Below are 115,343 nucleotides of genomic sequence, written 5' to 3'. Positions count from 1 at the left end.
GGAGACGCCGCGCGCCCGAACGCGGTTCGCGCTGCGGGTAAAACTTGATGCCGTCGCCGCGAAGGCCGGTGGCACAATCCATTTCAAATCCATTTCAGCGGGAGTGGATGCTCCCGGGGAGACAGCCATCATGGCCATCGACGCAGCCGGCGCGGGCGCCGTACACAAGGCGATCATCGCCCCGCGCGACGGGCTTTCCTACGTGAGAGGCACGCGCGACGTGCCGCTCTCCGACGCGACGATCGGCGATTTCCTGCGCGCCACGGCGGCGCGGTTTCCCGAACGTCCCGCCGTGGTGTTCCGCGAGCAGGGCATTCGCTGGAGCTGGGCCGAGTTCGTGGCCGAGGTCGATATTCTGGCGGCTGGTTTCGCCGAGATCGGCATCGTGGCGGGCGACCGCGTGGGCATCTGGTCGCCCAATCGCGTCGAGTGGCTGCTCACGCAATTCGCGACCGCGCGCATGGGCGCGGTGCTCGTCAACATCAATCCCGCGTATCGCCTCGCCGAACTCGAATACGCGCTGAACAAGGTCGGTTGCAAGGCGATCGTTGCGGCCGAAAGCTTCAAGACGTCGAAGTATCTGGAGATGTTGCAGACGCTCGCGCCCGAACTCGAGCGCGCGGCACCGGGTCAGCTGCGCGCAGCACGTTTGCCGGATCTGCGCGCTGTCGTGCGCATGTGCGACACGGCCACGCCCGGCATGTTGTGCTTCAGCGAGATCGTGGAGCTGGGCCGCGAGCGTATCGCGCGAGACGGCACCGCGTGGCTCGACGCCATTGCCGCGACGCTCGCGCCCGACGACGCCATCAACATCCAGTTCACGAGCGGTACGACCGGCAATCCCAAGGGCGCCACGCTCACGCATCGCAACGTGCTCAACAACGGTCGCTTCATCGCGCAGGCCATGCGTCTGACCGAAGCCGACTCGCTTTGCATTCCCGTGCCGCTGTACCACTGCTTCGGCATGGTGCTCGCGGTGCTCGCCTGTGTTTCGGTGGGCGCGGCGATGGTGTTCCCCGGCGAGGCGTTCGACCCGCGCGCGACGCTCGAGGCGGTCGCGGCGGAAGGGTGCACGGCGCTCCATGGCGTACCGACGATGTTCATCGCCGAACTCGATCACCCGGACTTCGCGCGCTTCGACCTCTCGAAGTTGCGCACGGGCATCATGGCGGGCTCGCCGTGCCCGATCGAAACCATGAAGCGCGTGGTCGCGAAAATGCATCTCGCGGAAATCACCATCGCGTACGGCATGACGGAAACGAGCCCCGTGTCGTTTCAAAGTTCGACCACCGATCCGCTCGACAAGCGCACTACGACGGTCGGCCGCATTCAACCGCATCTCGAAGTGAAGATCGTCGATGCGCTCGGCAACGTCGTGCCCGTGGGCGAAACGGGCGAACTGTGCACGAGAGGCTATTCGGTGATGCTGGGGTATTGGGGCGACGAGGCAAAAACGGCGGAGTCGATCGTCGACGGCTGGATGCACACGGGCGATCTCGCCACGCTCGACGCCGAGGGCTACTGCAACATCGTGGGCCGCCTGAAGGACATGCTGATCCGCGGCGGCGAGAATATTTATCCGCGCGAGATCGAGGAGTTCCTGTTCCGCCATCCGCAGGTGCAGTCGGTGCAGGTGTTCGGCGTGCCCGACGCGAAATACGGCGAGGAAGTATGCGCGTGGATCGTGCTGCGCCCCGGTGAAAGCGCGAGCGCCGAAGACATTCAGGCGTTCTGCCACGGGCAAATCGCGCACTACAAGATTCCGAAGTACATTCGCTTCGTCGACGAATTGCCGATGACGGTCACGGGCAAAGTGCAGAAGTTCGTGATGCGCGCGCGCATGATCGACGAGTTGAAACTGGGCGAACAGAAGACCGCGTGATGTAGGCCAGGCGCAGATTTAAGCCGCCAATAATGCGAGCACACGCTGCATAAAAACGCACGCCGATAAGCGAAAAATCGCCGCGACCAACGAAAACCGCGCGGCGATTTTCTTGTTCGAATGAATACCTGGGATTCCGAAAGAATAGCGAAAAAACGAAAATCGCCGGACGCGATGCCCAGCGAATAACAAAAGGTAGGGACGAAAAAAAAGCGGGCCTGGAGCCCGCTAAAAACCACACGCTACGGGGTTAGCGCGAGGAGACCAAAGGAGGAGCCGGGTAGGAAACGTACTGTACGCCCGGTCACGGCTCCAACAAGGATGCCCCTCAAGAGGGCTCCGACGAACCTGGAGGTCACGCCGACCGGCTGGAGTATTCGTGTCCGCTCACACTTGCACCCAGCCACATCCGTGTTGAAACCGTTGAAGGCATTGTGGGCGAATTAATGGGGCTTCGCGGTAACAAAGTGTTTCAGGTTGTAACGCCCGTGGGACAAGGCTCCGCGGGATTTATTGCCAGCCCGTTCGTTTCGCGAAAGTCATTTTTACGGCGATATTCTTTTGTGCTTTCGCGGCATGCCGGATTCACGATGTTCGCAAATTCGAATCGCATGATTAGAGCCCCGTTATATGGGGCGTTGCGAACATTTCATCGCACGAATTCACGACGGCAAATACGCCGCGTGGAGACATGCAAAATGCGTGGCGCCACAAGGTGTGCGTGCCATGCAAGCTTTGCGCGACTCGCGTTGCAAACTTCCGTTGCAACTCCTCGTAGCATTTGCGGGGTCGCAACGCGATCTCGTCAAGCCATGCGCATGGTGTGAGCGCGTTTTACTTCAGCCACTTGTCGGAGATTGCCTGATATTCCCCGCTTGCGCGCGCCAGATGCAACCACTGATTCACGTACTGCTGGAACACCACGTCGCCGCGCGGCACCATCCACGCTTTTTCGCCGTACTGGAACGGCTGGTCCGGATGCACGGAGCACAGTCCCGGATTCAGCTTTTGCTGTAGCAAGGTCTCCGAAGCATCGGTCACCATCACGTCGGCCTTGCCCGCGAGAATCTGCTTGAACACCGTCACGTTGTCGGGGTACACGGTGAGATTCGCGTGCGGGAAGAACTGCTTCGCGAAGCGCTCGTTGGTGCCGCCCGGATTCACGATCACACGCGTCGCAGGCTGGTCGATCTGCGCGACGGTCTGGTACTTCTGCACGTCGGCGCAACGCACGATCGGCGTCTTGCCGTCGACCTGATACGCCTCCGTGAAGAACGCGCGCTTTTGCCGGTCGAGCGTGGTCGACACGCCGCCCACGGCCACGTCGCACTTCGCGAGGAAGTCGTTCATGAGATTCGACCACGAGGTCTTCACGAACTCCGCCTTCACGCCGAGCGACTTCGCGAGCGACTCCGTCATGTCGATGTCGATGCCTTCGAACGTGCCGTCCGGTTTGTAGTAGGAATACGGCTTGTAGTCGCCCGTGGTGCACGCGCGCAGCGTGCCGCGCGAGAGCACTTCGTCGAGGTGCGAGGGCGCCTGCTGGGCGAGCGCGCCGGCGCTCAGCAGCGCGGCGGTCAGGGCGAGAGCGGTTTTCTTCATCGGGTCGTCTCCAGGATGCGCAGGTCGATGCGGGCGCGAACGCGCGATCGACGTCGTTTTGATTCGTGTAATGGTTCGGAAAGGCGCTTGATGATAGCCCGCGCCCGCGCGGCGGTTAAGCACGGACTTACCTGAGGGCCCGGTGCACGGCGATCGCGGCGGTCATGCCCGCGACGCGATTCGCGCGTCGGGCCGCGCAAGAGGTGCGCAAGAGGTGCGCAAGAGGTGCCGCGCCGTTTCGCCGCATTTATCGGGGCCATCCTCGCGGGCCGCGCTTCGCCAGTCGCTCCGGTAAAATGCCCGCTTGCTTTCCGATTCCGACGCGCTCGGCGCGCTTCCGCACGTGGCCCAAACTCTCCTGAACGACACCTTCCTGCGCGCGCTCCTGCGCCAGCCGACCGACTACACGCCGATCTGGCTGATGCGCCAGGCCGGCCGCTATCTGCCGGAGTACAACGCCACGCGCAGCCGCGCGGGGAGCTTTCTCGGTCTCGCGAAGAATCCCGACTACGCGACCGAGGTGACGCTCCAGCCGCTCGAACGCTATCCGCTCGACGCCGCGATCCTGTTCTCCGACATCCTGACGATTCCCGACGCCATGGGGCTCGGCCTGTCGTTTCAGGCGGGCGAGGGCCCGAAGTTCGCGCATCCGGTGCGGACCGAAGCCGATGTGGCGCGCCTCGCGGTGCCCGACATCGACGCAACGCTCGGCTACGTGACCGACGCCGTGCGCGCGATTCGCCGCGCACTGACCGACGGCGAAGGGCGTCAGCGCGTGCCGCTGATCGGCTTCTCGGGCAGCCCGTGGACGCTCGCCTGCTACATGGTCGAAGGCGGCGGCTCGGACGACTTCCGCACCGTCAAGTCGATGCTGTACGCGCGCCCCGACCTCATGGAGCGCATTCTCGAAGTCAACGCGCAGGCCGTGGCGGCGTATCTGAACGCACAGATCGAAGCGGGCGCCCAGGCCGTGATGATCTTCGACACGTGGGGCGGCGCGCTCGCCGACGGCATTTATCAGCGCTTCTCGCTCGCGTACATCGCGCGCGTGGTGGCGGCGCTCAAACGTGAGCACGACGGCGCGCGCGTGCCGGTCATCACCTTCACGAAGGGCGGCGGCCTGTGGCTCGACGAAATCGCCAACACGGGCGTGGACGCGGTCGGGCTCGACTGGACCGTCAATCTCGGCCGCGCGCGCGAACGCGTGGGCGACCGCGTGGCGCTGCAGGGCAATCTCGACCCGAATGTGCTGTTCGCCTCGCCCGCGGCGATTCGCGAGCAGGCCCGCTCGGTACTGAACAGCTACGGCGCGCATCCCGGCCACGTGTTCAATCTGGGGCACGGCATCTCGCAGTTCACGCCGCCCGAAAGCGTCGCGGAACTGGTCGACGAGGTGCATCGTCATAGCCGCGCTTTGCGTGCCGGATCGGTCTGACGCGCTGTGGCATTTTGCTGCGGCGCAGCGCGCTGGGCTCTGGGTCTCAGGGTAAGACCGGGCTAAAGAGGCCGCCCAGCCGGCTTCGCGAGTCTGTCAAGACTTGACTTATGCACACTTCTCTCGTTGCGGCGCGCAAGATCGAAAGATCGTCGCAAAGGCTGATGGAGCGCTGTGCAGAATCAATCAGACCCTTGACAGATAAGGCTTTCGGCGCTCCACGGCGTTCTGTGCGGTATCCCACATAATGGCCCCGCGCAAGCTTCCCAAAGCGCGCGGGCCGGAGTTCTCAACAAAGTTATCCACAGGCGCAGATTCGGGGGCGCGATTGTTCTGCGGAATCCAAAACTTAGCGCCGAATCTCAAGTTCTACTTTAAGTTGGGGCGTCGGTGCGCCTGCGCACGGAAAAACGCGGAGATTGGGGCATGAACGCGGGTTTCGTACGCGTTGCGCTGGATCATCCGTCGTCGGCGCTTTACGACTACCGGATGGCGCACGATGCCGGTCCCGCCGAGCCCGGCATGCTGGTGCGCGTGCCGTTCGGGCGGCGCGATGTTGTCGGTTTGATCTGCGAAGTGAGCGCTCACAGTGACGTACCCGCGGCCAAGCTCCGCGACGTGCTGGCGCTGTGCACCGCGTGCCCGCCGCTCTCGCCGCAATGGCTCGCACTGACCGCTTTTGCCGCCGATTACTACCAGCGCGGTCTGGGCGAAGTCGCGCTGCCCGCCTTGCCGCAGGCGCTGCGCGATCCGTCGCGCTGGGCGCGGCTGCTCGCGCCCGAGGAGCGTTACCGGCTCTCGGAGGCCGGCCGCGCCGCGCTGCCCGAGGCCCTGCCCGCGCGCGCCCAGGCGCTGCGCCGTCTCGCGCAGGAACTGGCGGAGCGCGGCGAGCTGGATCCCGCGCAGGCGCGCGCGCTGCATCCCAAGGCGATCGCCACGCTCGACGCGTGGCGCGAGGCGGGCTGGGTCGTGCACGACGTCGTCGAAATGGGCACGGCCGCCAACCGCGCGACGCAAGCCGAAGCCACCCCACCGGCCGTGACCGTGCCGCGCCTGAGCGACGAGCAGGCCGCCGCCGTCGAGGCGATCGGCGCCGCGCGCGGCTTCGCGCCGTTCCTGCTGCACGGCGTGACGGGCAGCGGCAAGACCGAGGTGTATCTGCGCGCGCTCGCGGCGCTGCTGGCGCGCGAACCCGAGGCCCAGGCGCTGGTTCTCGTCCCCGAAATCAATCTCACGCCGCAGTTCGAGGCGGCGTTTCGCACGCGCTTCGCGGCCACGCTCGCCAACGACGCCATCGTCACGTTGCACAGCGGTCTCGCCGAAGGCGAACGCGCGCGCCACTGGCTCGCCGCGCACACGGGCCGCGCGCGCATCGTGCTCGGTACGCGCCTCGCCGTGCTGGCCTCGCTGCCGAAGCTGGCGATGATCGTGGTGGACGAGGAACACGACCCCGCCTACAAGCAGCAGGAAGGCTTGCGTTATTCGGCGCGCGATCTGGCCGTGTGGCGCGCCAAGCAGCTCGATATTGCCGTCGTGCTCGGGTCGGCCACGCCTTCGCTCGAAAGCTGGTGGCAGGCCGATCAGGGCCGCTACACGCGCCTTACGCTCGCGCGCCGCGCCGTGGCCGACGCGGTGTTGCCGAGCGTGCGTCTGATCGATCTGGAAGAGGAGCGGCGGCGCGGCCGTGCTTCGTTCGAAGGGCTGTCCGGCCCGCTGGTCGCCGCGATGAAGGCACGCCTCGAACGCGGCGAGCAAAGCCTGATCTTCCTGAACCGCCGCGGCTACGCGCCCACGCTCGCGTGCGACGCGTGCGGCTGGGTCGCGGGCTGCCCGCGCTGCAGCGCCTACGTCGTGCTGCACAAGCCCGAGCGCGCGCTGCGCTGTCATCACTGCGGCTGGGAAGCGCGCATTCCGCATTCGTGCCCCGAATGCGGCAATGTCGACATCGCGCCGATGGGCCGCGGCACGCAGCGGATCGAGGAGGCGCTCGCGAGCGCGGTGCCGGGCGCGCGCGTGTTGCGGATCGACGCGGACAGCACGCGCCGCAAGGGCAGCGCGCAGGCGCTCTTTTCCGACGTGCACGCGGGCGACGTGGACATTCTGGTGGGCACGCAGATGATCGCGAAGGGGCACGATTTCCAGCGCGTCTCGCTGGTGGGCGTGCTCAACGCCGACAACGCGCTGTTCTCGCACGACTTCCGGGCGAGCGAGCGCCTGTTCGCGCAGTTGATGCAGGTGAGCGGCCGCGCGGGGCGGGCAGGTTTGCCCGGCGAAGTGATCGTGCAGACGCGTTATCCGCGCCATGCGCTCTATCACGCGCTGGCCCGGCAGGATTACGTGGGATTCGCCAATACGACGCTGGCCGAGCGCCGCGACGCGCATCTGCCGCCGTTCGTCTATCAGGCGCTGCTGCGCGCCGAGGGGCGCACGCTGGAGGCCGCGCTCGCGTTTCTCGCGCAAGGCGCCGAGGCGCTCGCCACCTTGCCCGCCGCCGGGCGCGTGACGGTCTACGACGCGGTGCCGCTGACCATCGTCAAGGTGATGAACGCGCATCGCGCGCAATTACTGGTGGAAAGTCAGTCGCGCGCCGCGCTGCAGGCGACGCTGCGCGCATGGCTGCCCCTGTTGCGCGCCAATCGCGCGGGCAGCGGCGTGCTGCGCTGGAATCTCGAAGTCGATCCGCTCGACATCTAGCGGCTCGGGCGGCGCGCCGAAACGGCGCCACCGCAGGAAGCCGCGCACGGGCGGCGGTGCAACGCCGCCGCCCGTGCGCGAGCTGGTGGTAGCTGCCCGCTTATTGCTGCTCGGCGTGATGCACCGTTTCACCGGTTTTCACGCGCGCGGGGCTTAGGCGACGCGTCGTCGGCGCGGTCGCGCCGCGCATGAACATGACGATACACAACGCGCACAGCGCCCAGATTCCCGCAATTACCATCAGCTTTTCCATTTGGTCCTCGCCCTACGATCTTTTTTTTGGATCGAACAACCCCCGTCTTGCCTGTATAACGGCAACGCGCGGGAATGGATTAGGGTTGTCCGCAAAACTTTGTGGCCAGGGAAAACACTGAGCGCAACCGGCGCCGCCCGGCGCGCGGGCATTGGCTGGAAACCCAGGCTGCGCGCGGGTTACAACGGGGTGCAACCAATCGCATTGACTGGTTGCACCTTTTTAATTGGAGGGTTACGATTCGCCAACTTTTCAGTCACCGCCGGTGAGGTTCGCCGGCATACGAAGGAAACATGGCTAGCACCACACTTGGCGTCAAAGTCGACGATCTCCTCCGCTCCCGGCTCAAGGACGCCGCCACGCGCCTCGAACGCACGCCGCACTGGCTCATCAAGCAGGCGATCTTCGCCTACCTCGAAAAGATCGAGCACGGCCAGCTGCCGCCCGAACTGAACGGCCATGTCGGCGCGACCGATCTTGCCGACGGTGCTACCCACGACGACGAAGATGCGGCCTCGCATCCGTTTCTCGAATTCGCCCAGAACGTGCAACCGCAGTCGGTGCTGCGCGCGGCCATCACCGCCGCGTACCGCCGCCCGGAACCGGAGTGCGTGCCGTTCCTGATCGGCGAGGCGCGTCTGCCCGCCAATCTCACCGGCGACGTCACCAAACTGGCCACGAAGCTGGTCGAAACGCTGCGCGCGAAGCGCACCGGCGGCGGCGTGGAAGGCCTGATCCACGAGTTCTCGCTCTCCAGCCAGGAAGGCGTCGCGCTGATGTGCCTCGCCGAAGCGCTGCTGCGTATTCCCGACCGCGCCACGCGCGACGCGCTGATTCGCGACAAGATCAGCAAGGGCGACTGGAAGTCGCACGTCGGTCACGCGCCGTCGCTGTTCGTCAACGCCGCCACGTGGGGCTTGATGATCACGGGCAAGCTCGTCACCACGAACAGCGAGACCGGTTTGTCGTCGGCGCTTACGCGCATGATCGGCAAGGGCGGCGAGCCGCTGATCCGCAAGGGCGTGGACATGGCCATGCGCCTGATGGGCGAGCAGTTCGTCACGGGCGAGAACATTTCCGAAGCGCTCGCCAACAGCCGCAAGTTCGAAGCGCGCGGTTTCCGCTACTCGTACGACATGCTCGGCGAAGCCGCGACCACCGAAGCCGACGCGCAGCGTTACTACGCGTCGTACGAGCAGGCGATTCACGCTATCGGCAAGGCGGCGGGCGGGCGCGGCATCTACGAAGGTCCGGGCATCTCGATCAAGCTCTCCGCGCTGCACGCCCGCTATTCGCGCGCGCAGCAGGAACGCACGATGAACGAGTTGCTGCCGCGCGTGCGGGCGCTCGCGATTCTCGCGCGCCGCTACGACATCGGCCTCAATATCGACGCCGAGGAAGCCGACCGTCTCGAACTCTCGCTCGACCTGCTCGAAGCGCTTTGCTTCGACCCGGAACTCGCGGGCTGGAACGGCATCGGTTTCGTGGTGCAGGCGTATCAGAAGCGTTGCCCGTTCGTGATCGATTACATCGTCGATCTCGCGCGCCGCAGCCGTCACCGCATCATGGTGCGCCTCGTGAAGGGCGCGTACTGGGACACCGAAATCAAGCGCGCGCAGGTGGACGGCCTCGAAGGCTATCCGGTGTACACGCGCAAGATCTATACGGACGTCTCGTACCTCGCGTGCGCGAAGAAGCTGCTCGGCGCGCCCGACGCGGTGTATCCGCAGTTCGCCACGCACAACGCGTACACGCTCTCGGCGATCTATCACCTCGCGGGTCAGAACTACTATCCCGGCCAGTACGAATTCCAGTGCCTGCACGGCATGGGCGAGCCGCTCTACGAAGAAGTCACGGGCCCGCTCTCGCAGGGCAAGCTGAACCGTCCGTGCCGCGTGTACGCGCCGGTCGGCACGCACGAAACGCTGCTCGCGTACCTCGTGCGCCGCCTGCTCGAAAACGGCGCGAACACCTCGTTCGTGAACCGTATCGCCGATGAAACCGTGCCCGTTGCCGAACTCGTGACGAACCCCGTGGACGACGCCGCGAAGGTCGTGCCGCCGGGCGCGCCGCACACGAAGATCCCGCTGCCGCGCGAGCTGTTCGGCGGCGAGCGTCTCAACTCGATGGGCCTCGACCTGTCGAACGAGCACCGTCTCGCGTCGCTCTCTTCGGCGCTGCTGGCGAGCGCGCATCATCCGTGGCGCGCCGCGCCGATGCTCGCCGACATCGACCTCGCTGAAGGTGTTGCGCGCGACGTGCGCAATCCCGCCGATCATCGCGATCTCGTGGGCACCGTGGTGGAAGCGACGAGCGAACACGTGAGCGCCGCGCTTTCGCACGCCGTGGCCGCCGCGCCCATCTGGCAGGCCACGCCCGTGGAAGCGCGCGCCGACTGCCTCGCGCGCGCCGCCGACCTGCTCGAAGCGCAGATGCACACGCTGATGGGGCTGATCGTGCGCGAAGCGGGCAAGTCGCTGCCGAACGCGGTGTCGGAAATTCGCGAAGCCATCGACTTCCTGCGCTATTACTCCACGCAGATCCGCGACGAGTTCTCGAACGACACGCATCGTCCGCTCGGTCCGGTCGTGTGTATCAGCCCGTGGAACTTCCCGCTCGCGATCTTCATGGGCCAGGTGGCCGCCGCGCTCGCCGCCGGCAACACCGTGCTCGCGAAGCCGGCCGAACAAACGCCGCTGATCGCCGCGCAAGCCGTGCGTATCCTGCGCGAAGCGGGTGTGCCGTCGGGCGCCGTGCAGTTGCTGCCGGGCACGGGCGAAACCGTGGGCGCCGCGCTGGTCGCCGACCACCGCACGCGCGCCGTGATGTTCACGGGTTCGACCGAAGTCGCGCGCCTCATCAACAAGACGCTGTCCGAGCGGCTCGACGCCGAAGGCCGGCCGATTCCGCTGATCGCCGAAACGGGCGGCCAGAACGCGATGATCGTCGATTCGTCGGCGCTCGCGGAACAGGTCGTCGCCGACGTGCTGCAAAGCGCGTTCGACTCGGCGGGCCAGCGTTGCTCGGCGCTGCGCGTGCTGTGTCTGCAGGACGACGTGGCCGATCGCACGCTCGAAATGCTCACGGGCGCGATGCAGGAACTCGCGGTGGGCAACCCCGACCGTCTCTCGACCGACGTGGGTCCGGTGATCGACGTGGACGCGAAGCGCGGCATCGACTCGCACGTGGGCGGCATGCGCGAGAAGGGCCGCAAGGTCACGCAGATGGTGGCGCCGGACACGTGCGCGCAAGGCACGTTCGTGCCGCCCACGCTGATCGAACTCGACAGCATCGACGAACTCAAGCGCGAAGTGTTCGGCCCCGTGCTGCACGTGGTGCGCTATCGCCGCAGCCAGCTCGACAAATTGCTCGAACAGATTCGCGCAACGGGTTACGGCCTCACGCTCGGCATTCACACGCGTATCGACGAAACCATCGCGCACGTGGTGGGCCGCGCGCACGTGGGCAACATCTACGTGAACCGCAACGTGATTGGCGCCGTGGTGGGCGTGCAGCCGTTCGGCGGCGAAGGGCTTTCGGGCACGGGTCCGAAGGCGGGCGGCGCGCTGTATCTGTCGCGTCTGCTGGCCAAGCGCCCGGCCGGTTTGCCGAAGTCGCTCGCCAACGCGCTGATCGTCGATCAACCGCAAGCCGATGCCGACAAGGCCGCGGCGCCGTCCACCCACGCCGCGCTGACCGCGCTGCGCGACTGGTTGATCGCCGAACGCGAACCCGCGCTCGCGGCGCGCTGCGACGGCTATCTCGAACACGTGCTCGCGGGCGCCACGGCCGTGCTGCCGGGCCCGACGGGCGAGCGCAACACCTACACGCTGTCGGCGCGCGGCACGGTGCTGTGCGTGCCCTCCACGCCAACCGGCGCGCGCGCGCAACTCGCGGCGGCCATCGCCACGGGCAATCGCGCGCTGTTCCAGGGCGCGGCGGGCGAGGCGCTGGTAAGCGCGCTGCCCGCGTCGCTCAAGGCCTACGCAACGGTGAAGAAGAACGCGGAGTCGCCGTATGACGCCGTGCTGTTCGAAGGCGACAGCGACGAGCTGCTCGCGCTCGTGAAGGAAGTGGCGAAGCGGGGCGGCCCGATCGTCTCGGTGCAAGGCGTGGCGGCGCATGCGCTCGCCAACGGCGACGAAGATTACGCGCTCGAACGTCTCCTCGCGGAACGGTCGGTGAGCGTGAATACGGCAGCAGCAGGCGGCAACGCAAACTTGATGACGATCGGTTAAACGCAAGCGATACTACCGGTCGTCTCAAGACAAGGAAGCGGCAAGGCACTCGCGCCAAAGCCGCTCATTCGATACCTGGTACCAAGGAGAAGCAATGCAACACACCATGAAGCAGCTGGCAGGCGCAACGCTTGTTGCGGCCGTGTCGCTGGCGGGGACTGCGCACGCGCAACAGGCTGACGACGTCAAGATTGGTTTCGCCGGCCCGATGACGGGCGCCCAGGCGCACTACGGCAAGGACTTCCAGAACGGCATCACGCTCGCCGTGGAAGAAATGAACGCGACAAAGCCGGTGATCGGCGGCAAGCCGGTGCACTTCGTGCTGGATTCGGCCGACGACCAGGCCGACCCGCGCACGGGCACGACCGTCGCGCAGAAGCTCGTCGACGACGGCATCAAGGGCATGCTCGGCCACTTCAACTCGGGCACGACGATCCCGGCTTCGCGCATCTACGCGAACGCGGGCATTCCCGAAATCGCCATGGCCACGGCGCCCGAATACACGCAGCAAGGCTTCAAGACCACGTTCCGCATGATGACCTCGGACACGCAGCAAGGTTCGGTCGCGGGCACGTTCGCGGTGAAGAACCTCGGTCTGAAGAAGATCGTCGTGATCGACGACCGCACGGCTTACGGCCAGGGTCTCGCCGACGAATTCACGAAGGCCGCGAAGGCAGCGGGCGGCAACATCATCGACCGTGAATACACCAACGACAAGGCCGTCGACTTCAAGTCGGTCCTGACGAAGGCGAAGGCGATGAACCCGGATCTGGTGTACTTCGGCGGCGCCGACTCGCAAGCCGCGCCGATGGTCAAGCAGATGAAGTCGCTCGGCATCAAGGCCCCGCTGATGGGCGGCGAAATGGTCCACACGCCCACGTTCCTGCAGATCGCGGGCGACGCGGCGAACGGCACGGTGGCGTCGCTCGCCGGCCTGCCGCTCGACCAGATGCCTGGCGGCAAGGACTACGTCGAGAAGTACAAGAAGCGCTTCAACGAAGACGTGCAAACGTACTCGCCGTACGCCTACGACGGCGCGATGGCCATGTTCGCGGCCATGAAGAAGGCCAACTCGACGGACCCGGCGAAGTACCTGCCGTTCCTCGCGAAGACCGACATGCAGGCCGTCACCACGTCGCATCTCGCGTACGACGCGAAGGGCGACCTGAAGAACGGCGGCATCACGCTGTACAAGGTCGTCGACGGCAAGTGGACGACGCTGCAAAGCGTGGGCGGCAAGTAAGCACGCGCTCGAATCAGTTCGAGGCGGTTGAAAAAAAGCCCCGCGGGTTCCGGCCCGCGGGGCTTTTTCGTTATGCTTCGCTTTTCCAATACGCGCGATTTCAGCGATCACACCGCATGGAACTCCCCGCACAACGAGCCGCCGAGCGGCACGCCACGAAGCGGCAACCCGGCGCCTGGGTCGAAGACGTGGTGAGCCGTCTGGTGCGCGACAACGCGCGGCGCAGCGGGCCGGGCGCGGCGTGGCGCGTATTGGTGGCGTTCGGCGTGAAGCAGGCGTGGGTGTGCCTGTTCGGCGGCCTGATGGTGGCGCTGCTGATCGCGAGCCATCTTGGGTATCCGCGTGACGCCGCGCTGCCGCGCTATGACGCGCTCACGATCGCCGCTGTCGTCATCCAGATCGCGCTGGTCGCCTTGCGGCTCGAAACGTGGGACGAAGTTGCCGTGATCCTCATGTTCCATGTCGCGGGCACCGGCATGGAGCTGTTCAAGACGGCGGTCGGTTCGTGGATCTATCCGGAATTCGCGTATCTGCGCATTGGCGGCGTGCCGCTCTTCACGGGCTTCATGTACGCCTCGGTCGGCAGCTACATCACGCGGGCGTGCCGCGGTTTCGATCTGCGTTTCGCGCATCATCCGCCGCTCGCGGTCACGGCCGCGCTGTCCGTTGCCATTTACGCAAACTTCTTCACGCATCACTACATTGTCGATTTGCGCTATCCGATCATGGCGCTGATCGCGCTCGCGTTCCGGCGCTGCACGGTGTATTTCACGATCGGCGCGGCGCAACACCGCATGCCGATGCTGCTCGCGTTCTTCCTGATCGCCACCTTCATCTGGTTCGCGGAAAACCTCGGCACCTATAGCCAGGCGTGGCTCTATCCGAACCAGATGCAGGGCTGGAGCCTCGTGTCGTTCGGCAAGCTCGGCTCGTGGTTCATGCTGACCATCATGAGTTACGTGATGGTCACGCTCGTCAACCGGCCGCGCGCGCCGCGACATTAATCAGCACTCCACGATATTCACCGCGAGGCCGCCGCGCGAGGTTTCCTTGTACTTCGTCTTCATGTCGGCGCCGGTTTCGCGCATGGTCTTGATGACGGAGTCGAGCGAGACGTAATGCGCGCCGTCGCCGCGCAGCGCCATGCGCGCGGCGTTCACGGCCTTCACGGAAGCCATGGCGTTGCGCTCGATGCACGGAATCTGCACCATGCCGCCCACGGGGTCGCAGGTGAGGCCGAGGTTGTGTTCCATGCCGATTTCGGCGGCGTTCTCGACTTGCAGCGGCGTGCCGCCGAGCACGGCCGCGAGCGCGCCCGCCGCCATCGAGCAGGCCACGCCCACTTCGCCCTGGCAACCGACTTCGGCGCCGGAAATCGACGCATTGAGCTTGTAGAGAATGCCGATGGCGGCGGCCGTGAGCAGGAAGTCGATCACGCCTTGTTCGTTCGCGCCCGGCGTGAAGCGCACGTAGTAGTGCAGCACGGCGGGGATGATGCCGGCGGCGCCGTTGGTGGGCGCGGTGACGACGCGGCCGCCCGCGGCGTTTTCTTCGTTCACGGCGATCGCGTAGAGGTTGATCCAGTCGATCATCGAGAGCGGGTCCTGCAACGCGCGCTCGGGATGCGCCGTGAGCGCGCGATACAGTTGCGGCGCGCGGCGCTTGACCTGGAACGGGCCGGGCAGCGTGCCTTCGGCGTCCGGGTTGCCGATCCCGCAGCCGCGCGAGACGCACGACTGCATCACGTCCCAGATGCGCAACAGGCCCGTGCGGATCTCGACATCGCCATGCCAGACGCGTTCGTTCTCGAGCATGAGCTGCGCGACGCTCTTGCCGGTGGCGGCGCACAGCGCGAGCAGTTCCGCGCCGGTGCGAAACGGATGCGGCAGTTGCTGCGCGGCTTCGAGCACCTTGGTATTGGGCGCGCCCGCCGTGACGACGAAACCGCCGCCCACGGAGAGATAGGTGCTTTCGCGCAGCGTCGCGCCGCTCGCGTCGAGCGCGCGCAGCTTCATGCCGTTCGGGTGCTCGGGCAGCGCCTGGCGATAGAACGCGATGTGCTCTTTCTGCGTGAACGGAATCACGTGCCGGCCGAGCAGCGCGAGCGTGCGCGTGGTGCGCACGGCGTCGAGCCGCGCGGCGATGGTCTCGGGGTCGACGGTGTCGGGCGCGTCGCCCATCAGGCCGAGCATGACGCCGCGGTCGGTGCCGTGGCCTTTGCCGGTCGCGCCGAGTGAGCCGTACAGCTCCACTTTCACGCTGGCGGTGGCGGCGAGCAGCGCGTCGCGCTCGAGTCCCTCGGCGAACATCAGCGCCGCGCGCATCGGCCCGACCGTGTGTGAGCTGGACGGCCCGATGCCGATTTTGAAGAGATCGAAAACGCTCACTGCCATGGTGCTGCTCCTGCTTGTCTACGTTGTATGAAGCGATGCCGCCTTGTGCGCGGCATCGAATAAATCATGCCGCCGCGGCAACCTTCAGACACGCACTGGGTATCAGCGCGCCGGCAACGGCAGACAGACCGCGAGCCACGCGGGTGGCGTGGGCGCGAGTTTCAGCGCGACCGGCGCATACCGGCCGTCGAGTCGCGCTGCGAGGTGATACAGCTCGGCGGCGTTCTTCGGGTCCCACGCGCCGGTGTAGCCGGGCAGACCCGCTTCGCGCCGTTTGGCGTCGAACGGCACGCTCGAATGCACGAATTCCTCGTGCGTTTTGTCGCCGAGCGCGTACGGCTTGAGCCAGTCGAGCGCCGCCGCGAGCGAGGCGCCGTTGGCCGCGCGCTCCGGCAGCCAGTTGCGGTTGTGGCGGCGCGCGGCGAGCGCGGCCGTCACGAGCGGCTGCAAGTCGTAGGTCACGTAATGCAGCGCATCGCGCTCGCCGAAGTCGAGCGTGGCGCCGTCGGGCGCGATGTTGTCGCCAATATGCTCGATAAACAGCCGCTGCGCCGTGGCGATCATCTTGCGGTTGTCGAGCGTGAACGCGATCATCGCGATCAGCTTGACGCGGTGGCTCTGCCAGTTGTTCGCGAAGGTGCCCTTGAGCGGGCGCTTCTGCGCGTCGATCTGCGCGATATAGCCGTTCGCGAACGCGTTGAGAAACTGCATGGTGGCGTTGCGCGTTTTCACGGGCAGCGCGCTCGCCGTCATGTCGTAGGCGAGGATCAGCCCCTCGAACCGGGTTTCGTCGATGGGATTGAAGCTCGGTTTGTAAGTGGTGACCCACGCGAGCAGAAACCGGTCGACGAGCCGCAGATAACGTTCGTCGCTGGTCGCGCGCCACGCGAGCGCGGCGTTGCGCATGAGGTCGAGTTCCTTCGCCGCCTCCACGCTCTGGTCGTAGATGCCTTCGTGCGGCAAGGTGCCTTCCGTGTGCAGCGCGGGCAGCGCATGCGGCACGTCGTTCACGTGCGATTGCACCTCGGCGACCAGCGCCTTCACGCCGGGGTCGGAATTGGTGCGCTCGCTCGTTTGCAGGGCGGGCGCCGCGCAAAAGTTCATCGCCGCGCTGGCCGTGCCCGCCCACGCCACGCAGGCGAGCGCGAGCGCCGCGCCCCTGGCGAACCGGGCGGTGCCGGCCGCCGGCCGAGCCGCATCCGGCCGAACCGGCTTCCGCAGTGAATTCATCCGCACCTTCCGCGCCATGCGCGACTCCCTGATTCAAGGCTGACAGGTGTGTGATGTTAACGGTTTGCGGCGGCAAATGTGCATCGGATGGTAACCGCCGCATCGTCCAGATCATTCCGGTGACGAGGCGGCGGCGCATGGCACGCGTTCGGCGCGGGTTGTCTCGGCGTGTGCCGCTTATTCGCCCGCGTCCTGGGCGGCGTACTCGCTCAACGGCACGCACGAGCAGAACAGGTTGCGGTCGCCGTACGCATTGTCGGCGCGGCCAACCGGCGGCCAGTACTTGCGCGCGACCAGCGAAGCGAGCGGATACGCGGCCTGCTCGCGCGAGTACGCGTGCTGCCAGTCGTTCGCGATCACCACGGCGGCCGTGTGCGGCGCGTGGCGCAGCGGGTTGTCTTCCTTGTCGGCGCGGCCTTCCTCCACGGCGCGGATTTCCTCGCGAATGGCGACCATGGCGTCGACGAACCGGTCGAGTTCTTCCTTCGACTCCGATTCGGTCGGCTCGACCATCAGCGTGCCCGGCACCGGGAAGCTCATGGTGGGCGCGTGGAAGCCGTAGTCCATCAGGCGCTTGGCGACGTCGTCGACGGTGATGCCGCTCGCGTCCTTGATCGGGCGCAGGTCGAGAATGCACTCGTGCGCGACGAGGCCGCCGGGGCCGCTGTAGAGCACCGGGAAGTGCGGCGCGAGGCGCTTGGCCACGTAGTTCGCGTTGAGGATCGCGTTTTCGGTGGCGGCCGTGAGGTTCGCCGCGCCCATCATCGCGATATACATCCACGAGATCGGCAGGATCGAGGCCGAGCCGTACGGCGCGCCGCTCACGGCGCCGATGCCGTGACCCTGGTCGGTCGAACGCTTGTAGCCCGACGAAAGCTGGTTCGGCAGGAATTGCGCGAGGTGCGCGCCCACCGCCACCGGACCGACGCCGGGTCCGCCGCCGCCGTGCGGAATGCAGAACGTCTTGTGCAGGTTCAGGTGCGAGACGTCGCCGCCGAACTGGCCCGGCGCCGCCAGACCGACCATGGCGTTCATGTTCGCGCCATCCACATACACCTGGCCGCCGTGCGCGTGCACGATCTCGCAGACTTCGCGCACGTTCTGCTCGAACACGCCGTGCGTGGACGGGTAGGTGATCATGATCGCCGCGAGCTTCGCCGCGTGCTGTTCGGCCTTGGCCTTGAGGTCGGCGAGATCGATGTTGCCCTGGTCGTCGCAGGCCACGACCACGACCTGCATGCCCGCCATCTGCGCCGAAGCCGGGTTGGTGCCGTGCGCCGAAGCCGGGATCAGGCAGACGTTGCGGTGCGCTTCGTTGCGCGAGGCGTGATACGCCTGGATGATGAGCAGACCCGCGTACTCGCCTTGCGAACCGGCATTCGGCTGCAGCGAAACGGCGGCGTAACCGGTTGCGGCCACGAGCATCTGTTCGAGCTGGTCGATCATCTCGCGATAGCCGACGGTTTGCTCGGCGGGCGCGAACGGGTGAATGCGGCCGAACTCGGGCCACGTGACCGGCAGCATTTCCGAGGTTGCGTTGAGCTTCATCGTGCACGAGCCCAGCGGGATCATCGAGCGGTCGAGCGCGAGGTCCTTGTCGGAAAGACTGCGCAGGTAGCGCAGCATTTCCGTTTCCGAATGATGGCGATTGAACACCGGGTGCGTGAGGTACGCGCTCTCGCGCGCGAGCGCGGCGGGGAACGTGGCCTCTTTACCGGCGGCGAGCGCCGCGTCGAGCGCGTCGAGCGCGGGCGCTTCGCTTGCGAACGCGGCTTGCGCGAACACGGCGAGCAGATCGGCGAGATCGGCGCGCGTGGTGGTTTCGTCGACGGTGACGCCCACTTGCGTGTCGCTCACGTGGCGCAGGTTCATGCCGCGGGCGAGCGCGGCGTCGTGCAGCGCCTGGGTGCGCGCGCCGGTGTCGAACGTGAGCGTGTCGAAGAACGTGGCGTTGGCGAGCGTGTAGCCGAGCTGCTGCGCGCCTGCGGCGAGGATCGCGGCCACGCGGTTCACGCGCAGCGCGATGCGCTTCAGGCCTTGCGGGCCGTGATACACGGCGTACATGCTTGCCATGATCGCGAGCAGCGCCTGCGCCGTGCAGACGTTCGAGGTGGCCTTTTCGCGGCGAATATGCTGCTCGCGCGTTTGCAGCGCGAGGCGCAGCGCGGGGTTGCCTTGCGCGTCGACGGTCACGCCCACGAGGCGCCCCGGCATCTGGCGCTTGAATTCGTCCTTCACCGCGAGAAACGCGGCGTGCGGGCCGCCGAAGCCCATCGGCACGCCGAAGCGCTGCGAGTTGCCCACGGCAACGTCGGCGCCCCATTCGCCGGGCGGCGTGAGCACGGTGAGCGCGAGCAGGTCGGCGGCCGCGATCACGGCGCCGCCCGCGGCGTGCACGGCGGTGGCGAGTTCGCGGTAGTCGCGCACGTCGCCGTTCACGCCCGGATATTGCAGCAGCACGCCGAACGCGCCGGCCGTCGCCGCTTCAGCGGCGGGGCCGACCTTCACCTCGATACCGATCGGCAATGCGCGCGTCTTCACGACTTCGAGCGTTTGCGGCAGCACGTCGTCGGCGACGAAGAACACGTTCGACTTCGACTTGCCCACGCGCTGCACGAGCGTCATGGCTTCGGCGGCGGCCGTGGCTTCGTCGAGCAGCGAGGCGTTCGAGATGGCGAGGCCGGTCAGGTCGACGATCATCTGCTGATAGTTGAGCAGCGCTTCGAGACGGCCTTGCGAGATTTCCGGCTGATACGGCGTGTAAGCCGTGTACCAGGCCGGATTTTCGAGCACGTTGCGCAGGATGACGGCCGGCGTGTGCGTGTCGAAATAGCCCTGCCCGATGTACGAGCGGAACACCTGGTTCTTGTCCGCGAGCGCGCGCAGGGCCGCGAGCGCTTCGGCTTCCGAGCGCGGCTGCGCGAACGGCCCGAGCGGCAGCGTTTCCTTGCGGCGGATCTGCGCGGGAATGACCGCGTCGATCAGCGCGTCGCGCGTGGCGAAGCCGAGCGCGTCGAGCATCGCCTGCTGGTCGGCCGCGTCGGGGCCGATGTGACGGGCGGCGAAAGCGTCGTGCGCTTCGAGCGTGGCGAGCGAGAGCGGGGCGTTCATCAGAGGATCCGGGTGTTCGAGCTTCATGGTGTTTCCTGCGGGCGCGGGCGGCGCGCGGTGAGGGAATTGCGCGAGCCGCCGCGCCGTTGCGGTTTGCGTGCCTGGACGCGGGTTAGGCGCCGATGGACTTGCCGTAGGCTTCGGCGTCGATCAGCGCGTCAAGCCTGGCGTCGGCGGCAGGCTTGATCTTGAAGAGCCACGACTCGTACGGCGCGCCGTTGACCTGGTCGGGCGTGTCGACGAGCGACGTGTTGGCTTCGACGATCTCGCCCGCCACCGGCGCGTAGATGTCCGAGGCGGCCTTGACCGACTCGATCACGGCGATGGCGTCGCCCGGGGCGACCGTGCGGCCCGCTTCGGGCAGCTCGAGGAACACGATGTCGCCGAGCGCTTCCTGCGCGTGGTCCGTGATGCCGACGGTCAGCGTGCCGTCGGCTTCGGTGCGAATCCACTCGTGCGATTCGGTGTATTTCAGGTCGGCCGGGATGCTCATGGTTGCTCCAGTGCGTGGTGCGGTGTTATCGATTCAAAAGGGGAGGCGTGCGCGGCGGCGTCCTTGGCGGATCAGGCGGCAAGCACCTTGCCGTTGCGCACGAACGGCAGTTTTACCACGCTTGCGGGAAGGGCTTTGTCACGGATCTGCACCTGCACGAGGTCGCCCGGCTGCACGCCCTGCGGCACGCGCGCGAAGGCGATGGATTCCTGCATCGACGGGGAAAACGTGCCGCTCGTGATCTCGCCTTCGCCGTGCGGCGTGAGCACTTTCTGGTGCGCGCGCAGCACGCCGCCCGCCTTGCCGTTTTCCTTCTGCAGGATCAGGCCGACGAAGGTCGAGCGCGCGCCGTTCTGTTCGAGCGCGGCGCGGCCGACGAAGTCGCGCGGCTCCTTCAGGTCGACGGTCCACGCGAGGCCCGCGTCGAGCGGCGAGACGCCTTCGTCCATGTCCTGGCCGTAGAGATTCATGCCCGCTTCGAGGCGCAGCGTGTCGCGCGCGCCCAGACCGCAGGGCTTGACGCCCTGGCCTTGCAGCGCGCTCCAGAATTCGGCCACGGCCGCGGAGGGCAGCACGACTTCGAAGCCGTCCTCGCCCGTGTAGCCGGTGCGCGCGATCATCAGCTCGCCGAACGGCGTGGCTTCGACCTTCGCGGCGTTGAAGGGCTTGAGCGTTTCCGTGGCGCTGCGCGACGAGGGCGCGACCTGCCAGACTTTCTCGCGCGCGTTCGGGCCCTGCACGGCGACGATCGACAGATCGCGGCGCGGCGTGATGGCGAGGCCGAAGCCGCCTTCGGCGTTGAGCTTCTCGAACCACGCGAGGTCTTTCCCGGCGGTGCCCGCGTTGACGACGGTGCGGAATTGATCGTCGGCGAAGAAGTAGACGATCAGGTCGTCGATCACGCCGCCTTCGGGGTTGAGCATGCACGAGTAGAGCGCCTTGCCCGGCGTCGTGAGTTTGGCGACGTTGTTGGCGAGCGCGTGCGCGAAGAACGCGCGTGCTTTCGCGCCAGCGAAATCGACGACGCACATGTGCGAGACGTCGAACATGCCGGCGTCGGTGCGCACGGCGCGATGTTCGTCGATCTGCGAGCCGTAGTTGACGGGCATGTCCCAGCCGCCGAAGTCGACCATGCGGGCGTTGAGCGCGCGATGCGTGTCGTTGAGCGGGGTGCGTTTGAGTTCGGTCATGGGGCCTCGGGCAGTCGCGAGAAAGCAAAAAGGGCCATGCAGGACACGCCGCAGGCACGATGCCCGTGGTCGGTCTTGCATGGCCCCTCTGTCCTCGGTACCTGAGAGATTGCGCCGATGCCGCTGTTGCTGCGTGGCGCGCGCCCCTTCGGTGGGCAGCCTGAACGCCGATACGATGCTCGATCGACGAACTACTGCCGCTCTCCAGAGTGCGGTTTTGCGTGCTGCTCCTTTCGAAGCGCTCGCAAAGGTCCGGCGCGCACGGTCCTTTTGCCTGAGAGTTTGTGGGTTGCCCCTTCGGCGGCGCCGCCTGGTGGTGAAAACCTGCTGCCTGGCGGCGCGCTCTCCCGGCGCGCGCAGCGATTGTGCGGGACGCGCGCGGGGCGTGTCAATGCGTAAAAAATTGCGAAAACGGCGCGAGCGAGGCACGCGGGACGCGTGCGACGCAGCGTGGGAGGGGGGTGGCGGGCGAGTGAACGGCGCACTCGCGGGCGCGAAATTCGCAAAGAGGGGCGGATGATTGCCGCGGCATCCGCCCTGGCACTCGTGGGCGCGACCGGCGGGATGTCGCGCCGGTCCAACTCCGGATCAGCCGTGCTTCAACTGGCGAATCAGCTGCCGATGGCGCGCGAAGCCTGATCGAGTTCCTGGCTCAGCACGTGGTGTTCGTCGGCGGTGAGGGCGCCGCCATGCTGCGCGGCCATGTCGTGCGCTTCGCCGCGAATGGTGTCGAGGCGATGGTGCAGCGCGCCGCCCTGCGGCGGCGGGTAGTAGCCCTGGGACACGTGCACGTCGATGCGATGACCGAGGTTGTCGATCCGGCCATCGACCTGATGCAGGCGTTCGACGCCCATTTGATGCGGGCTCGGGCCGGCTTGCTGCGCGGGCGGCGTGACCACGCACGCGGCGAGGCTCGCGGCGAGCGCGGCGGCCGCGGCGAACGGAAGAATACGGTGGTAGCGGATCATGGCAACTCTCCTGGTCGTTTTTGCTCTCGTTTGTCTTGCAAGAAGGCAAACGTGCGGCCGGCGCCGCGCGATGACGGCGCGGCGCCCGGCAGGTGTAACGGTTTGTATGGACCTTTCAGCGGCGTTGGCGAAATGCAAGCGCGGCGGGGCGAGTCCGTATCGGCAGGATTTCTCCGATGCCAGGCCAGACGCCCGGGTTGAAGCGTCAGGCGCGGCGCGCGAACGGCAGCGTGCGGCCTTCGGCGGCGCTTTGCATGGCCAGCTCGACGATCGTCATCACGTCGATGGCGTCCTGCGGGCTCACCGGGAACGGCGTGCCGCCGTGGATCGCGGCGGCGAGCGCCCGGTACAGGTCGGCGTAATTGCCGGCGGCGTTCGGCAGGTCGCGCGCGGCTTCCTGGCCGTCGTCGGCGAGCACGTGCAGGCGGCCCGGCTCGTTGCCCGCGCCGTAACCGTCTTGACCCGGCCGCAACCCGGCTTTCAGCTGGTCTTCCTGCGTGTCCAGACCGTTCTTCAGGTAGCTGCCGCGCGTGCCGTGAATCACGAAGCGCGGTGCGAACGCGGCGAGCGCGCTCGCGTGCAGCACGGCGTCGTGACCCGCATAACGCAGCACGAGGTGCGAGTAGTCGGGCGCGCTGGCGTTGTCGCGGCGCGTGTGGACGAACGCCGTGACCGACTCGGGCGCGCCGAACAGCGCGAGCGTCTGGTCGATCAGGTGCGGCCCGAGGTCGTAGAGCAGGCCGCCGCCGCGCGTGGCGTCTTCGCGCCAGCGCTGGCGCACCAGCGGGCGGAAGCGGTCGAAATGCGACTCGAAGTGCGTGACGCGGCCGAGTTCGCCCCCAGCGATCAGGTCGCGCACGGTGAGGAAGTCGCCGTCCCAGCGCCGGTTGTGGAAGGGCGCGAACACGAGGCCGCGCTGCTTCGCGATGGCGGCGAGCGTGCGCGCTTCCTCGGCGGTGAGCGTGACGGGTTTGTCGACGAGCACGTGCTTGCCGCGCTTCAGCGTGCGGCGCGCGAGTTCGTAGTGCGTGTCGTTGGGCGTGGCGATCACGACGCATTCAATGGCGTCGAGCGAGAGCAGCGCGTCGATGTCGGGGACGATCGCGGCGCCGGGGTAGTCGGCTTGCGCGCGCTCGGCCTGGCTCGTGGCGATGGCGGCGAGTTGCGCGGCGCCGCTATGGGCGATGACGGGCGCGTGAAAGGTCTGGCCGGCGAAGCCATAGCCCATCAGGCCGATTTGCAACGGTGCAGTCATGAAGCACTTCCTCTTTCCAACGGTCGGGCGGTCGCGCGGGTAGCGCGGCCGCGAGTGGCGGGAGCCCGATATTGTGGCACGGCGGCTGTCGGATGCGCGGCGCGGGTGCGTTGGCGCGGGGCCGGATCGGGCGCCTGGCCGCGCGGCGGGGATGGCGTGGCGGCCGCGTGAGGCTGGCGTGGCGATGGCGTGACGATGGCGTGGCGATGGCGTGTCGATGACGCCGGCGCGCCGTCGGGGCCGCATCGTCGGGGCCGCGCATCGTGTTAACATCGCACCTCCCGCGTGAGAGGCCGACGCCTCGCGCCGTGCGGAGCGCCGCGTTTTTTGGTGCCGGTAACCCGGCGCGAAGTCCAACGCCGCGCCGCGCGCCTTCTGCCGTTCCACCCGTTTTTCCAATCCAGCAACGATGTCCGCAGGCCTCAATTCCGCCCAAAGCGAAGCGGTGCGCTATCTCGACGGTCCCTGTCTCGTGCTCGCGGGCGCGGGCAGCGGCAAGACGCGCGTCATCACGCAGAAAATCGCGCATTTGATCGAAGCGAAAGGCTTCGAGCCGCGGCATATCGCGGCCGTCACGTTCACGAACAAGGCCGCCGCCGAAATGCGCGAGCGCGTGGGCAAGCTGCTCGAAGGCAAGACGCTCACCACGCCCGGCAAGGAAGGCCGCAAGGTGCCGGTGAACCAGCTCACCGTGTGTACGTTCCACTCGCTGGGCGTGCAGATCCTGCGCCAGGAAGCCGAGCACCTGGGCCTGAAGCCGCAGTTCTCGATCATGGACTCGGACGACTGCTTTTCCATGATCCAGGAGCAGGTCGGATCGACGGACAAAGGTTTCATCCGCAAGATCCAGTCGATCATCTCGCTCTGGAAGAACGGTCTCGTGATGCCCGAGGAGGCGCTCGCAACGGCCTCGAACGAGGACGAGCACCAGGCCGCCATCGTCTATCGCAACTACGTGGCCACGCTGCACGCGTACCAGGCCGTGGATTTCGACGATCTGATCCGCCTGCCCGCCGAGTTGTTCGCGAAGAACGAACAGGTACGCGAGCGCTGGCAGAACAAGCTGCGCTACCTGCTGATCGACGAATACCAGGACACCAACGCGTGCCAGTACACGCTGCTGAAGCTGCTCGCGGGACCGCGCGCGGCGTTCACGGCCGTAGGCGACGACGACCAGGCGATCTACGGCTGGCGCGGCGCGACGCTCGAAAATCTCGCGCAGCTCGGCAAGGATTTCCCGAAGCTGCACCTGATCAAGCTGGAGCAGAACTATCGCTCGACGGTGCGCATTCTCACGGCGGCGAACAACGTCATCGCGAACAATCCCAAGCTGTTCGAGAAGAAGCTGTGGTCCGAGCACGGCATGGGCGACACCATCACGGTCACGCCCTGCAACGACGAGGAGCACGAGGCGGAGTCGGTGGTGTTCCGGCTTTCCGCGCACAAGTTCGAGCGGCGCGCGCAGTTCCGCGACTACGCCATTCTGTATCGCGGCAACTTTCAGGCGCGCATTTTCGAACAGGTGCTGCGCCGCGAGCGCATTCCCTACGTGCTCTCCGGCGGCCAGTCGTTCTTCGACAAAGCCGAGATCAAGGATCTCTGCGCGTACCTGCGCCTGATCGCCAATCACGACGACGATCCCGCGTTCATCCGCGCGATCACCACGCCGCGCCGGGGCGTGGGCAACACCACGCTCGAAGCGCTCGGCGCGTTCGCGGGCCAGGCCAAGGTCTCGCTGTTCGAGGCGGTCTACATGGGCGGCATCGAGGCGCGGCTTTCCGCGCGCCAGGTGGAGCCGATGCGCGTGTTCTGCGACTTCATGCAGCGCCTCGCGGAGCGCGCGCATAAAGATCCGGCCACGGTCGTGCTCGACGATCTGATGGACGCGATCCACTACGAGGCGTATCTGTACGACGCGTTCGACGAGCGTCAGGCGCAGTCGAAGTGGCAGAACGTGCTCGAATTCCTCGAGTGGCTCAAGCGCAAGGGCACGAAGCCGGAGCAGGAGATCGGCGAGGACGCCGAGGCCACGGGTTACGACAACGCCGACGGTCTCGCGGACACGGGCAAGAACCTCATGGGTCTGATCCAGACCGTCGCGCTGATGTCGATGCTCGAAGGCAAGGAGGAAGACCCGGACGCCGTGCGGCTTTCGACCGTGCACGCGTCGAAGGGGCTCGAGTACCCGCACGTGTTTCTGGTGGGCGTGGAGGAAGGCATCATGCCGCACCGCGGCGGCTCGGAAGACGACGTGATCGACGACGCGCGCATCGAGGAAGAGCGCCGCCTCATGTACGTGGCCATCACGCGCGCGCAGCGCAGCCTGCATCTGAACTGGTGCAAGAAGCGCAAACGGGCGCGCGAAACGGTGGTGTGCGAGGCGTCGCGCTTTATCCCCGAAATGGGACTCGACGACGCGCCGCCGCCCACGGCCGAAGAAGCGCCCATGACGCCGAAGGACCGGCTCGCGAGCCTGAAGGCGTTGTTGCAGAAGGGCTGAGCGCGGGGATAACCTCGCGCGCGGCGCGTGTTTGCGTGCGTGGGGGGTGCCGCGCAGTAGAGTGGGCGGCTGGGTCTCACGCCCATTGACCACGCTCATTGCTCATTTCGCGCCACCTCCGCCATGACCGATTCCCTGCTCGCGCAATACCGTCACGCGCTCGACACCTACATCGACGCGAAGGACAACACGAAGCCGCAACGCATTCACGAAGCGTTCGCGCCCGACGCGGTGCTGACGTTCTCGCTGGCCACGCAGAACATTGCGTTTCCGGCGCGCAGCGTGGGCGCGGCGGCGATCGCGCAAACCCTCGTGAGCGACTTCGGCGCGCGCTATTCGCGCTGCCGCACCTACTATCTTTGCGAGGCCGCTACGCTCGTCGCGCATGACGGCGTGATCGACGCGCTGCCGTGGCTCGTGGTGATGCGCGAGCCCGCGGCGGGCGCGCTGCGCATCGGGCATGGCACGTATCGCTGGGTGTTCGACGAGGCGCGTGCCGATGCCGACCATGCAACGCGCGTCGCGCAATTCCACATCCACATCGCGCGCATGGACGTGATCGACGATCCGGACGGCGCGAAGCTCGAACGCTTGCAGAGCGGCCTGAGCTACCCGTGGCTCGCTCCCGCCGATCTGGCCGCGCGCTACGACGCGCTCGCCGGTGAGGCTGCCGGCGAATTCGCGTTTGCGCGCGAGTTCGCGCGGCCCGCGCTTTGAACCCACGCGAGACGATGCGCGAAACCGCGCGTTGAATCGGCGGACGAAAAAATCCCCGCGTCGTAGCGCTACGGCGCGGGGATTTTCGTTTTGCCGATGAAGCGCGCGGCGGCTTCGCGGCGACTTCGCGGTGACCTACTTCGCGGCGCTGACCATGTAGTCGACGGCGGCTTTGACGTCGGCGTCGGAGGCGTTGGAGCCGCCCTTCGGTGGCATCTGGCCTTTGCCGTGCAGCGCGTAGTTGTAGATGGTGTCCATCGGGTCCTTGAGGCGCGGCGCCCACGCGGCCTTGTCGCCGAACTTGGGCGCGCCCAGCACGCCCGCGGCGTGGCACGCCTGGCAGACCTGCGTGTAGAGCGCCTTGCCGGCCTGCGAGGCATCCGCGCTGCCGCCCGCCGCCGGTGCCGCGGAGGAGGCTTGCGGAATCGCCGCGATGGCGGCCGCGGCGGCTTGCGCCTGGGCGGCGTTGGCGTCGGCGCCCGAGGCTCCCGATGCCGGTGCGGCTGCGGCGGCGCCCGAGGCGGCGTTGGCTGCGCCGGGCGCCGCTGAGCCGGGCGCCGGTTTGGGCGGATCCTGGAAGTTCGCGCCGCCGTGGTTCGCCATATAGGCGACGGCGAGGCCGATTTCGTAGTCGCTGTAGTCGTCGGGGCTCGTGCCGCCGCGCGGCGGCATGGCGCCCTTGCCCGCGAGCGCCGTTTTCCAGAGCGTGTCGTAGCCCTGCGCGATGCGCGGCGCCCAGTCGCCCGCGTTGCCGAACTTGGGCGCGCCGGCGGCGCCCGCCGCGTGACACGCCGAGCACACGGCCTGATAGACCTGCTCGCCGGTCTTGTAGACGCGCGGCGCGTTGGCGTCGCGCACGTTCACCTGCGCAATGGGCGCGATGCGCGAGACGACTTGCTGGACGGATAGTTCGTCGGTGCCCGCGCCGGTGCGCGTCGTATTGTCGACGTAATAGGCGAGCAGAATGATGATGACGATGGGGACGGCAAACCCGGCGATGATAGCGGCGATCAGCTGGCCGGGCGTTTTGATCGGGGCTCCGTGGGGTGCTTCGCTCATGCTTGTCTCGTCTCCCGTTGGTCTTGTGGTGAGCGGTACAGCAGGACGACAGTGGCCATGCGACAGATCAAACACCGACGATTATAGTCGCAAGGTTTTGCCGTGGGTGCCCGCGCGCAGGCGCTGTTCAGCGGGCGTTTACCCGAAGCTGGGTGCGCAATTGTGCATCGTGCCCCTTTATTTGGACGACGCACGGCGGCTGACGCGCTCGGTGGACGGGGCTGGCGAAACCGGGTATTCTCTCGGACTCACGTCGGTACTGCCTTCACCGTGTTCATCGGTTCGGTGGCAGTGCTTTCGCTGCATGCTTCGCTTTAAGCGATGTCAACGCGCCCGTAGCTCAATGGATAGAGTACTGCCCTCCGAAGGCAGGGGTTGCTGGTTCGATCCCAGCCGGGCGCGCCAAAATTTTCAGCCATTCCGCGATTGCGCGACGCCAACACCGCACACTGCCATCCGCCGCGAACCTCGCACTTTCTCCGTCACACCGCTCAAGCCGCCGCTAGCCTGAACTCGTAACCGTTGATGTGCTGATTGAGTTCGGCCACCGGCGCGTTCTCGTAGCGCGCGACCTTGCTGCGCGTTTCGTTCGCGAAGAAGTGGTCGGGCACGAGTTGCAGCCGGCTCTTCTTCAGCCTCCAGCCGTCGTGAATGAACGCCGCTTCCAGCTCGGACGGCAGCAGGCCGTTAATCTCGTGCAGCACGCCGTCGTAGTATTTTTCGAAGGGAGAGAGCGTCGAGTCGTCGTAATAGCGGTGATCGACGAAATCGACAATGTGATACCCAACGCCGCCAGGCGACGTGATCCGGCGCAGATTGCGCGACACCTCGCCCATGTCGGGAATGTGCTCGAACACCGCATTGCTGAAGTGAATGTCGACTTCGCCGCTCGGCACGGCGTCGATGCGATTGGTGAAAATCACGCCGCCCAGATCGACGGTCGTCGTCTCGCCCGCCGCCAGTTTCTGGAACTTGACGTCGAGACTTCTCAGGTCGAGCGAATGCATGCGGCGAATGATCTCCGACTCGCCGATGCCGGAATAATCGAACTTGCCGGGATGCACGAGCATCTCGTTCATCACCTGCATCAACGAAACGTACGCAAAACCTTCCTTCAGCGGAAACGGCTCGTAGGCGAACACCCGGTCCAGGCCGTTCACGAACAGCACGACGGCCACGCCCAGCGGCCGGAACACGCCGCAACCATAGTCGATGGCGGTCTTGTTCCTGAAGTTCTCCGGCGTGAAGAAGGCGCGGTCGAACAGCGTGGAGACTCCCTTGTAGCTCGACACGATCTCGAGCGGGCTATGCTCCGAAATATTGCCGCCGCCGCTGATCGCCGGATCGATATTGACCTTTAGCAGGTCGATGGTCTTGAACCAGCGCGCGGAACCCGGCTCCAGCGCCGAGAGGAAGGGAATCCACGCCGGCATGCTCTCGCTCGAAACCAGCTTTTTCTCGATCAGCTGACTCAACGTCTTCAGCTTGTCCTGCGCGAACAGCATGTCGACCAGCAGAAATGCGTCTTCGCGATTGAATTCCGGGTGCATGCCCATGGTGTTTCTCCGCGGTTCAAGCCGGCCGCATCAGCGGTAGCCGCCGAAAATCGGCTCGATCGGCGCCTTGATGATCTGGTCGCGGAATTCGTACACGTGCGGCGTGAAGGTCTCGCCGCCCACGCCGGCCCAGCGGAACGGATACGGCGAAACGGTCCCGTCCGGCAGCGTGACGCCGTGGTGATCCATCGGGTGCCTGGCCGGGTGCTGTTGCAGCAGCGGCATGGCCGCGTCGAGCCGCCGCTCGAGAAAGTCGAGCCACTTGGCCGTAAATGGCGTGCCCTTGCGGCAAATCACCGTGCAGATGCCGATGAGTTCCGAGTGCACCGCGCGCATCTGGTCGCCCACTTCGCCTTCCATGTGCGGGATGCCTTCTTCCAGTTCCGGGTAGCCCAGCGCGTGCGCGTCGGAGGCTTCGAGCTGGTCGAAGAACGGCGCCCAGTGTTTCGAGGTCAGCTTGATGTCGGTGTAGCCGCCGCCGTAGTGATGCATCAGGTACGTGCGCAGGTAGTCGGCCTTGTGCATCGAACTCAGGAACGGGTAAGCGGGGTGGAACGGAAACCCCGGCTTCTGCCACGTGTCGATGGTGCGCGCGGTCAGGAACACCACGGGGCAGCCGGCGTTGTTGAAGAGGCTCCAGAGCGCGTTCAGGCGGTTATCCGACAGCGGGTCGTGACCGGTCCAGGCGCAGAAAATGGTTCGGCTCTTCAGCCCGTCGAAATCGCGGAAATTCGGTGACATGCTCATGTTTTGATCTGGACGCTAGAACGCGATGCCGTCTCGCGGCGCGACGCCGAAGCGTCTCTCGCGACGGTGAGTTCGGCGAAGTCGGTGACGATTCCCCGCAGGGTTCCCCGCTCGGGTTAACGACGCACGCAGGTTGAACTTGAGATACCGCGCGCGGGCGGCGGCTCGAGCGCCGCGCGCGACGAACCATGCGGACGAGTCGATACAGGCTGAAGTTTCCCTGCTTTTGCGCCGCGCCAAGCCGCCAAACAGGAACGCGTTTCGGGTTCTAATCCTGCGTTTGCGGGCTCCGCAGTCACGCCATAATCCACGCACGCTCCGGCAATCTGGCCGGAATGCGGCCGGGGTGGCGAGGTGCGATTCCGGGTAATGCCGCAACGATCGACGCGAGTCGCACGAGGCGCCGCCACGGGATGGATCGATGGCAACGGGACGGCGGCCGCGATTTGAACACGATCCGGGAACGATTCGGGAACTCAACGTAATGGATGAAGGGCGCAGTACCGCAACCTCCACCGCAAGCGCGGCGGGCATGCTGCTCGTGGTGCTGGGCATGCATCGCAGCGGCACCAGCGCGACGGCGCGCGCCATGGCGGCGCTCGGCGCCGATCTCGGCGATCGCCTGATGCCCGCGGCGGACGGCAATAACGACAAGGGTTTCTTCGAAGACTACGACATCGTCAAGCTCAACGTCGAACTCATGGCGGCGGCCGGCATGGAGTGGCACACGCTCGGCGAGATCGACGTGTCGCGCATCGCGCCGGAGCGGCTCGCCGCGTTCGAGGCCGAGGCGCTCGCCACCTTGCGCGCGAAGTGCCTCCACACGACCTTCGCGCTGAAGGACCCGCGTCTCGCGCGCCTCATCCGCTTCTGGAAGCCCGTGTTCGAGCGCGTTGGCGTGCCGGTGAAGTACGTGCTCTCGGTGCGGCACCCGCTGAGCGTCGCGCGCTCGCTCGCCAAACGCGACGGCATGGCCGAGGAAAAGGCGCTGCATCTGTGGCTCGAGCACGTGGTGCCGTCGCTGGCCGAAACGCGCGAGTGCGAGCGCGTGATCGTCGATTACGACACGCTGCTCGATCAGCCCACGGCCGAACTCGAACGGATTGCCGCGCGGCTGAATCTGAGCGTGGACGCGGCGAGTCTCGCCGAATACCACCAGGAGTTTCTCGAAGGCGGCCTGCGCCATACGCGCTTTCGGCCCGAGGATCTCGACGCCACGCGCGGCGCCTCGCGCGCGGTGAAGCAGCTGTACGGCGCGCTGGAAGCGGCGAGCCGCGGCACGGCAGACGCGGCGCCTGGCACCGCGCTCGAAACCGCGCTGGAAAGCGCACGCCAGTATCTCGCCGATGTCGCGCCGCTGCTCGGCTACGAAACGCGCGTCTATCAGCATATCGGCACGCAGCAGGCGGTTATCGGCCAGTTGCAGCATCACCTCAAGCAGCACAGCCAGGCGTTGACGGAGCGCGACCAGCGCATTGCCACGCTCGAAACGCGCATTGTCGAAACCACCGGCCGGATCAGCGCGAAGCCGCTGGGCGACCGTCAGCCGCTCGTCATCAGTTGCCTGTTCGGCGCGCTGTTCAGCCAGGTGCACGACGCGATTCCGGGCATGCGCTGCGTGTTCTTTTCGAACAACCGCAACCTGAAGGAAGCGGTCGAGGCGAAGGGCTGGATCTTCGAGTTCGTGAAGTCGCATCCGCTCACGGACGACTACCGGTTCTCGTCGCTGCAATCCAAGTACATTCGCTATCTGCAGTTCTTCGGCGAGTTTCCGCATTACGCGTCGGACGACGCGATCATCTATTGCGATCACAAGTTCGCGCTCGACGCGCGTCACGTGCAGACCATCGCCGAGCATTTCCCCGCCGATAAATCGGTGCTGATCCGCAACACGCCGCGCGTGAAGCTGTCGATCCAGGACGAGATCGATCAGGCGATGGAGTGGCAGCGCTACGCGCTCACGATGCCGCAGACGATCGAATGGCTGGAGCGCGAAGGGCCGGCGCGCGGTTTGTCGATGTCGAACCGCATCATGAACACGGGCTTGATCGCGTGGAAAAACACCGCGCGCATTCAGCCTTTGCTCGACGAAGTCTACGAGACGAGCTGGCGCCTCGCGCAGCCGGAATGCCAGATTATCTGGGCGCTGCTCTCGCAGGCCTACGAACCATGGATCCAGCGCATTGAATGGCAAGCGCTCGATCCGCAGTGGGTGGTGCTGGTTTGAGCGCGCACGCGCCGCACGGCACCCGCAACGCATTTAAAAGGCATACACATGGCGAATGAAATAGCCAAGCACCTGCTTCGTCGCAACAACGACCAACGCTTCTTCACGCGCTGGATCGCGGGAGAGGGGATCGACATCAGCTCGGAACCCGGTCTGCTCTCGGGCCTCGCGTCCTTCTTTCCGCTCGCGAAAACGGTGCGCGGCTGGCAGCCGGCCGACGGCGACGCCATGGCGATGGACGGCGTGGCCGACGACACCTACGACTTCGTGCATTCGAGCCATAGCCTCGCGCACGTGGCCGATCCGCTGCAGGCCTTGCGCAACTGGATTCGCATCTGCAAGCCGGGCGGCCACCTCGTGGTGACGGTGCCCGACGAGGATCTCTACGAGCAGGGCGTGTGGCCCTCGACCTTCAATGCGGGGCACCAGTGGTCGTTCACGATCCACAAGCCCGCGAGCTGGTCGCCGCGTTCGATCAGTCTGCTCAAGCTGCTGGTCCACTTTCAGGACGACGTCGAAGTCCTCAAGATCGAAAAGCTGGACTCCGCGTTCAACTACGCGCTGCCGCGCCACGATCAGTCGTCCTACGGGCTCGCCGAGTCGGGCATCGAACTCGTGCTGAAAAAGCGCGAGCGCGCGGCCGCGGATGCCCCCGCGGTGAGCGACGTGGAGGCCACCTTCGCGCGCGCCGCGATCCTGCACCAGGTCGGCCAGCTCGACGCGGCGCTCGAAGGCTACAAGTCGGTGCTCCAGGACGAGCCCAACCATCTGCCCGCGCTCAACAATCTCGCCTTGCTGCTGTCGAGCGAGAAGCGCGAGAGCCTGCTGCGGCGGGCGCTGAGCATCAACGGCGACGACCCCGGCACGCTGCAGAATCTGGCCTTGCTGCTGGCCGAAAGCGGCCGTTTCGTCGAGGCGAAGGAAGTCTACGAGCACGCGCTGCGCGTCGTGCCGAACGACGTCCGGGTGGTGTCGGCGCTGTGCGATATCTACGTCGTGCTCGACGAACTGGACGCGGCGATCGCCTTGCTCGAACGCCACGCGTCGCTGTTCCCCGCGCAGGACCAGGTGTATTGCCTGCTCGGCAAGTACTGCCAGGCCGCCAATCGCACCGCCGACGCGCTCGCCTGCCTCGAACGCGCGCTGAGTCTGAACCCGGACCACACGGAAGCGCACATCCTGCTGGGCCGGCTGCTGTGGAAGCGGGGCGACTACGAGCGCGGCGCGAACGAAATGCGCTGGGTTTCGGCCGCGCACGCGCAGGCGTCGAGCGAGCAGGCCGCGTTATTCGTCGACGAGGCGGGTCAGCCGCTGCGCCAGGACGGCCGCACCGTCGTGCTCTCGGCGGACAGCGGCGCTGGCGACACGCTGCAGTTCGTGCGCTACGCGCAGTCGCTCGCGGAGCAGGGCGCACGGGTGATCGTGGAATGTCAGGACGAGCTGGTGCGCTTGCTGCGCGCGGCGGCGGGCGTGGCCGAAGCCGTACCGCTGGGCCAGCTGACCGAGACCGGCGACGCGCGCGTGCCCATGCACACGCTGATCGGGTCGTTCCGCACGACGCTCGCGCGCGTGCCCGCGACGGTGCCGTATCTGCGTGTCGATGCCGGCGCGGCGCAAGCCTGGCGTGAGCGCATGGTCTCGCTGGCGGGCGAGCCGCCCGCTCTGCGCGTGGGTCTTTACTGGGACGACGAGCCCACCCAGTGGCGCGACGTGCACCGCTCGGTGCCGGTCGAGGCAATGCAGCCGCTGGCGGCACTGGCGGGCGTGGCGTGCTTCGCGTTGCGCCAGGGCTCGAGCGCGCCCGTGGCCGGTTTGACCGACTGGTCCGCCGAACTGAACGATTACGCCGATACGGCGGCGCTCGTGGCGAATCTCGATCTCGTCATCACGGTGGATTCGGCGGTGGCGCATCTCGCGGCGGCGCTCGGCAAACCCGTGTGGCTGCTGGCCCGCTTCGACTCCGACTGGACCTGGCTGGAAGATCGCGTGGACAGCCCGTGGTATCCCACGCTGACGGTGTTCCGTCAGCCGCGCGCGGGCGACTGGACGGCGGTGCTGGCGAGCGTCTCGGCGTCGCTGGGCGCGCTGCTGGCGGAACGCGCCGCGGCCGCGCCGGTCGAGGCCGTGGCGCGGGACGAAGCGCCGAAAGCCAGAGAAGCGAAGGACGCGAAGGACACCAAGGCGCTGAAGACCAAAGCCGCGAAAGCGGCAAAACCCGCGAAAGCGGTCAAAAAGCGCCGCTAGGGCCAACCGCCACGCGCGCGCGTGGCGGGTCGGCGTTGCCTAGAGCAGTTCGGGCGGCAGCCCCATGCCGACCCGCTGCATCAGCGCGGCGCGCTGCTGGCGCAACGCGTCGCTGGGCGCGGGATGGCGGCGGTACACGTACAGATAATCCATGATGGCGTGCGCGTTCGTCGCATTGCCGCTATCGCCGCGCCGGTCCGACGACGCGTCGGCGACCTCGTAGACGGTCGAGCAGTCGAGCGCGACGTGCTCGGGCATTTCCTTCGACAGGATCGCGAGGATGAACTCCCAGTCTTCGTACGCGCGCATCGAAACGTCGAAGCGCGTGTTGCCGATCACGGTGCGCGGAAACATGAGGCACGACATGTGCACCTGGTTCTGCACGAACACCATCTCGTTGAGCCTGCCGGCCGTGTCGAGCCGCCGCTCCGAAATATATTCCGGGCGCTCGCCCGCGCGATTTTCCGTTACGACATTGCAATCGAAATAGACGAAGCGGCCGCCCTGGACTGGCGGCACGGCCGCCACGCGGGCGAGAAATTCCGGCTGCCACGCGTCGTCGTCGTCCAGAAACATCACGTAGCGTCCCGCCGCCAGGTCGATGCCCAGATTGCGGCTCGCCGAGGGACCGGGCGCGCCGTTACGCCGGATCTTGATGTCCTGCGGGCCGAGCAGCCGCTGGCACACCTCGTCGGTGGCGGCGTCGGCTTCGTCGGCGATCACGATGATCTCGAGCGCGAACGGCTGCGCCTGCGATTTGATCGACGTGAGCGTGCGTTCGAGCAGCAGCGGGCGCTTGTGAGTTGGAATGACGACGGTGAGAAAAGGGGCGGTGGTTTGCATCGTGATTCCTTCGCGGAAAAGGGGCGCGGCGAGGCGCGTGCGGTCGCGTCCGGCGGCGGCCTCAGCGTGCTTTATCGGTACGAACCGAAGAAAGGTTCAATCGGCGCATGCAGGAGTTCCGCCCGAAATTCGTAGAGCAGGGGATGCAGGATTTCGCCGAGCAGCTCGACCCAGCGCAGCGGATAGGGCGACGGCGTGCCGTCGGGCAGGATCACGCCGCTCTGATCCTGCGGATGCACGGCCGGGTGGCGTTGTAGCGCCTCGAGCTTGACGTCCAGCAGCGCTTCGGTGCGTTCGAGCCAGGCCGTGGTCAACGGCGAACGCTTGCGGAAGATGAAGGCGCACAGGCCGATGAGGTCGGCGTGGGATTGGCGCAGCCGTTCGCCGAATTCGCCGTCGAGACGCACCACGCCATTGGGCAATTCGGTATAGCCCAGCGCCATTTTGTCGGACTGTTCCAGCAGGTCGAAAAACTGCCGCCACTTTTTGGTGGTGATCTTGATGTCGGTATAGCCGCCGCCGTAGTGGTGCATCAGGTAGCAGCGCAGGTAGTCGGCTTTGTGCGTGGCGCTGAGAGACGGATACGCGGCATGCAGCGGATGCCCGGGCAACACCCACTCTTCCAGCGTATTCGCGTTGACGAGCGCGACCGGGCAGCCCGTCTGGCTATAGATGCTCCAGAGCGCCTGAATGCGGTTGGGCGACATGACCTCATTGCCGGTCCATAGACAAAATACGGTCCGGCCTTGAATTCCGTCGAAGTCTTGTGACGATTGGGAAGGCATGGTGGGTTGGTGAATGAGGAACTACAGCAAATCGCCGGCAACGGCGACGCCCAGCTGTTGCAGGAAATTCACCCGCTGGTCGCGCACGGAGGCGTTGAGACCGGGATGCCGCCGATAGACGTACAGATAGTCGAGCAGCGCGTTCACGTCGCGCGCGCCGTCGCTCTTGCCGCGATGATCGGTCGACGCGTTCTTGGCCTGATAAATGATCACGCCCTGCAACGGCACGTGGACCGGCAATTCCTTGTCGAGCAGCGCGAGCAGAAACTCCCAGTCTTCGTACGCGCGCATATACGTGTCGAAGCGCGTCTTGCCGATCAGTCGGTTCGGGATGGCGAGCACCGAGTTCGGCAATTGATTGCGCACGTAAATCAGGTCGTTCACGCGCTGCGACAGATCGAGCGCCTGCTCGGAGAGAAACCGCGGCGGCGTGACGTCGCGGCTTTCGGCGGCGATCGTGCAATCGAAAAACACGAAGCGGTCCGCGAGGATCGCCGGGTGACTCGCGAGCTGCGCGAGGAAACCGGGTTGCCACGCGTCGTCGTCGTCGAGAAACAGGACATAGCGGCCCGACGCCAGATCGAGGCCCAGATTGCGGCTCGAGGAAGGGCCCGGCGGCCCGTTGCGGCGAATGTGAAGATCGCCCGGTCCGAGCAGGCGGCGGCACACCTCGTCGTCGGCGGCATTCGCTTCGTCGGCGACCACGATGACCTCGCAGGACACGGCGGCCGGCTGCGACTTGATCGACTGGAGCGCGCGCTCCAGCAAGGCGGGCCGCTTGTGCGTGGGCACGATGACGGAAAACAGGGGCACGGCGGATGACATTTTCGCTCCCGAGCGGAAATGAGTGCGGAAACATGGCCCCGCGCGGGCAAGGCGCCGTGAAGTATAGCCCGCATGCCTCGGCTTGCGGGTCTGGTGTAGGACGGCGTCCGTCATCCCTCGGTGCGGCTCGTCGGCGATATTTCCTGCAAAGAGCTTACGGACTCGCGGCCTCTTTGCTTGCTTTCCAGCGTACGCTTAAAAACGCGGCGCGGCGCTTTCAAGTAAGTCCTCACTCTCTTCCAAAGCCCCATTCCATAAGGCGATCCGCGTGCTGCGCGGCCGCCGCGCCGCGGCGCGCGGGCCACCTGGTTTTCTGGCCCTGAAACATCTCTAAAGATTTGGTAAGGAACGCCGTTATCAGCGATGAACGAGTCCCAAACGGGACGCGTGGGAGTCGTTTCCTCACTGTTCAACTATTTCATTGGTATCTGGGAGCTCGTCGAGAGCACTACGGGGCGGGACGTTTCTCGCATGGTGGCCATGGCCCTGCACGCAAAGCGCGTCGGGTCGGAGTGCGGTGGCCGGGGAACCAATTAAAAGATATAAGTCATGACATCCATCATTTCGTCGCTGTCGCCCGCTCAGGTCGGCGCGCTAACTACGACGCAGTTCTCGCAGATGGGAACCGCCGATATCGCGGCGCTGACCACGGCTGACATCGCGCAGCTGCAAACGAGTCAGCTCGCCTCGATCAACGCGTCGTACATCGTGAGTCTGAGCACGGCGGCCGTCGCGAATCTGGCCAGCTCGCAGCTGGCCGGTTTGACGACGGACCAGATCAAGGATCTCTCGACCTCCCAGATGGCGGCGCTCGCGACGAACGCGCTCGTCGGCCTGACCACCAACCAGATCGGCGTTCTGCAGACCGTCCAGCTCAAGATGCTGTCGACGGGCCAGCTGAACAGCCTCGGCACGACCAACATCCAGGCGCTGGGCGCGCTGCAAACCGACGTGCAGGCGCTGAGCACGGCGCAACTGTCCGGCCTGAACGCGACCAGCCTCCAGGCGCTCGGCACCGCGGGCGTTTCCGTGCTGACGACCTCGCAGGTCGCCGGCCTGAACACGGCCAGCCTGCAGAACCTGTCGACGGATCAGGTCGGCTCGCTGAGCACGACCGACGTGGCCGCGCTGACGACGGCGCAGCTGAACGGCCTCGGCACGACCAACCTGCAGGCGCTCGGCACGACCGGCATCGCCGCGCTGAAGACGAACCAGGTCGCGGGTCTGAGCACGGCCACGCTGCAAGGTCTGACCACCGACCAGATCACGTCGATGAGCGCGACCGAAGTGGGCGCGCTGACGACGGCGCAGCTGAACGGCCTCGGCACGACCAACCTGCAAGCGCTGGGCACGACCGGGGTTTCGGAGCTGCACACGAACCAGCTCGCGGGTCTGAGCACGGCCGCGCTGCAAAGCCTGACGACGGACCAGATCGACGCACTGGGCACCTCGGGCATCCACGCGCTGACGACGGCGCAACTGGTCGGCCTCGGCACGACCAACCTCGCCGCCCTGACGACGACGGAAGTCACGGCACTGTCCACGGCCCAGCTGAACGCCATGGGCACGGCTAACCTGCAGGCGCTGGGCACGACGGGCGCCGCCGCGCTGACGACCTCGCAGGTCGCCGGCCTGAGCACGGCCAGCCTGCAAGGCCTGACGACGGACCAGATCGGCTCGCTCGGCACGACGGATGTTGCCGCGCTGACGACGGCGCAACTGAACGGCCTCGGCACGACGAACCTGCAAGCCCTCGGCACGACGGGCGTCGCGGCACTGAAGACGAACCAGGTCGCTGGCCTGAGCACGGCCGCGCTGCAAGGCCTGACGACCGACCAGATCGGCTCGCTCGGCACGACCGACGTCGCGGCACTGACGACGGCGCAGCTGAACGGCCTCGGCACGACCAACCTGCAAGCGCTGGGCACGACCGGTGTCGCCGCGCTGAAGACGAACCAGGTCGCGGGCCTGAGCACGGCCACGCTGCAAAGCCTGACGACGGACCAGATCACGTCGATGGGCGCGACCGACGTGGGCGCGCTGACGACGGCGCAGCTGAACGGCCTCGGCACGACGAACCTGCAAGCGCTGGGCACAACCGGTGTCTCGGAGCTGCACACGAACCAGCTCGCGGGTCTGAGCACGGCCTCGCTGCAAAACCTGACGACCGACCAGATCGACGCGCTGGGCACCTCGGGCATCCACGCGCTGACGACCTCGCAACTGGCCGGCCTCGGCACGACCAACCTGGCCGCGCTGACGACGACGGAAGTCTCGGCGCTGTCCACGGCGCAGCTGAACGCAATGGGCACGGCTAACCTGCAAGCCCTCGGCACGACGGGTGTGGCTGCGCTGAGCACGGCGCAAGTGGCGGGTCTGAGCACGGCCAGCCTGCAAGGCCTGACGACGGATCAGATCGGCTCGCTCGGCACGACGGATGTTGCCGCGCTGACGACGGCGCAGCTGAACGGCCTTGGCACGACGAACCTGCAAGCGCTCGGCACGACCGGTATCGCCGCGCTGAAGACGAACCAGGTCGCGGGCCTGAGCACGGCCACGCTGCAAGGCCTGACGACGGACCAGATCGGCTCGCTCGGCGCGACCGACCTCGGCGCGCTCACGACGGCGCAGCTGAACGGTCTGGGCACGACCAACCTGCAAGCCCTCGGCACGACGGGTATCGCCGCGCTGAAGACGAACCAGATCGCGGGTCTGAGCACGGCCACGCTGCAAAACCTGACGACCGACCAGATCGACGCACTGGGCACCTCGGGCATCCATGCGCTGACGACGGCGCAACTCGCCGGTCTCGGCACGACGAACCTCGCCGCGCTGACGACGACGGAAGTCTCGGCGCTGTCCACCTCGCAGCTGAACGCGATGGGCACGGCTAACCTGCAGGCGCTCGGCACGACCGGCGTGGCTGCGCTGAGCACGGCGCAAGTCGCGGGTCTGAGCACGGCAGCGCTGCAAGGCCTGACGACGGACCAGATCGGCTCGCTCGGCACGACCGACGTGGCAGCACTCACGACGGCGCAGCTGAACGGCCTCGGCACGACCAACCTGCAGGCGCTGGGCACGACGGGCGTCGCCGCCCTGACGACCGGCCAGGTGGCGGGTCTGAACACGGCCGCGCTGCAAAGCCTGACGACCGACCAGGTCGGCTCGCTCGGCACGACGGATGTTGCCGCGCTGACGACGGCGCAGCTGAACGGCCTCGGCACGACCAACCTGCAAGCACTGGGCACGACGGGTATCGCCGCGCTCAAGACGAGCCAGGTGGCGGGTCTGAGCACGGCTACGCTGCAAGGCCTGACGACCGACCAGATCGGCTCGCTCGGCACGACCGACCTCGGCGCGCTGACGACGGCGCAGCTGAACGGCCTCGGCACGACGAACCTGCAAGCGCTGGGCACGACGGGCATCGCCGCGCTGAAGACGAACCAGGTCGCCGGTCTGAGCGCGACCACGCTGCAAAACCTGACGACGGACCAGATCGACGCGCTGGGCACGACGGGCGTCCACGCCCTGACGACGGCGCAGCTCGCGGGTATGGGCACGACGAACCTCGCCGCGCTGACGACGATGGAAATCACCGGCCTCTCGACGTCGCAGCTGAACGCGATGGGCACGGCTAACCTGCAAGCCCTCGGCACGACCGGCGTGGCCGCCCTGACGACGGCCCAGGTCGCCGGCCTGAGCACGGCCAGCCTGCAAGGCCTGACCACCGACCAGATCGGCTCGCTCGGCACGACCGACGTGGCCGCACTCACGACGGGCCAGCTGAACGGTCTGGGCACGACCAACCTGCAAGCGCTGGGCACGACGGGCGTCGCCGCCCTGACGACCGGCCAGGTGGCGGGTCTGAGCACGGGCGCGCTGCAAGGCCTGACGACGGATCAGGTCGGCTCGCTCGGCACGACTGACGTTGCCGCACTCACGACGGCACAGCTGAACGGCCTCGGCACGACCAACCTGCAAGCCCTCGGCACGACGGGCGTCGCCGCGCTCAAGACCAACCAGGTGGCGGGTCTGAATACGGCCACGCTGCAAGGCCTGACGACGGAGCAGATCGGCTCGCTCGGCACGACCGACCTCGGCGCGCTGACGACGGCGCAGCTGAACGGCCTTGGCACGACGAACCTGCAAGCCCTCGGCACGACGGGCGTCGCCGCGCTGAAGACGAACCAGCTCGCCGGTCTGACGACGGCTACGCTGCAAAGCCTGACCACGGATCAGATCGACGCACTGGGCACGTCGGGCATTCACGCCCTGACGACGGCACAGCTCGCCGGCCTGGGCACGACGAACCTGGCGGCCCTGACGACGACCGAAATCACCGGTCTCTCGACGGCGCAGCTGAACGCAATGGGCACGGCTAACCTGCAAGCCCTCGGCACGACGGGCGTGGCTGCGCTGAGCACGTCGCAAGTGGCGGGTCTGAGCACGGCCAGCCTGCAAGGCCTGACGACCGACCAGATCGGCTCGCTCGGCACGACCGACGTCGCCGCCCTGACGACGGCCCAGCTGAACGGCCTCGGCACGACCAACCTGCAAGCGCTGGGCACGACGGGCGTCGCCGCCCTGACGACCGGCCAGGTGGCTGGCCTGAGCACGGCCGCCCTGCAAGGTCTGACGACCGACCAGGTCAGCTCGCTCGGCACGACGGATGTGGCCGCGCTGACGACGGCGCAACTGAACGGCCTTGGCACGACGAACCTGCAAGCGCTCGGCACGACGGGTATCGCCGCGCTGAAGACGAACCAGATCGCCGGTCTGAATACGGCCACGCTGCAAGGCCTGACGACGGATCAGATCGCCTCGCTCGGCACGACCGACCTCGGCGCGCTCACGACGGCGCAGTTGAACGGTCTGGGCACGACGAATCTGCAAGCCCTCGGCACGACGGGTATCGCCGCGCTGAAGACGAACCAGATCGCCGGTCTCACGACGGCGACGCTGCAAAGCCTGACGACGGATCAGATCGACGCGCTGGGCACGGCGGACATCCACGCGCTGACCACGGCACAGCTCTCGGGTCTCGGCACGACGAACCTGGCCGCGCTGACGACGACGGAAGTCTCGGCGCTGTCCACCTCGCAGCTGAACGCGATGGGCACGGCTAACCTGCAAGCCCTCGGCACGACCGGCGTGGCTGCGCTGAGCACGTCGCAAGTGGCGGGTCTGAGCACGGCCAGCCTGCAAGGCCTGACGACCGACCAGATCGGCTCGCTCGGCACGACCGACGTCGCGGCACTGACGACGGCACAGCTGAACGGTCTGGGCACGACCAACCTGCAAGCGCTGGGCACGACGGGCGTCGCCGCCCTGACGACCGGCCAGGTGGCGGGTCTGAGCACGGCCACGCTGCAAGGCCTGACGACGGATCAGATCGGCTCGCTCGGCACGACCGACCTCGGCGCGCTCACGACGGCGCAGCTGAACGGCCTCGGCACGACGAACCTGCAAGCCCTCGGCACGACGGGTATCGCCGCGCTGAAGACGAACCAGGTCGCCGGTCTGAGCACCGCTACGCTGCAAAGCCTGACGACGGACCAGATCGGCTCGCTCGGCGCGACGGATCTCGGCGCACTGACGACGGCGCAGCTGAACGGTCTGGGCACGACGAACCTGCAAGCCCTCGGCACGACGGGTATCGCCGCGCTGAAGACGAACCAGGTCGCCGGTCTGACGACGGCTACGCTGCAGAACCTGACGACGGACCAGATCGACGCGCTGGGCACGACGGGCGTCCACGCCCTGACGACGGCACAGCTCGCCGGCCTCGGCACGACGAACCTGGCGGCGCTGACGACGACGGAAGTCTCGGCACTGTCGACGGCGCAGCTGAACGCGATGGGCACGGCTAACCTGCAGGCGCTCGGTACGACCGGCGTCGCGGCACTGAGCACGTCGCAAGTCGCGGGTCTGAGCACGGCCAGCCTGCAAGGCCTGACGACCGACCAGATCGGCTCGCTCGGCACGACGGATCTCGGCGCGCTGACGACGGCGCAGCTGAACGGTCTGGGCACGACGAACCTGCAAGCCCTCGGCACGACGGGTATCGCCGCGCTGAAGACGAACCAGGTCGCCGGTCTGAGCACCGCCGCGCTGCAAGGTCTGACGACCGACCAGATCGGCTCGCTCGGCACGACCGACCTCGGCGCGCTGACGACGGCGCAGCTGAACGGCCTCGGCACCACGAACCTGCAAGCCCTCGGCACGACGGGAGTCGCCGCGCTGAAGACGAGCCAGATCGCGGGTCTGAACGCCGCCACGCTGCAAAGCCTGACGACGGATCAGGTCGTCCAGCTGACCACGTCGACGTCCGATATCGGCGCGCTGACGACGGCCCAGCTGAACGGTCTGGGCACGACGAACCTGCAGGCGCTCGGCACGACGGGTATCACGGAGCTGAAGACGAACCAGGTCGCCGGCCTGAACACCGTGCAGATCCAGGGTCTGACGACCGACCAGCTCTCGTCCCTGACGACCAATCAGGTGCAGTCGCTGACCTCGGCGCAGCTCGCGGCTTTGGGTACGACCAACGTCCAGTACCTGACTTTCTAAGCCATCGCCGTAGCCGCATCGCCTCGGCACCTCCGGACGACCGCTAGCGGTCGTCCGGGCGCCGGGGCGATGTTTCGAGGCGACCAGGAAGCCTTATTGTCATGACTTCATCCATCATTTCTTCGCTCACGGCCGCCCAGGTGGCGGTGCTGACGACCTCGCAGTTTTCCCGTATGACGACCGCGGATGTCGCGGCTCTGACGACGGCGGACGTAGCCGGGCTGAGCAGTAGCCAGCTCGGCGCGCTCGCGCCTTCGTCGATCGTCTCGCTGAGCCCGGCCGCCATGGCGATGCTCAGCGCGGATCAGGTGAGCGGGTTATCGACGGCTGAAGTCGGCGCGCTGAAAGCGACGCAGTTGAACGCGTTGAGCGGTTCGGCGCTGCAAAATCTGTCCACCGCCGATGTGGCCGCGCTGGGCACCGCCCAGCTGGCCGGCCTCGGTACGGCGCAGATCAAGAATCTCACCAGCGCGCAGATCCAGGCGCTGGGTACGACCGGTGTCGCCGTGCTGAGCACGGCGCAATTGAACGCGTTGGGGTCGGCGGGCGTCGCCGCGCTGACCACCTCGCAGTTGCAGGCGCTTCGGACCACGCAGATCGCGGGTCTGAAGGCCGTCATGACCAATCTCGGCTCCACGGAGATCCGGGCCTTGTCGACGGCATTCATCGCCGCATTGAATACCGCGCAGGTCTCGGCGCTCGGCACCGCTCAGGTGGCCGCGCTGACGACGGCGCAAGTCCAGGCCATGACGGGCGCGGAACTCAACGCGCTCGGCGCGGCGCAGTTGCAGGTGCTGTCGACCGCCGATATCGCGGCGTTGCGCACCTCGCAGGTCGCGAATCTCGCGACGGCGCAGATCGCGCATCTGACCTCGACGCAAACGCAGGCGCTCGGTACCGCCGACCTGCGCGCCATGAGCGCGACGCAGATGGGCGCGGCCAGTCTGGCCAGCTTCACCACGACGCAGATCTCGGCGCTGCAGACCAACCAGCTTTCCGGGCTGAGCACCGCCCAGCTTTCGAACCTGAGCGGCAGTCAGGCCCAGGTGTTGTCGACCTCGGTGCTGGCCGCGCTGAAGACGGCGCAGGTGGCGTCCTTGAGCACGGCGGCGATCGCCTCGCTCAGCACGACCCAGGCGCAGGCGCTGACGGCGACCGAGCTGAACGCGCTCAGCGTGACGCAGTTGCAGTCCATGAGCACGAGCGACGTGGCGGCGTTGCGCACCACGCAGATCAGCGGTCTGAACACCAGCCAGGTGGCCAATCTCACCTCGACGCAAGTCCAGGCGTTCGGCACCGCCAACATCCAGCAATTGAGCGCCACGCAGCTCGGCGCGCTGGGTACGGCGGCGCTGGCGGGCTTGAGCACCGACGAAATCCAGGCGCTGAAGACGAGCCAGATCACCGGCCTCACCACCGCGCAACTGACGAATCTCACGGCGGCGCAACTGCGCGCCGTGCAGACCGCCGACATCGCGGCGCTGAAGACCGTGCAGGTCTCGGCGCTCGACGTCACCGCACTGAGCACGAACCAGGTGCGCTCGCTGAGCACGTCGAGCCTCAACGCGCTCAGCTCGAACCAGGTGCAGACGCTGTCGACCGACAGCATCGCCGCGTTCAGCACGAAGCAGCTCGTGGGCCTGAACACGGCGCACATCAGCTACCTGAGCTCGGCCCAGGCCGTGGCGCTCGGCAGCTCGGGCGTGCAGGCCCTGAGCACGACGCAGCTGAACGCGCTGAGCGCGGCCACGCTGCAAGGCCTCGGCTCGAACCAGCTCCAGGCGCTCAAGACGAGCCAGATCGCGGGCCTGAACACGGCCACGATCGCCTCGCTGACGACCACCCAGATCCAGTCGCTCTCGACCGCCGAAATCGCCGCCCTGAAGACGGCGCAGATCGGCGCGCTCGGCGACGCGGGCGTGGGCGCGCTGACCACCGACGAAGTGCGCGCGCTGAGCACGGCGAGCCTGAACGCCATGACGTCGACGCAGTTGCAGACGCTCTCGACGGCAGCCATCGCGGCGCTCACCACGAAGCAGCTCGCCGGTCTGAACACCACGCAGATCTCGAACCTCGGCTCGGCGCAAGCCGTGGCGCTCGGCAGCGCCGGCATCCAGAGCCTGAGCGCGGCGCAGATCGGCGCGCTGGGCACGGCCAACATGTCGAACCTGACGACCGACCAGGTTCACGCGCTCAAGACCAACCAGATCGCCGGTTTGAACGCCGCCGAACTGGCCTCGATGGGTTCGGGCCAGTTGCAGGCGCTGACGACGGCCGACGTCGCCGCGCTGAAGACGGCGCAAATCGTCGCGCTGGGCACCGCGGGCATCGCGGCGTTCACGACCACCGAGATCGCGAGCTTCGGCGCCGCCACGCTCAACGCGCTGACGACGGCGCAGTTGCAGACGCTCTCGACCGACGACATCTCGATTCTCTCGACGGCGCAGGTCGCCGGCCTGAGCACGAAGCAGGTCGCCACGCTCACGACCACGCAGATGCAGGCCTTCACGACCACCGACCTCGTGAAGCTGAGCACCGCGCAGATCGTCGCGCTCGGCACGGCGAACGTCGCCGCGCTGACCTCGACGCAGATGCCGACGCTCACGGCCACGCAGCTCAACGCAATGAGCTCGACGCAGGTCGCCGCGCTCGGCACGACGGGTATCTCCGAACTGCTGACCTCGCAGATCGCGTCGCTCAGCACGCGCCAGATCGGCGTGCTGACCACCGACGAAATCCGCGCGTTCGGCACGGCCGGCGCCGGTGCGCTGAGCGCGGCGCAAGTCACGGCGCTCGGCTCGACGGGCACGAGCGCGCTCGGTTCCGACCAGGTGCAGTCGCTCACCACGGCCGCGCTGAAGGGCCTGACGGCGAGCGAAGTGCAGTCGCTGAGCACCGACGACATCGCCGCGCTCGGCACGAACCAGATCGCCGCGCTGGGCACGCGTCAGATTGCCAGCCTGACGACCGATCAGGTGATCGCGCTGGGCGACAACGTGCAGTCGCTGAGCGCGGCGCAGATCGGCGCGCTCGGTTCGAACAACGTTTCGGCGATGACGAGCGGCCAGATCCAGGCGCTCGGCACCGCCCAGATCGCGGGCCTCACGGCCAGCGAAATGGCCGGCCTCACGACCGACCAGATCCAGGCGCTCACCAACACCGACGTTGCCGCGCTCGGCACCATGCAGGTCGCCGCGCTCGGTTCGGCGGGCGTGAACGCGCTCACGAGCGGTCAGATCCAGTCGCTTTCCGTGGCCGGTCTGAACGCGCTGACTTCGGCCCAGGTCACCTACCTGAGCACGGACGACGTCAGCGCGCTGACCACGAGCCAGATCGCCGGCCTGAGCACGACGCAGCTCTCGCAACTGAGCGCCGACCAGATCGCCGCGCTCGGCGCCAACGTGAGCGCGCTGGGCACGGCGCAGATCGCGGGCATGGGCTCGAACGGCATTTCCGCGCTGACCACGGACCAGATCCAGACGCTCGGCACGGCGCAGATCGCGAGCCTCACGGCCAGCGAAGTGTCCGGTCTCACGACCGATCAGGTCGCCGCGCTCTCGAACGCCGACATCGCCGCGCTGAAGACCGCCCAGGTGGTCGCGCTGGGTTCGAGCGGCGTGGCCGCGCTCAGCTCGGGCCAGGTCCAGTCGTTGAGCACGGCCGCGCTCAACGCGCTGACCTCGACGCAGCTCTCGTACCTCAGCTCGGGCGACGTGGTCGCGCTGACCACGACGCAGATCGCAGGCCTCAGCACCACGCAACTGGCCAACCTGGGCTCGAACCAGATCCAGGCGCTGAGCAGCGGCCAGCTGCAGGCGCTGAAGACCGCGCAGATCGTCGCGCTCGGCTCGAACGGCGTGGGCGCGCTGACCTCGACCCAGGTCGCGGGCTTGACGACCAACGCGCTGAACGCGATGACGTCGACCCAGTTGCAGTCGCTGTCGACCGGCGATATCGCCGCGCTCAGCACGACCCAGCTGCAAGGCCTCAAGAACACGCAGCTCGCCACGCTGACCTCGGATCAGGTGCAGGCGCTCGGCACGACCGGCATCGCCGCGCTGAGCACCGCGCAGATCACCGCGCTCGGTTCGAACGGCGTGTCGTCGCTCACGACCGACCAGATCGCCTCGCTCGGCACGGCGCAGCTCGCCGGGCTGAGTTCGTCGGAACTGGCTAATCTGCAGGCGCCGCAAGTGCAGGCCTTCACCACGGATCAGCTCCGTGCGCTGCGCACCGCGCAGATCGTCGCGCTGGGTTCGAACGGCATTGGCGCGCTCAGCTCGTCGCAGGTGCAGGCGCTGACCACGACCGAGATCGGCGCACTCTCGTCGAGCCAGCTGCAAACGCTCACGACCGACGAGATCGGCGCCATGAGCCTGCCGCAACTGGCGGCGCTGCGCCCGTCGCAGGTCGCCTCGCTCGGCTCCGGCCAGGTGCAGTCGCTCAGCTCCACGCAGCTGAACTCGCTGAGCACGGCGCAGGTTCGCGCGATCAGCTCCTCGGCGATCGGCGCCCTGAGCTCGACGCAGATCGCCTCGCTCACGACCACCGAACTGGCGGCGCTCAGCTCGAATCAGGTGCTGGCGCTCAACACCAGCGACGTCGCCGCCCTGACGTCGCAGCAGGTGTCGGCGATCAACACCTCGGGACTGACCTCTGCGCAGATCCAGGCGTTGAACCTTTAAGTTAAGCTACGCTCTCACGAGCCGGCCCATGGCATCATGGGCCGGCCGCCGCTGTGCGCCGGCTGGCTTCATCTGGCCCGCGTTTCATCGCGCCCCCGTTATCGCACCTCGTTTCATCGCACCCTTTCGCCGCTTCTTCCGCAGCCGCCATCGTCCGCAGCATCATGAACCAGCCGATCGTCCCCATCGAAACCGAATACGCAAGCAGGGTCCAGGCCGCGTGGCGAGGCACCTTGTCGCTCACCGACCTGATCGATTACGGCAGTCGTCTGACGAGTGCCGGGCTGCACGAACTTTCGGTGGTGCTGTATCAGACGTGGATCGACCACAACACGACAGCGTTCAATCACTTCGTCCTGTTCAATCTCGGCACGTCGTTCGACCGCATGGGCCGGCTCGAAGACGCGCGGCGCGCGTACCGCAGCGCGGTGGACCTCGCGCCCGCGTTCGTGCAACCGCACTTCAACCTCGGTCTCGTGTACGAGCGGCTGAAGCAGCCGCAGTCGGCGCTGGCGGAGTGGCAGTGGGTGGCGAACACGGTGTCGCCGAACGACACGGAAAACGCTTCGTACCGGCTCATGGCGATGAACAATCTCGCGCGCCTGTTCGAGAACGAGCGCCAGTACGGCGACGCGCTCGAATGGCTGCGCAAGAGCCTGGAAGTCGATCCGAACCAGACCGACGTGCTGCATCACTGGGTGTTCCTGCGCGCGAAGATGTGCGAGTGGCCGGTCTATGCCGTGCCGCCGGGCGTCGACCCCGCGTTGATGTACCAGTCCACCTCGGCGCTGGCAATGATCTCGCAGTCCGACGACCCCGAGGCGCAACTGATCGCCGCGCGGCATTACGTCGACAACAAGGTCAACCTGACTCTGCCCGCGCTTTCGGAGCGGCGCGGCTATGGGCACGAGAAGCTGCGCATCGGCTATCTGTCGTCCGACTTCAGCCTGCATCCGGTTTCCATGCTGATGGTGCAGCTGTTCGAATTGCACGATCGCGAGCAGTTCGAAGTCTTCGGCTATTGCTGGTCGCCCGAAGACGGCTCGGCGCTGCGCCAGCGCGTAGTCCAGTCGATGGACCACTACCGGCGCATCGACCAGATGAGCGACGCCGAGGTGGCGCGCCTGATCCGCGAGCAGGAAATCGACATTCTGGTGGATCTGCAAGGCCAGACCTTCGGCGCGCGCCCCGACATTCTCTCGGCGCGCCCGGCGCCCGTGCAGATCACCTATCTCGGTCTGCCGGCCACCACGGGCTTTCCGTTTATCGACTACGTGATCGCCGACGAATACCTGATTCCGCCGAAGTACGCGCAGTACTACTCGGAAAAGCCGCTCTACATGCCGGACATCTACCAGGTGAGCGACCGCAAGCGCACGCTGGCGGAAGCGCCGTCGCGCGAGAGTCTGGGCCTGCCGCAAGACGGCGTGGTGTTCTGCTCGTTCAACAACAACTACAAGTTCACGCCGGACATGTTCGACGTCTGGATGAAGGTGCTCAAGCGCGTGCCGGGCAGCGTGCTGTGGCTGCTTTCGGATAACCGCTGGGCCGAGGCGAACCTGCGCAAGGAAGCGCAGGCGCGCGGCGTGGACGGCAGCCGTCTCGTGTTCGCGACGCGTACGTGGCCGGAAATGTTCCTCACGCGCCTGAGCATGGCCGATCTGTTCCTCGACTCGTTCCCGTTCAACGCGGGCACCACGGCCAACGACGCGCTGTGGGCCGGCCTGCCGCTCGTGACCTGCTCGGGCCGCTCGTTCGCGGCGCGCATGGCGGGCGCGCTGCTGACCGCGGCGGGCCTGAGCGAACTCATCACCACCAATCTGCAGGATTACGAAGAGAAGGCCGTCGCGCTGGCGCTCACGCCCGGCGAACTGCCGCGCCTGCGCGCCTCGCTTGCGCAGACGAAGGAAAGCGGCGCGTTGTTCGATACGCCGCGTTTCGCGCGCAATCTCGAGGAGCGCTTCAAGGAACTGGTGCGCGGCCTCGGCTGAGGCCAGCGGTGGGAGGGCCGGAACGGCGGCCTTCCGGCCCGGCGGTGCGACTCAGCGCGCGGATGAAACCGCGGTCCGGCGCGTGGCGGTGCGCGCGCACGAACGCCGCTACGCCTGGCCTTGCCGGGCCCGCTCGATCAGCGTGCCGCGCAGCGCCACGAAGCGCTCGACATACTCCTTGAACCCCGTGCTCAGCGCCGACTGTTTCAGCGCGTCCAGCGTCGGCATTTCGTCGCGAAAGCGGCCGTTCAGCAAACCGTTGTCCGCCACCAGTTGCATCGGGTTGTAGTTGCGGATCTTCCAGTTTTGCGATTCCAGACACAACAGCAGCGAGACCATGCGCTCGATCGCGAAGATCTTGGCCGGCGTGGGCGGCACGTATTGCGTGGGCGCGTTCAGCCGTTGCGCGAGATCGCCGCGGCCCGACTCCGCGCACTGGAAGATCACTTCGCAAAGCTGGAACCAGCGTTGCCAGAAGCGCGGCTTCGCGACGAAGTAATTGCAGAATACCGTTTGCGCGGAACTCATCAGCAGGCCGTGCGTGAGCAGGGTTTCGTTCACGCCGGGCACCGCGAGCGCGACCGCCTCGCCCACCGTGCGCATGATGCCGGGATGCCAGAACTCCGCCTGTTCGAACACGTTCTTGAAGAACGCCGCGTTGCTGAAGTACGGCGAGAACGTGACGACGTCCACGTCGTCGGGCGTGGCGTCGAGGAACGCGTTGACCTGCGCGGCGGTGAGCCCGGTCTTCTGACCGAATTTCGGCGACAGAAAACCGTAGCGCGTGTCGGGCGCGAGCGGCTGGTTCAGCAGAAAGCGGCGGATCGGCCCGTACTCGTACCAGTCGGGGCGCTGCCCGGTGTTGTCGAGCGCGATGAAGCCGGCGTCGAGCAGCGCCTGCGTTTCCGGCGAATAGAAGATCTGATGGACCGCGTGCTTCATGCTGTGACGTTTGAGTGAGGGGCGCTCAGGGGCGCTCGGGTGCGCTCAGGCGACGCGCAGCAAACCGTTCGCGCGCAGATACGCCACGACGCCGTCGGCGGCGTCTTCCGGCGTGAGCCGTGTCGTGTCGATGCGCAGTTCGGGGCTCTCGGGCGTGTCGTAGGGCGAGTCGATGCCGGTGAGGTTCTTCAGCTCGCCGCGCCGCGCCTTCTTGTAGAGGCCTTTGGGATCGCGCGCCTCGGCGACCGCGAGCGGCGTATCCACGAAAATTTCGACGAACTCGCCCGCCTCGAACAGACGGCGCGCGGCTTCGCGTTCGGCGCGAAACGGCGAGATGAAGGCCACGATCGCGATCAAACCCGCATCGACCATCAGCCGCGCCACTTCGCCCGCGCGGCGGATGTTCTCCGAGCGGTCGGCGGCGCTGAAACCGAGGTCCTTGCACAGGCCGTGACGCACGTTGTCGCCGTCGAGCAGATAGGTGTGGCGGCCCATCGCGTGGAGCTTCTGCTCGACGAGATTGGCGATGGTCGATTTCCCCGCGCCCGACAAGCCCGTGAGCCAGAGCGCGGCGGGCCGCTGCGCCTTGAGCTTTGCACGGGCGAGCTTGTCGATCTCGACGCTTTGCCAGTGCACGTTGGGCGTGAGGTTCGGCGCGAGCGCGCTCGTTGCCTCGCCGAAAGGCGCCTCGCCAAAGGGCGCCTCGCCATAGGGCGCCTCGCCGAAGGGCGTCCCGTCGATGGCGTAGCGTTGCGTGGAAAGCTGTTCCATGATGCCCGCCGCGATTAGTCCTTGTATTTGTTCAGATAGCGCTCGTAGCCTTCGCGCCAGGCGTCCGGCCCGAACGCGCCGACGCTTTCGTGAACCACGCTCATCGGCCAGGTGCCCATGCGCAGATTCTTGAGTTCGGCCTGACGGCAGAAGTCCATGTCGTAGAAGTGGAACTTGAACTGCTCGTCGAAGCGCAGATTGCGTTTTACGAGCGTCTCGCTGTCGGCGATCAGCAGCAGGCCGTCCAGCAGCTTGCAGGCCTGCCCGGAAGGGCCGAACCGGCGCACGTTATTGCTCGGGAAGCCCTTGCCGTGGCCCACGCTGCCGCTCAGATATCGCACGTCGTCCCACTCCAGCTGGCTCGAGGCGAAACACCAGGCAGGCTGGCGCGGCAGACGGCGGCGATTGCCGGCAATGCCCACTATGTCGAAATGGGCGAGCGATTCGCGAATGCGCTCGTCCCAGAAGTTGTCGGTGAGCCAGACGTCGTCGTGAACGAACACGAGAATCGCGGGATGCGCTTTGGCGTGGTCGATCGCCTCGTTGTAGATGCTGGAGAGGCCGCGCGTGTTCTCGTCGAAGAGTTGCACTTGCAGGCTCGGGTGGTCCTGGTAGAGCATCAGCGAGCGGCCCAGCGCGGTTTCCTTGAAGAACCCTGCGCGGCTGCTGCGCGTGCCGCAAACGAACCGAACGGGCTTCATACCGGCGGGAAGGCGGCTGGTGTTGGTCGGCAGCGTCGGTTCTGCTGCTTGTCCTGCGCTGGCTGCGCTTGCCGAATCCGTCGCGCTTGCCGAATCTGCCGGATTGTCGATGGGCGCTTCCAGCGCCACGTCCTGTGCGAGCACTTCGAAATGCTCGGGCGCGAGCCCGTCGCACCAGCGCTTCCACATGATACGAAACGCGCGCGCCGCCGCGCGCGAGATCGTGCCCGCGTCGATCAGCACCGACTGGCGGCAGTATTCGCGCAACTCCTGGCGCACGACCGCGAGCGCTTCCGGGTCGGCGGCGAGCGCCGCGCACTTGTGCACGAAATCGTCCTTGTCCTGCGCCACGAACGCCGCGTCGAGCCCGAGATGCGTGAGCCAGCCCGTGCTGCTGCGGCTCGCCATCGAATCGCCGGGCAGCGTCATGGTGGGCACGCCCATCCACAGCGCCTGCATGGTCGTGGTCGAATTGCCGAACGGGAACGTGTCGAGGCAGACGTCGATCAGGTTGTGCTGCTGCAAATAGGTCGTGACGTTCGCGCGGCCGAGGAAGCTGACACGGCTCGCTTCGATCCCTTCCGCCGCGAACATTTCGATCAGCCGGACCATCTGATCCTTCGCGGAAACCGCGCCGATCAGCATGCGCGAGTTCGGCACTTCGCGCAGCACGCGCGCCCACAGCGCCACGACTTCCTTGCCGATCTTGACGATGCGGCTGAAGCTGCCGAAGGTGATGTAGCCGTTCTTGAGCGCGGGCAGTTCGTTCACGTCCGGCGACTTCGGATGCGGCTTGAACGGCGCGAGCGCCGGCAGGAACGCGAGCGTTTCCGAGAAACGGCTTTCGAACGGGTCGAGCGGCGTGACGAAGCGATCCGACAGGTAATAGTCGACGGCGTCGAGGCCCGTCGTGGCGGGATTGCCGATCCAGCTCACCTGAACCGGCGCGGCGCGCTGCGCGAAGACCACAAGGCGATTGCGGCCGGTGTGGCCGGAAAGGTCGACGAGAATGTCGATGCCGTCGTCGCGAATCTTCTGCGCCACGAGTTCGTTAGACATCCCGAAGATTTCGGTCCACGTCGTCGCATGCTGACGAATCTGCGTGGTGAAGCCGTCGGTGACCACGTAGTTCGAATAGATGTGCAACGACAGGCTCGGGTCTTGCACCAGTTGCTCGAGCACCGAAAGGAAAAAGTACGCGACCGGGTGATTGATCAGATCGCCCGAAACGAAGCCCACTTTCAGGCGCCGCGACGGGTTGCGATCGTTGGCGAACCGGGGCGTGCGGCCGGCCAGCGGCGCTTCGTGACGCGCCGCAAACTCGCGGAATTCCGCGAATGCTTCGGCCGCGCTGAAGTTCGGCTTGTGCATCACGTAAAACAGCAGGTTGCTGTGCATCGACGAGCTCATCGGCGACATCTCGAGCGCGCGGCGGAACGTGGCTTCGGCTTCCTCGAACAATCCGTGGCGGCCCATTGCGGTGGCGAGCGTGTCGTACTCGATCGCGGTCGGCTTCAGTTCGGTGGCGCGACGCAGATGCGCGAAACCTTCGTCGGGCGAGCCCATTTCCAGCAGCGCGGAACCCAGATTGCGATGCAGCGCGGCGCTTTCGGGAAAGCGCTCGAGCGCTTCGAGGCAATGCGCCTTGGCCCGTTGATATTGACGCGTGAGGATGAGACGGTCGGACAACTGCGTTTGAGCGGGCAGGTGATTGGGCAGCAAACGGGCGGCGTGTTCGCCGGTGTCGACGGCGTCCCGATAATTGCCCGTGGCTTGCTGGATCAGTCCGAGATCGAGCCAGCATTCGCCGTGCGCGGGGTTCTGCTCCGTGAGGTGGAGGGCGAGCTTGAGCGCCGCGTCGAGCTTGCCGGCGCTCACGAGCTGATGGAGCTGGCGCTGTTCCTGCGGGCTGGCGCGGCGCGGGTCGAGACTCACGGGCGGCGCGGCATCGGCCATGTCGGCAGTGGCGGCGGTATCCGCGGTCTCGGCCACATCGGCGGCACTGGCGACGGCTTCGGCGCTGCTGATTGCGTCGTTCTCGCGGGTCGCCGGCTCGGTTGCCGCGGCGGCTGCCGGTTCCGAAGCCGCTTCCAACGCCGCTTCGGCAGGTTCGTCCTCACCGTCGATGCGCGCGAGCAGCGTGCGCACCGCGTCGTCGGGCAAACCGTGTTGCCGGGCGATTTCCAGCGCGGCGCGCGCCGCGTCGGGCTGGCCGCTCGCGACGAGCGCGTTGATGTAATAGATCCAGATCTGCCCGTTTTGCGGCAGTTGGCCAAGCACGATCTCGAAGTGCGGCACCGCCTCGGCGTGCTGTTCCAGCTGAAGGTGAAGCACGCCAAGGTGATAGTGGGCATCCACGTGCTCGCCATCGGCGCCGATCACCTGAGCGTAGAGCGCCGCGGCTTCGGCGTATTCCTGCTTGCGGTGATGCGCGATCGCGACCTGCATCACGCGGTCGATGTCGTGTTTCCCGATCGCATCGGCGGCGAGCGCGGCGGGGTCGGTCAACGTGGGAAAAGCGGTCATGACGAAGGCGCGCGTCGGCGTCCAGATGCGGGAATTGTGAGAATTATGATGGCGAGGCGAGGGTGCCCATGCGCCGAGGTGCGGGCAAAAAGTCCGCCAATTTGATGGGTTCGGCCAGGCGGCGACTGCCCGCTACGGGCCGGATTGCGCGGCAAGAAGCGCCGGACGGCAGGCCGCGGCGCGGCCCGGCGCGCAGAAAGCAAAAAGCCCGCGTGACGCGGGCTTGGCGGGTTTGGGTGTGACATGCGCCCTGGTGGACGCAAAAATGCGGCGCAAAAACGTGCCACAACAGCGCGCCACAACAACGCGCCACAACAACGTGCCACAACAGCGCGCCACAACAGCGTGGCGGCCGGCTCAGAACTGCGCGATACGCTGGTACTGGCTGACGTTGCGGGTTGCGCGCATGCTGGCCTCGTACTCCACGCCGAGCGTCGTCTGGGCGTTTTGCGCGACTTTGGCGATGTGCGCGTCAATCGCCAGAATCTCGCGAATCTGCGCGAGCACGGCGGGCGGCTGCTGCGCGCCGAGCGCCATCAGGAGCGGCGAGCGCTCGTCGGCGATCTGCGCGGCGCGTTCCCATTCGCCCACGGCGGCCGCCTGCTCGATGGCCTTCGTGAGTTGCCAGATGTGTTCCATGCGGGTCGATGCGTTCATGGCTCGCGCCCCTGTTCCTTAACTCGCGTCAGCTCTTGTTGGTGGCCAGCGCGCCCGCGCTGCTGGTGCCGCCGAAGAGCTGCGTCAGATACTGCTGGTTGTTGTTCATCGTCGCCATCAGCGTGTTGAGCGCCGTGAACTGCGCCGTGTACATGCTGGTGAGTTGGCTCTGATAGTCCGTGAGGTTGGTCTGCTGCGTCGTGAGATTCGTCAGATCCGTATTGAGCGCGTTCGTGCGCGTCGCGATCGCGCCCGAGCTGGACAGATAGCTCGTGATGTTCGTGTTCAACTGCGCGGCCACGCCGTTGGTCGAGCTGAACAGCGTGGCGACCGTGGACTGGTTGTTCTGCAGCGCGTTGTTGAGCGTCGTGCTGTCCACCGAAAGCGTGCCGTCGGCGCCCAGCGTAATGCCGATCGCGGCCAGGCTGGTGGTCGTGTTGCCGTTCTTCACGCCGGTCGCCACGATCGTCGACAACTGGTTCTGGATCATGTTCAACGTCGAGTCGCCGAGCAGCACGCCCTGCGACGACGAGGTCGAGCTGAACGACGTGAGCGTGCCCACTGTCGTGACGAGCGTGTTGTACAGCGTGACGAAGCTGTTGATCGCGTTCGACTGCGAGCTGGTGTCCTGGGCGACCGTCACGGTTTGCGGCGCGGTGCCGGTCGTGTCGACGGCCGCGGCCGTGAGGTTCAGCGTCACGCCCGACAAGGCCGAGGTCACGGTGTTGGTCGCGCTGGTCACGCCCGTGCCGTCGATCGTGAAGTAGGCGTCCTGCGCCGGCGTGGATTGCGTCCAGTACGTCGTGTTGTCGATCGACGACTGGTTGGCCGTGAGCTGCGCGGAGGTCGCGCTCGCGTTGCCGGTGAGCGACGTACCCGAGCTCGTTGTCACGGCGAGGTTGTTGAGCGCGTCGCCCGTGTTCGCGTCGGCGATGCCCACGGAGATGCCGTTCGTGGAACCCGTGGTGGTGTCGTGCAGCACGAGGTGGGCGCCGTCCGCGCCGTTCACCACGGTGGCCGTGACGCCGGGGTTGTTGCTCGCACCGTTGATGGCGGCCGCAATGCCGGAGACCGTGCTGTTCGAGCTGTTCAGCGAGATCGTCGTGCTGGCGCCGTTGACGGTGAGCGTCATGGTCGCCGAGCCGCTCGCGAGCGCGGTGTTCGCGTCATAGCCCTTCGACGTGAGCACCTGAGCCTTGGCGATCTGCGCGACATCGACCGAATACGTGCCGGCCACCGCGCCGCTGGCTGCCGTGGCGGTGATGCCCGTGCCGCTGGTGGTGGCCGTGAAGGCGTTGACGGTCGTGCCGTTGGACAGGGAGGTGAGACCTGCCTGAAGCGCCGAAAGCGCTGCCGAGAGCGTTCCGTACGCGGAAATCTGGGTGTTGTCGGTCGACTGCGACGCCGAAATGGTCGCGGCCTGACCGGCGATCTTCGCATTCACAAGCGCGGAAACGAGCGAGCTCACGTCCATCGACGAGTTGCCGGTCGAGCCGCTGATGATCGACTGGGCGGCTTCCTGCAGAGCGGCATTCGATGACGCGGTAGTGGCCGCGACGGTGCTCGCGATCGTGCTGGCTGTCGAATTTACGGTGGACATGGACAGGCTCCGTGCTTGGGCGATGTCGTATGAATCGGTTCAGATCGGGAAAATGCCAATCGGGAGGCGAGCCTCCCGATTGGTGTGCGTCGCGAGCATCGGATTATGCAACGGTGCGCGCGACGCTGGCTACAGACCCTGTTACTGCAGGAGCTTGAGGATCTGTTGCGGCTGCGAGTTCGCTTGCGCCAGAACCGAGATACCGGCTTGCTGGAGCACTTGCGCCTTCGACAGGTTAGCCGTTTCTTGCGCGAAGTCGGCGTCCTGGATCGACGATTGTGCCGTCGAGAGGTCGGTCGACTGAGCCTGCTGCGTGGTGCCGATTGCCGTGAAACGGTTCTGTGCCGCGCCGAGCGTGGCTTGCAGGTTGTTCAGCGTGTTCAGCGCGTTGTCGATCGATTCCATCGCCATGCTGGCGCCGCTTGCGCTGCTGATGTCGATGTTGGCAACCGTCGAAACCGAGTTCAGCGAGTCGATCGTCGAGCCGACCGAATCTTCCGTCGTCGAGCTGTAGCCGACGTCCGAGCTGGCGTTTGCCATCGTCGTGTCGAGCATGCTGGCGAAGTTCGAACCCAGGCTGGCTGCGTCGCTGGCAACAACCGTTGCGTCGCCGTTCGAGTCTGCCGTGATCGTGACGCCCGAGAAGCTCGTGAGGTCAGCTGCCTTCAGTGCCTGGTTGTTCTGGTCGGTGAGCGAGTAGCCGCCGCTGCCGTCCGAGATCACGTTGATCGTCGTGATCGCGACTGCACCGCCGCCGCCGCCTGCCGTGTCGGCGTCCGAGCTGAGCGCGCCGGTCGAGTCGAGCGACAGGTTCGTGAACGAACCGAGCGTGTTGCCGGCTTGGGGCACGCCCGAACCGATCGTGGCTGCCGACATGTTTTGCGACAGGTTCAGCGTGATCGTCTGACCGACGTTCGCGCCAACCTGGAACGACACCGAACCGAGCGAACCGTTCAGCACGTTCATGCCGTTGTACGTGGTTTGCGAAGCGATACGGTTGATTTCCGAAACTTGCTGCGAGACTTCTTGCTGAAGCGCTGCGCGGTCGTCGTCGGTCATGCTGCCGTTGCTGGCTTGCGTTGCCAGTTCACGGATACGTTGCAGGCTGCTGGTCAGCGAGGACAGGCCGCTCGATGCGGTTTGCACCATCGACACGCCGTCGTTCGAGTTCGACACGCCTTGATCCAGACCGTTGATCTGGGTCTGCATGATGTTCGAGATCGCGAGACCTGCTGCATCGTCGGCTGCGCTGTTGATGCGCTTACCCGACGACAGACGCGTAATGGCTTGCGACAGTGCGCTGCCCGAGCTGGTCAGATTTTGCTGTGCAACCAGCGAGTTGATGTTGCTGTTAATTCCGAGCATGGAAATTTCTCCTAGTCGGGCATTAGCCCGTTACAAGCCACAATAACTTCGGCGGGAAGCCTTGGTTCATTGCTGGCCGCCTCAGTTAAGGTTGACGGCGGGGGTGCAAAAAACTTGAGGGAGAAGCGCAAACAATCGAGACCTCTTTTGCAATGCGCATAAAAATCGATTGCGCATCGCGGGCTTCCTGCCGTGTTACTGCGCACTTTTTCCCTCTTGCAAGTGGGTTTACGGCAAGTGCGCCGCCTGGTTTAGTGCAATTTCCACGATCGCTGCAGCAGTAGGCGAGGCGGCGTATCCTCGTTGGTTCGCTCTCGCCCCACTTTGGAGTCATCATGGAACAACGCAGGATCGGCACTTCCGCCTTGCAGGTCGCCCCGCTCATGTTCGGCGGCAACGTCTTCGGCTGGACCGCGGACGAAGCCACTTCGTTCTCGATCCTCGACGCCTTCACCGACGCCGGCCTCAATTTCATCGATACAGCCGACGTCTATTCGGCGTGGGTGCCCGGCAACGAGGGCGGCGAGTCGGAGACGATCATCGGCAAATGGCTCGCGAAGAGCGGCAAGCGCGACAAGGTGGTGATCGCAACGAAGGTCGCGAAAGATGCGCGGCGGCGCGGGCTGTCGGCGGCGAACATCACGGCTGCCGTGGAAGATTCGCTGCGCCGCCTCCAAACCGATCACATCGACGTCTATTTCTCGCACGAAGACGACGCGAGCGTGCCGTTCGAGGAAACGCTGGGCGCGTATCAGAAGCTGATCGAAGCGGGCAAGGTGCGCGTGATTGGCGCGTCTAACTACACGGGCGCGCGGATCGAAGCGGCGCTGGCCGTTGCGAAGCAGAGCGGGCTGCCCGCGTATCAGATCATCCAGCCGGAATACAACCTGTATGACCGCGCCCAGTACGAGGCGGATATCGAACCGGTGGCGCTCGCGCAGAAGCTCGCGGTCGTGCCCTATTACAGCCTTGCGAGCGGCTTTCTATCGGGCAAATACCGTTCGCGCGAGGACTTGAGCAAGAGCGCGCGGGGTTCGCGCGTGGAGAAGTATCTCGATCATCGCGGCATACGGATTCTCGCGGCGCTCGACTACGTGGCCGAGCGTCACGGCAGCACGCTCGCGGCGGTCGCGCTCGCGTGGCTGATCGCGCGGCCGAGCATTACCGCGCCGATCGCGAGCGCGACCTCGCTCGACCAGCTCGAAAGCCTCGCGGCCGCCGTGCGCCTGAAGCTCGATCCCGCCGATGTTCAGGCCCTCAACGACGCCAGCGCCTGATTCGGCCGTACCTCGCTGAGTTCGCGGAGCGGCCGGGCCGCGGAGCGCGCATGCGCGTTTCGTGGCGCGCAGCGGGGTTGGGAGCGCAACTGCTTCGGTCTGCTATGCACCCGGCGCGCACCCGCCGCGCAAGTCATTGACGGGCATCGAAAAACCCCTGGTCGGGCAAATCGTTTCCTGATATCATTGAGAGTGAATTGAGATCTTTGCCTGTTTTGTTGCCGTGTTCGTTACTGTTGGCGGCCGCAAACCGGCGGTCAGGCGTGGTTGCTGCAAGGTAAGCCTGGTCGCGTTCCGCTGTGGACCCCCTACTTCTCTTTTCCGGCCTCCGTGGCCGCCTTGCCTCTCGTTACGCCCCCAATGCGGCGAACGACCGGAGGGCCGGTGCGTGAGCGAATTAACGCTCGCGCCATTGAAACGTAAATTGAATCAGGTAATACATGACGACGATTCTTCTGAAGGAAAACGAGCCGTTCGAAGTGGCTATCCGCCGCTTCCGCCGCGCAATCGAAAAGAACGGCCTGATCGCCGAACTGCGTGAGCGCCAATCGTACGAAAAGCCGACGGCTGTTCGTAAGCGCAAGAAGGCAGCGGCTGTGAAGCGCCTGCACAAGCGCCTGCGCAGCCAGATGCTGCCGAAGAAGCTCCACTAAGAGCGCTTCGCCAAGGTTCCGCCAAACGGCGGCGCATGCTTCGAAAGAAGCTGCGCCGCCGTTTGTGTTTTGGGGCTCGCTCGCTTCGAGGCGGGTGCTCGCGGGTGTACACGGGGTGGTTTCGCCGATGCTTCCCGCGCATTTTGGCCGTTATGCCGCTTGAATAGATCGCCGAAACCGAGGCGAATCGGCGATGAATCGGCACAAGAATCGCGCGCGTAATGGCACACGCGCCACATGCACCACACGCACCGCGCGAGTCCCGCGCAGCGTTACGCGCCTCGTGTTTTGCGAGGATGCTTGCCGAGCTTCGCGCATGCGGCGCGGCACATGCAGTCGCGCTCGTGGTCGTTGACCATGCCCACGGCCTGCATGAACGCGTAGCAGATGGTTGTGCCGACGAACTTGCAGCCATACTTCTTGAGCGCCTTGCTGAGCGCGTCCGAAATTTCCGTCGACGCCGGCGCGTCGCGATACGAAGCGAGATCGCTCTGCAAGGGCGTGTCGTTCACGAACGACCACACGAAATTCGCGAGCGAGCCATGTTCCGCCTGGATTTGCTGCACCACGCGCGCGTTGACGATGGCCGATTCGATCTTGGCGCGATTGCGCACGATGGACGCGTCCTCCACCAGCTTTTCGACATGCTTCGGCGTGAAGCGCGCGACCTTGTCGATCTCGAAACCGGCGAACGCGCGCCGGTAGCCCTCGCGCTTGTTGAGAATGGTGGACCACGATAGACCGGCCTGCGCGCCCTCGAGCACGAGCATTTCGAACAGGTGCTGGTCGTCGCGCGACGGCACGCCCCACTCGGTGTCGTGGTAATGCGCGAGCGCTTCGGTCGTCGCCCAGTTGCAGCGGTGTGTCACGATGAATTCTCCTTGCGAGCCGTCGATGAGGCCCCGCAAGAATAGCGGATCGCGCCCGCGCCGCCACCCTGGCCATCCGGCTAATTGTGCGAACGCCGGCGAGCCGTTAGTCTCTGCGGCACGACACGATTTTCGGCTTCTCTTTCGGCGCGCGAGGCGCGGCAAACATCATGCAGACATACTCCTGGTTGGTGGGCGTGGACGGCGGCGGCACCGGCACGCGCGTCGCGCTCGGCGACGTGAATGGCGTCGAACTGGCGCGCGCCACGGCGGGGCCGTCGGGGCTCGGCCTCGGCATCGAGCGCGCGTGGCAGTCGATCGAGGCCGGCTGTCGCGCGGCGTTCGCCGAAGCGGGCGTACCGTTCGACTGGTCGCAATGCGTGCTCGGCTGCGGCCTCGCGGGCGTGAACAATCCCGCCTGGCTGGAGCCGTTTCTCGCCGCCGCGCCCGGCGTGGCCGGCCTCGCAGTGGAAAGCGACGTCTACACCTCGCTGCTGGGCGCGCACGGCGGCGCGCCGGGCGTGGTGGTCGCGCTCGGCACGGGCAGCGTCGCGGCGGCGCTCTCGGCAACCGGTGAATGCCGCATCGCGGGCGGTTTCGGCTTTCCCTCGGGCGACGAAGCGAGCGGCGCGTGGTTCGGCCTGCGCGCGATCGTGTGGGCGCAGCAGGCGCTGGACGGCCGCGTGACAATGGACGCATTCGCGCAGGCACTGCTCGCGCACGTGGGTGCGCACGATCGCGAGAGCCTGATCGTCTGGCAATGCGCGGCGAACCAGACGGGCTACGCGAGTCTGGCGCCCGTTGTGCTGGCGCATCGCGAGCATCCGTTCGTCGCGAAGCTGCTCGCCGAGGCCGGTTTCGCCATCGGCCAGTTCATCGAGGCGCTGGATCCGCTCGCCACGTTGCCGGTCGCGCTCGCGGGCGGCCTTGGCCAGCCCCTGCGCGAATGGATTCCGCAGGCGCAGCGCGAGCGGTTGCGGGCGCCGCTCGCCGACTCCACGAGCGGCGCGCTACGGCTCGCGCAGCAGGAAGCGGCGCGGCTGGGCGGTTGAGAAGGCGCAAGCTGCGCGAGTGCCGCGCATGGCGCAGGTGATCCTCACTCGCTCGCGCGCCGCGGCGCGATTCCGTTCAAGCTGCGTCAAGGGCAGCACAGGCGCGTCGATGCTAGGATGACTGGTTTCTCGCCAGCCGCTAAAGAGTCCCATGTATAAGGTCATTGCAACCGATCTCGACGGAACGCTGCTCAACAGCGACCATCAGGTCGATCCGTTCACGGTTGCCACGCTCAACGCGCTCGAAGCGCGCGGTTTGCCCTTCATCATCGCCACGGGCCGCCATTATTGCGACGTGGCCGGCATTCGCGACGTGCTCGGCATTCGCCCCTATCTGATTACCGCGAACGGCGCGCGCGTGCACGCGCCCGACGACACGCAGATCCACGCGAGCAATCTGGCCGCGCCCGTGGTCGAGCGGCTCGTCGCGCCCGAAACGGTCGGCGAGCATGGCCGCGTGATCGTGAGCATCTACACCGACGACGCCTGGCTCATCGACCGTCATGCGCCCGAATTGCTCGCCTATCACCAGGATTCGGGCTTTCAGTACCGCGTCGTGACGTTGCGCGACTATGCCGATGCGGGCATCGCGAAGGCGCTGTATATCGGTGATCCGGCCGACCTCGCATTCGTCGCGAAGAATCTCGCGCGCGAGTTCGGCGACGCGCTCTACGTTACCTATTCCCTGCCCGACTGCCTCGAAGTCATGGTGGCCGGCGTCTCGAAGGGGCGCGCGCTGCGTGTCGTGCTCGAGCGCCTGGGTCTCGCAGCGTCGGATTGCGTGGCATTCGGCGACAACATGAACGACATCGACCTGCTCGAAACGGCGGGCTTTCCGTTCATGATGAACAACGCCAATCCCGATCTCATCAAGCGGCTGCCCTCGGTGCCGCGCATCGGCAACAACTTCGAGGCGGGCGTCGCGCACCATCTGCGCAAGCTGTTTTCGCTCGACGACGAACTGGCTTCTTGAGCGTGAGCTGAGCGCTTCGCGCGCTCGTCGCGTGCTTGCCGTGGTGCCTGCCGGGTGCCTCGCGGGCAGTCATGGAACGTCGGTTGCCGCGCGCATGCGCCTGAAATTCAACCTCAAGCGCGAGGCGCACCGCGCGCACCGGTCGCGCAACCCGTCACTGGGTGGCAGGCAGCTGTGCGCACGGGCAATCGTCGGCGCGGCCGTCGAGTCCTTCGCGCTCGTGCGCGAAACGCGCGACCGGCGTCTCGCCGCTCCAGTCGATGCGCACGACGTAGACGCTGTCGAAATCGGCGCTCTCCCAGCGCGGCACGTCGGCCGCGTTGCCGCCGTGCGCGGCGACAAGACGCCGCACGAAGCGCTCGATCTCGCGATGCTCCCACGCGATCAGCACCGCCCGCCCGCGCCATTTTTTATCGACGAGCGTGCTTTCGAGCGAGTCGATCTGTGATTGACCGTAAGGCGTTTCGACCGGCATGCCGAACTGAATGGCGGTGGGCTCGACCGTGGCCAGCGGTCGCACGTAATAGTACGCGTGGCCGTTGTCCTTCTTCTGCTCGCCCGGGTCGGGCGCGTAGATCGCCGCCGGTTTGCCGTACTTCGCGGCGATCACGGCCGGCAGCGCGAGCGCGCGATTGAGGCCCTTGCAGTTGAGCTGACCGAGTCCTTCGGGCGGTTTTTCACCGTGCCGTACGAACACCAGCGTTTCGACGTCGCGCGATGGCGGCGCGGCGACCTGCCCGGCGGAAGTCGCACGGGTAGTGATCTTGGCATTGGCGTCGGCATCGGCGGCCTGCGCGGGCATCGCGCCGAAGCCGGCGACGAGCGCGCCCACGCAGAACGCAAGCGTCAGCAGCGCGCGAGCGGGAGAAGTCGGCGAAAGTCGTGAGCGCATGATCGTTGCCGATGAGAAGGAGCGGGAAAAAAGACAGGGATGCGCCGCCGGGCGCCACTGCGCGAGGCGGATCGATCGATTCTAGCAGCGCGTGCGCGAGCGCCCGGGATGGGCGGACAAGGTGGCGAACGGTGCGCGACGCGAGGCCAAACGCGATTGCGGAAACTAGACAAGAGCGCGGAAACCCCACGCGATCGTCAAAAATAAAATGCCATCGCCATCGCCATCGCCATCGCCATCGCCATCGCCATCGCCATCGCCATCGCCATCGCCATCGCCAAAACGAAACGGGCGCCGAAGCGCCCGCTTTGCCGATTCATCGAATCGCCATGATCCTGCAAGAATCGCTGTGCCTCACCTCGAACCGCAGCGGCCTCGTGGAAACCGCATCGCGTTTAATAACAGACGCGAATCGCGCGGCCGCGAGGTCAACGCGAGGCCAGCGATCACGCCGTTTCGCGCACCGTCACGGCGGCGACGGCTTCGCGGCGCCCCGCCACCGCCGGGTACACGATGCCCGCGATCACGGCGCCCAGGATCGGTGCGAGCCAGAACAGCCACAGTTGCGAGATGGCTTCGCCGCCCACGAACAGCGCCGGGCCGGTCGAGCGAGCCGGGTTGACCGAGGTGTTGGTGACGGGAATCGAGATCAGGTGGATGAGCGCAAGGCACAGGCCGATCGCGATGGGCGCGAAGCCCGCGGGCGCGCGCTTGTCGGTGGCGCCGAGGATCACGAACAGGAAGAACGCGGTCATGACGACTTCGCACACGAACGCCGCGCCCAGTGAATAGTGGCCCGGCGACTGCTCGCCGTAGCCGTTGGTGGCGAAGCCGCTCGCGACCAGATCGAAGCCCGGCTTGCCCGTGGCGATGAGCGAGAGCACGAACGCGCCGAGAACGGCGCCCACGACCTGGGCCACGATGTACGGCGCGAGGTCGCGCGCCGGAAAACGGCCGGCCACGGTCAGGCCGACGCTCACCGCCGGATTCAGATGGCAGCCCGAAATATGGCCGATGGCGAACGCCATGGTGAGCACGGTCAGGCCGAACGCGAGCGACACGCCCACGAAACCAATGCCGAGACCGTGAACCGGGCCCGCGAAATTCGCCGCGAGCACGGCGCTACCGCAGCCGCCCAGGACGAGCCAGAATGTGCCGAAGCATTCGGCCGCGAGTCGTTTGGATAAATGCATTGCAGACACCTCGAAAAGTCCATTTGAAGGCGCCGCGTAAAGCACGGGCACCAGAAATGCCAGATTCTAGGCAGTCGCGAAATGCAGTGCTGTCAAGGATTGTCAATTCCGGCGTAATAGCACGCATTATTGCGATGACACGTAGGCCGAATTCGACTGTGCGCAATCCATCGTTAATTGTTGAAATAGCGCTATAAAACAGTATTAATAGCGATTGCGAATTTCGTTATTTACGTCTAATCTCCGATCGAACCGGTTTTCACGGACATGGGAGGGGGAAACAATGTCGCAGTATTCAGAACTCAAGGCGCAAATCGCACGTCTCCAGGCGCAAGCCGACGAGGCGCGGCGCACGGAAATTTCCGATGTGATCGCCATGATCAAGGAGAAAATCGCCGAATACGGGCTCTCGGCCCAGGATCTCGGTTTTGCCGAAGCGGCGCGCCGTGGGCGTCCGCCGAAGAAGGCGCCGCTGCCGCCGCGGTATCAGGATCCGAAAACGGGCGCGACGTGGAGCGGGCGCGGCAAGCCGCCCAAGTGGATCGTGGGCAAGAATCGCGAGCGCTACGAGATCGCCTGATCCGGCATGCCGCGGCGAGCTAAAAGTCCGCCGGGCCGCATTGAAGCGTTAGCAGATATCAGTAAAAAGAGCCGCATGAAACCATGCGGCTCTTTTTTACCCCTTCGGAAAATCAGCAAAAAAGCGTGGTATTGGCTTTTCTGAAGCGACGCAAACGATTCACATCGCCTATTCCTCAGTATTTATCTCGAAAGTTCGACGTAAGTTGAACGGCCGTGCATTCGAGATAAGGTCGCGGGCATCAACGGGGTAATCAGCCCGCCGCCACGCGACGCAGCACCGGGCGCTGTGCCGCATCGATCAACGCCTGATACGTGTCCACATAATTCTGCGCCATGATGTGCGACGTGAAACGGCGCTCGAACTGGGCGCGAATGGCTTCGCGCGAAAGCGTGTCGATATTCTGCAGCGCGGCCACGGCGCCTTGCGCGTCTTCGCAGATAAAGCCCGTCACGCCCGGATCGATCACTTCCGGCACCGAGCCGCGATTGAACGCGATCACCGGCGTGCCGCAGGCCATCGCCTCGATCATGACCAGGCCGAACGGCTCCGACCAGTCGATCGGGAACAGCAGCGCCTTCGCGCCCGAAAGGAACTCCGGCTTCTGCGCTTCGTTGATCTCGCCGATGAATTCGACGTTGGCCGACGAGAGCAGCGGCTCGATTTCGCTCTTGAAGTATTCCTGGTCCACTTTGTCGACCTTCGCGGCAATCTTCAGCGGCAGGCCCGACAGCGCGGCGATGCGGATGGCCGTATCCACGCGCTTTTCCGGGCAGATGCGGCCGAGGAACGCGAGATATTCGGGCTTCTTGCTGGTTTGCGGCGTGAGCAGATCCTTCGGCAGACCGTGATAGATGGTGTTCTGCCATGCGGCCTGCGCGAGCGGCTGGCGCTGCGAGTCCGAAATCGAGATCACCGGCGCGTCCGGGAACGTCTCGAACACGGGTTGCAGTTCGGGCAGGTCGAGACGGCCATGCAGCGTCGTGACGAACGGCGTGTCCATCTGCGAAAACAGCGGGAACGGCAGGTAGTCGAGGTGGAAGTGCAGCACGTCGAACTGGTGCGCCATCTGGCGCACGCGTTCGAGCAGCACGATGTGCGGCGCGAGGGCGTCGCGCACGGTCGGGTCCAGACGCAGCGCGCGCGGCCACGCGGCTTCGAGATTTGCCGAGGTGACCGAATCGCCGCTGGCGAACAGCGTCACCTCGTGGCCTTGTTCGACCAACGCTTCGGTCAGGTAGGACACGACGCGCTCGGTGCCGCCGTAGAACTTCGGCGGGACGGCTTCATAGAGGGGCGCAATTTGTGCGATTCGCATGGAATGATCTCCTTGGCAAAGGCCGCTTTATTGCGACGACATGAGCAACATGGCGCGGCGACTGCGGCGGATACGGCGGTTTCAGCGGTTTCGGGTTATCCCTGAGACCGATTATGGCGACTTCACTGCTGCGAACAGAGCGGTTTTGCAAACGCTTAATGTTGTTACAGCGGGATACAGCCGGTGTAAAAGGCTATTGCAAACCGTGACGCGGGGTGCGGGCGGCATACGCAAGGGCTATGCCCGGGGGTGGTTTTCAAACGCTTTCGACCCCTTGGCGAGCTGTTTTCAGCCTGCGACGACCTGTCGCATCGCGTAAAAAACCGGTATTCTCCAGACAAATGCCGCGATGCGCGCCAGCTCGCGCACAGCACGTCCCGCCTCTCTTCCCGCCTCCTTGTCAGAAAAATTCCTACACGCTTGCGAAAGTTTTTCTCGCAACGCGTCGCGGCGTCCCACCAATTTTCAATTGTTCGCGCCCCGTCCAAAATGGCATGACGACCATAACCGAGCCGTTCGGACGCCTTTGGGCTGCGATCGAGCGAGCAAACGTTTTCCGCAAGCGGCCTGACCAGCCGCGAAGATTTAGATTCGGGGGAATCCATGAGCGCGACTGCACACAGCGACATGCTCAGTGAGATCAAGGAAGTCAACCTGTCGTACCTGTTGCTCGCGCAACGTCTTTTGCGCGAGGACCGGCCGACGGGCATGTTCCGCATGGGCATCTCCGAGCAGCTGGCCGAAGTGATCGCGAACATGTCGTTCGCGCAGACCGTGCGTCTGGCGGCATCGAACCAGCTGCTCTGCCGGTTCCGTTTCGACGATCACACGATCCTCAGCGCGCTCGCCGACAAGGGCAAGGCCACGCAGACGCACTCGGCCATCCTCATGGCGAGCCAGGACGTCGAGCAGATCGGCTGATCGGCAGACGGGCGGGCCGTTCGCGGCCCACCTCGTCCATGCAGTACCCGCGCGCGGGCGCCCGGCTGGGTTTCGGGCCGCCGCGCGCCGCGCATTCCAGCCTCGCGCGGCCGCTGAGCGGCGCGGCGTGCCATTCATCACGCATCGCGCCACGCGTACGCCGCCGCGCGCCTTGCACACATTGCACCGGAATCCGTCGAACCCATGGCGACCAGAAGTGTGGTGCAGGAGGTCAAGGAGATCGCGCTCGCGATCGAGCTGATCGAGCTGGGCGCGCGCCTCCAGTTGCTGGAAGCGGAAACCTCGCTCTCGCGCGAGCGGCTCGTGCGGCTCTACAAGGAAGTGAAGGGCGAGTCGCCGCCCAAGGGCATGCTGCCGTTCTCGACCGACTGGTTCATGACGTGGCAGCCCAACGTGCATTCCTCGCTGTTCTACAACACGTACTGCTTCATGACCGGTCCCGCGAACTGCGAGCCCGTGCAGGCGCTCGTGAAAAGCTACCGGCTCTATCTGGAGCATTGGCGCCTCCAGGAAGCCATGGGACAGCTCGACGACGCGCCCGTGCTCTCGCTCACGCGCGCGTGGACGCTCGTGCGCTATTTCTCGTCCGGGCTCTTGCAGATGACGCCCTGCGTGCGCTGCGGCGGGCGCTTCGTGGCGCACGCGCACGATCCGCAGCGCGGCTACGTGTGCGGCTTGTGCCAGCCGCCTTCGCGCGCGGGCCGCACGCGCCGCGCGGCGCTGGCGGAGCAGGCGGCGGACCGGACGATGCCAGCCACGGCGGAATTCGCGCCGGAGCCGGCGCGGGAAGCCATCACCGGGGCCATGACCGGAGCGATGCCGGAATCGATCCCGGAGGCCACGACGGGGATCACGACCGAGATCACGACAGAAGCGGCGGCGTGAATGCGCGGGCGGTTCGCCTTGAAGCTCGAAGCTCGCCGCGACTGCCGCCGCGGGCGCCGTCGCGAAGCACCGCGCGCCGATACCCCGCGCGCAGTTCGCGAAGATCCGCCGAAGCCAATAGCCCAAAGCGCCCCGAACGCCGCAAAGCGAGCCCGAAGGCACGCGAACACGCACCGGCGACAGCGTGCCGCACCCGCCGCCGCCCGCCGCCACGCGGCAGAGCCCGCACCCGCGCGCACCCGCGACCGTGCCCCGAATTTCCGCCTTCCCGCGGCGCCGCGCCGCCGGGCGCGGCGCGTCTCCGGGCAAACCCCGCCCCGGGCGCCCGTCACGCCCGCTCAAAGTTTTCCCGCGCGTTGCCGTAAACCCAGCTAAGGGCGCGGGCCGACGGCGGTTCGCGGCGCATTCTTTCCTGTGAGGACCCGTCTGTGCTGATTATCGTTGGAACACTCGTGACGATCGTTTGCGTCTTCGGCGGCTATGCCATGGAGGGCGGCCATCTCGCCGCGCTCATGCAGCCGGTCGAAGTGCTGATGATCGCCGGGGCGGGCCTCGGCGCGTTCATCCTCGGCAATGGCATGAAGACGATCAAGGCGACGCTGCGCGTCATCCCGACGCTCTTCAAAGGCTCGAAGTACAGCAAGGACGTGTACATGGAGCTGCTCGCGCTGCTCTACGTCCTGCTCGCGAAGGCGCGCAAGGAAGGCACGCTGACGCTCGAAGCCGACATCGACGATCCGCAAAAGAGCCCGATCTTCACGCAATACCCGAAGATCCTCGCCGACCATCACATCGTCGAATTCCTGACCGACTACCTGCGCCTCATGGTGGGCGGCAACATGAACGCCTTCGAGATCGAGAGCCTCATGGACGAGGAAATCGAGACGCATCATTCCGAAGGCGAAGCGCCCGCGCACGCGCTCTCGAAGGTCGGCGACGCCATGCCGGCGTTCGGTATCGTGGCCGCGGTGATGGGCGTGGTGCACACCATGGCTTCGGCCGACAAGCCGCCCGCGGTGCTCGGCGAGATGATCGCCCAGGCGCTGGTCGGCACCTTCCTCGGCATTCTGCTTTCGTACGGTCTGATCGGCCCGCTCGCCTCGCTCGCCGAGCAGCGCGTGACCGAGTCGACCAAGATGTTCCAGTGCATCAAGGTGACGATCCTCGCGAGCCTGAACGGTTACGCGCCCGCCATCGCCGTGGAATTCGGCCGCAAGGTGCTGTTCTCGACGGAGCGCCCGACGTTCGGCGAGCTCGAAGAGCACGTGCGCCGCGTCAAGGCCAAATAAGCACGTAGCCAGGATCGACCGATGAGCAACAACAAGGACCGCGCGATCGTCGTCAAGCGCGCCGCACCGAAGAAGGGCGGCCATCACGGCGGCGCATGGAAGCTCGCCTACGCGGACTTCATGACCGCGATGATGGCGTTCTTCCTGCTGATGTGGCTGCTGTCGTCGGCCTCGACGGTGCAGCTGCGCGGCATTGCCGACTACTTCAACCAGCCGCTCAAGATCACGCTCTGGGGCGGCGATCGCAGCGCGGAAGACTCCAGCATCATCAAGGGCGGCGGCCGCGACATCTCGTCCACCGAGCAGGGCGTCACGCGCCGCAGCGACGGCCAGAACGAGCGCTCGAAGCGCCAGACCTCCACGCACGACGACGACGAAGCCAACAAGCAGTTGCAAGGCTCGCTCGAACGCAAGGAACAGGTGCGCCTGCACGACCTGCAGGTGAAGCTGATGGCCGCGATCGAGGCGAACCCGACGCTGCGCCAGTTCAAGCAGCAGATCCGTATCGACTCGACGTTGCAGGGCCTGCGCATCGAGATCGTCGACTCGCAGAAACGCCCGATGTTCGCCACCGCGCGCGACGTGGTCGAGCCGTATATGCGCGACATCCTGCAGGCGATCGGCAAGACGCTCAACGACGTGCCCAACCGCATCGTCGTGCAAGGCCACACCGACGCCGTGCCGTACGCGGGCGGCGAGAAGGGCTACAGCAACTGGGAACTGTCCGCCGATCGCGCGAACGCCTCGCGCCGCGAGCTGGTCGCGGGCGGCATGGACGAATCGAAGGTGCTGCGCGTGCTCGGCCTCGCCTCCACGCAGAACCTGAACAAGGCCGATCCGCTCGACCCCGAGAACCGGCGCATCAGCATCATCGTGCTCAACAAGAAGTCCGAGGACGCCATGACGCACGACGACTCGACGGCCACCACGCTGTCCGACGACGCGGCCGGTTCGGGCAAGAGCCTGCCGCCGCTCGCGCCGGACCTGATTCCGGGCAAGGCCTCGCCGGCGCCGGTGGAAATCGCCCCGAAGCTGGGTGCGGCGCCGTCGCTCACGGGCATGCAGCCGGTTGGCGCGGCCGGGTCGTCGCACGCGGCGCAATGACAACGAGGAACGGATGATTCGACACATTCTGGCGATCGACGATTCGGTGTCCATGCGGGAGATCCTGCGTGCGGCGCTCGGCTCGGCCGGTTACGACGTGACGGTCGCATGCGACGGCGACGAAGGCCTCGAGCACGCGCTCTCGCAGCGTTTCGATCTCGTGCTCACGGACCTGTACATGCCGCGCATGGGCGGGCTCGACCTGATCAAGCAGCTGCGGGCGAATCCGTCGTACCTCGAAACGCCGATCCTCGTGCTCACCACGGAATCGGACGAAGGCTTCAAGGCAGCCGTACGCGACGCAGGCGCGACCGGCTGGATCGAAAAACCGGTTGACCCCGAACTGCTCGTCGATCTGGCGAGCACGCTCGGCGAGGCCAACCCATGAGGCGCGGCGCGCTGTTTTTGACAAGCAAACCGGTATTTATCGCGGTGAAAGAGCAATGACTCTCGACATCACTCAGTTTTATCAGACGTTCTTCGACGAGGCGGACGAGCTGCTCGCGCAGATGGAGCAGCTGCTCCTGAACCTGGACGTCGGTCGTCCCGATCCCGAGGATCTGGCGGCGATCTTCCGCGCGGCCCACTCGATCAAGGGCGGCGCGGCGACGTTCGGCTTCACGGCGCTCACCGAAACCACGCACATTCTCGAGTCCCTGCTCGACCGCGCTCGCAACAACGAGCTGGTGCTGCGCAAGGACATGATCGACACGTTCCTCGAAACCAAGGACGTGCTCTCGGATCAGCTCGCCGCCTACCGCGCGAGCGCGGAGCCCGACGCCGAAGCGGCCGCGGCCGTGCGCGGCAAGCTCGAGTATCTCTACGCGGAAAGCCGCGGCGAGCTGGCGCCCGCGGCGGCTCCGGCCCCCGTGGCCCCGCCGCCCGTCGCGGTGGCGGCGCCCGTGGCCGCGTCGGGACCGGACTCCGAGGAAGATCTCGAAGCCGCCTTCGAGGCGTACAGCACGCTCGGCGGCGCGGCCAACGGCGCGCCCGAGCACGTCGTGACCGAGGCGATGGAAGCGGCTGGCGGCGCGGACACGGCTGCGGCCGCGGCGAGCCACGAAGGCCCGCATCTGCGCATCACGCTGCGCGCCGTGGACGCCAAGGATCAGGAGCTGCTCGTCGAGGAACTGGGCAATCTCGGCCGCATCATCGGCCAGGTGAAGACCGGCGACGACCTCACGCTGTGGCTCGAAACCGACGTGCCCTCGGACGACATCGTCGCCGTGTGCTGCTTCGTGATCGACGAAAGCCAGATCACGATCGGCCGTGGCGCCGCGCCCCAGGGCGAGGCCGAAAGCGCCGATGCCGCACCGGCCGCCGCGCCCGCGTTGGCGCCGCCGCCCGTGGCCGCGGCTCCGGCACCGGCCGCCGCGCCCGTGGCGAGCGCCGCCGCGCCCGCTGTCGGCCCGCACACCGGCCTGCCGCAACCGCCGGTCGCCGCCGCGCCGGCACCGGCCGCGCAGAACGATCACGAACGCAAGGCACGCCCGGCCGCCGCCGCCGCTTCGGCGGAAGGCAGCTCGATTCGCGTGGGCGTGGAAAAGGTCGACCAGCTTATCAACCTGGTGGGCGAACTCGTCATCACCCAGGCCATGCTCGCGGAAACGTCCAGCACGTTCGATCCCGCGCTGCACGACCGCCTCTTCAACGGCATGGCGCAGCTCGAGCGCAACGCGCGCGATCTGCAGGAAGCGGTGATGTCGATCCGCATGATGCCGATGGATTACGTCTTCAGCCGCTTCCCGCGCCTCGTGCGCGATCTCGCGGCCAAGCTCGGAAAGGAAGTCGAGCTTGTCACCTTCGGTCAGGCGACCGAACTCGACAAGAGCCTCATCGAGCGCATCATCGACCCGCTCACCCACCTCGTGCGCAACTCGCTCGACCACGGCATCGAAACCGTGGAAGCGCGCCGCGCCGCGGGCAAGGACGCCACGGGTCAGCTCGTGCTCTCGGCCGCGCATCACGGCGGCAACATCGTGATCGAGGTCAGCGACGACGGCGCGGGTCTGCGCCGCGACAAGATTCTCGCGAAGGCGGCCAAGCAGGGCATGCAGGTCAGCGACAGCATGAGCGACGACGAGGTGTGGAACCTCATCTTCCTGCCGGGCTTCTCTACCGCCGAACAGGTCACGGACGTCTCGGGCCGCGGCGTGGGCATGGACGTGGTCAAGCGCAACATCCAGTCGATGGGCGGCCACGTGGAGATCACCTCGCACGCGGGCAAGGGCAGCACCACGCGCATCGTGCTGCCGCTCACGCTGGCGATTCTCGACGGCATGTCGGTGAAGGTGGGCAGCGAGATCTTCATCCTGCCGCTGAACTTCGTGATGGAGTCGCTGCAACCGCGCCACGAAGACATCTACACGGTCACCAACGGCGACCGCGTGGTGCGCGTGCGCGGCGAATATCTGCCGCTCGTGGCGCTGCACCAGGTGTTCAACGTGGACGGTGCGCGCACCGACCCGACGCAGGGCATCGTCACGATCATGGAAACCGAGGGGCGCCGCTTCGCCATGCTGATCGACGAACTGGTCGGCCAGCAGCAGGTGGTGGTGAAGAACCTCGAAACCAACTATCGCAAGGTGCACGGCATCTCGGCGGCGACCATCCTGGGCGACGGCAGCGTCGCGCTGATCGTCGACGTGGCCGCGCTCAACCGCGAGTCGCGCAACGCCCATGGCGTGGGCGCGAGCGCCAATTCGGGTGCGTTCGCCGAATTCGCGTGATCCGCATGAAAACCGCACGCACTCAACTCAACATTTCCCAACTGTTCAGGGGCTAACGTGGCAGAAGTCCATTCGATTCAAGGCGGCGCGCACGGCGCGGCTGCCGGCGCGCAACGCCGCGACGCGCAACAGGCCGACGCAGGCGGTCAGGAATTCCTCGTCTTCACGCTGGGCAAGGAAGAGTACGGCATCGACATTTTGAAGGTGCAGGAAATCCGCGGCTACGACAGCGTGACGCGCATCGCGAACGCGCCCGACTTCATCAAGGGCGTGATCAACCTGCGCGGCATCATCGTGCCGATCGTCGACATGCGCATCAAGTTCCATCTGGGCCGCGTCGAATACGACCACCAGACGGTCGTCATCATCCTCAACGTCGCGCATCGCGTGGTGGGCATGGTGGTGGACGGCGTCTCGGACGTGCTCACGCTGCAAATGGAGCAGATCATGCCCGCGCCGGAATTCGGCGCGACGCTCACGACCGAGTACCTGACGGGTCTCGGCACCGTGGAAGGCCGCATGCTCATCCTGATGGATATCGAAAAGCTGATGACGAGCCGGGAAATGGCGTTGATCGACGCGTTGGTCTGATCGACGTCGACAGAAAATCGGGGGGCCGAAAGGCCAGCGCGAGGAAGAGCGGAAGCCGCCGGTAGTCAACAAGAGCGGCGTAACCGCCTTGGCTTGCACGAGCCTCGGGCGCGTGACCATCGGGTATCGACGCGGGTATTGACCCATTCGACCGACCGGTTCGCGCCGCGATGCCTCGCTGATTCGTACAGGACAGGAGCACTGAGATGCTGCAAAAGTGGTCGATCCGCACGACGCTCACCGTCGTCGGAGTCATTCTGGTGGCGCTGACCATGGTGGTCGGCGCGCTCGGGCAGATTGCGCTCGGCAACGCGAGCGACTCGCTCGGCGCCATCGCGCGCGGCGATCTGGTCGCGATGCACACGCTGAACGACGCCTCGTCGTTCCTGCTGCGCTCGCGCGTCTCGCTCGAACGCGGCAGCGCACTCGCGGCCGCGGGCAACGCCGACGAAGCGAAGAAGGCGATCGATCGCGCCGAAGCACTGCTCGGCAAGTCGAACGACGCGTGGAAGGCGTTCCAGGGCGCGCAAAAGAGCGGCATCGACGCGGCAACGCTCGACGCGCTCGCGACCAAACGCACGACGCTGCTGGAAAACGGCGTGCAGCCGGAATTCGCGGCGCTGCGCGCCAACGACCAGGCGGCGTATCACGCCGTGGCCGACACGAAGATCAGCCCGCTGTTCGTGGATTACGACAGCGTGGCCGCGCCGATCGCCCAGCAGCTTCAGGACGGCGCGCAGGCGCGCGAAGCCAGCGCGCGTTCGCAAATCACCACGATGCGCGTGCTGATCGGCGTGGCGCTGGTGGTGGCGCTGGTGCTGCTGGTGGCGATCCGCTTCGCGCTGCGCGGCCTGATCGTGCAGCCGCTCGCCGACGCCGTGACCTGCTTCGAGCGCATCGCCCAGGGCGATCTCTCGCAGCCGGTGAACGTCTACAGCAAGAACGAGATCGGGCGTCTGTTCGCCTCGATCAAGCAGATGCAGGACAGCCTCGTGACGCTGGTCGCGGCCGTGCATACGGGCGCGGGTTCGATCGACGTGGGCGCGCGCGAGATCGCGATGGGCAACACCGATCTGTCGCAGCGCACCGAGCAGCAGGCGGCTTCGCTGCAGGAAACGGCGTCGAGCATGGAACAGCTCACGAGCACCGTGAAGCAGAACGCCGACAACGCGCGCCAGGCGAGCCAGCTGGCCGTGAACGCCTCCGATATCGCCACGCGCGGCGGCGAAGTGGTGGGCGAAGTCGTGCACACGATGCAGGGCATCGCGGCAAGCTCGACCAAGGTCGTCGACATCATCAGCGTGATCGAGGGCATTGCGTTCCAGACCAATATTCTCGCGCTGAACGCGGCCGTGGAAGCGGCGCGCGCGGGCGAGCAGGGCCGCGGCTTCGCCGTGGTCGCGGGCGAAGTGCGCAGCCTCGCGCAGCGCAGCGCGAGCGCGGCGAAGGAAATCAAGGAACTGATCAACGATTCCGTCGAGAAGGTGCAGAGCGGTTCGGAACTCGTGGGCCGCGCCGGCACGACGATGGAAGAAATCCTTCAGGCCGTGCGTCGCGTGACCGACATCATGGGTGAGATCAGCGCGGCGTCCGAGGAACAGTCGGGCGGTATCGAGCAGGTCAACCGCGCCGTCACGCAGATGGACACCGTCACGCAGCAGAACGCGGCGCTGGTGGAAGAAGCGGCGGCGGCCGCCGCCTCGCTCGAAGAACAGACGCGTCAGTTGCAGAACGTGCTGAGCCGCTGGCGTACGGGCGGCGTGCTGGGTCGCGGCAAGACGCCGCCGGCGGCGGTGACGGCAGCGGTAGCGAAGGCGCCTGCTGTATCGGCCACGGCACCGGCATCCGCCGCGAAGGCGCCGGCGAAACGCAGCGCCGCGAAGGCGGTTGCGCCGATGGCGGCGGTCCCGGCCGCGGCGACGGAAGTCGCGAGCGCGCCCGCGCCGGTCGCGAAGCCCTTGCCGAAGCCGCCCGCGAAGCCGCTCGCGAAGGCGCCCGTGCGCAGCGAGCCGACGATCGGCTCGTCCGCTTACACGTCGTCGGCCTCCGACGATTCGGACTGGGAAACGTTCTGACGCTTTTACAAGCGCACGACACGGAGCGCTGGCAGCATGCGGCGCTACGGCGAAGCCGCGCAGTATCGACGTAACAGCAAAGCAGCACCGCAGCACTGAAGCAGCACGGAAGCAGCACGGAAGTCACGGCAACGACGAGCAACGCAAGGCAACGAGAGCAAGGCAATGCACATGAGCGCAACCCAACGGCAAGATCGTTCGCACGCCGCCCTCCGGGCGACGGGCACGATGCAGGACGCCCGTGCGCCGCACGCATTGCGAGCGGTCGGACGCGGCGAAGGAGCACGAGCATGAAAGCGCCGCGAACCCCGCGTCACGACGCCGGCGAACCGGCGCGCGGCGCGGCGCCCGGCATGGGCGAGACTAGCCGCGACTTCGAGTTCACCTCGGCGGACTTCGAGCGCATTCGCGCGCTGATCCACCGCCGCGCGGGCATCTCGCTCTCGGACCACAAACGCGACATGGCGTACAGCCGTCTCGCGCGGCGCCTGCGCGCGCTCGGCCTCGACAGCTTCCGCGACTATCTCGACGAGCTCGAAAAGCGCAACGACCCGAGCGAGTGGGAAGCGTTCACGAACGCGCTCACGACCAACCTCACCGCGTTCTTTCGCGAGGCGCACCACTTCCCGATCCTCGCGGATTTCGTGAAGGGCCGCTCGCAGGTTTCGGTGTGGTGCTCGGCCGCCTCCACGGGCGAGGAGCCGTATTCGATCGCGATGACGCTGATCGAAGCGCTCGGCGACCGCGCGGGCCGCGAGGCGCGCGTGCTCGCCACCGACCTCGACACCCAGGTGCTCGCCAAGGCGGCCGCGGGCGTCTACTCGTTCGATCAGGTCAAGCACCTCACGCCGGAACGCCTCAAGCGCTTCTTCCTGAAGGGCACCGGCTCGCATGCGGGGCTCGTGAAGGTGCGCCCCGAACTGCGCGCGATGATCAAGTTCGAGCAGCTCAATCTCACCGACGCGGACTACGGATTGCGCACGACCTTCGACGCGATCTTCTGCCGCAACGTGATGATCTACTTCGACAAACCCACGCAGGGCCAGGTGCTCACGCGCTTCGAGCCGCTCATGAAGCCGGACGGTTTGCTGTTCGCGGGCCATTCGGAAAACTTCACCTATGTCACGCAGGCGTTCCGGCTGCGCGGCCAGACCGTGTACGAACTCGCGCGCGGCCGCCGCGACCCGGCGAGCGCCCCTTCGGCCGACACCGCGCGCCGCGTGAGCGACGCGGTAGGAGCGCCGGCATGACCGCCCGCCTGCCAATCGCGACGAATCGCTATTTCGACTCGCACTTCCAGCGCCCCGGCGTGAAGCTGCTGCCCAACGAGTTCTACACGACCAACGAGGACATGGTGCTCGTGACCGTGCTGGGCTCGTGCGTGGCCGCCTGCATTCAGGACCGGCTCGCCGGGATCGGCGGCATGAACCACTTCATGCTGCCCGACGACGGCGCGGATTCGCACGCGCTGCACGCCGCCTCGGACTCGATGCGCTATGGCGCCTACGCGATGGAAGTGCTCATCAACGAACTCATCAAGGCGGGCGGCCGCCGCGAGCGCTTCGAAGCCAAGGTGTTCGGCGGCGCGGCCGTGCTGGCGGGCATGACGACGATGAATATCGGCGACCGCAACGCCGCGTTCGTGCGCCGCTATCTCGCCACCGAGAACATTCGTATCGTCGCCGAGGACCTGCAGGGCTCGCATCCGCGCAAGGTCGCGTTCCTGCCGCGCACGGGCCAGGTGATGGTCAAGAAGCTGCGGCTTTCGCAGGACACGAGCGTGGCCGAGCGCGAGCAGCGGCTCGCCGAGCAGAGCGCCGAAGCGCGCGCCGAGCGTCTCGCACGGGCGCGCGCCCGCGTGGAGCTGTTCAGCGCGTCGAACACCGGCGCGCCGGCCGTATCGGCGAACAAGCATTCACCATTACAGCAATCGCAGCCGCAAGCCGGGCGCCCCCGTGTCGAGCTTTTCGGGACGAAGGCGTCCGCGCTGCGCGCATCTGGTCAAGTATCGGCTCAAGACGGCGCCAGAACAGTAGAGGAGGCGTGAACGCCGTGCAAAAAATCAAGGTTCTCTGCGTCGACGATTCGGCGCTGATCCGCAGTCTGATGACCGAAATCATCAACGGGCAGCCGGACATGACCGTCGTCGCGACGGCGCCGGACCCGCTCGTCGCGCGCGAGCTGATCAAGCAGCACAACCCCGACGTGCTCACGCTCGACGTGGAAATGCCGCGCATGGACGGCCTCGACTTCCTGGAGAAGTTGATGCGTCTGCGGCCCATGCCGGTCGTGATGGTCTCGTCGCTGACCGAGCGCGGCAACGAAATCACGCTGCGCGCGCTCGAACTGGGCGCCGTGGATTTCGTGACCAAGCCGAAAGTGGGCATTCGCGACGGCATGCTCGAGTATTCGGAAAAGCTCGCCGACAAGGTGCGCGCCGCCGCGCGCGCCCGCGTGCGCGCCCATCATGCGGCCCCGGTTACGCACGCCGCCGCGGGCGCGGGCGTTGCGGCGCATGCGCATACCGGTCACGTGCACGGCGCGGCGCACCCATCCGGCCCCGCGGCGATGGTGAACAATCCGCTGCTGTCGACGGAAAAACTGATCATCGTGGGCGCGTCCACGGGCGGCACCGAAGCGATTCGCGAAGTGCTCCAGCCGCTGCCGCCCGACGCGCCGGCGGTGCTGATCGCGCAACACATGCCGCCCGGTTTCACGAAATCGTTCGCACAGCGCCTGAACGGGCTGTGCCGCATTACCGTGAAGGAAGCGGAGCACGGCGAACGCGTGCTGCCCGGCCATGCCTACATCGCGCCGGGTCACGCGCATTTGCTGCTCGCGCGCAGCGGCGCGAACTATATTGCGCACCTGTCCGACGACCCGCCGGTGAACCGGCACCGTCCGTCGGTGGACGTGCTGTTCCGCTCGGCGGCGCAGCACGCGGGCAAGAACGCCATCGGCGTGATTCTGACGGGCATGGGCCGCGACGGTGCGGCGGGCCTGCTGGAAATGCGCCGCGCGGGCGCGTACACGCTCGCGCAGGACGAGGCGAGCTGCATTGTGTTCGGCATGCCGCGCGAGGCGATCGCACTGGGTGCGGCGGACGAAATCGCCGCGCTCGGCGACATGAGCCGCCGCGTGATGACGCGCCTCGCCTCGATGGGCGACCGCGTGCAGCGCGTGTAATCGCGCCCCGTAACGAGTGGTCTTGAGCAACGCATATCGAGAGATCGTGCTGGCGGCTGAGGCAAGTACGATCGCTCGCGATTAATTTATCTGGATAGGCGCCGCGCTTGTCTGGATAATTGCCCAGGTTTTAGCCTGGAGGAATGGAACCGAGATGGATAAGGGAATGAAGATTCTGGTTGTTGACGACTTTCCGACGATGCGCCGGATCGTCCGCAACCTGCTCAAGGAACTGGGCTATTCGAATGTCGACGAAGCCGAAGACGGCGCAGCGGGCCTCGCGCGCCTGCGCGGCGGCAACTACGACTTCGTGATCTCCGACTGGAACATGCCGAATCTCGACGGCCTCGCGATGCTCAAGGAAATTCGCGCCGACGCGAATCTCACGCATCTGCCGGTGCTGATGGTCACGGCGGAGTCGAAGAAGGAGAACATCATCGCGGCGGCGCAGGCCGGCGCGAGCGGTTATGTCGTCAAGCCGTTCACGGCCGCGACGCTCGACGAGAAGCTCAACAAGATTCTCGAGAAGATGGCGAAGACGGGGAGCTGACGTGAACGAGCCCATCAGCGCGCACGGCGAAGACGCCGCAGCGTTCGACGACGCGCCGGCCGGCACGGGCGATCCGTCGGATCGCATCCTTGCCCGCATCGGCCAGCTCACGCGCAATCTGCGTGACTCGATGCGCGAGCTCGGCCTCGACAAGCACGTCGAGCGCGCCGCGGAAGCGGTGCCCGACGCGCGCGACCGGCTGCGCTACGTCGCCAACATGACGGAGCAGGCCGCCGAGCGCGTGCTGTCGGCGATCGAACTCGCCAAGCCGTTGCAGGAAACGCTCGAGCGCGACGCGAAGGAACTGTCGAGCCGCTGGTCCACGTGGTACGACGCGCCCATCGGCCGCGAGGAAGTGCGCCAGCTGATGGACGACACGCGCTCGTTCCTCGACCAGGTGCCGCAGTCGACCGCGGCCACGAATCAGCATCTGCTCGAAATCATGCTCGCGCAGGATTTCCAGGACCTGACGGGCCAGGTGATCAAGAAGATCATGGACGTGGTCTATCTGATCGAGCAGCAACTGCTGACGGTGCTCGTCGAGAACATCGCCCCCGAGCGTCGCGAGCAGTTCGCGGCAACGGCGGCGGCGCTCGCCGAGGAAACCAGCGGCACCGGCAGCCCCGAGCATCTGCTCAACGGGCCGCAGATCGACCCCGAAGGCAAAGCCGACGTCATGCAAGACCAGGCGCAGGTCGACGACCTGCTGGCGAGCCTCGGTTTCTGATCGCGGGTCGGGCCGGGCTGGCCCGGTCTTGTCGGGTTTTGCGTGGTTTGCGTGTGCGGTTCGGGTCGCGTGCGCGCCGCAATCGGGCGCGTGCGTTGGCCGAGCGGTGGATTTGTCCGATGTCATCGAGCGCGGGCATACTACCGGTCATTCGCTCGTGAGTTGTCGCGGTGCGTCGCGGCAGTGCAACGAAGCGCATTCAGACGTTGCCCGTTTCGCTGCCTCGATACGCCGCACGATTTTTGCGCGGCCCCTGGAAGCGCATGGCGCAACGCGCCATCGACAAAAGGGAGGGGCCGCCTTGTATCCGTTCACTTCGTCTTCCGTCACGGCCGCGCGCACGCTCGCGCACCGTGCCGTGTTCGCCTGCGCGCTCGGCGCAGCGGCGCTGGGCGCCGCCACCGTGGCACCTTCCGCGTTCGCGGGGCTGGGCGCCGCGCCCATGTCCACGCCCGCGGGCGCCACCGTCAGCACGCTGAGTCCGGCTTCGGCCGCGGCCGCCGTGGCGGCGCAGACCGGCGCGTCTTCCTCCGTCTCCTCGTCTTCCTCCGTGGCGCGCCAGGCCGTGGAAGGCGCGGCGTCGTCTTCCGCGTCGTCCAACGCGTATTCCGTGCAGCAAACCACGCTCGCCAACGGCACCGTCGTGCGCGAATACCTCGCCCCGGACGGCAGCGTGTTCGGCGTGGCGTGGAACGGCCAGCAGATGCCCGACCTTTCGGCGCTGCTCGGCACCTATTTCCCGCAGTACGTGGCCGGCCTGAAGGCGAACCGCGCCGCGGGCCGCGTGCGCGGGCCGGGCGTGGTGGAACAGTCGGGGCTCGTCGTGCATTCGGGCGGCCACATGGGCGCCTTTTCGGGTCAGGCATGGCTGCCGCAGGCATTGCCCGCGGGCGTCAGCGCCGCCGATATCCAATGACGAGCGGAGACCGAACGATGCTGACCCCCAATTTTTCGAGCGATGCCGCGTGTGACACGGCAGGCGCTTCGTGGCTGCGCGCCACGCGCTCGTTCGCCGTTGCCTTGCTGGTTGCCTGTCTCGCCGCGTGCGGCGGCGGCGGTGGCAGCAGCGGCGGTTCCAATAACAGCGCCTCGACCAGCGGCGGAACGAGCGGCCCGAGCCAGCAGCCGATCGCGGCGAATGCCTCGAACACGGTGCCCGTGACCGTCAATGCCGGGCTGACCGGCCAGTTGCCCAATATCCCCACCGTGAGCGTGACCGTGTGCGTGAGCGGCACGAGCAACTGCGCGACCGTGAACAACGTGCAGGTCGATACGGCTTCGTTCGGGCTGCGCGTGCTGGCTTCGGCGCTGCCTTCGTCGATCTCGGGCGCGCTGCCCGTGGCGGCGGCGACCGGCGGCGGCACGCTGGCCGAATGCACGGCCTTCGCCGACGGCTACACGTGGGGTTCGATCCGCAGCGCCGACGTCAAGATCGGCGGCGAAACCGCGACCAATATCCCCATCCAGGTGATCGGCGACCTCGCGACCTCGTCCACGCCGCAAGCCTGCGCGAATTACGGCGATCCGCAGAACACGGTGCAGGATCTCGGCGCGAACGGCATTCTGGGCATCGGCGTCGCGCCCAGCGACTGCGGCACGAACTGCACCAAGGCCAGCGGCAGTAACTACTTCGCCTGCCCGAACGGCACCAGCTGCACCGTCACGGCCGTCTCGATCGCGCAGCAGGTGGCCAATCCCGTGCCGCACTTCGCCACCGACAACAACGGCGTGATCCTGCAGATGGCGCCCGTGTCGAGCAGCGGCGCGCCCTCGGCGACCGGCACGCTCGTGTTCGGGATCGGCACGCAGTCGAACAACACGCTGGCGGCGGCCACGGTCCTGCCCACCGACGCCTGGGGCAACGTGGCCGCTTCGCTGAACAGCCGCTCGCTCACGGGCTTCCTCGACTCGGGCTCGAACGGGCTCTTTTTCACCGACAGCGCGCTCGCGCAGTGCGGCGGCAATCTCGGCACGTTCTTCTGTCCCTCCACGGTGCAGAGCTTCAGCGCGGCGCTCACGGCGAAGGACGGCACCAAGGGCACCGCGAGCTTCAACGTGGCGAACGCGCAGTCGTTGCTCGGCAGCGGCAACAACTACGCGGCCAACAACCTCGCGGGACAGTTCGGCTCGGTCACGAGCCTCGATCTCGGGCTGCCGTTCTTCTATGGCCGCTACGTCTATTACGGCGTGGATCAGACCGCGAGCGGCGGCAAGGCGCCGTACGTGGCGTTTTAAGGGCGCGAGCGGCGCGAGTCGCGCCGCTCGATGCCGATCGGCGTTCATCGGTGTCGATTGATGCCGATTCACGGGCCCGTATGCGGCAGGTGCCCGGTTTGTCGTTGATCCGGCACCGTTTGGCCGCAAATTTCCCCTCCCGGCGCGGGACAAACCCTCCGTCCCGCGCGTCGCGCTTCCGGCTCGCGCGAGGCCGCCCGCTCGGCGCCGCCGGCAGGCGCATCGCCCGCCGTTTTTCCATTTTCATTGTCCGAAATACCCCGGTTTCCCGGTCCTGATCCGTCGATCGGGGCTTGCCGCGCCCGGCAATAATCGCTCTCACTGAAAAAGGGCGCGCGCCAGACCGCGCAGCCGCGACGAGCGGCGCGTGCCCGAGACCGGAGCTTGCGTGGCAGAGGACAGCGACCTCGAAAAAACCGAACCAGCCACTCCCAAGCGCCTCGAAAAGGCGCGAGAGGAGGGGCAGCTTCCGCGTTCGCGCGAGTTTTCGACATTCGCGTTGCTCTCGGCGGGCTTTTTCGGGACCTGGCTGCTGTCGGGCAGCATCGGCCTGCATTTGCAGTCGATGATGCGCGGCGCGTTCACGTTCAATCATGCGAGCGCGTTCGAGACGCGCACCATGCTCACGGGCGCGGGCGTGGCGGCGCGCGAGGGCTTGATGGCGGTGCTGCCGGTGCTCGGACTCACGGGCGTGGCCGCGCTGCTCGCGCCGATGGCGCTTGGCGGCTGGAACCTCTCCACGAAGTCGCTCGAACCCAAGTTCGACCGTCTGAACCCGATCACGGGCCTCGGGCGGCTCTTTTCGATTCAGGGCCCGATCCAGCTCGGCATGTCGCTGATCAAGACGATCGTGGTCGGCCTGATCGGCGGTTCGTCGCTCTGGAATCACCGCGACGAGATCGTCGGTCTCTCGATGCAACCGGCGGCGCGCGCGTTCGCCGACGCGTTCCATCTGATCCTCGTGTGCTGCGGCATGACGGTCGGCGGCATGTTCCTCGTGGCGGCGCTCGACGTGCCCTACCAGATCTGGACGTTCCACCGCCGCCTGCGCATGACGAAGGAAGAAGTGAAGCGCGAGCATCGCGAGAACGAAGGCGACCCGCACGTGAAGGGCCGGATTCGCCAGCAGCAGCGTGCCGCCGCGCGCCGCCGCATGATGACGCAGGTGCCGAAGGCCGACGTCGTGGTCACGAACCCGACGCACTTCGCCGTTGCGCTCCAGTACACGGACGGCTCGATGCGCGCCCCGAAGGTGGTGGCCAAGGGCGTGAACCTCGTGGCCGCGCGGATCCGCGAAATCGCCACCGAGAACAACGTGCCGCTGCTCGAAGCGCCGCCGCTCGCCCGCGCGCTCTATTACAACGTCGAGCTGAACCGCGAAATTCCGGGCCCGCTGTACGGCGCGGTCGCGCAGGTGCTCGCATGGGTCTACCAGCTCAAGCGCTTCCGCGAACACGGCGGCGACGTGCCGATGGAGCCGACCGAGACCGATCTCGACGTGCCGCCGGAACTGGACAAGGGTGCCGTGAGCGCCGAAGACGAAGCCGAGGAAGCCGACGAGGCCCTCGAGCCGGAACCGCGCAGCGCCGCCGGCAAGACCCAGGCCGCATCGAATACCGCATCGAACACCGCCGCCCGCGCCGCCAAAGCGAAGCGCGACGGCAATGAAGGAGCATCAGAATGAACGCCCGCACCGGTGGTTTCCTCGCGCGGCGCACGGAAGTGCTGCAAGGCACGAATCTGCGCGCGCTCGCGGGACCGATCCTGATCTGCATGATCCTCGGCATGATGATTCTGCCGTTGCCGCCGTTCCTGCTCGATCTGTTCTTCACCTTCAACATCGCGCTTTCGGTGATGGTGCTGCTCGTCAGCATGTACACGATGAAGCCGCTCGACTTCGCGGCGTTCCCGAGCGTGCTGCTGTTCTCCACGCTGCTGCGGCTCTCGCTGAACGTGGCGTCCACCCGCGTGGTGCTGCTCGAAGGCCACACCGGCCCCGAGGCGGCGGGCCGCGTGATCGAGTCGTTCGGCCACTTCCTCGTGGGCGGCAACTTCGCGGTGGGTATCGTCGTGTTCGTGATCCTGATGGTCATCAACTTCATGGTGATCACGAAGGGCGCGGGCCGGATCGCCGAAGTGGGCGCGCGCTTCACGCTCGACGCGATGCCCGGCAAGCAGATGGCGATCGACGCCGACCTGAACGCCGGTCTCATCAACGAAGAAGCCGCCCGCAAGCGCCGCACGGAAATCGCCCAGGAAGCCGAGTTCTACGGGTCGATGGACGGTGCAAGCAAGTTCGTGCGCGGCGACGCGATCGCCGGTTTGCTGATCATGGCGATCAACATCGTGGGCGGCCTGATCGTGGGCGTGGTGCAGCACGGCATGCCGTTCGCGGCGGCGGGCGAAACCTATACGCTGCTGACGATCGGTGACGGCCTCGTCGCGCAGATTCCGTCGCTCATCATCTCCACGGCGGCGGGCGTGATCGTCTCGCGCGTGGGCACCAACGAAGACATCGGCACGCAGCTCACGGGCCAGCTGTTCTCGAACCCGCGCGTGCTGCTCATCACCGGTTCGATCATCGCCACGATGGGCCTGATTCCGGGCATGCCGCACTTCGCGTTTCTGCTGCTCGGCGGCGGCGCGATCCAGCTCGGCCGCGTGATGAAGAAGAACGCCGAGGCGAAGAAGGAAAGCTCGGTGGTCGCCGACCTCGAACCCACGCCGCTCGCGCCGGCCGAAAACGCCGAAGCGACCTGGGACGACGTGGCGCTCATCGACACGCTCGGCCTCGAAGTGGGCTACCGCATCATTCCGCTCGTCGACAAGAACACCGACGGCGAACTGCTCAAGCGCATCAAGAGCATCCGCAAGAAGTTCGCGCAGGAAATCGGCTTCCTGCCGCCGGTCATCCATATTCGCGACAACCTCGAACTGCGTCCGAATGCGTACCGCATCACGCTCAAGGGCGTGGAAGTGGGCACGGGCGAGGCGTATCCGGGCCAGTGGCTCGCGATCAATCCGGGTCAGGTGAGCGCGATGCTGCCGGGCACGCCGACCACCGATCCGGCGTTCGGCCTGCCGGCGGTGTGGATCGACGCGAACATGCGCGAACAGGCGCAGGTGTTCGGCTACACGGTGGTCGATTCGAGCACGGTGGTGGCGACTCACCTGAACCACCTCGTGGTCTCGCACGCCGCCGAACTGCTGGGCCGCCGCGAAGTGCAGGCGCTGATGGAGCGCGTGCAGAAGGACACGCCTTCGCTCGTGGACGATCTGGTGCCGAAGGTGCTGCCGGTCACGACGCTGCAGAAGGTGCTGCAGAATCTGCTGGAAGAAGGCGTGCCGATCCGCGACATGCGCACGATCATGGAGTCGCTTTCGGAGCACACGCCGCGCGTTTCGGATGCGCACGATCTCACGGCGGTGGTGCGTATCGCGCTCGGCCGCGCGATCACGCAGCAGTGGTTCCCTGGCAGCGGCGACATGCAGGTCATGGGCCTCGACGCGAACCTCGAACGCGTGCTCTCGCAGACGCTCACCTCGGGTCCGAACCCGGGCCTCGAACCGGGTCTCGCTCACACGCTGCTCACGCATACCGAAGCGGCCATGGGACGCCAGCAGGCGATGGGGCTCGCGCCCGTGATGCTCGTGCAGCACGCGCTGCGACCGATGCTTTCGCGCTTCCTGCGCCGCAGCTTGCCGCAGCTCAAGGTGCTCTCGTACGCCGAAGTGCCGGATACGCGCAGCGTGCGCGTGGTGAACGTGATCGGCGGGAATTGATCGCGATGGGGATCGGAAAAAAAGCCCGCGGGATGCGGGCTTTTTTTATGCGGCGTGGAGATGCGGCGGAGGCGTTAGAGCGCTTCGAGGAGTTCGAGCGTTTGCGGATGCTTTTCCACGAGCTTGATGAGCACGGCTGCCTGGGCGTTGGGTTTCGCTTTTCCCTGTTCCCAGTTCTGCCAGGTGCGCACGTTCACGCGAAGACGCCGCGCCATGACCGCCTGGGAAACATTGACCGCCTCGCGCACGGAGCGGATTTCGTCTGCTGTGACGTCCAGCGGCTCCGGCGCCTCGAGCGTCACCGTATGCAGCGTGAGCTTGCCCTCGCGCTCGGCTGCGAGTTCGTCGAGTCCTTGCTTGAGTGCGTCGAAAAGACGAGCTTTTTTCATCTGCCGGTCCTCATTTCCATTTCCCTGCGAAGCATGACACCGAGCGCCTTCGCTTCCTGCTGGTTGAGATCTTCGACTTCGTCTTTGTCATAAACGAAGAACATCCAGAATTGCGCGCCGCCAACCCAGTGGTAATAAATCACCCGAAGGCCGCCACGCTTGCCTTTTCCGCGCCGCGCATCCTTCCAGCGCACTTTGCGCAGACCATGCGTATGGCGGATGAGATCGCCTTTTTCGGGATTGGCCAGCAATTCGTTTTGAAGCGCCCGGTATGCCTCGTCATCGAGATAGGCGGCGCGGCGCTCGCGAAACAAAGAGAGTTCGACGAATAGGGCGTTCATTGCGCAACGGTCGATAGATTATACGCAATTTGCGTATAGATTGAGTAGCGAATTGGGGAGCTTCACCAGCCAGATGGGGTACGGCCGAGCCGTGCTGGATTGGTTCCTGCACAAGCTGCTGGCGCTCAGCTACCCCTTGATTCGCCGCAAGATCGCTCATCGAAACCGTACGGCGAGCCCCCGGAGTCGGGCCCATCGCAAAAAGGGCCACCCCCCGCTCGATTCGAGCCACTCCCCGCCCACCCCCCATCCCGCGAATTACCCACATTTCTCCGGCTTGATCCATCGATCGTGAAGTGCCCGGCGGCGAAATAATTTCACCATCGGAAAAGCCCTGGCGCGAGACGCGGGGCGGCAGGGATCCAGCAGCATTTCGGCAAACAGACGACCGGCGGCGCACGAGGCCGCTTACCTCTCCAGGGGCTTAGCTTGAACATTCGCAAATTCATCGGTGGCACCAGCCGCGACGCGTTACGACTCGTACGCGAAGCGCTGGGCGCGGACGCCGTCGTCCTGTCGAACCGCACGCTCGAAGACGGCAACGTCGAGATCGTCGCGCTCGCCGACCGCGATCTCGCTGCAATCGCCCCCGGCAGCGAAGGCGCCGCGCAAGGTCAGGGCGGCAGCCCGTTCGCGCAAGCCGCCGCCTCGATGACGCGCGCGCCGCGCGCCGCGTCCCCCGCCGCGCTGAGCGCCCCGGTCACGGCCGCCGCGCCGGTCGCCCCGGCGCCTGGCGCGGGTGCGAATCCCTACGCGAGCGGCGGCATGCCGGACCTGTTCTCGTCGGTGTTCGGCGCGAGCCCGGAAGTGGGCGCCGAGCACGACGGCAGCCACGCCGACGCCGAAGGCGACGACGACTACGCCGCCGACACGAGCGTCACGCTCGGCAAGGAAGCGGCCTCGGCCGCCGCCGCGCTGCCCACGCCGCCCAGCACGCCGTTCGCTTCGGCCTCGCGCGCCGCCGCCGGCCAGCAAGCCGCGCAGTCGCCCATGCCCGCGACGCTGCAATCGACGATGCAAGCCGCCTTCGCCGCGAATCAGGCCGCCGCGCCGTTCGCCTCGCTGAACGCCGCAAACGCCGGCGCGAACCTCCCGCCGCTGGGCGCGCACGAAGCCGCCTCGCTGCTCGAGAGCGCCGCGAAGTCCGACGGCCCGTTCGACGCGCCGCGCACGATGGCGGAAACGAATCCCTGGCTGATCGACCACGCGCGCCGCATCGCCAACCAGAAGGACGGCGTGCGCGAATCCGGCATGACGCCCTCGGCGGCCACGGCGAGAGGCCTCGGCAACATCGCCGATCCGGTGCGTCCCGCCGACGTCGAAGCCTCGCAGCCGCAGTGGGCCCGCGAAGCCGCCTACGTCGCCGCGCGCCGCGCCGCGCAGAGCATCGGCCAGAGCGCCGACGCCGCCGGCCCCGCGCCCACGAAGCGCGACGACAAGAACCCCGCGCAAAGCACGGCTGCCACGGTGAGCGAAGCGATCCGCGCGCGCATCGAGCAGGTTGTCAACGAGACCGTGATGAGCGAGCTCGCCTCGATGCGCGGCATGATGGAAGAGCAGTTCGCCGGCCTGCTGTGGGGCGAGCGCCAACGCCGCAGCCCGGTGCAGGGCGCGCTCACGAAGCAGCTGTTCGCGGCCGGTTTCTCGGCGCAGCTCGTGAAGATGATGATCGACCGCCTGCCCGAAGTCGAAACCGAGGAAGCCGGCATGGAATGGCTCCAGTCGGTGCTCGAATCGAACCTGCCGGTGCTCGAAGACGAAGAATCGCTGATGGAGCGCGGCGGCGTGTTCGCGCTGATGGGCCCGACGGGCGTGGGCAAGACCACGACCACGGCCAAGCTCGCGGCGCGCTGCGTGATGCGCTTCGGCGCCAGCAAGGTCGCGCTGCTCACGACCGACAGCTACCGTATCGGCGGTCACGAGCAACTGCGCATCTTCGGCAAGATCCTCGGCGTGTCCGTGCACGCGGTGCGCGACGGCGCCGACCTGCAACTCGCGCTCGCCGAACTCAAGAACAAGCACATCGTCCTGATCGACACGATCGGCATGAGCCAGCGCGACCGCGCGGTGGCCGACCAGATCGCCATGCTGTGCGGCGCGGGCCGCCCGGTGCAGCGCATCCTGCTGCTCTCGGCGACGGGTCACGGCGACACGCTCAACGAAGTGGTGCAGGCCTACCAGAGCGACGACGCGCCGCTCACGGGCTGCATTCTCACCAAGCTCGACGAAGCCACCAATCTCGGCGGCGCGCTCGATACCGTGCTGCGCTACAAGCTGCCCGTGCACTACGTTTCGACGGGCCAGAAAGTGCCCGAGAACCTTTACGTGGCGACGCGGCGCTTCCTGATCCGCAGCGCTTTCTGTATCCCGCGCGACCGCTCGCCGTTCGTGCCGCACGAGGATGACATTCCGGCGCTGTTGTCGGCGCTGTCGACCCGTTCGAACACGCAAGCGCCCGAGGTCCGGTTTGGATAAGTTCGTCATCGATCAGGCCGAAGGTCTGCGGCGTCTGCTTGCGCGCGAAGGCTCGCGCGTGGTCGCGGTCACGGGAGGCGCCGGATCGCCCGGCCGCACCACCGCCGTGGTCAACCTCGCGGCGGCGCTCACGGGACACGGCAAGGACGTGCTCGTGATCGACGAATGCCTCGGCCCGCGCTCGGTCTGCGCGACGGTCGGCGGCGTGCGCGGCGCGGGCAGCTTCGCGGCGGTGATGCGCGGAGAACGCACGCTCGAAGAAGCGGTCGGCCGCCACGCGCTCGGTTTCGGCGTGCTCGCCGCCTCGCGCGACAACCGCTCGCAGTACACGAGCCAGCAGTTGCAGAAAGTGCTCTCGGGCCCGGCCGACATCGTGCTGATCGATGCGCAGCTCGACGCCGAAGGCGCGCTCTCGCCGCTCGCGATGCACGCGCACGACGTGCTGCTCGTGATGCGTATCGGCGCGCAGGCGATCACCGACGCCTATGCCTGCATGAAACGGCTGCACTTCGCGCATGCGATCGCGCAGTTCCGGGTGCTGGCGAACTACGTGTCGAGTTTGAACGACGCGCAGGCCGCGATCGAAAACCTCGCCGGTGTGGCGAGCCGCTACCTGAGCGTCTCGCTGGAGAGCGCGGGCTACGTGGCCGCCGATCCGCACATGGCGCGGGCGCTGCAACTGGCGCGCTGCATCGTCGATGCGTTTCCGTCGACGGCCGCCGCGCGCGACTTCCGCCACCTCGCGGACGAGTTGCCGCACTGGCCGATGCGGCCCGCCGTATCGGCACTCTCGCCGGCGCCGACGCGTTTCGCGGACGACGTCGCCGAGAACGAACGCACGCTTTCCGCCGGCGCAGTGGCCGGCCAGCAGGACCATGACGAACCCGAGGATCGCCAGTCGCGTGCGCTGCACGCCGACGATGCCGGGAACGTCAGGCAAACCCGCGGTCTGGTGCAAGCCATGGCCGCGCGAGACAACACGCAAGCCGCGCAGGTCGCGCTGGCCGCGAACGCAGAGTCGTTCGTGGCGGCGGTGACGGGCGTGTCGACCGTGACGACGGTGCAGGACGCACCATCCGCGCCAGCCCACGCGGGCTGGCGAACCGACACGCCCGCGCAGCGCACGCCGACGCACGCATGACGTGCGCGCCGTGATGCAACAAAGGTCAGAAGCAACAGCATGGGTTGGAGCGAGGCGCGAGGGCGCCGGCTCCGGCCAGGAGAGGAGAGCATGATGTACAACGCTCAAGGAAAGATTTCGCAGGCCGACGTGCTGGCGAAATACGCACCGCTCGTCAGGCGGTTGGGCTTGCAGCTCGTGGCCAAGATGCCCGCGAGCGTGGATCTCGACGACTTGATCCAGGCCGGCATGATCGGCCTGCTCGACGCGGCGAACCGCTACAAGGAAGATCAGGGCGCGCAGTTCGAAACCTACGCGAGCCAGCGCATTCGCGGCGCGATGCTCGACGAGCTGCGCAGTAACGACTGGCTGCCGCGCAGCCTGCGCCGCACCTCGCGCGAGGTGGAAAGCGCGGTGCACAAGGTGGAACAGCGTCTGGGCCGCTCGGCGAGCGAAGCCGAGGTGGCCGAGCACCTGAACATGCCGCTCGACGAGTATCAGGGCATGCTGCAGGACCTGCACGGCAGCCAGCTGATCTATTACGAAGACTTCGACCGCTCCGCCGAGGACGAGCCGTTCCTCGACCGCTACTGCGTCGATCATTCGGACCCGCTTTCGGCGCTGCTCGACGACAGCCTGCGCGGCGCGCTGGTCGAGGCGATCGACCGTCTGCCGGAACGCGAGAAGCTGCTGATGTCGCTCTACTACGAGCGCGGCATGAACCTGCGCGAAATCGGCGCGGTCATGGAAGTGAGCGAATCGCGCGTGTGCCAGCTGCACAGCCAGGCGGTGGCGCGACTGCGTACGCGTCTGCGCGAGATGTCGTGGGCGGCCGCGGAAAGTTGAGGCGGTAGACGGTTCGCGCTCCCCTCGCGAACCGGTTGCAGCAAGGAAGCCGGAGTGCCTTTGGGCACTTCGGCTTTTTTGTTTTTGGGGCGCATTGGAGTCAAAATGGCGTCGATGGTGCCATTTTGGCACCATCGTGATATAGTCATTTCACTTTTCGACACGAGAAAAAATCATGGCGATCAACAGCGGTATGGAAAATTCCAGCCGCGGGCGCATTACTGCGCGGTTGAGTGCAGAAAAGCAGGAAATCCTGCAGCTGGCTGCAGATCTTTCGGGCAGTACGCTCAACCAGTTCATTGTGCAGTCGGCACTGCGAGCGGCAGAGGAAGTCATCGAGCGCGATGAAGTGATTCGCTCCATCCGCTTGACGGTAGCGGAGTCGAAGCGTTTCTGCGCATTGCTCGACGATCCCCCCAAGCCCAACGAAGCCTTGCAGCGCGCAATGGCACGCTTTCGGAACAAGAAGAGTGGAAGCGCTGATACGAAGGCTTGAAGATGGCGACGACCGCAGCCGTTTCGACTGCGGCGTCGGTTCTCTTGATGAATGGCTGCGCAATATCGCAGGCCAGCATCAGAAGAAAAATCTGTCGCGAACCTATGTCGCCGTTTTGGCCAGCGCGCCGGGAACCGTGGTCGGATACTACGCGCTCGCGGCTACGGCGGTGGAAACCGAAGGAATGCCGGGCGTCCGTTTGCCGAGAAGCGTCTCCGCCGTATTGCTCGGCCGCCTGGCGGTCGATTCGGAGTACAAAGGTCAAGGGCTCGGCGAGGAACTTCTGGCGCACGCGCTCGATACCGCCTTGAGCGCCTCGGCGGCGATCGGCGTGCAATGCGTCGTGGTGGATGCGATCGACGAAAACGCCGCCGGCTTCTACCGGAAATACGGTTTCGAAGCGTTCACCGGTATCCCGCGCAGACTGTTTCTGCCAATCGCGACGCTCAAGCAAATCTAGATCGCCGCCGCCAAAACAAAAAAGCCGAAGCATCCGCTCCGGCTTTCTCTTGCGCGAACCCTGGCGTTCGCCTGTCTTCCACCGCGCCGCGCGAAGCCGCCGCGGCGCTCGATTCTCAATCGCCCGCTTACAGCCCGAACGCCGGCAGGCGGCCATCCGGACCATACAGCATCGCGCCCTGGCTCGTTTCGCCGCGCAGGATCGCCAGCGCGCGGCGGTTATGTTCCATGCGCGTGCGGATCATCATGCCGATCGTGAGGTTGCGGCGGCGCGCGCGTTCGGTCGAACCCTTGAGCAGCGCCCACTGGGTCGCGATGCGCGGGTCGACGTCGCAGGCCAGTTCAATGCCCTTGCGCCCGGCGGGCAGGCCGAGGCCGGCCAGTTGCGAGTCGCGGGCCTTTTCCAGGCCGGCGAGGCGCGCCGTGAGCGTGGTCTTCTGTTCGACGATCTGCGGCAGCGCTTCCATGCCGTCCGCCGACACGAGCGCCTTCTCTTCGTAGGCGAGCAGCGACGCGAACGCTTCAACGGTCGCGTGTTCGTCGATCAGTGTGGCAAGGAGGGCATCTTTCATCACTAGCACCAAAAAAAACAGGGATGCGCCGGTCTCGTCGCGTCTCGAGGCTTAGCTGCCCGACGACGGCTTCATGAGGTCGCGCGCGGTTTGCAGCACACCGTCGGCGATCTTGCCGGAGTCGATTTGCAGCGTGCCGTTCTTGATCGCATCCTTGATCGACTGAACGTGAGCCATGTCGATGTCGGCCGAACCGCTCGCGGCGAGCGAGCGCAGCGTCGACGACAGCGACGAGAGGTTCACGTTGGCGTCACCGGAGGCGGCCGACGTGCCGGCGGCCGTCGCGGTCGTTGCCGCGGGCGTCGCCGTGCCGCCTGCGCTGACGCTGGCGGCGGAATCTTGGGTACGCGCGGCGCCGTCTTGCAGCGCGAGCGTGTTGTTCAGGGTGGAGGAATCTACTTTCACGATGGGCTTCCCTTATCGGATTTGATCTCTTTAACGGCGGGTCGCGGCCGAACTTTAGCGAGAAAGTCCCAGCGTTACATGCTGTTACGTGTGCTGCCGCACATAGCCGGGATGCCGCGCAAAGAGGCGCTGTTCCTGCCCTTCGATCACATTGCCGTCAAATCTGGATTTCCACCGTTCCCGCGTCTTTCACCACCCCCGTAATGATCTGACCCCCGCTCGTGCGCACGCGCACCTGCTGGCCCGGCTCGGCGTTGTTGAGCGCGCTGCCTTCGGCGGAAATCGTGAAATTGGTACCCACCGCGACCACCTTCACCATCTGGCCGATCACCACCGACGACGCGCTGCGGACCATGTCCGTGCGCAGCGGCAGGCCGGCGGAGATGCGCGCGAGCGCGACGGCGCCGCTCGCCTGGTTCGGGTCGGTGATGATGGTTTGCGGCAGCATGGCGAGATCGCCCGCGCGCGGCGAGAGATCGGCGGCCGAAATCGCCTCGCCCGCGCCGATCTGGCGCGCCGCGACGTAATAAGTGATGTCGACTTCGATGCGCGCGCCCAGATAGAGCGTCCACGGCTTCGCGCCCACGCAGCGCACGCCCACGGTCGTGCGGCCCATCATGCGCGCGCCGGGCGGCATGAACGGTTCGAGCGAGGTGCAGGCGGCGAGGCCGCGCGGAAACGCCGGCCCGACCGTAATGCCGACCTTGCCCGGCAAGCCCGCCGACTGCTGCTGCAAATACGCGAGCGCGGCGGCGCGGATCGATTCGCCGTCCTGCTGGCCGGGCGGCGTCGCCGGGGTGTTCGGCGTGACCGCGCTGGTGCCGGGCGCGGCGGGTTGAGCAGGTTGAGCGGGCGCAGTCGCGGCCGCGTTCACGGTAACGGGCGCGACGCGCGTCGCGGCGGTTTGCAGGCTCACGCGTTGCATGCCGCCCGCGTTGGCCGCATTGGCCGCATTGGCGGCGGCGGCCGTCGTCGACGGAATCCGCATCGGCTGAGCGACCTGAGCGGCTTGAGCCGGTCGCGCCGGGAACGCGGCGGGGCGCGCCGCGGCCGGGTTCGCGCCGGGCGCGGGAATCGTCACGATCTGCGGAGCGTCGCCGGGTTGCGCGCGCTCGCCGGGGCCGGGAATCGTAATCATGCCGGCGGTGTCCACGCCCGCGCGCGCATCTTCGGGCACGCCGTGCGAGTTGAGGTCGGCGTAGCTGGCCGCGCGCAGGTTCGGCGCGGCCGCCGGCATCGGCGAGCCGGCGCCATTGGCGCCCGGCTTCGCGCGGGTTGCGCTGGTCGCGAGCATCGCGTTCATCTGCGCGGCGTCGGCGCCCGCGCGGTCGCCGTTACCGGCGATGAAAACCGCGCCCTCGGGCGCGCTTTGCGCCTGGGCGTTCGCGCCCATGACCGCGCAGGACAGCGCGACCCACGAACAGACAGCGGAAAAAACCCACGACGCCCCGCCGCGCGTGCGGCCGGCGCGCGGCCCACGGAAGGTAGCAAGCTGCGGCATCGTCTTTCTCCATCAATGCATTGACACGCCTCGCATTCTAGGGGGCGCATCCCGCGCGCTTCCCTCGAATAGAGGGGCGCTTTACCGGCTATTCGTCAGATTGGTTCTTGCGCTCCCCCCCTAACATTCCTCTCCATGCGCAAAGGCCTCTGGACCGAGCGCCTAACGTTTGCGCCGGTCGACCCGGCGCGTCAGCCTGCCGAAAGCAGGACGTATCACGGAGAACGCCCGATGCTGGACAAACTCGATGCCGAATTCGCCTTCGGGCGCGAAGCGCTCGACGTGCGCGCCACGCGCCAGGCGCTCATCTCGTCGAATATCGCCAACGCCGACACGCCCGGCTACCAGGCGCGCGACGTGGACTTCGCGGCTTCGCTCGCCGGCGCGCTCAAGCAGCAAGGCGTGAGCGGCACGAACCACATGGCGACGACGGGCTCGCAACCGCTCGCGATGGCGCAGCCCGCGGGCGTGGCGAACGGCATGCAGATGGCGTCGACGGAATCCGGTCACATGAGCGGCAACGCGAAGCTGATCCCGACCGGCGGCCCGGCCGACACCTACACGAGCGCCCTGATGTACCGCACGCCGACCCAACCCGCGCTCGACGGCAACACCGTCGATCTCGACACCGAGCGCGTGCAGTTCGCCGACAACGCGCTGCACTTCGAGTCGGGCATGACGGTCATGTCGCAGCAGATCAAAACGATGATGTCCGCGATCACCTCGGGTTCGAGCTAATCCGCGGCGAGTCGAGCCCAACCCGGCCCAACCCGGCCTTAACCCGATCCACCCGTTTTCACGACCCAAACCGCAATCGACGCGAGGTCACTCAAACCATGCCATCCCTGATGAATATCTTCAGCGTTGCCGGTTCCGCCATGTCGGCGGAATCGCAGCGCCTGAACGTGACGGCGTCCAATCTCGCCAACGCCGACAGCGCGACCGGCCCCGACGGCCAGCCGTACAAGGCGAAGCAGGTCGTGTTCGCCGTCGACCCGCTCGGCGGGGCGCGCACGGCTTCCGGCCAGCAGGTGGGCGGCGTCAAGGTCACGGGCGTGGTGGACGACCCCACGCCGATGAAGCAGACGTATGACCCGAGCAACCCTTCCGCCAACGCGGAAGGCTACGTGACGATGCCCAACGTCGATCCCGTGCAGGAGATGGTGAACATGATTTCGGCCTCGCGCTCGTACCAGGCGAACGTCGAAACCCTGAACACCGCCAAGCAGTTGATGTTGAAGACGTTGACCATCGGCTCGTAACAACGCCCCACGGATTGTTTTCGCCGATTCAGGCAGCACCCAGAGACCAGGCGCACGCACGTAACGGCGCGCGCGCCCTCACCACACGCACAGAGCACAGTACGCAGCGCCTGCTGAAGGCGCATCCGAGGAGAACGCGTTGAGTTCCAGCAACACCACCATCGGTGGCAGCACCACCACCGTGTCGCAGCAACTGCTCGACACCATGAACGGGACGAGTTCGTCGTCCTCGAGCGGCACCAGCAGCACCAGCAGCGCCAACGACCTGCAGAGCACCTTTCTGCAACTGCTCGTCGCGCAGCTGCAGAACCAGGACCCGACCAATCCGATGGACAGCTCGCAGATGACCTCGCAGCTCGCCCAGATCAACACGGTTTCGGGCATCGCGCAGCTCAACACCTCGCTGTCGTCGCTGTCCACGCAGCTGTCCGCGGGCCAGAACGCGCAGGCCGCGCTGCTGATCGGCTCGACCGTGCTCGCGCCGGGATCGAGCGCGACGGTCTCGAGCGGCAGCTCGCCCGAACTGGGCGTGCAGCTCACCTCGGCGGCTTCGGACGTCAAGGTCAACATCACCAACTCGGCAGGCTCGGTCGTGCGCACGATCGACCTCGGCGCGGAATCGGCGGGCACCGTGCCGGTTACGTGGGACGGCAAGGACACGTCGGGCGCCACGGTGGCCGACGGGACCTACACCATCAGCGCCACGGCGACCGTCAACGGTTCGTCGACGACCGCGACGTCGCTCGTCGCAAGCCAGGTGCAAGGCGTCATCCAGCAGGCGGATGGCACCGCGAGCCTTTCGCTCGCCAACGGCAAGACGGTCGCGCTCTCGGGCGTCGCCGGCATTCTCTGAACACGATAAACGCGGAGTAGACAAACATGGGCTACCAGCAAGGATTGAGCGGCCTCGCCGCGTCGTCGAACGACCTCGACGTGATTGGCAACAACATCGCGAACGCGAACACCGTCGGCTTCAAGCAAAGCACGGCGCAGTTCGCCGACGTGTACGCGAACACGATCGCGACCGCCGTGGGCAACCAGATCGGTCTCGGCGCCTCGCTCTCGACCGTCCAGCAGGACTTCTCGCAGGGCACGATCACCACGACGGGCCAGGCGCTCGACGTCGCGATCAACGGCAACGGCTTCTTCCAGATGTCGAGCAACGGCACCGTCACGTATTCGCGTAACGGCGTGTTTCAGCTCGACAAGAATGGCTACATCACCGACGCGACCGGCCACGACCTGATGGGCTACGCCGCCGACGCGACGGGCGTGATCAACACGGCGGCCACCGTGCCGCTCAAGGTGCCGACCACCAACATCGCGCCGCTCGCGACCAGCAGCATCACCGCGCAGCTGAACCTGAACGCGCAGGCCACGGCGCCGACGTCCTCGACGTTCGACCCGAGCAACTCGAACAGCTACAGCTACTCGACCTCGATCACGGGCTACGACTCGCTCGGCGGCACGCAGCAGGTCAACCTGTACTTCGTGCAGAACTCGACCGGCTCGGCCGAGGTGTACGCGGTGAACGGCGGCACGACCACCGACATGGGCACGATGGCGTTCGACTCGTCGGGCAATCTCACGGGCACGACCGACGCCTCGACGGGCACCGCCACCTCGCAGCTCGGCCAGTTCCAGCTCAACATCACGCCGACCGACGGCGCCGCGAACCAGACCATCACGGTCGACTTCACGGGCACGACGCAGTACGGCGGCACCTCGGGCGTGAACAACCTCACGCAGAACGGCTACGCGAGCGGCTCGCTGTCGAACTTCTCGATCGGCTCGGACGGCACCATCACGGGCAACTACTCGAACGGCCAGACCATGGCGCTCGGTCAGATCACGCTCGCGAACTTCAACAACCCGAACGGCCTCCTGAACCTCGGCGGCAACCAGTTCCAGGAAACCTCGGCTTCGGGCGTCGCGCAGGTCTCCACGCCGGGCAGCACGAACCACGGCACGCTCACGGGCGGCGCGGAAGAAGCGTCGAACGTCGACCTGACCAACCAGCTCGTGGACCTGATCACGGCGCAGCGCAACTATCAGGCGAACGCGCAGACCATCAAGACGCAGCAGACCGTCGACCAGACGCTGCTGCAGATGTAACGCGAAGTCTTAACGCACCGGATACGTCATGGACCGTTTGATCTACACCGCGATGACGGGCGCGAGCCAGGCGCTCGAGCAGCAAAGCGTCGTCGCGAACAACCTCGCGAACGTCTCGACCACGGGCTTTCGCGCCCAGCTCGCCAACTTTCGCGCCGTGCCGATGTCGTTCGGCGACGGCTCGAGCGTGAACGACGAGACGACCCGCACGTTCGTGCTCTCGGCCACGCCGGGTTCGGACATGACGCCCGGCGCGATCTCGCGCACCGGCAATCCGCTCGACATCGCCATTCAGGGCTCGGGTTTCATGGCCGTGCAGACGGCCGACGGCAACGAGGCCTACACGCGCGCGGGCAATCTGCATGTCGACCAGAACGGGCAGCTCGTGACGGCCGCGAACCAGCAGGTGATCGGCAGCGGCGGCCCGATCGGCGTGCCGCCGGGCTCGGCGGTCACGATCGGCAAGGACGGCACGGTTTCGGCCATCGCGCCGGGCAGTCCCGCCGACGCCATTGCCGTGATCGACCAGATCAAGTTCGTCAATCCGGACGCGGGCGCGCTCACGCGCGGCGACGACGGTCTCTTTCGCACGGCGGACGGTAATCCCGCCGACGCGGACCCGACCGTGCAGATCGCGACCGAGTCGCTCGAGGGCAGCAACGTGAACCCCGTGGCGGCCATGGTCTCGATGATCACCAACGCCCGCCAGTTCCAGATGCAGACCAAGCTGCTCTCGAACGCGGACCAGAACGAGCAGAGCGCCAACCAGCTGCTCAACTTCAGCTAAGCAACGCAGACCGCGAATTCAGGGCGGAAATCGCCTGAATTCGGGCAATTGAAGGCAGCCGGGCCGCGTACACTGCGCAGCAGGCCAAGCCTGGAGAAAGACACCGTGAACCGATCGCTTTACATCGCCGCTACCGGCATGCAAGCCCAGCAGTCGCAGATGGACGTGATCTCGAACAACCTCGCGAACGTGAGCACCAATGGCTTCAAGGGTTCGCGCGCCGTGTTCGAAGATCTCATGTACCAGACGCTGCGTCAGCCGGGCGCCAATTCGACCCAGCAAACCGAACTGCCCTCGGGCAGCCAGATCGGCACGGGCGTGCAGCAGGTGGCGACCGAGAAGCTCTACACGCAGGGCAACCTGCAACAAACCGGCAACTCGAAGGACGTGGCGATCAACGGCGCGGGCTTCTTCCAGGTGCAGATGCCCGACGGCACGACGGCTTACACGCGCGACGGCTCGTTCCAGACCAACGCGCAGGGCCAGCTCGTGACCTCGAGCGGCTATCAGGTGATGCCGGCTATCACCGTGCCCGCCAACGCGACCTCGCTGACCATCGGCAGCGACGGCGTGGTGACGGTCACGACGCCGGGCTCGACCAATAACACGACCATCGGCACGCTCCAGCTCGCCATGTTCATCAACCCGACGGGCCTGCAGTCGAACGGCCAGAACCTGATGTCGGAAACGGCGTCGTCGGGTGCGCCCACGGTGTCGTCGCCGGGCCAGAACGGCTCGGGCACGCTCAACCAGGGTTATGTGGAAGCGTCGAACGTGAACGTGGTGCAGGAACTCGTGAACATGATCGAGACGCAGCGCGCTTACGAAATCAACAGCAAGGCGGTCACCACTTCCGACCAGATGCTGCAAACCCTCAGCCAGATGCAGGTCTGAGGTTAGTTTTTTAGTCTATCGAGTCGGTGATCAGCATGTCGCAGTCCGTTCCAGTCCAACCTCGCACCCGTGCGGCGCGCCCCGATGTCCGGGCGCTCGCGGCGGGCGTGGCGCTCGCGATGCTCGCGGGCTGCGCTTATCTGCCACCGAAGCAGCCGATCGTGCAGCAACCGATGACGGCCGTGCCGCCGCCGCCGCCCGCCAACATGTCGCCGGGCGCGATCTACAACCCCGGCTACGCGGGCCGGCCGCTGTTCGAAGATCAACGTCCGCGTAACACGGGCGACATCCTCACGATCGTCATCTCCGAAAACATCAACGCGACCAAGTCCTCGGGCGCGAACACCAAGCGCGGCGGCAGCACCAGCGTGGCCGTGCCGACCGCGGGCTTCGCGCCGGGTCTGTTCTCGCACATGAACCTGGCGGCGACGGGCGCGAACCAGTTCGACGCCACGGGCGGCGCGAACGCGTCGAACACCTTCACGGGCGTGATTACCGTGACCGTGACGAACGTGCTGCCCAACGGCAATCTCGTGGTGTCCGGCGAGAAGCAGATGCTCATCAATCAGGGCAACGAGTACGTGCGCTTTTCCGGCGTCGTGAATCCCAACACCGTTGCCGGAGACAACTCCGTGCTCTCCACCGACGTCGCCGACGCGAAGATCGAATACTCCGCGAAGGGCGTGATCGACGAAGCCGAAACGATGGGCTGGCTGCAACGCTTCTTCCTGAACATCGCGCCATGGTAAAGATCCGCTTCCAGCAATCGCGCCGGTCGCGCGTGAAAGGGCTGCTGGCCACCTTCGGCGTCGCGGCGGCGTTCCTGTTCGCGGGCGGCGCGTTGCTCGCGTTCGCCACCCCGGCGCGCGCCGAGCGCGTGAAAGACCTCGTTTCGTTCCAGGGCGTGCGCGACAACCCGCTGATCGGCTACGGCCTCGTGGTGGGTCTCGACGGCACCGGCGACCAGACCACCCAGGCGCCGTTCACGACCCAGACGCTCGCGAACATGCTCGCGAACCTCGGCATCTCGATCAACAACACGTCGAGCAGCTCGGGGTCGTCGTCGGCGCTCAACAACATGCAGCTGAAGAACGTCGCCGCGGTGATGGTGACGGCCGTGCTGCCGCCGTTCTCGCGGCCCGGCGAACAGATCGACATCACCGTGTCCTCGCTCGCGAACGCCAAGAGCCTGCGCGGCGGCACGCTGCTGCTCACGCCGCTCAAGGGCGCCGACGGCCAGGTCTACGCGCTCGCGCAGGGCAACGTGGCGGTGGGCGGCGCCGGTGCGTCGGCCAACGGCAGCAAGGTGCAGGTCAACCAGCTCGCGGCGGGCCGCATCTCGGGCGGCGCGATCGTCGAACGCGCGGTGCCCTCGCCGGTCGCGCAGCAAGGCGGCGTGCTGACCATGGCCGTGAACGACATGGATTACGACACCACGCAGCGCATTGTCGCGGCGGTGAACAACATGTTCGGCCAGGGCACGGCGTCCGCGCTCGACGGCCGCACGATCCAGGTGCGCGGCCCGGCCGATCCCTCGGCGCAGGTGGGTTTCATCGCGCAGATCCAGGATCTCAACGTGAATCCGGCGCAACCGGCCGCGAAGGTGATCCTGAACGCGCGCACCGGCTCGATCGTGATGAACCAGATGGTGACGCTGGAAAGCTGCGCGGTCGCGCACGGCAATCTCTCGGTGGTCGTGAACACGCAGACGGCGGTGAGCCAGCCCGGCGCGTTCTCGAACGGCAATACCGTGGCCGCGCGCCAGTCGCAGATCCAGCTCAAGCAGGACAACGGATCACTCAAGCTCGTTACGGCGGGCGCCAATCTCGCCGAGGTCGTGAAGGCGCTGAACGCGCTGGGCGCGACACCGGCGGACCTCATGTCGATCCTGCAGGCGATGAAGGCGGCGGGCGCGTTGCGCGCCGACCTGCAAATCATCTAAGGGAACTTAGGGGAGCAGCATGGACAACAACAACATCGGTGGCGGCCTCGACCTGACCAACCGTTTCGCCCTGGACGTGCAGGGTTTCGACTCGATGCGCGCGGCGGCCAACGCCTCGCCGCAGCAGGGCGTGAAGATGGCGGCCAAGCAGTTCGACGCCGTGTTCACGCAGATGATGCTGAAGAGCATGCGCGACGCGACGCCCTCCGACGGCCCGCTCGACTCCAACGACGGCGCGCAGTTCCAGTCGATGATGGACCAGCAGCTCGCCCAGCAGATGTCGAACAAGGGCGTGGGCGTGGCCAACGCCATGATCAAGCAGCTCATGCGCAGCATGGGCGGCGACCCGAACTCGCTCGGCGGCGGCAGCGGCGCTGCCGGCGGCGCCGGTGGCGTGGCGGGCGCGCTCTCGGGCATGTCCGGCTCGGATGCGAACGAAGGCAATCTCGCGATGCTCAACGCGCTCGGCCGCGCCTACGGCAACGCCGCCGCCAACGGCGCGCTCGCCAACGGCCGCGGTTACAGCGCCAACAGCGCGCTCACGCCGCCGATCAAGGGCAACGGCGACCCGCAGGTGGACGCGTTCGTCGACAAGCTCGCCAACGCGGCGCAGACGGCCGCCAACGGCACCGGCATTCCGGCGCGCTTCATCCTGGGTCAGGCCGCGCTCGAATCGGGCTGGGGCAAGCGCGAGATCAAGAAAGCCGACGGCTCGACCAGCCACAACGTGTTCGGCATCAAGGCGACCAGGGACTGGACCGGCAAGACGGTGTCCACGCTCACGACCGAGTACGTGAACGGCCAGCCGCACCGCGTGGTGGAGAAGTTCCGCGCCTACGACTCGTACGAGGACGCGATGACGGACTACGCGAGCGTGCTCAAGAACAACCCGCGCTACGCCTCGGTCATCAACGGCTCGAAGAGCGCCGAAAGTTTCGCGCAGGGCATGCAGCGCGCCGGTTACGCAACCGACCCTCATTACGCGAAGAAACTCATGACGATCATGGCGCGGATGGCGTAACGGGCCGGAGCGGCAGGTTGACGGCAGTTCGGGCCTCGCAAACGTTGCCTCGCGGCCGTTGCGCGACGTTCGCCGCGAGCCTTGTCCGGCACGCCTTTCGAAGTGGCATGCGGCGCAGATTTTTTACGAAATATCCCTAAATTTTTAGATCGGACTGCCGCTAATGCAGGCGAGATGGAAAAGATAACAGGGTGGCGGAGCCGCCCGAATGGCGCGCACCGGCCGTGTTCTGGGTCGCGCCGATACGTTCACGAAATTCCGGCAGGCCGATGAATACCGTTCAGTCGAATCAACAAGGATCAGGCGACGAAGAGGCGCCCGACTTCGGGCGACGCAACCCGCTCGAGATTGGCGTGCAGTTGCGCAATCTCGTCAACCGGGGCGACTTCCTGACCCTGCAATACCGCGGCGGCCAGCTCGTCACGCGTCTGCTTGCGGTGAATACCCGCGAGCACACCTTCGTGTTCGACTGGGGCGCGCTGCCCGAGCAGAACCGGGGCGTGCTCGAGGCGCCGTCGTGCCACTTCCATGCGTCGCCCGAAGGCGTGCGGGTGGAATTCGCGACCGGCACGCCGCGCGAAACCGAATACGAAGGCCGCCCCGCGTTCGAGGTGGAATTCCCCGAAGTGCTGTTTTACGTGCAGCGCCGCGAGTATTTCCGCGTCGACACGCCCGTGCTCGAACCGTGCATCTGCCGCGGCGAGATTCCGGCCACCGGCGAGCGCTTCCAGTTCGAAGTGCACGACCTGTCGCTCGGCGGCCTCGGTCTGCGCACCACGGACGAACGCGCGGCCATGCTCGACACGGGTCTCGTGCTGCAAGACGTGGAACTCGACCTGCGCTCGCAGGGCAAGCTGCGCGTGGATCTCGCGCTCGTGGTGCTGCGCTTCATCGATCTGCCCAACGGCGACCGGCGCTTCCACCTCGGCCTGCGCTTCGAGACGCTGCCCGGTTCCGCGGAAAACTCGCTGCAACGCTACATCACGCAGCTCGAGATGAAGCGCCGTGCCTTGTCGCGTAGCTGATGCGCGCTTGATGCCTGCTTGATGCACGGGTTTGCTGCGGCTGCGCGCGCCGGCGAAACGCCGCGCGGCGCCGCGAGTGCGCTTGGGCGCCTGGGCGGCGGTGAGGTTTGTGCTGTAACGCCGGTCGATTCCGGTCGGCCGGTGAGCGCCCGCAAGGGCGCTTCGGCCTACCCGGCCGCGCTAACGTTTTCGCGCCACGCCGCAGCCGCCTCGTATCGCGGGCGCGACGCGCGCGGTCTTTCATTGTCTTACGCTCAATTTTCGCGCCGCGGTGCCGTAAAACTGTGAGTTCACCCCCGCGGTTCGCCTGATACGCAAGCAGGCAGACCGCACACGAGGATCACGCATGTCCAACATCATGTCGATCGGTTTGAGCGGCCTGCAGGCAGCGCAAATCGGTATCGCGACCGCCGGCGAGAACATCAGCAACTCGTCCACGGCCGGATACACCGTCGAGTCGGCGGTATTCAACGAGTCGAGCGGCCAGTCCACGAGCAATGGCTACCTGGGCGGCGGCGTGACCACGGCGACCGTGCAGCGCGCCTACAGCCAGTACCTGACGACGGCCGTCAACAACGCGCAGTCGGCGAACAGCTCGTACACGGCTTCCTACACGCTCGCCACGCAGCTCTCGAACCTCGTGGGCAGCCCGACCTCGGGCATCGCTTCGTCGATCACGTCGTTCTTCTCGGGGCTGCAAACCGTCTCGAATTCGCCGTCGGATACCTCGGCGCGCCAGAGCGCGCTTTCCAACGCGCAAACGCTCGCGGACCAGATCAACTCGGCGGCCGAACAGTATTCGGCGATGCGCCAGAGCGTGAACACGCAGCTCACGAGCGCGGTCTCGCAGATCAACAGCTACACGCAGCAGATCGCCAAGCTCAACACGCAGATCCAGACGGCCAGCGCCAGCGGCCAGCAGCCGAACCAGTTGCTCGACGAGCGCGACCAGGCCGTGGCGAACCTCTCGCAACTCGTGGGCACGCAGGTCGTGCAGGGCAGCAGCGGTTACAGCGTGTTCCTGAGCAACGGCCAGCCGCTCGTGGTGAGCGGCCAGAGCTACAACCTCGGCACGGCGCCCTCGGACACGAATCCCTCGGAACTCACCGTCACGTGGCAAGGCCTGAACGGCGCCAGCGCGGCACAGCAAGGCACGGCGCAGACGCTGACCTCGGCGGCGCTGCAAGGCGGCACCGTGGGCGGTCTGGTCTCGTTCGTCTCGAACACGCTCGATCCGGCGGAATCGCAACTGGGCGCGATCGCGACCAGCTTCGCGGCGCAGGTGAACCAGCAGAACGAACTCGGCCTGAACCTCTCGGGCGGCCAGGGCGGCGCGCTCTTCACGGTCGGCAATCCGGTCGTGACGGCCAGCTCGAAGAACACCGACACGACCTCGATGAGCGTCACGCTCACCAACCCGACCCAGCCGCCAACGGACAACTTCCAGCTCTCCTACGCGAGCGGCACGTACACGCTGACCGACACGACCACCAACTCGGTGGTCGGCACGGACCCGGGCACGACCTCGCCGTTCACGCTGGGCGGCTTCTCGATCACGCCGTCCGGCACGCCCGCCGACGGCGACGTGTTCGCGATCCAGCCCACGGCCGGCGCGCTGTCGAGCTTCGCCGTCGCGACCACGGACCCGTCCGCGATCGCCGCCGCCACGCCGGTGCTGGTTTCGGCCGCGACCACCAACGCCGGGACCGGCGTGGTCTCGCAAGGCACGGTGAGTTCGGGCTACTCGACCTCGTCCACGCCGCTCACGCTGACCTACACGGCGGCGTCCAGCGGCTCGGGCGGCACGCTCACGGGCTTCCCCGACGGCACCCAGGTGCAGATCACGACGCCCGGTTCGAGCACGCCCACGACGGTCACCATCGACGCCAGCAATCCGGGCGTGAACTACGACCCGAGCACGGGCGCGACGCTGACCGTGATCGGCGCGACCGACTCGAGCGGCGGCACGACCAACAACGTGAGCTTCACGCTCAACGGCACGCCTTCGACCGGCGACAGCTTCACGATTGCCGCGAACACGAGCGGCACGCAGGACGGCCGCAACGCGCTCGCGCTCGCGAACCTCACCTCGAGCACGTCGTACACGGGCACGCAAACGCTCACGAGCGCGTATTCGAACTACGTCAACACGATCGGCAACAACGCGAGCCAGCTCAATGCGCAGGCCACGTCGCAGCAATCGCTCGTGACGCAGCTCACCGCGCAGCAGCAGTCGGTGCAGGGCGTGAACCTCGACGAAGAAGCAGCGAGCCTGCTTCAGTACCAGCAGCTTTATCAGGCGAACAGCAAGGTCATCCAAACGGCCGCCTCGCTGTTCCAGACCCTGATCGGCATTTTCCAGTGAGGCGCTGAACGATGCGTATCGCGACTTCCCAGCTCTATTCGAACAACGTCTCGACGATGGAGAACCAGCAGGCGCAAATCCTGCAGCTCCAGGCCCAGATCTCCTCGGGTTCGGCGCTCTCGACGCCCGCGGACGACCCGCTCGGCGCGGCGCAGGCCGTGCAGCTCTCCGCGACCAGCGCGACGCTCTCGCAGTACGCGTCGAACCAGACCACGGCGCTCAGCTCGCTGCAACTGGAAGACAACACGCTCACGAGCGTGACGAGCACGCTGCAGAGCATCAACTCGCTCATGATCCAGTCGCAGAACGGCGCGTTGAACGACTCCGACCGCTCGGCGCTCGCCCAGCAGATGACGGGCTTGCGCAACCAGCTGCTCACGCTCGCCAACACCACGGACGGCTCGGGCAACTACATTTTCTCGGGCTTCCAGAGCACCTCGCAGGTGTTCTCGAACGCCTCGGGCGGCGGCGTAACCTACAACGGCGACGCCGGCCAGCGCACCATGCAGGTCTCGGGCTCGCGCCAGATCGCCGTGGGCGACACGGGCGCGCAGGTGTTCCAGAGCGTGCAGGCCGTGGGTTCGGACATCGTGCAGTCGGCGAGCACCGGCAACACGGGCACGGGCGTGGTGAGCGCCGTGACGGTGACCGATCCGTCGCAAGCCACCAACAACGACAGCTACGCGATCAATTTCAGCGACGACGGCAGCGGCAACATCAGCTACACGGTCACCGACAACACCGCGAATCCGCCGACGACCACCTCGCCCGCGGCCTACACGTCCGGCGACGCGATCCCGCTCGGCAGCGGCATGAACGTGTCGATCACGGGTTCGCCCAAGGGCGGCGACGCGTTCTCGGTCACGCCGGCCAGCAACTCGGCGAACACCGACGTGTTCAAGACCATCGACAACGTGATCAGCGCGCTGCAGACGCCGACCAACAACTCGCCGGCCGCCGTCGCGACGCTCACCAACCAGCTCAACACGGGTCTCACGCAGCTCGGCAATTCGCTGTCGAACGTGATCACCATGCAGGCTTCGGTGGGCGGCCGCGAGCAGGAAGTGAAGGCGCTGCAAACCGTGACGTCGACGAACTCGCTGCAGGTGACCACGAATCTGCAGGACCTGACGAGCACCGACATGGTTTCGGCGATCAGCCAGTTCGAGCAGCTCTCCAACGCGCTCACGGCGTCGCAGAAGAGCTTTGCCGCAACGCAGAACCTCTCGCTGTTCCAGTACATCAATCCGTGACGATGCCGCGGGTTTGAGCGGAGGAAAAAAAAGCGGACTTCGGTCCGCTTTTTTCATGGCGCCGCCGGTTCGGCGGCGACGCTTACCCGGCCGGCCGCAACCCCGCCGCCACCCGCCCCATTTCGTCGAAACCGCTGTCGAACAGGCGCGCGAAGTAGGGAATCAGGTTCGGCATCATGATCTGGATGAGCACCATGCCCACGAGCATCGTGAGCGCGAAACCGATCTGGAAAATACCGATCTGCGGCGCCGCGCGGTTGAGAATGCCGAGCGACAGATTGGTGATGAGGAGCGCCACCACCACGGGCAGCGAGAGCAGCAGGCCCGAGTTGAGCACCGTCGCGCCCCAGCCCGCGAGCACGCGAAAGCCGTTGGCGCCGAGCACGTTGGCCGAGACGGGCAGCGTCTGGAAGGTGTTCACGAGCGCCGCGATCATCTGCAGATGGCCGTCGAACACGAGGAACGCGAGCATCGCCATCATGTTGAACCACGAGGAGAGCGCGGGCGTGGTGGTATTGGCCTGCGGATCGAAGAAGCTCGCGAAGCCGAGCCCCATGCCGAGGCTCATGAGGTCGCCCGCCGCCGTCACCACCGCGAACACGAGCTGCATCACGAAGCCGAGCGTCACGCCGATCAGGAACTGGTTGACGAGGATCCACACGCCTTCGGCCGAGAACACCGTGGCCTGCGGCATCGCGCCGATAGTCGGCGCGACGATCAGCGTCGTGAAGCCCGCGAGCGCGATCTTCACGCGCGTGGGCACCGAATGGTTGCCCACGATCGGCGCCACGGCCACGAGCGCGAGAATGCGCGCGAACGGCCAGAGAAAGGCCGTGAGCCAGGCGTTCAGTTGCGCGTAGGTGACCGTAAACATCGTGCGTCGGGAGAGGCGCCCGCGGCCGGAAGCGGCCGCCGCGGCGCGTGTCGTGGAGTGGCGTGAGAGCGGGCAGCCGCGCGCCGGCGCGCGGCGCCGGGCGTCAGCTCGCGAGCGCGGGAATGCTCGTGAACATGTTGTGCATGTAGTCGAGCATGGTCGTGAGCATCCACGGCCCGGCGATCACCAGCGTGACCGCGATCGCGATCAGCTTCGGGATGAACGAGAGCGTGGTTTCGTTGATCTGCGTGGCGGCCTGGAACAGGCTCACCGCGAGACCCACGACGAGCGAGACGAGCAGGAGGGGCGCGGCCATCAGCAGCGCGACGTACATCGCCTGATGGCTGAGCGTCATGATGGATTCTGGCGTCATGGCGTTCTCCTTACGTGAAGCTCTGCGCGAGCGAGCCGATCAGCAATTGCCAGCCGTCCACCAGCACGAACAGCATGAGCTTGAACGGCAACGAAATCGTGGAGGGCGAGACCATCATCATACCCATCGACATCAGCACGCTCGCCACCACCATGTCGATGATGAGAAACGGAATGAACACCGTGAAGCCGATCTGGAAGCCCGTCTTCAGCTCGCTCGTGACGAACGAGGGCACGAGCAGCGTGAGCGGCACGTCTTCCGGGCCTTGCATCGGCGCGGCGTGCGAGATGCGCGCGAACAGGGCGAGATCGGACTCGCGGGTCTGGCGCAGCATGAAGGTCTTGAACGGCGCGACGCCGCGCGTGACCGCGTCGTCCATCGAGATCGTGCCCGCCGCGAACGGCTTGTAGGCGTCGTTGTAGGCCTTGTCGAGCACGGGCGACATCACGAACATCGTGAGGAACAGCGCGAGACCGACCAGCACCTGGTTGGGCGGCGTGGTGGTCGTGCCGATCGCCTGGCGCAGCAGCGAGAGCACGATGATGATGCGCGTGAAGCTCGTCATCATCAGCACCATCGCGGGCAGGAACGACAGCATCGTGAGCAGCAGCATCGTCTGCACGCTCAGCGAGTAGGTCGTGCCGCCGTTCGGGCCGGGGCTCGTGTTGAAGGCGGGCAGGCCCGCCGTGGACTGCGCATGCGCGACGTGCGGCAGCGCGAAGGCGAGGGCGCCGGCGCCGAGCATCAGCGCGAACGGCAGTGCCGTGCGCGCCAGTTTCGCGAGGGATTGGGCGCGCGCGAGGCCGTGGCCGTCGGCGTGCGCCGCTTGAAGGGAACTGCCGTGCATTTACCGCGCTCCGCCGTCGTGACGTCCAAAACGTGCGTTGATACGCTTGCCGGCTTCGCTCTTCAGCGCGTCACGGAAGCGCTGTCCGAAGCTGCCCGAAAGGGCGGGCGACGAGGGATTCGTCGCGGCGGCCGAGGCGGGCAGTTCGCCCGCGGGCAGGGTGTGCAGCAGGCGCACGTTGCCGGGCGCGGCGCCCAGCACGAGCCAGGTGTCGCCGATCTCGACCACGGCCACGCGCTCCTTGCCGCCGAGCGAGGCGCCGCCCACCGTCTTCACGAGCGCGTTCTTCGTGCCGCCTTGCAGCCCGAGACGCCGCGCGAGCCACGCGCAGCCGAACACCACGCCGATCACCAGCGCGAGGCCGAGCACCGTCTGCACCAGCGCGCCGAAGCCGAGCGACGGCACGGCGCTACCCGCGATCGCCGCGGTGCTGGCCGAACCGGACGCCGCGTGCGCCGCCTGATTGACCGCCTGGAGGTCGGCGGCCTTCGCGTTCAGCGTGGCGATCACCGCCGCGCCGAACAGCGCGAGGTGCACGGCAAGGCGCCACGAGAATCGCAGCACGCGCGCACTTTGGGACTTCGGTGCGCGAGCGGTGGCGGAGGACGAGACGGGAACGGCCTGGGGTTTCATCGGTTCAGTTTCCGGATGCGCTCGGAGGGCGTGATGATGTCGGTGAGGCGAATGCCGAACTTGTCGTTCACGACCACCACTTCGCCCTGGGCGATGAGGCAGCCGTTCACGAGCACGTCCATCGGCTCGCCCGCGAGACCGTCCAGCTCCACCACCGAACCCTGCGCGAGTTGCAGCAGGTTGCGGATGGCGATCTTGGTGCGGCCGAGTTCGACGGTCATCTGGACGGGAATGTCCAGAATCATGTCGATGTCGTTGCGCGTCGAGTTCGCGTCGACCTTCGAAAGCGGCTGGAACACGGCCGCGGGAGCGGCGGCGGGCGCTTCGTTGCTGTTCTGCTCGGCGAGCGCGGCGGCCCAATCGTCCATCGCGTCGTCCGCTGCGTCCTGACCTGCTTCGAGCACCGGCTCTTCCGCGCTCGTGCCGTTGACGTCACTCATATCCACCTTCCTTCATCGTATCGGCTGCGCTGATCATCTTCTGGACCCGCAACGCGTATTGACCATTGAAAATTCCGTAGCCGCATTCCATCACCGGCACGCCGTCGACCTTGGCGACGATGTGCTCGGCGATATTGATCGGCAGCACGTCGCCCTTCTTCATGTTCAGGATCTGGTCGAACGTGACGGGCATCTGCGCGAGATCGGCCGTGAGTTCGACTTCCGCGGCCTGCACCTGCTGCGAGAGCACGCGCACCCAGCGGCGGTCCACGTCGAGCACTTCGCCCTGGATCGGCGAGGCGAGCACGTCGCGGATCGGTTCGATCATCGAGTACGGCATGCAGATGTGCAGCGTGCCGCCGATCGAGCCGAACTCGATCGAGAACTGCGTGACGATGACGATTTCGTTCGGCGTGGCCACGTTGGCGAACTGCGTGTGCATTTCCGAGCGCACGTATTCGAAATTCAGCGGGCGCACGCTCTTCCACGCCGTCGTGTAGTGCTCGAACACGAGGTTGAGCAGCTTGCTGATGATGCGCTGCTCGGTCTGCGTAAAGTCGCGGCCTTCCACACGCGTGTGGAACCGGCCGTCGCCGCCGAACAGGTTGTCGACCACGAAGAACACGAGGTTCGGGTCGAACACGAACAGCGAGGTGCCGCGCAGCGGCTTCACGTGCACCAGATTCAGGTTGGTCGGAATCGGCAGGTTGCGGGTGAACTCGCTGTACTTCTGCACGCGCACGGGACCGACCGAGATTTCGGCGGTGCGGCGCATGAAGTTGAAGATGCCCACGCGCATCAAACGGGCGAAACGCTCGTTGATGATTTCGAGGCCGGGCATCCGGCCGCGAACGATCCGTTCCTGCGTCGCGATGTTGTAGGGCCGTACACCCTGCTTTTCGGAAGCGCTCGACTCGGAATCGACTTCACCGGTGACGCCCTTGAGGAGGGCATCGACCTCCTCCTGCGACATGAACTCGTCGTGACCCATCGTCATGATGACTGGCCCTCCGAGCGGCGCGCGAGCATGGCTGCAATCGACGCGGTGTGGATCGAGGTGATCATTTCGGCACGCTCACTGCACGACGAATTCGGTGAACAGCACGTCTTCGACATGCGCGGGCTTCTCGCGCGGGTCGGTCGGCTTCGAGATCAGCACGGCGAGTTCCGTGGCGAGCGCGCGCTTGCCGTCGAGCGGCGCGAGATCGGACGGATGCTTGTTCGAGAGCGCGAGCAGCAGGCGGCTGCGGATCTCGGGCATGCGCGCCACGAGTTCTTCCTGGGTCGCCTGGGTGTCGAGCTTGAGCGTGAGGCCAATGCGCAGGAAATGCGATTCGCCGTCGTCCGACTGCAGGTTGACGGTCATCGGCTCGAGCGCGTAATACACGGGCACGGGCGGCGGCGGGGGCGGCGCGTTGGCGGCCGGCGCGCTCGCGGCGTGGCGCGACATGAAGAACCACGTCGCGCCGCCCGCTGCGGCGGCGGCGAGGATCGCGATGAGCGCGATCACGATGATGCGCTTCATCGGTCCGGGTTTCTTCGCGCCCTGGGGCGCGGCTTGCTGGGATGCGGTGGTGGTCGCCATGTCGATCTTGAGCCTGCTTGAGACTGCTTGTGCCTGAATGCTTGCGTGGTTCCGGGGCGCCGGTTCAAAGACCGGTCCGGGCAGCATGAATTGTTGCGGCTTTCGCTCTTGGGCGATGGGAGGAATAGACGGGGGAATTCCGGCTATCTCGTGGCTTTGTGCCGGCGCGGCGGGAACGGCGCTGGCGTCGGCCGGGCGGCGTTTGCGGCGGGCTTGCCCCGCCGCGTGCCGCTGATGTGTCGCTGATGTGGCGCTGATGTACCGCTGATCTGCGGCCTGCGTGTGGCCTATATGCCGCTTATGCGCGGTCTACGTGTCGCGTATGGGCGGCTTGTCACCGGATCGACCGTCGATCAAGCCGCCGGCCGCGCGCGAAATCGGGGCGGCAGCGGTGCCGCGCCGATGCGCAAAGGCGCCGCGAAACCGGGCGGCTTCGCGGCGCGCTTTTATCGTCGACGCGTCGGCAAACCGCCGCCCGGCTCAGGCGAACGTGTCGATCAGCCCGACCTGGCGCGTCGTGGTGGTCGTGGCGGCCACGCTGGCCGTGTCGTCGCCGGCGTCCGACGCGCCGAACACGCTCGACCCCGACCGCGACGAGCCCGAGCGGCCCGAGCCGCCGTCCTGCGCCTGCTGGTTCATCTGGCGCGAAAAGCCGTCGGAGACGCTGGCGCTGCCCAGACCGATGCCGTTCTGCTCCATCGCCTCGCGCAGCTTCGGCAGCGCGGCTTCCACGGCTTCGCGCACGTTCTGGTGCTGCGAGACGAAGAGGGCGTGCGCGTGCGTGTCGGTGACCTGCAGCACGACCTGGAGCGGCCCGAGATCCTTCGGATTGAGCGTGAGTTCCGCCGAAGACTGATGCGCGTTCGAGAGGAACACCACCTTCTGGTTGAACGCGTCTTCCCAGTCGCTGCTGCCGACCTGGGCGGAAATGGCGTTCGACTCGGCCGAGCTGGCGCCCGCGGCCGTCGCGCCGCCCGTGCTCGCGGCCTGCGCCGCCTGGGTTTGCGCGGCGGTGGCCGCTGCCATGGCGGCGGCTTGCGTCGCGGCAAGCGCGTCGGTGGCCGTGGCGGTGCTCGCGGCGCTGGTTTGCGTGCCGGCCGCGGCGGCCTGCTGCTGCGCCGC

General features: G+C 66.5%; 88 protein-coding genes, 1 tRNA gene, 2 pseudogenes and 2 riboswitches (1 of these 93 only partly in view). Of the genes and pseudogenes, 53 read left to right on the top strand and 38 right to left on the bottom strand.

The annotated features are described in order from the left end of the window. Positions 1–130 precede the first annotated feature (130 nt). The gene (locus FAZ98_RS13920; RefSeq protein ID WP_158951738.1) at positions 131–1,882 is read left to right on the top strand and encodes an AMP-binding protein; all 1,752 of its coding nucleotides are present in this window, start codon (positions 131–133) and stop codon (positions 1,880–1,882) included. A gap of 834 nt (positions 1,883–2,716) precedes the next feature. On the opposite strand, the gene FAZ98_RS13915 is transcribed toward FAZ98_RS13920, so the two are convergent. Then, on the bottom strand, positions 2,717–3,484 hold the full coding sequence (locus FAZ98_RS13915) for a transporter substrate-binding domain-containing protein (RefSeq protein WP_158951737.1): 768 nt from the start codon (positions 3,482–3,484) through the stop codon (positions 2,717–2,719). 343 nt (positions 3,485–3,827) lie between these two features. Here FAZ98_RS13915 and hemE point away from each other — a divergent pair, with 343 nt between their 5' ends. The 5 genes from hemE (at position 3,828) to FAZ98_RS13890 (ending at position 14,351) form a co-directional block, all read left to right on the top strand. Further along, on the top strand, positions 3,828–4,919 hold the full coding sequence (gene hemE / locus FAZ98_RS13910; RefSeq protein ID WP_158951736.1) for a uroporphyrinogen decarboxylase: 1,092 nt from the start codon (positions 3,828–3,830) through the stop codon (positions 4,917–4,919). A gap of 426 nt (positions 4,920–5,345) precedes the next feature. After that, on the top strand, positions 5,346–7,613 hold the full coding sequence (locus FAZ98_RS13905; RefSeq protein WP_158951735.1) for a primosomal protein N': 2,268 nt from the start codon (positions 5,346–5,348) through the stop codon (positions 7,611–7,613). A gap of 546 nt (positions 7,614–8,159) precedes the next feature. Then, positions 8,160–12,104, top strand: coding sequence for a trifunctional transcriptional regulator/proline dehydrogenase/L-glutamate gamma-semialdehyde dehydrogenase (gene putA, locus FAZ98_RS13900; RefSeq protein ID WP_158951734.1), 3,945 nt, complete (start codon positions 8,160–8,162; stop codon positions 12,102–12,104). Positions 12,105–12,198: 94 nt separating this feature from the next. After that, entirely contained in the window at positions 12,199–13,347 is a 1,149-nt protein-coding gene (locus FAZ98_RS13895; RefSeq protein WP_158951733.1) for a branched-chain amino acid ABC transporter substrate-binding protein, read from the top strand. Between the two features lie 116 nt (positions 13,348–13,463). After that, positions 13,464–14,351: a DUF817 domain-containing protein gene (locus FAZ98_RS13890; protein WP_158951732.1), complete on the top strand. Its 888-nt coding sequence runs from the start codon at positions 13,464–13,466 to the stop codon at positions 14,349–14,351. On the opposite strand, the gene FAZ98_RS13885 is transcribed toward FAZ98_RS13890, so the two are convergent. The 7 genes from FAZ98_RS13885 to FAZ98_RS13855 all read right to left on the bottom strand — a co-directional run bounded on the left by FAZ98_RS13885 (position 14,352) and on the right by FAZ98_RS13855 (position 23,987). Continuing rightward, positions 14,352–15,740 carry an L-serine ammonia-lyase gene (locus FAZ98_RS13885; protein WP_158951731.1) on the bottom strand — a complete coding sequence of 463 codons (1,389 nt, stop codon included), beginning with the start codon at positions 15,738–15,740 and terminating at the stop codon, positions 14,352–14,354. 102 nt (positions 15,741–15,842) lie between these two features. Next, positions 15,843–16,988, bottom strand: coding sequence for an alginate lyase family protein (locus FAZ98_RS13880; RefSeq protein ID WP_407672013.1), 1,146 nt, complete (start codon positions 16,986–16,988; stop codon positions 15,843–15,845). Positions 16,989–17,147: 159 nt separating this feature from the next. Continuing rightward, the gene (gene gcvP, locus FAZ98_RS13875) at positions 17,148–20,108 is read right to left on the bottom strand and encodes an aminomethyl-transferring glycine dehydrogenase (RefSeq protein WP_158951729.1); all 2,961 of its coding nucleotides are present in this window, start codon (positions 20,106–20,108) and stop codon (positions 17,148–17,150) included. An 85-nt stretch (positions 20,109–20,193) separates the two neighbouring features. Further along, positions 20,194–20,574, bottom strand: coding sequence for a glycine cleavage system protein GcvH (gcvH, locus tag FAZ98_RS13870; protein ID WP_158951728.1), 381 nt, complete (start codon positions 20,572–20,574; stop codon positions 20,194–20,196). 71 nt (positions 20,575–20,645) lie between these two features. After that, a complete protein-coding gene (gene gcvT, locus FAZ98_RS13865; RefSeq protein ID WP_158951727.1) occupies positions 20,646–21,764 on the bottom strand; it encodes a glycine cleavage system aminomethyltransferase GcvT in 1,119 nt (372 codons plus the stop codon). A 78-nt stretch (positions 21,765–21,842) separates the two neighbouring features. Then, positions 21,843–21,982, bottom strand: a riboswitch (glycine riboswitch). Between the two features lie 35 nt (positions 21,983–22,017). After that, positions 22,018–22,124, bottom strand: a riboswitch (glycine riboswitch). Positions 22,125–22,375: 251 nt separating this feature from the next. Continuing rightward, positions 22,376–22,732 (bottom strand): hypothetical protein, encoded by a 357-nt coding sequence (locus FAZ98_RS13860; protein WP_158951726.1) that lies wholly within the window; start codon positions 22,730–22,732, stop codon positions 22,376–22,378. A 205-nt stretch (positions 22,733–22,937) separates the two neighbouring features. Next, the gene (locus FAZ98_RS13855; RefSeq protein ID WP_158951725.1) at positions 22,938–23,987 is read right to left on the bottom strand and encodes an oxidoreductase; all 1,050 of its coding nucleotides are present in this window, start codon (positions 23,985–23,987) and stop codon (positions 22,938–22,940) included. A 409-nt stretch (positions 23,988–24,396) separates the two neighbouring features. Between FAZ98_RS13855 and FAZ98_RS13850 the strand changes: the two genes are divergently transcribed. Further along, entirely contained in the window at positions 24,397–26,487 is a 2,091-nt protein-coding gene (locus FAZ98_RS13850) for a UvrD-helicase domain-containing protein (protein ID WP_158951724.1), read from the top strand. A gap of 123 nt (positions 26,488–26,610) precedes the next feature. Then, positions 26,611–27,204, top strand: a complete 594-nt coding sequence (locus tag FAZ98_RS13845) for a hypothetical protein (RefSeq protein WP_158951723.1) — start codon at positions 26,611–26,613, stop codon at positions 27,202–27,204. A gap of 135 nt (positions 27,205–27,339) precedes the next feature. Here FAZ98_RS13845 and FAZ98_RS13840 read toward each other — a convergent pair whose 3' ends face one another. Beyond that, a complete protein-coding gene (locus FAZ98_RS13840) occupies positions 27,340–28,263 on the bottom strand; it encodes a c-type cytochrome (protein ID WP_158951722.1) in 924 nt (307 codons plus the stop codon). 329 nt (positions 28,264–28,592) lie between these two features. Between FAZ98_RS13840 and FAZ98_RS13835 the strand changes: the two genes are divergently transcribed. Beyond that, positions 28,593–28,668, top strand: a tRNA-Arg gene (locus FAZ98_RS13835). Between the two features lie 86 nt (positions 28,669–28,754). On the opposite strand, the gene FAZ98_RS13830 is transcribed toward FAZ98_RS13835, so the two are convergent. Both FAZ98_RS13830 and FAZ98_RS13825 read right to left on the bottom strand, forming a co-directional pair. Next, on the bottom strand, positions 28,755–29,819 hold the full coding sequence (locus FAZ98_RS13830; RefSeq protein ID WP_158951721.1) for a methyltransferase domain-containing protein: 1,065 nt from the start codon (positions 29,817–29,819) through the stop codon (positions 28,755–28,757). Between the two features lie 30 nt (positions 29,820–29,849). Further along, complete coding sequence (locus FAZ98_RS13825) at positions 29,850–30,566, bottom strand: glycosyltransferase family 32 protein (RefSeq protein ID WP_158951720.1); 717 nt, start codon at positions 30,564–30,566, stop codon at positions 29,850–29,852. Positions 30,567–31,050: 484 nt separating this feature from the next. Here FAZ98_RS13825 and FAZ98_RS13820 point away from each other — a divergent pair, with 484 nt between their 5' ends. Together FAZ98_RS13820 and FAZ98_RS35945 are read left to right on the top strand one after the other, a co-directional pair. Continuing rightward, complete coding sequence (locus FAZ98_RS13820; protein ID WP_158951719.1) at positions 31,051–32,793, top strand: sulfotransferase family protein; 1,743 nt, start codon at positions 31,051–31,053, stop codon at positions 32,791–32,793. A 48-nt stretch (positions 32,794–32,841) separates the two neighbouring features. Beyond that, positions 32,842–35,037 (top strand): tetratricopeptide repeat protein, encoded by a 2,196-nt coding sequence (locus tag FAZ98_RS35945; RefSeq protein ID WP_158951718.1) that lies wholly within the window; start codon positions 32,842–32,844, stop codon positions 35,035–35,037. Positions 35,038–35,076: 39 nt separating this feature from the next. Here FAZ98_RS35945 and FAZ98_RS13810 read toward each other — a convergent pair whose 3' ends face one another. From FAZ98_RS13810 to FAZ98_RS13800, 3 genes are all read right to left on the bottom strand, one after another. Continuing rightward, positions 35,077–35,880, bottom strand: coding sequence for a glycosyltransferase family 2 protein (locus FAZ98_RS13810; RefSeq protein WP_158951717.1), 804 nt, complete (start codon positions 35,878–35,880; stop codon positions 35,077–35,079). 71 nt (positions 35,881–35,951) lie between these two features. Further along, positions 35,952–36,665, bottom strand: a complete 714-nt coding sequence (locus FAZ98_RS13805; protein ID WP_158951716.1) for a glycosyltransferase family 32 protein — start codon at positions 36,663–36,665, stop codon at positions 35,952–35,954. Between the two features lie 21 nt (positions 36,666–36,686). Then, positions 36,687–37,490: a glycosyltransferase family 2 protein gene (locus FAZ98_RS13800; RefSeq protein ID WP_158951715.1), complete on the bottom strand. Its 804-nt coding sequence runs from the start codon at positions 37,488–37,490 to the stop codon at positions 36,687–36,689. A 549-nt stretch (positions 37,491–38,039) separates the two neighbouring features. Between FAZ98_RS13800 and FAZ98_RS13795 the strand changes: the two genes are divergently transcribed. From FAZ98_RS13795 to FAZ98_RS13785, 3 genes are all read left to right on the top strand, one after another. After that, positions 38,040–44,060: a hypothetical protein gene (locus FAZ98_RS13795; RefSeq protein ID WP_158951714.1), complete on the top strand. Its 6,021-nt coding sequence runs from the start codon at positions 38,040–38,042 to the stop codon at positions 44,058–44,060. A 101-nt stretch (positions 44,061–44,161) separates the two neighbouring features. Continuing rightward, positions 44,162–48,745, top strand: coding sequence for a beta strand repeat-containing protein (locus FAZ98_RS13790; RefSeq protein WP_158951713.1), 4,584 nt, complete (start codon positions 44,162–44,164; stop codon positions 48,743–48,745). Positions 48,746–48,909: 164 nt separating this feature from the next. Next, a complete protein-coding gene (locus FAZ98_RS13785; RefSeq protein ID WP_158951712.1) occupies positions 48,910–50,736 on the top strand; it encodes an O-linked N-acetylglucosamine transferase, SPINDLY family protein in 1,827 nt (608 codons plus the stop codon). Between the two features lie 108 nt (positions 50,737–50,844). Here FAZ98_RS13785 and FAZ98_RS13780 read toward each other — a convergent pair whose 3' ends face one another. From FAZ98_RS13780 to FAZ98_RS13755, 6 genes and pseudogenes are all read right to left on the bottom strand, one after another. Next, on the bottom strand, positions 50,845–51,678 hold the full coding sequence (locus tag FAZ98_RS13780) for a hypothetical protein (RefSeq protein WP_158951711.1): 834 nt from the start codon (positions 51,676–51,678) through the stop codon (positions 50,845–50,847). Between the two features lie 45 nt (positions 51,679–51,723). Then, positions 51,724–52,317, bottom strand: a pseudogene (gene cysC, locus FAZ98_RS13775) (adenylyl-sulfate kinase); the annotation flags it as partial. Between the two features lie 146 nt (positions 52,318–52,463). Next, the gene (locus FAZ98_RS13770) at positions 52,464–55,676 is read right to left on the bottom strand and encodes an O-linked N-acetylglucosamine transferase family protein (protein ID WP_158951709.1); all 3,213 of its coding nucleotides are present in this window, start codon (positions 55,674–55,676) and stop codon (positions 52,464–52,466) included. A gap of 357 nt (positions 55,677–56,033) precedes the next feature. Beyond that, a complete protein-coding gene (locus FAZ98_RS13765; protein WP_158951708.1) occupies positions 56,034–56,333 on the bottom strand; it encodes a flagellar protein FliT in 300 nt (99 codons plus the stop codon). A gap of 28 nt (positions 56,334–56,361) precedes the next feature. After that, positions 56,362–57,933: a flagellar filament capping protein FliD gene (gene fliD / locus FAZ98_RS13760; RefSeq protein ID WP_158951707.1), complete on the bottom strand. Its 1,572-nt coding sequence runs from the start codon at positions 57,931–57,933 to the stop codon at positions 56,362–56,364. 141 nt (positions 57,934–58,074) lie between these two features. After that, positions 58,075–59,298, bottom strand: coding sequence for a flagellin (locus tag FAZ98_RS13755; protein ID WP_158951706.1), 1,224 nt, complete (start codon positions 59,296–59,298; stop codon positions 58,075–58,077). A gap of 335 nt (positions 59,299–59,633) precedes the next feature. Between FAZ98_RS13755 and FAZ98_RS13750 the strand changes: the two genes are divergently transcribed. Together FAZ98_RS13750 and rpsU are read left to right on the top strand one after the other, a co-directional pair. Beyond that, positions 59,634–60,575, top strand: a complete 942-nt coding sequence (locus tag FAZ98_RS13750) for an aldo/keto reductase (RefSeq protein WP_158951705.1) — start codon at positions 59,634–59,636, stop codon at positions 60,573–60,575. 440 nt (positions 60,576–61,015) lie between these two features. Further along, positions 61,016–61,228: a 30S ribosomal protein S21 gene (gene rpsU, locus FAZ98_RS13745; RefSeq protein ID WP_006401410.1), complete on the top strand. Its 213-nt coding sequence runs from the start codon at positions 61,016–61,018 to the stop codon at positions 61,226–61,228. A gap of 272 nt (positions 61,229–61,500) precedes the next feature. On the opposite strand, the gene FAZ98_RS13740 is transcribed toward rpsU, so the two are convergent. Further along, complete coding sequence (locus FAZ98_RS13740; protein WP_158951704.1) at positions 61,501–62,097, bottom strand: DNA-3-methyladenine glycosylase I; 597 nt, start codon at positions 62,095–62,097, stop codon at positions 61,501–61,503. Positions 62,098–62,267: 170 nt separating this feature from the next. Here FAZ98_RS13740 and FAZ98_RS13735 point away from each other — a divergent pair, with 170 nt between their 5' ends. Together FAZ98_RS13735 and FAZ98_RS13730 are read left to right on the top strand one after the other, a co-directional pair. Next, on the top strand, positions 62,268–63,149 hold the full coding sequence (locus FAZ98_RS13735; RefSeq protein ID WP_158951703.1) for a BadF/BadG/BcrA/BcrD ATPase family protein: 882 nt from the start codon (positions 62,268–62,270) through the stop codon (positions 63,147–63,149). Positions 63,150–63,300: 151 nt separating this feature from the next. Beyond that, the gene (locus FAZ98_RS13730; RefSeq protein ID WP_158951702.1) at positions 63,301–64,122 is read left to right on the top strand and encodes a Cof-type HAD-IIB family hydrolase; all 822 of its coding nucleotides are present in this window, start codon (positions 63,301–63,303) and stop codon (positions 64,120–64,122) included. A 154-nt stretch (positions 64,123–64,276) separates the two neighbouring features. On the opposite strand, the gene FAZ98_RS13725 is transcribed toward FAZ98_RS13730, so the two are convergent. The 3 genes from FAZ98_RS13725 to aqpZ form a co-directional block, all read right to left on the bottom strand. Continuing rightward, positions 64,277–65,014 (bottom strand): histidine phosphatase family protein, encoded by a 738-nt coding sequence (locus FAZ98_RS13725; RefSeq protein WP_233272622.1) that lies wholly within the window; start codon positions 65,012–65,014, stop codon positions 64,277–64,279. Positions 65,015–65,211: 197 nt separating this feature from the next. Beyond that, complete coding sequence (locus tag FAZ98_RS35940; RefSeq protein WP_267904829.1) at positions 65,212–65,334, bottom strand: hypothetical protein; 123 nt, start codon at positions 65,332–65,334, stop codon at positions 65,212–65,214. Positions 65,335–65,460: 126 nt separating this feature from the next. Next, positions 65,461–66,207 (bottom strand): aquaporin Z, encoded by a 747-nt coding sequence (aqpZ, locus tag FAZ98_RS13720; protein ID WP_158951701.1) that lies wholly within the window; start codon positions 66,205–66,207, stop codon positions 65,461–65,463. A 283-nt stretch (positions 66,208–66,490) separates the two neighbouring features. Between aqpZ and FAZ98_RS13715 the strand changes: the two genes are divergently transcribed. Beyond that, positions 66,491–66,787 carry an H-NS histone family protein gene (locus FAZ98_RS13715; RefSeq protein WP_158951700.1) on the top strand — a complete coding sequence of 99 codons (297 nt, stop codon included), beginning with the start codon at positions 66,491–66,493 and terminating at the stop codon, positions 66,785–66,787. A gap of 253 nt (positions 66,788–67,040) precedes the next feature. Here FAZ98_RS13715 and FAZ98_RS13710 read toward each other — a convergent pair whose 3' ends face one another. Further along, positions 67,041–68,105 carry a glycosyltransferase family 4 protein gene (locus FAZ98_RS13710; protein WP_158951699.1) on the bottom strand — a complete coding sequence of 355 codons (1,065 nt, stop codon included), beginning with the start codon at positions 68,103–68,105 and terminating at the stop codon, positions 67,041–67,043. Between the two features lie 603 nt (positions 68,106–68,708). Between FAZ98_RS13710 and flhD the strand changes: the two genes are divergently transcribed. The 17 genes from flhD to flhA all read left to right on the top strand — a co-directional run bounded on the left by flhD (position 68,709) and on the right by flhA (position 88,201). Next, positions 68,709–69,026 (top strand): flagellar transcriptional regulator FlhD, encoded by a 318-nt coding sequence (flhD, locus tag FAZ98_RS13705; protein WP_233272621.1) that lies wholly within the window; start codon positions 68,709–68,711, stop codon positions 69,024–69,026. Between the two features lie 204 nt (positions 69,027–69,230). Beyond that, entirely contained in the window at positions 69,231–69,932 is a 702-nt protein-coding gene (gene flhC / locus FAZ98_RS13700) for a flagellar transcriptional regulator FlhC (RefSeq protein ID WP_158951698.1), read from the top strand. 428 nt (positions 69,933–70,360) lie between these two features. Beyond that, complete coding sequence (gene motA, locus FAZ98_RS13695; RefSeq protein ID WP_158951697.1) at positions 70,361–71,221, top strand: flagellar motor stator protein MotA; 861 nt, start codon at positions 70,361–70,363, stop codon at positions 71,219–71,221. 21 nt (positions 71,222–71,242) lie between these two features. Further along, positions 71,243–72,325, top strand: coding sequence for a flagellar motor protein MotB (gene motB / locus FAZ98_RS13690; RefSeq protein ID WP_158951696.1), 1,083 nt, complete (start codon positions 71,243–71,245; stop codon positions 72,323–72,325). A gap of 13 nt (positions 72,326–72,338) precedes the next feature. Further along, positions 72,339–72,713: a response regulator gene (locus FAZ98_RS13685; protein ID WP_158951695.1), complete on the top strand. Its 375-nt coding sequence runs from the start codon at positions 72,339–72,341 to the stop codon at positions 72,711–72,713. Positions 72,714–72,768: 55 nt separating this feature from the next. Beyond that, positions 72,769–75,054 carry a chemotaxis protein CheA gene (gene cheA, locus FAZ98_RS13680; RefSeq protein ID WP_158951694.1) on the top strand — a complete coding sequence of 762 codons (2,286 nt, stop codon included), beginning with the start codon at positions 72,769–72,771 and terminating at the stop codon, positions 75,052–75,054. Between the two features lie 57 nt (positions 75,055–75,111). Then, the gene (gene cheW, locus FAZ98_RS13675) at positions 75,112–75,645 is read left to right on the top strand and encodes a chemotaxis protein CheW (protein WP_158951693.1); all 534 of its coding nucleotides are present in this window, start codon (positions 75,112–75,114) and stop codon (positions 75,643–75,645) included. Positions 75,646–75,851: 206 nt separating this feature from the next. After that, positions 75,852–77,720: a methyl-accepting chemotaxis protein gene (locus FAZ98_RS13670; RefSeq protein ID WP_158951692.1), complete on the top strand. Its 1,869-nt coding sequence runs from the start codon at positions 75,852–75,854 to the stop codon at positions 77,718–77,720. 290 nt (positions 77,721–78,010) lie between these two features. Beyond that, the gene (locus tag FAZ98_RS13665; RefSeq protein ID WP_158951691.1) at positions 78,011–78,970 is read left to right on the top strand and encodes a CheR family methyltransferase; all 960 of its coding nucleotides are present in this window, start codon (positions 78,011–78,013) and stop codon (positions 78,968–78,970) included. Continuing rightward, a complete protein-coding gene (gene cheD, locus FAZ98_RS13660) occupies positions 78,967–79,767 on the top strand; it encodes a chemoreceptor glutamine deamidase CheD (RefSeq protein WP_158951690.1) in 801 nt (266 codons plus the stop codon). The genes FAZ98_RS13665 and cheD overlap by 4 nt, the downstream gene beginning before the upstream one ends. Before the next feature lie 59 nt (positions 79,768–79,826). Then, positions 79,827–80,906, top strand: a complete 1,080-nt coding sequence (locus FAZ98_RS13655) for a protein-glutamate methylesterase/protein-glutamine glutaminase (protein ID WP_325072388.1) — start codon at positions 79,827–79,829, stop codon at positions 80,904–80,906. A 154-nt stretch (positions 80,907–81,060) separates the two neighbouring features. Continuing rightward, complete coding sequence (cheY, locus tag FAZ98_RS13650; RefSeq protein WP_112169901.1) at positions 81,061–81,456, top strand: chemotaxis response regulator CheY; 396 nt, start codon at positions 81,061–81,063, stop codon at positions 81,454–81,456. A 1-nt stretch (position 81,457) separates the two neighbouring features. Further along, positions 81,458–82,183, top strand: coding sequence for a protein phosphatase CheZ (gene cheZ / locus FAZ98_RS13645; RefSeq protein ID WP_407672012.1), 726 nt, complete (start codon positions 81,458–81,460; stop codon positions 82,181–82,183). A 442-nt stretch (positions 82,184–82,625) separates the two neighbouring features. Next, complete coding sequence (locus FAZ98_RS13640; protein WP_158951988.1) at positions 82,626–83,099, top strand: DUF2844 domain-containing protein; 474 nt, start codon at positions 82,626–82,628, stop codon at positions 83,097–83,099. Between the two features lie 17 nt (positions 83,100–83,116). Then, the gene (locus FAZ98_RS13635) at positions 83,117–84,418 is read left to right on the top strand and encodes a DUF3443 domain-containing protein (RefSeq protein WP_158951687.1); all 1,302 of its coding nucleotides are present in this window, start codon (positions 83,117–83,119) and stop codon (positions 84,416–84,418) included. A 388-nt stretch (positions 84,419–84,806) separates the two neighbouring features. Continuing rightward, a complete protein-coding gene (flhB, locus tag FAZ98_RS13630; RefSeq protein ID WP_158951686.1) occupies positions 84,807–86,102 on the top strand; it encodes a flagellar biosynthesis protein FlhB in 1,296 nt (431 codons plus the stop codon). Further along, a complete protein-coding gene (flhA, locus tag FAZ98_RS13625; RefSeq protein WP_158951685.1) occupies positions 86,099–88,201 on the top strand; it encodes a flagellar biosynthesis protein FlhA in 2,103 nt (700 codons plus the stop codon). The genes flhB and flhA overlap by 4 nt, the downstream gene beginning before the upstream one ends. A 74-nt stretch (positions 88,202–88,275) precedes the next feature. Here the strand turns inward: flhA and FAZ98_RS13620 are convergent, their stop codons facing one another. Then, positions 88,276–88,590, bottom strand: coding sequence for a helix-turn-helix domain-containing protein (locus FAZ98_RS13620; RefSeq protein ID WP_158951684.1), 315 nt, complete (start codon positions 88,588–88,590; stop codon positions 88,276–88,278). Further along, positions 88,587–88,931: a toxin gene (locus FAZ98_RS13615; protein WP_158951683.1), complete on the bottom strand. Its 345-nt coding sequence runs from the start codon at positions 88,929–88,931 to the stop codon at positions 88,587–88,589. Before FAZ98_RS13615 ends, FAZ98_RS13620 begins: the two co-directional genes overlap by 4 nt. A gap of 429 nt (positions 88,932–89,360) precedes the next feature. On the opposite strand from FAZ98_RS13615, the gene flhF reads away from it, so the two are divergent. The 5 genes and pseudogenes from flhF (at position 89,361) to FAZ98_RS13590 (ending at position 94,328) form a co-directional block, all read left to right on the top strand. Beyond that, on the top strand, positions 89,361–91,406 hold the full coding sequence (gene flhF, locus FAZ98_RS13610; protein ID WP_158951682.1) for a flagellar biosynthesis protein FlhF: 2,046 nt from the start codon (positions 89,361–89,363) through the stop codon (positions 91,404–91,406). Further along, a pseudogene (locus FAZ98_RS13605) lies at positions 91,399–92,181 on the top strand (MinD/ParA family ATP-binding protein); the annotation flags it as partial. The gene flhF and the pseudogene FAZ98_RS13605, both read left to right, overlap by 8 nt. A 459-nt stretch (positions 92,182–92,640) precedes the next feature. Further along, a complete protein-coding gene (locus tag FAZ98_RS13600; protein ID WP_158951987.1) occupies positions 92,641–93,372 on the top strand; it encodes an RNA polymerase sigma factor FliA in 732 nt (243 codons plus the stop codon). Between the two features lie 175 nt (positions 93,373–93,547). Then, positions 93,548–93,868, top strand: coding sequence for a type II toxin-antitoxin system TacA family antitoxin (locus FAZ98_RS13595; RefSeq protein WP_158951681.1), 321 nt, complete (start codon positions 93,548–93,550; stop codon positions 93,866–93,868). Then, a complete protein-coding gene (locus FAZ98_RS13590) occupies positions 93,843–94,328 on the top strand; it encodes a GNAT family N-acetyltransferase (RefSeq protein WP_233272620.1) in 486 nt (161 codons plus the stop codon). The genes FAZ98_RS13595 and FAZ98_RS13590 overlap by 26 nt, the downstream gene beginning before the upstream one ends. A 127-nt stretch (positions 94,329–94,455) precedes the next feature. Here FAZ98_RS13590 and FAZ98_RS13585 read toward each other — a convergent pair whose 3' ends face one another. The 3 genes from FAZ98_RS13585 to flgA all read right to left on the bottom strand — a co-directional run bounded on the left by FAZ98_RS13585 (position 94,456) and on the right by flgA (position 96,805). After that, positions 94,456–94,899 (bottom strand): flagella synthesis protein FlgN, encoded by a 444-nt coding sequence (locus FAZ98_RS13585; protein WP_158951680.1) that lies wholly within the window; start codon positions 94,897–94,899, stop codon positions 94,456–94,458. Between the two features lie 51 nt (positions 94,900–94,950). Further along, positions 94,951–95,304, bottom strand: coding sequence for a flagellar biosynthesis anti-sigma factor FlgM (gene flgM / locus FAZ98_RS13580; RefSeq protein ID WP_158951679.1), 354 nt, complete (start codon positions 95,302–95,304; stop codon positions 94,951–94,953). A gap of 157 nt (positions 95,305–95,461) precedes the next feature. After that, complete coding sequence (flgA, locus tag FAZ98_RS13575) at positions 95,462–96,805, bottom strand: flagellar basal body P-ring formation chaperone FlgA (protein ID WP_158951678.1); 1,344 nt, start codon at positions 96,803–96,805, stop codon at positions 95,462–95,464. A gap of 231 nt (positions 96,806–97,036) precedes the next feature. Here flgA and flgB point away from each other — a divergent pair, with 231 nt between their 5' ends. From flgB to flgL, 12 genes are all read left to right on the top strand, one after another. Then, positions 97,037–97,543, top strand: coding sequence for a flagellar basal body rod protein FlgB (flgB, locus tag FAZ98_RS13570; RefSeq protein ID WP_158951677.1), 507 nt, complete (start codon positions 97,037–97,039; stop codon positions 97,541–97,543). Positions 97,544–97,641: 98 nt separating this feature from the next. Then, positions 97,642–98,067, top strand: coding sequence for a flagellar basal body rod protein FlgC (gene flgC, locus FAZ98_RS13565; RefSeq protein WP_158951676.1), 426 nt, complete (start codon positions 97,642–97,644; stop codon positions 98,065–98,067). 205 nt (positions 98,068–98,272) lie between these two features. Beyond that, complete coding sequence (locus tag FAZ98_RS13560; protein WP_158951985.1) at positions 98,273–98,920, top strand: flagellar hook assembly protein FlgD; 648 nt, start codon at positions 98,273–98,275, stop codon at positions 98,918–98,920. A gap of 26 nt (positions 98,921–98,946) precedes the next feature. Beyond that, entirely contained in the window at positions 98,947–100,182 is a 1,236-nt protein-coding gene (gene flgE / locus FAZ98_RS13555; protein ID WP_158951675.1) for a flagellar hook protein FlgE, read from the top strand. Positions 100,183–100,210: 28 nt separating this feature from the next. After that, positions 100,211–100,969 (top strand): flagellar basal-body rod protein FlgF, encoded by a 759-nt coding sequence (gene flgF, locus FAZ98_RS13550; protein WP_158951674.1) that lies wholly within the window; start codon positions 100,211–100,213, stop codon positions 100,967–100,969. 105 nt (positions 100,970–101,074) lie between these two features. Further along, a complete protein-coding gene (gene flgG, locus FAZ98_RS13545) occupies positions 101,075–101,863 on the top strand; it encodes a flagellar basal-body rod protein FlgG (protein WP_158951673.1) in 789 nt (262 codons plus the stop codon). 35 nt (positions 101,864–101,898) lie between these two features. Then, a complete protein-coding gene (gene flgH / locus FAZ98_RS13540) occupies positions 101,899–102,612 on the top strand; it encodes a flagellar basal body L-ring protein FlgH (protein WP_158951672.1) in 714 nt (237 codons plus the stop codon). Next, positions 102,606–103,805, top strand: a complete 1,200-nt coding sequence (locus FAZ98_RS13535) for a flagellar basal body P-ring protein FlgI (RefSeq protein WP_158951671.1) — start codon at positions 102,606–102,608, stop codon at positions 103,803–103,805. Before flgH ends, FAZ98_RS13535 begins: the two co-directional genes overlap by 7 nt. A 19-nt stretch (positions 103,806–103,824) precedes the next feature. Then, entirely contained in the window at positions 103,825–104,826 is a 1,002-nt protein-coding gene (flgJ, locus tag FAZ98_RS13530) for a flagellar assembly peptidoglycan hydrolase FlgJ (protein ID WP_158951670.1), read from the top strand. A 269-nt stretch (positions 104,827–105,095) separates the two neighbouring features. Next, positions 105,096–105,851, top strand: coding sequence for a flagellar brake protein (locus tag FAZ98_RS13525; protein ID WP_158951669.1), 756 nt, complete (start codon positions 105,096–105,098; stop codon positions 105,849–105,851). A gap of 346 nt (positions 105,852–106,197) precedes the next feature. Next, positions 106,198–108,216, top strand: a complete 2,019-nt coding sequence (gene flgK, locus FAZ98_RS13520) for a flagellar hook-associated protein FlgK (protein ID WP_158951668.1) — start codon at positions 106,198–106,200, stop codon at positions 108,214–108,216. A gap of 11 nt (positions 108,217–108,227) precedes the next feature. Beyond that, positions 108,228–109,469, top strand: a complete 1,242-nt coding sequence (gene flgL, locus FAZ98_RS13515; RefSeq protein WP_158951667.1) for a flagellar hook-associated protein FlgL — start codon at positions 108,228–108,230, stop codon at positions 109,467–109,469. A gap of 82 nt (positions 109,470–109,551) precedes the next feature. Here the strand turns inward: flgL and fliR are convergent, their stop codons facing one another. From fliR to FAZ98_RS13475, 8 genes are all read right to left on the bottom strand, one after another. Further along, on the bottom strand, positions 109,552–110,343 hold the full coding sequence (gene fliR / locus FAZ98_RS13510; RefSeq protein ID WP_158951666.1) for a flagellar biosynthetic protein FliR: 792 nt from the start codon (positions 110,341–110,343) through the stop codon (positions 109,552–109,554). Between the two features lie 103 nt (positions 110,344–110,446). Beyond that, the gene (gene fliQ, locus FAZ98_RS13505) at positions 110,447–110,716 is read right to left on the bottom strand and encodes a flagellar biosynthesis protein FliQ (protein WP_158951665.1); all 270 of its coding nucleotides are present in this window, start codon (positions 110,714–110,716) and stop codon (positions 110,447–110,449) included. A gap of 10 nt (positions 110,717–110,726) precedes the next feature. Then, positions 110,727–111,461, bottom strand: a complete 735-nt coding sequence (fliP, locus tag FAZ98_RS13500; protein ID WP_233272719.1) for a flagellar type III secretion system pore protein FliP — start codon at positions 111,459–111,461, stop codon at positions 110,727–110,729. A gap of 102 nt (positions 111,462–111,563) precedes the next feature. Continuing rightward, positions 111,564–112,196 (bottom strand): flagellar biosynthetic protein FliO, encoded by a 633-nt coding sequence (gene fliO / locus FAZ98_RS13495; protein WP_158951663.1) that lies wholly within the window; start codon positions 112,194–112,196, stop codon positions 111,564–111,566. Beyond that, complete coding sequence (fliN, locus tag FAZ98_RS13490; protein WP_158951662.1) at positions 112,193–112,636, bottom strand: flagellar motor switch protein FliN; 444 nt, start codon at positions 112,634–112,636, stop codon at positions 112,193–112,195. Before fliN ends, fliO begins: the two co-directional genes overlap by 4 nt. After that, positions 112,629–113,627, bottom strand: a complete 999-nt coding sequence (gene fliM / locus FAZ98_RS13485; RefSeq protein ID WP_158951984.1) for a flagellar motor switch protein FliM — start codon at positions 113,625–113,627, stop codon at positions 112,629–112,631. Before fliM ends, fliN begins: the two co-directional genes overlap by 8 nt. Before the next feature lie 84 nt (positions 113,628–113,711). Continuing rightward, a complete protein-coding gene (gene fliL / locus FAZ98_RS13480; RefSeq protein ID WP_158951661.1) occupies positions 113,712–114,221 on the bottom strand; it encodes a flagellar basal body-associated protein FliL in 510 nt (169 codons plus the stop codon). A 480-nt stretch (positions 114,222–114,701) separates the two neighbouring features. After that, positions 114,702–115,343 carry the 3' end of a flagellar hook-length control protein FliK gene (locus FAZ98_RS13475; protein WP_158951660.1) on the bottom strand. Its footprint extends 882 nt past the window's final position, so only the last 642 of its 1,524 coding nucleotides appear in the window; its start codon lies off the right edge, out of view; its stop codon occupies positions 114,702–114,704.

Origin of the sequence: Paraburkholderia acidisoli (assembly GCF_009789675.1) — a bacterium.
Taxonomy (GTDB): domain Bacteria; phylum Pseudomonadota; class Gammaproteobacteria; order Burkholderiales; family Burkholderiaceae; genus Paraburkholderia; species Paraburkholderia acidisoli.
This window is presented reverse-complemented; position numbering and strand designations above follow the sequence as displayed.

What these genes read in the sequence shown, in the direction of transcription:
- FAZ98_RS13920 (WP_158951738.1), top strand. Translation starts at nt 131, where the DNA reads ATGGCCATCGACGCAGCCGGCGCGGGCGCCGTACACAAGGCGATCATC.
- FAZ98_RS13915 (WP_158951737.1), bottom strand. Translation starts at nt 3,484, where the DNA reads ATGAAGAAAACCGCTCTCGCCCTGACCGCCGCGCTGCTGAGCGCCGGC.
- FAZ98_RS13905 (WP_158951735.1), top strand. Translation starts at nt 5,346, where the DNA reads ATGAACGCGGGTTTCGTACGCGTTGCGCTGGATCATCCGTCGTCGGCG.
- putA (WP_158951734.1), top strand. Translation starts at nt 8,160, where the DNA reads ATGGCTAGCACCACACTTGGCGTCAAAGTCGACGATCTCCTCCGCTCC.
- FAZ98_RS13895 (WP_158951733.1), top strand. Translation starts at nt 12,199, where the DNA reads ATGCAACACACCATGAAGCAGCTGGCAGGCGCAACGCTTGTTGCGGCC.
- FAZ98_RS13890 (WP_158951732.1), top strand. Translation starts at nt 13,464, where the DNA reads ATGGAACTCCCCGCACAACGAGCCGCCGAGCGGCACGCCACGAAGCGG.
- FAZ98_RS13885 (WP_158951731.1), bottom strand. Translation starts at nt 15,740, where the DNA reads ATGGCAGTGAGCGTTTTCGATCTCTTCAAAATCGGCATCGGGCCGTCC.
- FAZ98_RS13880 (WP_407672013.1), bottom strand. Translation starts at nt 16,988, where the DNA reads ATGGCGCGGAAGGTGCGGATGAATTCACTGCGGAAGCCGGTTCGGCCG.
- gcvP (WP_158951729.1), bottom strand. Translation starts at nt 20,108, where the DNA reads ATGAAGCTCGAACACCCGGATCCTCTGATGAACGCCCCGCTCTCGCTC.
- gcvH (WP_158951728.1), bottom strand. Translation starts at nt 20,574, where the DNA reads ATGAGCATCCCGGCCGACCTGAAATACACCGAATCGCACGAGTGGATT.
- gcvT (WP_158951727.1), bottom strand. Translation starts at nt 21,764, where the DNA reads ATGACCGAACTCAAACGCACCCCGCTCAACGACACGCATCGCGCGCTC.
- FAZ98_RS13860 (WP_158951726.1), bottom strand. Translation starts at nt 22,732, where the DNA reads ATGATCCGCTACCACCGTATTCTTCCGTTCGCCGCGGCCGCCGCGCTC.
- FAZ98_RS13855 (WP_158951725.1), bottom strand. Translation starts at nt 23,987, where the DNA reads ATGACTGCACCGTTGCAAATCGGCCTGATGGGCTATGGCTTCGCCGGC.
- FAZ98_RS13850 (WP_158951724.1), top strand. Translation starts at nt 24,397, where the DNA reads ATGTCCGCAGGCCTCAATTCCGCCCAAAGCGAAGCGGTGCGCTATCTC.
- FAZ98_RS13845 (WP_158951723.1), top strand. Translation starts at nt 26,611, where the DNA reads ATGACCGATTCCCTGCTCGCGCAATACCGTCACGCGCTCGACACCTAC.
- FAZ98_RS13840 (WP_158951722.1), bottom strand. Translation starts at nt 28,263, where the DNA reads ATGAGCGAAGCACCCCACGGAGCCCCGATCAAAACGCCCGGCCAGCTG.
- FAZ98_RS13830 (WP_158951721.1), bottom strand. Translation starts at nt 29,819, where the DNA reads ATGGGCATGCACCCGGAATTCAATCGCGAAGACGCATTTCTGCTGGTC.
- FAZ98_RS13825 (WP_158951720.1), bottom strand. Translation starts at nt 30,566, where the DNA reads ATGAGCATGTCACCGAATTTCCGCGATTTCGACGGGCTGAAGAGCCGA.
- FAZ98_RS13820 (WP_158951719.1), top strand. Translation starts at nt 31,051, where the DNA reads ATGGATGAAGGGCGCAGTACCGCAACCTCCACCGCAAGCGCGGCGGGC.
- FAZ98_RS35945 (WP_158951718.1), top strand. Translation starts at nt 32,842, where the DNA reads ATGGCGAATGAAATAGCCAAGCACCTGCTTCGTCGCAACAACGACCAA.
- FAZ98_RS13810 (WP_158951717.1), bottom strand. Translation starts at nt 35,880, where the DNA reads ATGCAAACCACCGCCCCTTTTCTCACCGTCGTCATTCCAACTCACAAG.
- FAZ98_RS13805 (WP_158951716.1), bottom strand. Translation starts at nt 36,665, where the DNA reads ATGCCTTCCCAATCGTCACAAGACTTCGACGGAATTCAAGGCCGGACC.
- FAZ98_RS13800 (WP_158951715.1), bottom strand. Translation starts at nt 37,490, where the DNA reads ATGTCATCCGCCGTGCCCCTGTTTTCCGTCATCGTGCCCACGCACAAG.
- FAZ98_RS13795 (WP_158951714.1), top strand. Translation starts at nt 38,040, where the DNA reads ATGACATCCATCATTTCGTCGCTGTCGCCCGCTCAGGTCGGCGCGCTA.
- FAZ98_RS13790 (WP_158951713.1), top strand. Translation starts at nt 44,162, where the DNA reads ATGACTTCATCCATCATTTCTTCGCTCACGGCCGCCCAGGTGGCGGTG.
- FAZ98_RS13785 (WP_158951712.1), top strand. Translation starts at nt 48,910, where the DNA reads ATGAACCAGCCGATCGTCCCCATCGAAACCGAATACGCAAGCAGGGTC.
- FAZ98_RS13780 (WP_158951711.1), bottom strand. Translation starts at nt 51,678, where the DNA reads ATGAAGCACGCGGTCCATCAGATCTTCTATTCGCCGGAAACGCAGGCG.
- FAZ98_RS13770 (WP_158951709.1), bottom strand. Translation starts at nt 55,676, where the DNA reads ATGACCGCTTTTCCCACGTTGACCGACCCCGCCGCGCTCGCCGCCGAT.
- FAZ98_RS13765 (WP_158951708.1), bottom strand. Translation starts at nt 56,333, where the DNA reads ATGAACGCATCGACCCGCATGGAACACATCTGGCAACTCACGAAGGCC.
- fliD (WP_158951707.1), bottom strand. Translation starts at nt 57,933, where the DNA reads ATGTCCACCGTAAATTCGACAGCCAGCACGATCGCGAGCACCGTCGCG.
- FAZ98_RS13755 (WP_158951706.1), bottom strand. Translation starts at nt 59,298, where the DNA reads ATGCTCGGAATTAACAGCAACATCAACTCGCTGGTTGCACAGCAAAAT.
- FAZ98_RS13750 (WP_158951705.1), top strand. Translation starts at nt 59,634, where the DNA reads ATGGAACAACGCAGGATCGGCACTTCCGCCTTGCAGGTCGCCCCGCTC.
- rpsU (WP_006401410.1), top strand. Translation starts at nt 61,016, where the DNA reads ATGACGACGATTCTTCTGAAGGAAAACGAGCCGTTCGAAGTGGCTATC.
- FAZ98_RS13735 (WP_158951703.1), top strand. Translation starts at nt 62,268, where the DNA reads ATGCAGACATACTCCTGGTTGGTGGGCGTGGACGGCGGCGGCACCGGC.
- FAZ98_RS13730 (WP_158951702.1), top strand. Translation starts at nt 63,301, where the DNA reads ATGTATAAGGTCATTGCAACCGATCTCGACGGAACGCTGCTCAACAGC.
- FAZ98_RS13725 (WP_233272622.1), bottom strand. Translation starts at nt 65,014, where the DNA reads ATGCGCTCACGACTTTCGCCGACTTCTCCCGCTCGCGCGCTGCTGACG.
- FAZ98_RS35940 (WP_267904829.1), bottom strand. Translation starts at nt 65,334, where the DNA reads ATGAATCGGCAAAGCGGGCGCTTCGGCGCCCGTTTCGTTTTGGCGATG.
- aqpZ (WP_158951701.1), bottom strand. Translation starts at nt 66,207, where the DNA reads ATGCATTTATCCAAACGACTCGCGGCCGAATGCTTCGGCACATTCTGG.
- FAZ98_RS13715 (WP_158951700.1), top strand. Translation starts at nt 66,491, where the DNA reads ATGTCGCAGTATTCAGAACTCAAGGCGCAAATCGCACGTCTCCAGGCG.
- FAZ98_RS13710 (WP_158951699.1), bottom strand. Translation starts at nt 68,105, where the DNA reads ATGCGAATCGCACAAATTGCGCCCCTCTATGAAGCCGTCCCGCCGAAG.
- flhD (WP_233272621.1), top strand. Translation starts at nt 68,709, where the DNA reads ATGAGCGCGACTGCACACAGCGACATGCTCAGTGAGATCAAGGAAGTC.
- flhC (WP_158951698.1), top strand. Translation starts at nt 69,231, where the DNA reads ATGGCGACCAGAAGTGTGGTGCAGGAGGTCAAGGAGATCGCGCTCGCG.
- motB (WP_158951696.1), top strand. Translation starts at nt 71,243, where the DNA reads ATGAGCAACAACAAGGACCGCGCGATCGTCGTCAAGCGCGCCGCACCG.
- FAZ98_RS13685 (WP_158951695.1), top strand. Translation starts at nt 72,339, where the DNA reads ATGATTCGACACATTCTGGCGATCGACGATTCGGTGTCCATGCGGGAG.
- cheA (WP_158951694.1), top strand. Translation starts at nt 72,769, where the DNA reads ATGACTCTCGACATCACTCAGTTTTATCAGACGTTCTTCGACGAGGCG.
- FAZ98_RS13670 (WP_158951692.1), top strand. Translation starts at nt 75,852, where the DNA reads ATGCTGCAAAAGTGGTCGATCCGCACGACGCTCACCGTCGTCGGAGTC.
- FAZ98_RS13665 (WP_158951691.1), top strand. Translation starts at nt 78,011, where the DNA reads ATGAAAGCGCCGCGAACCCCGCGTCACGACGCCGGCGAACCGGCGCGC.
- cheD (WP_158951690.1), top strand. Translation starts at nt 78,967, where the DNA reads ATGACCGCCCGCCTGCCAATCGCGACGAATCGCTATTTCGACTCGCAC.
- FAZ98_RS13655 (WP_325072388.1), top strand. Translation starts at nt 79,827, where the DNA reads ATGACCGAAATCATCAACGGGCAGCCGGACATGACCGTCGTCGCGACG.
- cheY (WP_112169901.1), top strand. Translation starts at nt 81,061, where the DNA reads ATGGATAAGGGAATGAAGATTCTGGTTGTTGACGACTTTCCGACGATG.
- FAZ98_RS13640 (WP_158951988.1), top strand. Translation starts at nt 82,626, where the DNA reads ATGTCCACGCCCGCGGGCGCCACCGTCAGCACGCTGAGTCCGGCTTCG.
- FAZ98_RS13635 (WP_158951687.1), top strand. Translation starts at nt 83,117, where the DNA reads ATGCTGACCCCCAATTTTTCGAGCGATGCCGCGTGTGACACGGCAGGC.
- flhA (WP_158951685.1), top strand. Translation starts at nt 86,099, where the DNA reads ATGAACGCCCGCACCGGTGGTTTCCTCGCGCGGCGCACGGAAGTGCTG.
- FAZ98_RS13620 (WP_158951684.1), bottom strand. Translation starts at nt 88,590, where the DNA reads ATGAAAAAAGCTCGTCTTTTCGACGCACTCAAGCAAGGACTCGACGAA.
- FAZ98_RS13615 (WP_158951683.1), bottom strand. Translation starts at nt 88,931, where the DNA reads ATGAACGCCCTATTCGTCGAACTCTCTTTGTTTCGCGAGCGCCGCGCC.
- FAZ98_RS13600 (WP_158951987.1), top strand. Translation starts at nt 92,641, where the DNA reads ATGTACAACGCTCAAGGAAAGATTTCGCAGGCCGACGTGCTGGCGAAA.
- FAZ98_RS13595 (WP_158951681.1), top strand. Translation starts at nt 93,548, where the DNA reads ATGGCGATCAACAGCGGTATGGAAAATTCCAGCCGCGGGCGCATTACT.
- FAZ98_RS13585 (WP_158951680.1), bottom strand. Translation starts at nt 94,899, where the DNA reads ATGAAAGATGCCCTCCTTGCCACACTGATCGACGAACACGCGACCGTT.
- flgA (WP_158951678.1), bottom strand. Translation starts at nt 96,805, where the DNA reads ATGCCGCAGCTTGCTACCTTCCGTGGGCCGCGCGCCGGCCGCACGCGC.
- flgB (WP_158951677.1), top strand. Translation starts at nt 97,037, where the DNA reads ATGCTGGACAAACTCGATGCCGAATTCGCCTTCGGGCGCGAAGCGCTC.
- flgC (WP_158951676.1), top strand. Translation starts at nt 97,642, where the DNA reads ATGCCATCCCTGATGAATATCTTCAGCGTTGCCGGTTCCGCCATGTCG.
- FAZ98_RS13560 (WP_158951985.1), top strand. Translation starts at nt 98,273, where the DNA reads ATGAACGGGACGAGTTCGTCGTCCTCGAGCGGCACCAGCAGCACCAGC.
- flgE (WP_158951675.1), top strand. Translation starts at nt 98,947, where the DNA reads ATGGGCTACCAGCAAGGATTGAGCGGCCTCGCCGCGTCGTCGAACGAC.
- flgF (WP_158951674.1), top strand. Translation starts at nt 100,211, where the DNA reads ATGGACCGTTTGATCTACACCGCGATGACGGGCGCGAGCCAGGCGCTC.
- flgH (WP_158951672.1), top strand. Translation starts at nt 101,899, where the DNA reads ATGTCGCAGTCCGTTCCAGTCCAACCTCGCACCCGTGCGGCGCGCCCC.
- FAZ98_RS13535 (WP_158951671.1), top strand. Translation starts at nt 102,606, where the DNA reads ATGGTAAAGATCCGCTTCCAGCAATCGCGCCGGTCGCGCGTGAAAGGG.
- flgJ (WP_158951670.1), top strand. Translation starts at nt 103,825, where the DNA reads ATGGACAACAACAACATCGGTGGCGGCCTCGACCTGACCAACCGTTTC.
- FAZ98_RS13525 (WP_158951669.1), top strand. Translation starts at nt 105,096, where the DNA reads ATGAATACCGTTCAGTCGAATCAACAAGGATCAGGCGACGAAGAGGCG.
- flgK (WP_158951668.1), top strand. Translation starts at nt 106,198, where the DNA reads ATGTCCAACATCATGTCGATCGGTTTGAGCGGCCTGCAGGCAGCGCAA.
- flgL (WP_158951667.1), top strand. Translation starts at nt 108,228, where the DNA reads ATGCGTATCGCGACTTCCCAGCTCTATTCGAACAACGTCTCGACGATG.
- fliR (WP_158951666.1), bottom strand. Translation starts at nt 110,343, where the DNA reads ATGTTTACGGTCACCTACGCGCAACTGAACGCCTGGCTCACGGCCTTT.
- fliQ (WP_158951665.1), bottom strand. Translation starts at nt 110,716, where the DNA reads ATGACGCCAGAATCCATCATGACGCTCAGCCATCAGGCGATGTACGTC.
- fliP (WP_233272719.1), bottom strand. Translation starts at nt 111,461, where the DNA reads ATGCTCGGCGCCGGCGCCCTCGCCTTCGCGCTGCCGCACGTCGCGCAT.
- fliO (WP_158951663.1), bottom strand. Translation starts at nt 112,196, where the DNA reads ATGAAACCCCAGGCCGTTCCCGTCTCGTCCTCCGCCACCGCTCGCGCA.
- fliN (WP_158951662.1), bottom strand. Translation starts at nt 112,636, where the DNA reads ATGAGTGACGTCAACGGCACGAGCGCGGAAGAGCCGGTGCTCGAAGCA.
- fliM (WP_158951984.1), bottom strand. Translation starts at nt 113,627, where the DNA reads ATGGGTCACGACGAGTTCATGTCGCAGGAGGAGGTCGATGCCCTCCTC.
- fliL (WP_158951661.1), bottom strand. Translation starts at nt 114,221, where the DNA reads ATGGCGACCACCACCGCATCCCAGCAAGCCGCGCCCCAGGGCGCGAAG.